The following is a 111,770-nucleotide window of genomic DNA, read 5'->3' on the forward strand; positions in this document are numbered from 1 at the left end:
ATCCTCGGTGCCGTGGCGCATCGTCAGCAGGCGGGTGATCGCTTCCTGAGCGGCATCCATTGGTGTGTTGTCGTCCACGCGCACGGTGATGCTGGAGACATGGCTCTGGCCGAGCATGCGCGACATCACCGTGGTGTAGGGCACCCACACGCTGAGGCTGGTGCTGCCACCGAAGCCGAAACTCTGGCGCTTGGCCACGCCGACCACGCGTGCCGGCACGTTGCCGAGCAGGATTACCTGGCCGACCGGGTCGACATCGGGGAAGAACTGGGTCTGGGTGTTTTCGTCGATCACCGCCACCTGGCCCAGGCCCTTGACCGCATCGGCATCGAAGAAGCTGCCACCGAGCAGAGTCACGCCCTTGACCCGGAAGAACTGCTCGCCGACGCCGCTGACCTGCGCAGTGGAAGACTGGTTGCGGTAGCGCGCGGTGACCGAGGTCGACACGCTGGGGGTGGCGCTGTCCACGTAACTCTGCTTCGCCAGTGCGTCGGCATCGCTGGCCTTGAGCGTCTGCACCCGCGCCGAGCGCATGTCGCCGAAACCGCGGCCGGGGTAGACGTCGATGGTATTGGTGCCGAGCGCGCTGATGTTCTGCAGGATCTGCTGCTGCGAGCCGTTGCCCAGGGCCACCACCGAGACCACCGAGGCGATGCCGATGATGATGCCGAGCATGGTCAGGAAGGTGCGCAGGCGATGGGCGTTCATCGCCAGCAGCGCCATGCGGAACGCTTCGGTGAAGCGGTCGCGGGCCGCCCGCCAGCTGTTGCCGTGGGCGACGCCGGTACTGGCTTCGCGCTGGGCGCGGTAACTCGGCGCATCCGGATTGGCGCGGTCGGCAATGATCTCGCCATCGCGGATCTCGATGATGCGCTGCGCGTGCCGGGCCACGCTCATGTCGTGGGTGACGATGATGATGGTGTGGCCTTCGGCATGCAGTTCGCCGAGGATCGCCATCACTTCCTCACCGGATTTCGTATCCAGCGCGCCTGTCGGTTCGTCGGCCAGGATCACCTCGCCACCGTTCATCAGGGCGCGTGCGATCGACACGCGCTGCTGCTGGCCACCGGAGAGCTGGCCTGGCTTGTGATGCATGCGGTCGCCCAGCCCCAGTCGCCGCAGCAGTTGCTCGGCACGCGCGTTGCGCACCGGGCCGGGACTGCCGGCGTAAACGGCCGGCACTTCCACATTGCCGCGCGCGTCGAGGTCGCCGAGCAGGTGGTAGCGCTGGAAGATGAAACCAAAATGCTCGCGGCGCAGTTCGGCCAGTTCGTCCGGCTCCATCTTTCCGGTTTCGCGGCCGGCCACCTGGTAGCTGCCGCGAGTGGGACGGTCAAGGCAGCCGAGGATGTTCATCAGCGTCGACTTGCCCGAGCCGGACTGGCCGACGATGGCGACCATCTCGCCGGCGTGGATGTCGAGGTTCACGTCGCGCAGTACGGCGATCACATCGTCGCCGGCCGGGAATTCACGTCGCAGGTCGCGCAGGCGCAGCAGCGGCGCCGTCGTGCTCATCGGCGCCCCATGCCCGGGCCGCCGACCCGCATCTGCATGCCGCCGCGGTTGCCGCCGCCGGCGCTGGCACCGGCCGCAGCGGCTTCGCCGACCACCACGCGCTCGCCTTCCTTCAAGCCGGACAGGATCTCGGCCGAGGCGCCGTTGTTGATGCCCACGGTGACCTTGCGCGGCTGCGGCTGGCCCTTGTCGTCCAGCACCCGCACCATCCGCTCATCGCCACGGCGCTTCGGTCCCAGTGCCACCGCCGGCACCATCAGCACGCCCTTGGCCTGCTTGAGCAGCACCGAGACCTGCGCGGTCATGTCGATGCGCAGCGTGCCGTCCGGGTTTTCCACATCAAACAGCGCGTTGTAGTAGACCGCACTGCTGGAACTGGAACTGGACGAACTGCTGGAGCTGGAGGAGCTTTCGTTGGCGATCGAGGCCGGCGCCGGATTGATCTGGCGCAGCGTGGCGTGATACTTGCGGTCCGGGTCGCCCAGGGTGGTGAAGTACACCGGCATGCCGGGCTTGATCTTGACCACGTCGGCCTCGGAGATCTCGGCATTGACGGTGACCACGTCCAGCCGCGCCAGCATGACGATGGTCGGTGCGGTCTGGTTGGCGTTCACGGTACGGCCTTCCTCGGCCACCACCGCGACCACGGTGCCGTCCATCGGCGCGGTGATGCGGGTGTAGGCCAGGTTGGCGCGGGCGGTGCCCAGCTCGGTTTCGCGGCCCTTGATCTGCGCCTCGTAGGACTGCAGCTGGGCGCGGGCAGTTTTCAGCTGTGCTTCGGCGGCATCGTATTCCTGGCGCGAGGTGGCCTCGGCGGCCAGCATCTGCTGCTGGCGCGCGAACTCCAGTTCGGCCTGGCGCAGGGTGGCTTGCTGCACCGCGCGCTGGGCGGTGACCTGGTCCAGCGAGGCCTGCGCGTTGAGCACCTGGTTCTGCTGGGTGGTGGCATCGATCTCGGCGATCAGGTCGCCTTCCTTCACGGTGTCGCCCAGCTGTACCTTCAGCGATTTGATCTGGCCCGAGGCCTGCGCGCCGACGCTGACCAGCTTGTAGGCGTCGATCACGCCAGTGGCATCCACCGTTTGTTCGATGTCACCGCGGCTGACCGGCGAGGTTGCCACCGCCGGGGCGGCGGGCTTGCGCAGCAGCCACCAGGCGGTCGCGGCGACGATCAGGGCGAGCAGGGCGATCAGCATCAGGCGACTCCGGCGGGTCGCTGGCAGCAGGCGGAACGTCACGTCGTGGCTTCACTCTCGAGGCCGCGAAGGCGGCGTTGGTGGGCATTGTGAAGACCGGGCGATGGACGGCTCAATCCTCGGGGTATGTCTGTATGTAACACTGTCGGTGAACAGGCGTAACCACAGGTATCCCGCCCGCGGGTGGATACACTGGTACGCATTGCCCCGGATGCGGTTCAGCTGCCGACACGGGATGATCGCGACATGGAGACTGAAAACCCGATGCATCGACTGCTGATCGTCGACGACGACAACGACATCCGCACGCTGCTGGCCGAGCAGCTCGGCCGCGCCGGCTACCAGGTGAGTACTGCGGCCGATGGCACCGCCATGCGCCAACTGCTGGACCGCGAGCACGTGGACCTGATCGTGCTGGACCTCAACCTGCCGCGCGAGGATGGTCTGACCCTGTGCCGTGACCTGCGTGCGCGTTCCAACACGCCGGTGATCATGCTGACCGCGCGCGCCGAGCCGATCGACCGCGTGCTGGGCCTGGAAATGGGCGCCGACGACTACCTGGCCAAGCCGTTCGAGCCGCGCGAGCTGCTGGCGCGCATCCGCAACGTGCTGCGCCGGACCGAGGCGCTGCCGGCCAACCTGGAACCGCTGGCGGTACGCCGCGCGCGTTTCTCGCGCTGGGTATTCGACCTGGAGCATCGCCACCTGGTCGATCCGGATGGCCGCGTGGTGGTGCTGTCCGGCGCCGAGTTCCGCCTGCTGCGGGTGTTCATCGCCCACGCCAACAAGGTGCTGTCGCGCGAGCAGCTGGTCGCGCTCAGCAGTGGCCGCAACTACGAGGCTCAGGACCGCGCGATCGACCTGCAGGTCAGCCGCCTGCGCAACAAGCTGGGCGACGATGGTGGCCCGGATGGACTGATCAAGACCGTGCGCAACGAAGGCTACGTGCTGGCCTCGTCGGTCAACCTGGAATAAACCGCGATGAAGCGCCTGCGCCATTTCCTGTCCTCGATGGTCGGGCGGTTGTTCGTGATCCTGCTGCTGGGCATGGCGGTGGCTGCGATCGGCGCGACCATGCTGGCCACCTCCAAGCGCCAGCAGGAGTTCGAGCGGCAGAACCTGAACCGCATCGCCGACCGCCTGCAGGGCTACGTCAACCTGCTGGACGGCAATCCGGAGCTGCGCGAGCGCCTGCTGGCGATCGGCGGGCCGAGCGTGCGCGCGCTGCAGCCGGGCGCACGCCTGGGGCGTGCCGACACGGCGCTGATGGAAGTGCTGGAAGACCGCCCCGGGCCGGTGTCGCGCGCGCGCGTGCACTTCGCTTCGTTCCGCTCCTGCATTCCCAAACTGCAGGAGCTGCTGCCGCCGCCGCCGCCGGGCCACCGGCGGCCGCCGCGCGAACGCGACCCCGCGTTCATCCCGCCCAAATGCCGTGCAGTGGACGTGACCCTCAACGACGGCACGCTGCTGAAGCTGGCGCTGGACTCGCCGGCGGTGGCGCACAACGGCATCCTCGCCGTGGACCCATGGTTCCTGACCCTGCTGGTGCTGGCGATTGCCGTGCTGGCCTATATCGTCGCGCGCATGGCCAGCGCGCCGCTGCAGGAACTGGCCGCAGCCGCAGAAGACCTTGGCGATGACCTGCAGCGCGACCCGTTGCCACTGCGCGGGCCGCGCGAAGTGCAGCGTGCCGCCGAAGCCTTCAACGCCATGCAGCACCGCCTGCAGCGGCACCTGGCCGAACGCACGCAGATGCTGGCGGCGATCACCCATGACCTGCAGACGCCGCTGACGCGGCTGCGCCTGCGCCTGGAGAATGTCAGCGACGAGGCCCTGCGTGAGCGCCTGATCGGCGACCTGGCGGCGATGCAGGCGCTGGTGCGCGAGGGCCTGGAACTGGCGCGCAGCGCCGAGAGTGCCGAGCAGCGCGCCGCACTTGACCTGGATTCGCTGCTGGAGAGCATTGTCGAGGACGCCGCCGAAGGCGGCGGTGATGTGGTCTTCGAAGGGGGCAGTGGTTCGGTGCTGATGCTGCGTCCGTTGGCCATGCACCGGCTGTTCTCCAACCTGGTGGACAACGCGGTGATGTACGCGCAGCGGGCACGGGTGCGGGTTGAGCGGAGCGGCGGTGCAATTACCGTGGTGGTGGCCGATGACGGCCCGGGCCTGGCCGAAGAGCAGCTGGAGGCGGTGTTCGATCCGTTCGTGCGGGTGGAGACCTCGCGTTCGCGCGAAACCGGCGGGGCCGGCCTGGGCCTTACCATCGCGCGCGCCCTGGCCGAGAAGGACGGCGCCCGGTTGTGGCTGCGCAACCGGGCCGAAGGTGGCCTGGAGGCGGTGGTGCAGTGGCCTGCCAGTGCCCAGGTGGTGGCACCCGGCCGCGCCGGCTGAGTCGGCGCGCTGCGAACGGTGACGCCGGGGCCGGGGTTTGGCCTATCATCTGCGCATCTCCCCAGTCTCCCCCCGATGAGCCAGCCCGTTCCTGCCGGCATGCCATTGCACGCTGCCCGGCTGTTCCCGCACGCTGCCGCGTCCTGCAGCCGCACCTGGCCGCCGCCGCTGCGGTGATGGGCGGGCAGGGGGACAAGAGGCGCTGGGTGGAGCGCCGCGCATCAGGATTCAGGCGGGCACTGCGGCAGGGCCTGTTGTGGCTGCTGCTGGCCCTTGCGCTGCCGTTGGCTGCGCAGGAAGGCGCGCCCCCGCTGCGCGACTACGCCATCGATGTATGGACCTCGCGCAACGGCCTGCCGCACAACTCGCTGCGCGACATCGCGCAGACGCCGGAAGGCCATCTCTGGTTCGCCACCTGGGAAGGGCTGGTGCGCTACAACGGCCTGGACTTCACCGTGTTCGACCGCAGCACGCGCCCGGGCCTGCGCGACAACGGCATCGGCGCCCTGTTCGTCGACCGCCAGGGCGGACTGTGGATCAGTGATTCGCGCGGCAACGTCAGCCACCGTGGCGGTGATGGCCAATGGCGGGTGTGGGAGCACCAGGCCGATACGCCGCAGGTGCTGATCCAGTCCATGCAGATGGACAGCCAGGGCCGGCTGTGGCTGCTGTACGAAGGCAAGGGCATCGGCTACCTGACGCCGGACAGCGGCATTGTCTACCAGGCGCCGGCGGCGGACCTGCCGATGGCGATGAGCTTCACCAGGCTGGTGGTCGATGCGCAGGACCGGGTCTGGGTCGGTACGCTGGACGGGCTGGTGCTGCGCGACAACGATGGCGTGCTCAAGCGCGCCCCCGCCGCATGGGGGCTGGGTGCCGGCAGTGGCCTGTCGTGGCCCTACCGTGCGCCGGATGGCGCGTTGTGGATCGTCGCCGGTGAGCGCCTGTACCGGGTGGAGGATGACCAGCTGGTGCTGGTGCACCGCCTGCCGGGCCAGCTGCACATGACCTCGATGCTGCAGGACCGGCACGGTGACCTGTGGCTGGGCACCGAGAACCAGGGCCTGCTGCGCATCTCCGCACATGGCCTGGAGCGACTGCCGGCCGGCCTGAACCTGCCGGGCGGACGCGTGGTCAGCCTGCGCGAGGATGCCGAAGGCAGCATATGGGTGGGCGCCAACGGCGGGCTCTATCGCCTGCGCGAAACACTGTTCAGCAGCTACACCGAGCGCGATGGGCTCAGTGGCGACTACGTGCGCACGGTATTCGAGGATCGAGATCGCCAGCTGTGGGTCGGCAGCGCCAGTGGCTTGGACCTGCAGACGCCGGATGGCCGGTTCCGTGCCGTGCCGCTGCACAACCGCGGTGGCAAGGCACCGTCCGTCCTGAGCCTGGCGCAGGGGCCGGACGGTGACCTGTGGGTGGGCACCTTCGGCGACGGGGTCTACCGGCTCGGCCGCGACGGCCACCTGCGCCACAACTACGCGGCAGCCGACGGCATGCCGGGTGGCAACATCCGTGCGATCAGCGTTGATTCGCAGGGCGTGGTCTGGGCCGGCACGCAGAAGGGCGTGGTGCGCATCGACGGCGACCAAGTGCAGGTCTCGAACGTGCCGGGCATGCCCGGCGGCCTGATCACCGCGCTTGAGCATGACCATCAGGGCAACCTGTGGATCGGCACCATCGAAGGCATCCGCGTGCTGCGCGGCGACCACGTGCAGTCGATCGACCTGGCGCCGCTGGGCGGTGGCCGCAGCGTGTTCGGCTTCCACCAGCTGGGCGACGCGATGTGGATCAGCAGTGATCGCGGGCTGTATCGCTGGCGCAACGGCAGGCTGGCGCGGGTGGGGCTCGAGCAGGGCATGCCGGTGGATGCGGTGTTCCAGCTGGTGCCGGATCGCCTTGGTAATGTGTGGATCAGCAGCAATCGCGGCGTGCTGCGCACCGATATGGCCACCCTCAACGCCGTGGCCGATGGCCGCACGCCGCGGGTGGGGGTGGAGCGTTACAACGAGATCGACGGCATGGCCAATGCACAGGCCAACGGCAGCTCCAGCCCATCGGCGATCCTGCGCCAGGACGGCACGTTCTGGGTGGTCACCGCAGGCGGCCTGAGCACGGTCGACCCGCAGCGCCTGCAGCGTTTCCGCGAGCGGCCATCGCCGCCGGCCGCGATCGAGAGCGTGCAGGTGGATGGCGCGCCGGTGCATTGGGAAGGGCCGGATCGCAACCATATTCCAGGGGGGCGCCGGTTGGCGGTGAGTTATGTCGGCCTGAGCTACCTGATGTCCGACCGGATCCGCTACCGCACGCGGCTGGACGGGCTGGATGCCGGCTGGGTCGAGCGCGGCCCGCAGCGCAGCGTTGAGTTCGTCGGCCTGCCGCCGGGCGACTACACCCTGCATGTGGCGGCCGCCCATCCCGGCGGCAGCTGGGGCCAGCAGGAGGCGGTGTGGAGCTTCACCGTGGAGCCGTTCTGGTGGCAGCGCCGCAGCGTGCAGGTGCTGGCGGGGATGCTGCTGCTGGCTGGACTGGTGGCGCTGTACCGGCTGCTGCTGCAGCAGCTGAAGGCCAGCAACCTGCGCCTGGCACGGCGGGTGGACGAAGCGACCTTCGATCTGCAGGCCAAGACGGTGCACCTGCAGGCGCTGAACCAGGAAAAGACCGAACTGGCCGAGCGCCTGGCGCGCCAGGCCGAAGCCTTCGAGCGGCAGGCCCGCGAGGATGCACTGACCGGCCTGGCCAATCGCCGCGCCTTCGACGAAACGCTGGCGCGTGACTTCGCCCGGTCACAGCGCAGTGGTCATCCGCTGTGCCTGGTGGTGCTCGACATCGATCACTTCAAGGAGGTCAACGACCGCCACAGCCACAGCATCGGCGATGCCGTGCTGGTGCAGGTGGCGTCATTGATCGCAGCGGCCTGCCGCGACTCCGACCTGCCGGCGCGCACCGGCGGCGAAGAGTTCGCGCTGCTGCTCAACGACACCCGCCTGGAGGAAGCCGCACAGCTGTGCGCGCGCCTGCGCGGCCTGTTCCATGATCATCCCGATTGGGGCGGCGTGGCGGGCCTGCGTGTCACCTTCAGCGCGGGCCTGGTAGAGCTGGATGCCGACGACCGCACCCCGGCGCTGCTGTACCAGCGCGCCGACCGCGCGCTGTACCGCGCCAAGAGCGACGGCCGCGATCGCACGAGCATCGGTTGATCGCATCCACGCATGGCGTGGATCTACTGGAGTGCCGCACCAACCGGCGGTGCCGACCAATGGTCGGCACCCACCAAAGGAGTACCCACCACAGAGGTCGTCGGCAGCCCCAACGAGCGCAGCGATCCGCTGTTGCTCCTGCTTTTCTGATCTTTCCGTGGCACCCAGCAACGTGTCCGGCCCAACTGATGATTCGCTTCACGCCACGAGGGGCTCCGCCGTTGGCCGCTTCAGCGCGGCCAGGCGTTGGCGATGGTGCAGAACAGCCGCGCGGTCTGCTCGGTGTCATACACCGCGCTGTGTGCCTCGTTGGCATCCCAACCCAGCCCGGCGGCGGTGGCCGCACGCGCCAGCACGGTCTGGCCGTAGGCGATACCGGCCAGGGTGACCGTGTCGAACACGCTGAACGGATGGAACGGGTTGCGCTTGTGGCCGGTGCGGGCCACGGCCGCGTTGACGAAGCCGAGGTCGAAATGCGCGTTGTGGCCCACCAGGATCGCGCGCTGGCAGCCGTACTTCTTCATCGCCGCACGCACCGGAGTGAAGATATGGTCCAACGCCGCTTTTTCTTCCTTGGCCAGCCGGAACGGGTGGTCGAGGATGATGCCGGTCACTTCCAGCGACTTCGGATCGATTTCCAGGCCCTCGGCTGGGACCACGTGGGCACTGGCGGTCTGGCCGGGGTAGAGCAGGCCGTTCTCGTCCATCTCGATCGGCACCGCGGCGATCTCCAGCAGCGCATTGCGCTGGCTGTCGAAGCCACCGGTTTCCACATCCACCACCACCGGCAGGAAGCCGCGGAAGCGTTGTGACATCGCGCGCTGCGCCTGGGGTACTGCGGAATCGAGAGCGGCGGCAGGTGCGGAGGGGGAGTCAGTCATGCGTGAATTCTAGCAGAGCGACCCTGAGCGCCCGGCCAGCCTTCTGCGCATGGGTTCCCTGCGTGGGCGTGTGTCGACCAAGGTCGACACCTACCGGGCACCGCACGCTCAGGATTCCGGTGCCAACCTTGGTTGGCACACGGCGCACCGACCATGGCCGGCATCTAGCGCACCGCAGGCCGTGCCGTCGTGACCGATGGCTGCCACCGGGCCAACCAGGCGTCCACGCTCAGCTTGCCGGCGCCAGTGAAGATCAGCGGCAGCAGCATGGCCATGAACAGCACCGGCAGCTTGAAGTTGCCGTAGCCCTGGTCGCTGATGGCATACCCCATCGCGAGGTCACCCAGCGAATTCCATTGCATCGGCCAATGCACCGCATAGGTCGCCACCACGGTCAGCACCAGCAGGCTGGCGGCGGCGAAGCGGGTACCGAAACCAAACAGCAGGCAGGCCGCGCCAACCAGTTCGAACCAGGTGGCCAGCTGCCAGTTCAGGGCAGCAGGCAGTTGGTTGAACGGGAACGGGAAGGCGTCCTGCAGGTCGGCGAACCAGTTCTGGCCGTGCAGCTTCTCACGGCCGGATTCGAAGTATTCCCAGGCCAGCAGCAGGCGCAGGCCCAGCGGCGCCAACCAGGGGGCGAGACGGTCCAGCCGGCCGCGCGCGGCGGCCAGGAGCGGCAGGTTCATCGTTGGATCTCCAGTGGAAGAGGCGTCAGGGCGGGGGTGCGAGCGGGCCGATCACGCCGGCCTGCAGGAACTGCAGCAGCAGTGCAGCACCGGGCTCGGCCAGTGCGTCTTCGGCCAGGCCGTGCGAGGTGGCCAGCTGCTGCAGGTACGTCTGTCCTTCCAGGCCGGGCCGTTCGCCGATGCTGGCCAGCAGGTGTACCGCCAGCGGGCTGAGCGCGGCGAATCGCACTTCACCGTCGGCTTCGCGGCGGACCAGCAGGCCGGTGGGTTCTGGAAGGGGCTGGGTCGGCGCATCCTCTGCACCGAGACGGTGCACCGGCCATTGGTACAGCAGCGGCCACGCCAGCGGCGAACGCCGCAGCGGCACCCGAAGTGGATCAGTATCGCCAGGCGCAGGAAGCGGTTCGGCCTGCAGCTGGTACAGCGCGGTTTCCACCCACTCGTAGTGCGCCAGTTCGGCCAATGCTGGGTGGGGCAGCTGTGGCTGCGCCTGCAGCCACTGCACAAATTCAGCGGCCAATTCGGTGAACAGCGGTGTCTGGCAGCGATGCGTGGCGAAGTAGTGGTGCACCAGGGCGCTCCAGGCCGGTTCGCCAAGCAGGCGCACGCAGACCGGGAAACCGTTGCTCAACAGGCCGAGCAGGTTGTTGAACAGCAGGTGCCGGTATACCGCGACCCGGCGTGGATCCAGGCCGGCCGGCGCAGGTACCGCCTGCGGGTCGCGCAGGTGTGCGGTGAACGCGTGCTGCTGCGCGCGCAGGGTGTTGGCGGAATCAATCATGTGCCATCCCGGCGTGCGTGGCCTGCAGGCGGCGGATGGTCTGCAGTTCGCCCTGCAGTTCCGCATACGGCGGGAAATTGAAATCGCGTTCGAGCAGGGTGGGGCGCGGGCCGATCCGTGCATAGGTACGCGCCAGCAGCGCCCAGACCGGATCGATCACCGCGCTGCCGTGGGTATCGATTTTCAGGTCCGGGGCTTCATCCAGATGACCGGCCACATGCAGGCAGACGATGCGCCGTGCAGGCAGGCCGGCGATGAAGGCATCGGCATCGTAGCCGTGGTTGCAGGCGTTGACGTAGACGTTGTTGACGTCCAGCAGCAGGTCGCAGTCGGCTTCGGCAAGCACCGCATTGGTGAACGCCAGCTCGTCCATCGCCGGTTCCGGTGCCAGGTAGTAGGACACGTTCTCCACCGCGATACGGCGGCCCAGCAGGTCCTGCACGCGGCTGATGCGCTGCGCGGTATGGCGCACGGCTTCGTCGGTGAAGGGAATCGGCAGCAGGTCGTACAGGTGGCCGTCGTCGCTGCAGTAGCTCAGGTGCTCGCTGTACAGCGGCACGCGGTGCTTCTCCAGGAACCGGCCGACCTGTTCCAGCAGCTGGGTATCCAGCGGTGCACTGCCGCCCAGCGACAGCGACAGGCCGTGGCAGCTCAGCGGATGGCGCTGCGCCAGTTCGGCCAGCGCATCACCGGCAGTCCCGCCGACATGGATCCAGTTCTCCGGCGCGCATTCGAGGAAGTCGAAGTCGCCTGCCGGGGCGTCACGCAGGTCCTGCAGCAGCGCCCGGCGCAGGCCCAACCCGGCGGCCGCCGCACGAAGCGGCGACCGCGGGTGGACGAGGCTGGCGCGGGCGTCAGTGCTTGCCACCGCACTTGCCTTCGCCGCACTTGCCTTCAGCCGACTTCGTGTCGCCGGCCTTGGCCTTGGCGCCTGCTGCGCCGGCAGCCTTGCCCTTGTCGGCACCGCACTTGCCTTCGCCGCTCTTGCCATCGGCACCACACTTGCCTTCGGCGTGCTTGGTCGCGTCAGCGGCCATCTTGGTGTCGGCGGCCTTGGCATCGGTGCTGGCCTTGGCTGCCTGGCCGGCCACCAGGTAGCCTTGGGCGAGGTCGCTCATGCTCAGCGCCGAGGCGCTGGCGGTCATGCCCAGGCCGGCGGCCAGGGCGGTAGCGGTCAGCAGGGACAGGGTCTTGTTGGAACTGCTCATCGGTCTTACTCCTGGGTGGTGGGCAGGTGCCCGGGGTGAAACGATGGTGCAGCGATCCTACTCAACGAATCCTCGCCAAGAACTCAAATTTTCGTGAGATTTGTTACAGAAGCATCCGGAAGGTCTGCGCCGGGCAAGCACGGCGCCCACAACGCGGGCGGAACACCGCAAAAAAGGAAGGCCGCTGTCACAGGACAGCGGCCACCTTGGAGTCGACTCCGGTGTTGCAGTGCAGTGCAGCGTCAGGGCTGGCCGGTGCTGGAGGTCTCGTCACGCTTCTCACGCGGTGGCAGCGGCTGCTCGCCGTGCACCAGGAACCACACGTTCTCGGCGATGTTGGTGGCGTGGTCGCCCACGCGCTCCAGGTTCTTGGCCATGAACAGCAGGTGGGTGCACGGGGTGATGTTGCGCGGGTCTTCCATCATGTAGGTGAGCAGCTCGCGGAACAGCGCCGTGTACTGGGCGTCCAGGCGGGCGTCGTCCTCGCGCAGTGCCAGTGCGGCCTCGGCATCGTTGTCGCGGTAGGCGGCGATGGCACGACGGACCTGCTGCGCGGCCAGGCGGCCGAGCGCCCGCAGGCCCTGGATCTGCGGCAGGGGCGGTACCTTGCCCAGCGCGATCGAGCGCTTGGCCACGTTCGCTGCGTAGTCACCGATGCGCTCGATGTCGGCCGGGATGCGCAGGCCTGCGAGGATCTCGCGCAGGTCGCGCGCCATCGGCCCACGCAGCGCCAGGCGCATCACGTCGTGGCTGATCTGCTGCTCCAGCGCATCGATCGCTTCGTCGTTGGCGATGATGCGATGGGCGGCGTTCTCGTCGCGCTTCTCGATCACGTCCATCGCCGCTTCGAGCTGGGCGACGGCCATCTCGCCCATGCGCACGATTTCGGCCACCAGGCGCTGCTGCTCCTCGTCGTAGCTCTTGACGATGTGGTCGTTGGGAAGGTTCATGGTTGTTCCGCTCTGTAGAGTCGAGCCATGCTCGACAGACGTTGTCTGGAGAGTCGAGCCACGCTCGACTGGGGTTTCAGCCGAAGCGACCGGTGATGTAGTCCTCGGTCTGCCGCTGCGACGGCTGCGAGAAGATCACTTCGGTGCGGTCGTGCTCGATCAGGTCGCCCAGGTACATGAAGGCGGTGTAGTCGGACACGCGCGCAGCCTGCTGCATGTTGTGGGTGACGATCACGATCGTGTACTCGTGCTTGAGTTCTTCCACCAGCTGCTCGATGCGGCTGGTCGAGATCGGGTCCAGCGCCGAGGTCGGCTCGTCCAGCAGCAGCACCGACGGGCGCAGGGCCACGGCACGGGCGATGCACAGGCGCTGCTGCTGGCCACCGGACAGGCCCAGCGCGCTCTGCCCCAGCTTGTCCTTCACTTCGTCCCACAGCGCGCCCTGGCGCAGCGCCTGCTCGACGCGGTCGGCCATGTCGGCCTTGCTCAGCTTCTCGTGGTGGCGGATGCCGTAGGCCACGTTCTCGAAAATGGTCATCGGGAACGGCACCGGCTTCTGGAACACCATGCCGACCTTGCTGCGCAGGCGGTTCATCGGGTACTTCGGCGACAGGATGTTCTCGCCGTCCAGCAGCACCTCACCGCGCGCTTCCAGCTTCGGGTACAGCGCGTAGATGCGGTTGAAGATGCGCAGGAGGGTCGATTTGCCGCAACCGGAAGGACCGATCAGCGCGGTCACGCGCTTCTCCGGGATTTCCAGGTTGATGCCCTTCAGGGCGTGGAACTTGTCGTAGTAGAAGTCCAGTCCGCGCGCGGCAAGCTTGACCGGAGCCGGGGTGTGCAGGCTCTCGTGCGAGGACGGCACGGCGATGCGCTGCATCGGCACGGCGTTGGAAAGGTCGTTCATGGCGTTATCCACGGAAAGGTCAGTCATGGGAGATACGGTTGCGCAGCAGGATGCCGCGGGCGGCAAGGCTGACCAGCAGCACGAAGACAGTCAGCACCAGGGCACCGGCCCAGGCCAGTACCTGCCAGGATTCATACGGGCTGCCGGCGAACTGGTTCATCACCACCGGCACCGAAGCCATCGGCTGGAAGATGTTGTTGTTCCAGTACTGGTTGCCGAAGGCGGTGAACAGCAGCGGAGCGGTCTCGCCGGAGATGCGGGCCAGCGCCAGCAGGATGCCGGTGATGATGCCGGCCGAGGCACTGCGGTACAGCACCTGCACGATCACCTTCCACTGCGGGATGCCCAGCGACAGGGCCGCTTCGCGCATCTGCGAGGGCACCAGGCGCAGCATTTCGTCGGTGGTGCGTACCACCACCGGCAGCACGATGAAGGCCAGCGACAGGGCGCCGGCGAATGCCGAGAAGTTGCCCCCGGTCTGCATCACGTACAGCGTGTAGACGAACAGGCCCAGCACGATGGACGGGGCCGACAGCAGGATGTCGTTGACGAAGCGGACCACGGTGCCGGCCTTGCGGGCGTTGCCATACTCGGCCAGCCAGGTACCGGCCAGCACGCCCAGCGGGGTGCCGATGCCGATGGCCAGTGCACACATCACGGCACTGCCGAAGAAGGCGTTGGCGAGGCCGCCGTCCTGCATCGGCGGCGGGGTCATCTTGGTGAACAGATCCCAGTTGATGCCGGCCAGGCCCTTGGCCGCCAGGGTGAACAGGATCCAGCCCAGGAAGAACAGGCCGAACAGGGCGGTGGCGCAGGACGCAGTGATCGCAACGACGTTGCCGATGCGGCGGCGCAGGTACAGCGAATCAGCGTTGGTGGACATCAGTTGCCCTCCTTGCGGGACAGGCGCATCAGCATCAGGCGGGCGATGGCCAGCACCACGAAAGTGACGATGAAGAGGACGAAGCCGAGCAGCAGCAGGGCCGAACGGTAGGTTTCAGTGGCTTCGCCGAAATCATTGGCGATCAGCGCGGCGATGGTGGTGCCCGGTTCCAGCAGCGACGGCGACAGGCGCACGCTGTTGCCGATCACGAAGGCCACCGCCATCGTTTCGCCCAGCGCGCGGCCCAGGCCGAGGAAGATGCCGCCGATGACCGCCGAGCGGGTGTAGGGCAGGACGATGTCCCAGCTCACTTCCCACTTGGTGGAGCCCAACGCATAGGCCGATTCCTTCAGGCGGGTGGGCACGGTCAGGAACACCTCGCGCATCACCGAGGAAATGAACGGAATGACCATGATGGCCAGCACGAAACCGGCGGTGAGCATGCCGATGCCCAGCGGCGGGCCCTGGAACATCGGGCCGATGACCGGCCATTCGCCCAGGGTCTCGTTGAGGAACGGGGTGACGTACTCGGTCATCACTGGCACCAGCACGAACAGGCCCCACATGCCGTAGATGATCGAGGGGATGCCGGCCAGCAGTTCGATGGCGGTACCGACCGGGCCACGCAGCCAGCGCGGCGCGACTTCGGTGAGGAAGAAGGCGATGCCGAAGCTGACCGGCACGGCGATGACCATCGCGATGACGGCGGTGACCAGGGTGCCGTAGATCGGAGCCAGGGCGCCGAACTTGTTTTCGACCGGATTCCAGTCGGCGGAGAAGAAGAAGCTCAGTCCCTGCATCTGCAGGGCATGGCGACCGCCCCACAGCATCGACAGCGCGGCGCAGGCCAGGGCGATCAGTACGAAGATGACGGTGCCGACCAGCACCCATCGGAACAGTTTGTCGTTGCGGGCATCACGCGTATCACGCGTGGACGGGGCGGCTACAGGCTGGGCGATGGCATTCATGGGGACGGCTGGGCCAGGAAGGGGCGGGGCGGCACGGCGTGGACCAAGCGGTGCCCGCGCGGGGCGGGCACCGTCGAGTCCATCACTTCAGGTCGGTCGCCCAGTAGGCCTCGATCTGCTTGACCAGTTCGGCCGGCAGCGGCACGTAGTGCAGCTCGTTGGCCTGGGCCTGGCCGTTCTCGAAGGCCCACTTGAAGAAGGCCAGGGTGTCCTGGTTGCGCTTGGCGTCCTTCGGCTGCTTCTGCATCAGCATGAAGTTGGTGGCGGTGATCGGCCACGCCTGCTCGCCCGGGGCGTTGGTGATGACCAGGTTGAAGTCCTTGGCGCTGGCCCAGTCGGCGCTGGCGGCCGCAGCGGCGAAGGTTTCCGCGCTCGGCTCGACCCAGTTGCCGGCGGCGTTCTGCATGGCGGTGTACGGCATGCCGTTCTGCAGGGCATAGGCCAGTTCGACGTAGCCGATCGAGCCCTTGATCTGCTTCACGTAGGACGCAACGCCTTCATTGCCCTTGCCACCGACGCCGTCCGGCCACTGCACCGAGGTGCCTTCGCCGACCTTGCTCTTCCACTCCGGGCTGACCTTGGACAGGTAGTTGGAGAAGTTGAAGGTGGTGCCCGAACCGTCCGAACGGTGGACCAGGGTGATCTTGCCGTCCGGCAGCTTCACGCCCGGGTTGGCGGCGACGATCGCCGGGTCGTTCCAGGTCTTGACCTTGCCCAGGAAGATGTCGGCCAGCAGGGCGCCGCTCAGGCGCAGCTTGCCGGCTTCCAGGCCTTCGATGTTGACCACCGGCACCACGCCGCCGATGGCCGACGGGAACTGCGCCAGGCCGGCCTGGGCCAGCTCTTCGCTGCTCAGCGGCTTGTCGGAGGAACCGAAGTCGACGGTGCCGGCCTTGATCTGGGCGATGCCGCCGCCGGAGCCGATCGACTGGTAGTTGATCTTGGCGCCGGTGCTGGCGTTGTAGTCAGCCGACCACTTGGAGACCAGCGGGAAGATGAAGGACGCGCCCGCGCCGGACACTTCGGCGGTCACCTTGGCACCGGCAGCGGCGGGGGCAGCGGCAGCGTCGGCAGCCGGCTGCTGCGCGGCCTGCTTGTCGCCTCCGCAGGCCGACAGGCCCAGGGCGATGGCCAGGGAAAGGGCGGCAAGGCCGGCCGAGTGCAGTTTCATGGTCACTCCATAGCGGGGAAGAGCCGACGTGGTCGGCGGATGCGGCTATGAAATGATGTTTTTGTTACAGCCGTATTACGACCATGACAGAGGTGTACTGGATCACGTTCTGACAAGGGTTTCACAGGGCTGGCGCCGATCCGGCCGGGGCCCGGAAACCCCGGATCTGCGCACCGATATGACTGCGGGTTGGTCCTTGCAGCGTCAATGCGCGACAGCTCCCTGCCCACGGTAGGTGCGGACCGTTGGTCCGCACGCTCCAGAGCGCAGCCGAGCGTCGGCTCGGCTCTACAGAGGCAGGTGCATCCCCGAAAACAAGAAGAGCGCGAGATCTCGAGGATCTCGCGCCCGGGTGGGAGCGGCGGGGGAGAGAGGACCCGCCGCCCCCGTTCCTGCGGGGGAACGCGCTTACTTCAGGTTCTGCGACCAGTAGGTCTCGATCTGGCGGACCAGGCTGTCCGGCAGCGGCACGTAGTCCAGCTGGCGGGCCTGGGCGTCGCCGTTCTTGTAGACCCAGCGGAAGAACTCCTGGGTCGCCTTGCCATTGGCAGCATTCTTCGGCGTCTTCTGCACCAGGATGAAGTTGGTGGCGGTGATCGGCCAGGACTCGGCGCCCGGCGCATTGGTCATCACCAGGTAGAAGTCGCGGGCGTTGGCCCAGTCGGCGCTGGCAGCGGCGGCAGCGAACGAGGTGTCGCTCGGCTGCACGAACTTGCCGGCGGCATTCTTCATCGCCGTGTAGGAGAGCTTGTTCTGCAGCGCGTAGGACAGTTCGACATAGCCGATGCCGCCCTTGATCTGCTTCACGTAGGCGGCAACACCTTCGTTGCCCTTGCCGCCGATGCCGGCCGGCCACTGCACCGAGGTGCCTTCACCGACCGAGCTCTTCCACTCCGGGCTGACCTTGGACAGGTAGTTGACGAAGTTGAAGGTGGTACCCGAGCCGTCCGAACGATGCACGACGGTGACCTTGGCGTTCGGCAGAGTCACGCCCGGGTTCAGTGCGGCGATGGCCGGGTCGTTCCAGGTCTTGATCTTGCCCAGGAAGATGTTGGCCAGCACGGCGCCGTCCAGCTTCAGGGCGCCCGGGGCGATGCCGGCCACGTTGACCACCGGCACCACGCCACCGATCACCGACGGGAACTGCGCCAGGCCTGCAGCAGCCAGGTCTTCCGGCTTCAGCGGCGCGTCGGAAGAGCCGAAATCAACGGTCTTGGCCTTGATCTGGGCAATACCGCCGCCGGAACCGATGGACTGGTAGTTGACCTTGTTGCCGGTTGCGGCGCTGTAGTCGGCCGACCACTTGGACATGACCGGGTAGATGAACGATGCACCCGCGCCGGTGATGTCGGCGGCGTTGGCGGCGAACACGGACGATGCAGCCAGGATGGCGACAGCGGCGCGCGATTTGAAGGCGTGGATCACGGGGAGACTCCTGGGGTGGTGGTTGAAGGGCGGTTGCCCGACGTTTCGGTGCACATTCCATAACGGTTGCGTGACACGTCCGCGTCTGTCATATGACGCGGGCGTGACACGCGTCATGAGGGATGTCATGTCCGCTGTGCCGGCAGGGCGGCACGCGTACCGCTGCAACGACGAAGGCACGGCCGGGGCCGTGCCTTCGCGGTTCAATGCAGGTGGCTGGACTTACCAGAAGAACTGCGCGCGGGCTTCCAGGATGTTGGGATCGTCGTTGACGAAACCGCGCGCCGTGGAGCTGTACTTCTTGCTGTCGACCATCACGTAGTTGAGCATCAGCTTGAAGTTGGAACGCAGGTACCAGTTGGCGCCCACGGTCCAGATGTCCATCTTGCCACCCAGCACGCCATCGACGATCGGCGGGCGACCGGCGACCGGATTGGCGGCGAGGTTGCCGTCATTGAGGTCCATGTGGTCGTAGCGCACGCCCAGCTGCCACTGGCCGCCGGCCGGGTTGTTCGGCAGGCCGGTGCCCGGAGTGCCGCCCTTGTAGCTCCAGGTCTCGCCGGTGACGTTCCACACGCCGCTGATGTAGTAGCCGTCGCTGGTGTAGTTGTCGTGGTCGTAGCGCTTGGCCTTGCTGGTGTAGTACTCGGCCTGGGCCTTGAACGGGCCCTGGAAGTACATCGCTTCGGCACCGATGGTGCTGACGCGGTCGGTGTCGGTCAGGTTGCCGCTGTCGACCAGGCGGGCAGTGGCGAGGTCGGCATTCGGACGCGCGCGCACGCGCAGGGTGTCGGCGTCGGCGTCGTAGTTGACGTAGCTCAGACCGAAGTGCAGGACCTGGCCTTTTTCATTGATCGGGGCCCAGGTGCCACGCGCGCCGTAGCCGCTGCCGTGGGCCAGGTTGCGGGTCAGCTCGCGGCCGAAGGCGCTGGCGGTCACCGACCAGTTGTCCTGGCCGTAGCTGTACGCGCCGCCCAGGCGGCGGGCGATGGCATAGGTATTGGTGACCGCTGCCTTGGAAATGAAATCGTTGTTCTTGGTGCTGGACAGTTCTTCCAGGCTGTTGGGCTGCTTGAACTGGCCCAGCTGCAGGAAGTGGTTGGCGTTGCCCAGCAGCTTGTACTTCACGTTGGTGTCGAGGAACTTGTCGGCCTTGGCGTCATAGCCGACCACCCACTCCACGTTGCCCGGGCCCTTGCCCTTCAGCACCAGCTCGGCGCGACGCAGTTCGAATTCGCTGTTCTTGCCGTTGCCGGCGTCGCCACCGTTGAGGTCGACCACATCGTTGTGGAACCAGTTGCCGTCGGCCTGGACCAGGCCTTCGAAGGTGATTTCCGAACCGCCGATCACGTCGATGGCGACTTCGGCGTGTGCAGCCGGCACATACAGCGCAGCAGCCACGGCCACCGTCAGGAGTTGGTGATGCAGTTTCATGGAGAGGAGCCTTGCAGGCAGGTGGGAAGATGCGCGCAGGCTAGAAGGTAAAGATTGCGTAAATGTGACAGTTCACGCGCGGCAGACATCCGCCGCAGGCCCCGTCACGGCAGGGCCTGCCATTGAAACCGCTTGCGTATGACGCCCGGATTGCGACCCGGTTGCAGTAGATCCACGCCCTGCGTGGATGCTGCCGTCACTCGGCCGTGGTCTTTTCCTTGAACCGGCACAGGTCGGCGATCACGCAGCCCGGGCAATCCGGCTTGCGCGCCTTGCACACATAACGTCCGTGCAGGATCAGCCAGTGATGCGCGTCGAGCAGGAACTCGGCCGGAATCACCTTCACCAGCTTGTCTTCCACTTCGCGCACGTTCCGGCCCGGCGCCAGTCCTGTGCGGTTGGCGACGCGGAAGATATGCGTGTCCACCGCCATCACCGGCTCGCCGAACGCGGTGTTGAGCACCACGTTGGCGGTCTTGCGCCCGACACCCGGCAGCGCTTCCAGCGCTTCGCGATCGCGCGGCACTTCACCGCCATGCTTCTCCAGCAGGATCGCGCAGGTGGCGATCACGTTCTTTGCCTTGGCGTTGAACAGCCCGATGGTGGCGATGTACTGCTTCAAGCCATCCTCGCCGAGCGCAAGGATCTTCGCCGGCGTGTTGGCGACCGGGAACAGGCGGCGCGTGGCCTTGTTGACGCCGACGTCGGTGGCCTGCGCCGACAAGGCCACCGCTACCAGCAGCTCGAACGGCGAGCTGTACTCCAGTTCGGTCTTCGGGTGCGGGTTGAGTTCGCGCAGGCGGGTGAACATCTCCACCACGTCGGCGCGTGGCATCGTGCCGCCACGCCGCGCCGGGGCGCGTGCGGTCTTCTTCGTGGTGGCCATTACTGTTCCTTGCCGCGGGCGCGGGCCTTGGCCCGGGCCAGAATCGCGGCTGCCGCAGCGGGCAGGGCGGGCTTCACGTCCGGGGCGGGTGCCGGGGTGCGGCGTGCATCGCGCTCGGCCTCGCGGCGGGCCAGGCGCACCGCACGGGCGCGGTGGCGTTCGCGTGCAGCCCAGGCCGCGCGCAGTTGCTGCTGGGCCTGGCACAGGCGTTGCGGAAGGTCGGGGTGGTCGGGCAGCAACCGGTCGTCGCCGGCACGGACGACGTAGTCCATCAGCCCGGCCTGCAGGGCGCCATCGAGATCGTCTGCCTGGACCCGGGCGAACAACTGCGCGGGGTTGGGTCGGGATGCCATGGCGTCAGCGGTTCTGGAAGGCCGGCGCGCGGCGTTGCAGGAAGGCGCTGGTGCCTTCGCGCATGTCCTCGGTGGCGAACAGCAGGCCGAACTGCGCACTTTCGTACTCCAGCCCGGCTTCCAGGCTGCATTCGCCGCCCACGTGCACCGCGTCGAGCAGGCCACGCAGGGCCAGCGGCGCCGAGCGCGCCAGCTGGCGGGCGACGTCCTGCACGCGGTCGTCCAGCGCGTCGGCCGGCACGACTTCGTTGACGATGCCCAGTTCCAGCGCACGCGCGGCGTTGATCGGCGCTCCCAGCAGGCACAGCTCCAGGGTAGCGGCGCGGCCGCACAGGCGCAGCAGGCGCTGGCTGCCGCCGAAGCCGGGGATCAGGCCGAGGTTGATTTCCGGTTGGCCGACCTTGGCGGTATCTGCGGCGATGCGCAGGTGGCAGGCCATCGCCAGTTCCAGGCCACCGCCCAGTGCGAAACCATTCACGCGTGCGATGACCGGCTTGGGCATGCGCTCGATCTGGCGCATCAGGGCCTGGCCCAGCAGCGAGAAATCACGTCCCTGAACGGCGCTGAGAGTGTTCATTTCCGCGATGTCGGCACCGGCCACGAACGCCTTGGGGCCCGCCCCGGTCAATACCACGACGCGCACTTCGGGATCGGCGGCGGCGTCCCTGAAGGCATCGGCCAGGGCCTGCAGGGTCGCGGCGTTGAGGGCATTGAGCTTGTCCGGGCGCTGGACGGTCACGGTGCGGATGGCGCCGTCGTCAGCGACAGCGATCAGGGCGTCGGCCACGGGGAAACTCCTGGAACGTTAAAAAAAAGTGATATTGAACTCTGCAAACGCAGACGGGTCATAGCCTGCATCGTGAGTAGCGGTTACACGTTGCGCCCGTTATCCTAACCCGTCGCCTCAGGGCGGCGCAGAACGTCCCTGAGTTACCACCCCTGGAGAACTGTTTGATGAAGTTGCGTTCTATCGCGGTCGCCGTCGCGGCCCTGGCCCTGACGGGCAATGCCTTCGCCCAGGACGTCTCGTCCGAAAAGGGCAAGCTGAGCTACTACTTCGGTTACGACTACGGCAACAACCTGGCGGAGCTGACCGGTCGTGGTGAGCAGCTGGACATCAACTCGGTGGTGAAGGGCCTGCAGGATGCCTACGCCAAGAAGCAGCCGGCGATCACCGCCGAGCAGCTGAAGCCGGCCGTTGAAGCGTTCCAGAAGCGCGAGCAGGGCCGTGCCCAGGCCGCCAAGGCCGAGTACGAAAAGGCGGCTGCCGAAAACAAGACCAAGAGCGACCAGTTCATCGCGGCGAACAAGGCCAAGGCCGGCGTGCAGTCCCTGCCGAGCGGCGTCCAGTACCGCGTGATCGAGGCCGGCAAGGGCGCCAAGCCGACCCAGGCCAGCACCGTGCAGCTGGAAGTGGCCGGTCCGTTCCCGTACGGCCAGCGCCCGACCGAAGCCCGCCCGGCCCAGCAGATCCCGTCGATCAAGGTCAGCGAAGTCGAAATGAAGGCCATGCGCGAGACCCTGCTGCAGATGCCGGCAGGCTCGAAGTGGGAAGTCACCCTGCCGCCGGACCAGGCCTACGGTGCCGATCCGCGCACCCCGTTCCCGCCGAACGTGGCTGTGCAGTTCGAGATCAAGCTGGTCAGCGTCAAGTAAATCGAAGCAGCAAACCAAACGCGCCGGTGACCCCACCGGCGCGTTTTTGTTTGCGCAGTGCGCGACCTGTAGCGCTGCGCCATGGGCGTCGTATCGTCCCGCGCAAATTCAGCCCGATCGCGCTACTGTTGGCGGGTGCAAACAATGGAAGAAACGGCGCGTGTTGTCGCAAGTCCCTGCATCGGAGTGTGCACGCTGGATCCGCACCGGCAATGCACCGGCTGCGGGCGGCATATCGATGAGATCGCGCGGTGGTCGTCGATGAGCAACGAGGAACGCAGCCGCATCCTGCATCGCGTGCAGCCCCTGCGCGAACAACTGCAGCAATCGCTGCGTGGCTCGCTGGCCGACCACGAACGACTTATCCGCGCGCTGCATCCCTTGGCCCAACCACCTGCGGGCGACGGCTGGAACCGCAGTGAGCTGGTCGACCTGCTGCCGCCCGGGCCTCCGGTGGAGGCTGCGGTGCTGGCCGGCATCGTGCCGCGCGCCAACGGCGCACAGGTGATCCTCACCCGTCGCACCGAAACACTGCGCACCCATGGTGGCCAGGTCGGATTCCCCGGTGGCCGCACCGAACCCGATGACCGCGACGCGCTGGCGGCCGCGCTGCGCGAGAGCCAGGAAGAAATCGCATTGGCGCCCGGCCAGGTGCAGGCGCTGGGCTATCTCGATCCCTTCGTGACGATCACCGGCTACCGGGTCACGCCGGTGGTGGCGGTGGTCGATCCGGAGTTCGTGCCGGTGCCGCAGCCCAGTGAAGTGGCCGAGGTATTCGAGGTGCCACTGGATTACCTGATGGCGCCCGACAGCCTGCGCCAGGTCGAAATCAATCATCGCGGCCGGGTTCGCCACGTCCTTGAGTATGGCTGGCCGGGCCAGCGCATCTGGGGGGCGACCGCCGCCATTCTCTACAACCTGCGTCGCCGCCTGGAGCAAGTGCAATGAAGCCGATCGATCCGCCGTGGACCACCCTGGTCGATGTCGCCACCCTTGCCGCTGCGCTGGGCGACGGCGTGCGGGTGGTCGACGCGCGCACCACCGCCAGTACCGCCGTGCGCGTGGTCGATGCGCGTGCTTCGCTGGCCGGCCCGCAGGCTGCGGGCGGCCAGTACCTGGCAGGGCATATCCCGACTGCGGTGCATGCCGATCTCAACCGTGATCTGTCCGATCTCAGCCGCGTCGGCCATGGTCGCCATCCATTGCCGGACAGCGATGCCTTTGCTGCGAAGCTGGGGCAGTGGGGCATCGGCCCCGACACCCAGGTCGTGGTCTACGATGGCAGCGACGGCAGCATGGCCGCCTCGCGCCTGTGGTGGCTGCTGCGCCTGATCGGTCACACCCGGGTGGCCGTACTCGACGGCGGCATCGCCGCGTGGCAGGCCGCCGGCCACGCGTTGGAAAGCGGCCAGGCTGGGGTGAACGCGCTGCCTGATTACCCCGGCCGTTTCGACACCACCCAGATCGCCAACGCCGATGAAATCACCGCGCGGCTGAAGCATGCACCGGGCTGGCTGGTGGACGCGCGCGCGGGTGAACGCTTCCGTGGTGAAGTGGAGCCGCTGGACCCGGTGGCCGGGCATGTGCCGGGCGCGGTCAACCGCCCGTTCGCATTGAACGTACTCGACGGCCGCCTGCGCGACGCACAGGAGCTGCGCGCCGAACTGCAGGGCGTGATCGGCAACCGCGATCCGCAGCAGGTGGTGCTGATGTGCGGTTCCGGCGTGACCGCCTGCCACCTGCTGCTGGCGATGGAAACGGCCGGCCTGAGCGGCGCACGCATCTATGCCGATTCCTGGAGTGGTTGGGTGAGCGACAGCAGCCGCCCGGTGGCGACCGGCGCCTGAGCCGCGCGGGGTCGGATCCGTTTTCCAACGGAAAACGGCTCTGACCCCATCAACCGAAAATCGGGGTCAGAGCCCGTTGCGCAGCAACGGGATCCGACCCCGTGTCGATTCGAAGGATCGCGGAGATCTGTCGAAGGCGGGGTGGGTCCGGTTGCGGGGGTGTCCGCGGCATGGATGCCGCGGCCAAGCCGCCATGGATGGCTTTACGGCGTCCCCCGCAATCGGATCCACCCCGCCATCCCTCGGAATGCCAGCTCTTGACGTTGACGTTGCCTCTGCAGGTGCAGGGCGCAGCCCTGCTGCTTACTCCAACCCCTGCAGCGGCACCTTCGCCAGCACCCGCGCCCACGGGAACAAGGGCCCCGGATCGCGCTTGCGTGCCACCCTCAGCGTCGGATCATCGCTGGCCGGCACCTGCTCCAGATCCAGCTGGTCGTGCCCGGCAATCCGCCGCAGCGACGGATAGCGCGCCACCAGCGCCAGCAGCAGCCGCTCCAGCGCTTCCAGCTGTGGCTCGGTGTAGGCCTCGTCCATCGCCTGGTGGCGGCTGTCGAACCAGTCCGGATAGCGCCCGCGGTTGACCAGCTCGATGCCCAGCGTATGCGCGTTCATGCCGCGCACGTGATGGGCCACGCGTTCCGGCGCCACGTACTGCACCACGCTGCCATCGCGGTCGATGTAGAAGTGCCCGCTGTTGCCGGCGCCGCTGTCGTACAGCACGCGCTCGCCGTACTCGCGGGCCATCGCCAGATCGGGCAGCTCGGTGCAGTGGATCACCACCATTTCCAGCGAGGCGGGATCCCGCAGCGGCAGTCGGTCGTGATAGGGCAGGGGCTGCAGCTGCAGGCCGGGCAGGAGCGGGTTGGGCATCCGGCGATGCTAGCATTGCGGCATGAACCTGCCTTCCCTTTCCTCGCCGGCCCGCGCCCACGGAGCACGCGCATGAGCCGCGGCCACTGCATCCTCTCCCATGGCTTCGAGAGCGGCCCGGAGGCGACCAAGGTCACCGCGCTGGCCGAGGTGGCGCAACGCCTGGGCTGGACCCACGAGCGCCCCGACTACACCGACCTGGACGCGATGAGCGAGGTCAGCCGGGTGGGCGACGTGCCGACCCGCCTGCGCCGTCTGGTTGAACGCGCCGCCATCGCGGCCCGTCAGGGGCCGGTGGTGCTGGCCGGCTCCAGCCTGGGCGCCTACATCTCCGCCATCGCCTCGCTGCAGGTGCCGGTAGCCGGCCTGTTCCTGATGGTGCCACCGACCACCATGGGCCCGATGCCGGCGCTGGACGCCGCTGCGGTGCCGACCACGGTGGTGCAGGCCTGGCATGACGATGTGGTACCGGCTGCCGGCGTGATTGCCTGGGCGCAGGCGCGTTCGGCGCAGTTGCTGCTGGTTGACGACGGTCACCGCCTGGAGCGCCACGTGGAGGCCTCCGCGCAGGCCTTCGAGCGCCTGCTGCGGCAACTGTGAAGCCAGGGCGCACGGCGCGCCCGCCCGCATTGACTACAATGGCAGCCCCGCCGCCCCCGGCGCGGGCCTGCCGGCCGTGCCTACGGCCCTCCTTTCCGACCGGCCCGGCCCCTGTGCCGCGCCCGACCACCTGCGAACCGATCCCGTGAAATTCTTCGTCTCCTGCGCCAAGGGCCTGGAATACCTGCTTGCCGATGAACTGTCGGCCCTGGGCCTTGGCAAGGCCACCGCCACCATTGCCGGCGTCAACGCCGACGGCGAACTGGCGCAGGCGCTGCGGATCGTGATGTGGTCGCGCCTGGCCAGCCGGGTGCTGTGGCCGATCGACGAGTTCGACTGCCCGGACGAGCAGGCCCTGTATGACGGCGTGCGTGCACTGCCGTGGCACGAGCACATCTCGCCGGAGATGACCCTGGCGGTGGATGCGCACGTGTCCGGCGACAAGATCACCCATGCACGCTTTGCCGCGCAGCGGATCAAGGATGCGATCGTCGACCGCATGCGCGACGAAGGCCTGGAGCGGCCCTCGGTCAATACCGATCTGCCCGACGTGCGCGTCAACCTCTCGCTGCGCAAGGGCCGCGCCTCGCTGTCGATCGACCTCGGCGGTGGCCCGCTGCATCGCCGCGGCTGGCGCGGTGCCGCCCACGAGGCGCCGCTGAAGGAAAACCTGGCCGCCGCGCTGCTGCTGCGCGCGCAATGGCCGCGCCTGCATGCCGCCGGCGGTGGGCTGCTGGACCCGATGTGTGGCAGCGGCACGCTGCTGATCGAAGGCGCGCTGATGGCCGCCGACGTTGCTCCAGGCCTGATGCGGCATGGCAGCCTGCCGCCGAGCCGTTGGCTGGGCTTCGACAAGGCGGCCTGGAAGTCCATCCAGAGCGAAGCACGTGAGCGCGAAGCGGCCGGCCTGGCCGCGCTGAAGCCGGTCATCCACGGCAGCGACATCGACCCGGCTGCGATCCAGGCGGCCCGCGAGAATGCCGAGGTCGCCGGCGTCGCCCACGCGATCCGTTTCACCCGCGCCGATGTCGCCGACCTGGCCGCGCCGGAACAGGAGATCGGTGCGGTGGTCTGCAACCCGCCGTACGACGAGCGCCTGGCCGCCGATCCGGCGTTGTATCGTGCACTGGGCAATGCCTTGCAGAAGGCGGTGCCGCAGTGGCGCGCCAGCCTGCTGTGTGGCAATGACGAACTGGCCTTTGCCACCGGCCTGCGCGCCAGCAAGAAGTACCAGATGTTCAACGGTGCGCTGGAATGCGCGCTGATCGTCTGCGATCCGATCGCTGTGCCAGGCCGTGATCCGGCACAGCCCCGCGAGCTGAGCGAAGGCGCGCAGATGGTGGCCAACCGCCTGCGCAAGAACCTGAAGAAGTTCAAGAGCTGGCGTGCCCGCGAGGACATCACCTGCTTCCGCGCCTACGACGCCGACCTGCCGGAGTACGCGGCGGCCATCGACGTCTACGAGGAAGAGGGTGGCAGGCGGCGTACCTTCCTGCATGTGCAGGAATATGCGGCACCGGCGGCGATTCCCGAGAACGACGTGCGCCGCCGCCGCAATGAGCTGCTGGCCGCCGCGCGCGAAGTATTCGGCGTGCCGCCGGAGCAGGTGTCGATGAAATCGCGCGAGCGCGGCAAGGGCGGCAGCAAGTACGGCCGCTTCGAGCAGCGCGACGAGTTCATCGTGGTGCGAGAGAACAACGCGCTGCTGCAGGTGAACCTGTTCGACTACCTCGATACCGGCCTGTTCCTTGACCACCGCCCGCTGCGCCGGATGATGGCCGAGCAGGTGCGTGGCAAGCGTTTCCTGAACCTGTTCTGCTACACCGGCGTGGCCAGCGTGCAGGCCGCCGTGGCGGGTGCCGCCAGCACGACCAGCGTCGACCTGTCGGCTACCTACCTGCAATGGTGCTACGACAACCTGGCGTTGAACGGACAGGGGGGCAACCAGCACCTGCTGGTCCAGGCCGACGCGATGGCCTGGCTGGAAGGCGACCGTGGCCAGTACGACGTGATCTTCTGTGACCCGCCGACTTTCTCCAACTCCGCACGCGCCGATGACTTCGACGTGCAGCGCGAACAACTGAAGCTGCTGCGTGCGGCGGTGGCGCGGCTGGCACCGGGTGGCGTGCTGTACTTCTCCAACAACTTCCGCCGCTTCAAGCTGGAAGAGAACGCCATCGCCGAGTTCGCCCAGTGCCGCGAGATCACCGCACGCACGATTGGTCCGGACTTCGAGCGCAACGCGCGCATCCACCGCGCGTGGGAACTGAAGCGGTTGGGGTAAGCCCGGTAGTGCCGGCCGCTGGCCGGCATTACCGCATCTGGTCCGTAGATCCACGCCATGCGTGGATCGGCCTAAAGCACCAACAATCGCCCCAGCGCATGGGCCAGGGGCCAATGGCCCTGTTCGTACAGCGCAAGCACAGGCTCCCAGTGTGCCGGCAGGCCGAGATGCATCTCCAGCAGGCGTTGCCGGAAGGCGAACATCGCCCCATCGCGCGCCACCAGCTGCAGGTCATGTGCACCCCAGCGCAGTGCCGGCAGATCCAGTGCCGAAAGCGCGCGCATCAACGTGCGGTTGAGTTCGCGTCGGGCGTCGGCGAGTTCGGCGGGATGGGGCAGGGCGCCGTGAAACGGATCCGAATCGCCCAGTGTCGTGGGCATCCATTCGAAACCATCGGTATCGATGGTCCGCAGTGCTTCGGCCAGCGACCGAACGGCGACGACGCCGGCCGTTATGGGCAGTGTTTCACCCAACCGGGAAAAAAAGCCGATTCCAGACATCCGCTGCAGCATGCTATCCATACGGGCATTGTAGATCCACGCCATGCGAGGATGCCGCTGTCCCCGTCCTGCGGCTACAGCAATTCCAGCACCAACCCCAGCACCGGCAGCGCGATCGCCAGCGGCGCAATCCATGTTGGACGATACGGATACAACCCGAACGACAGCGTCACGCCGGCCAGGGTCATTGCCCCCAGCCACAGCACCGGGCCCATCGCCCAGCCTTGGTCGGCCACGCACAGTGCGAACGCCGCCGCCAGCAGCGCCCAGCCCAGCACCCGCCACTGCATCCGCCGTGCGGGTGCGGCCGCGGCCTTGCCATGCAGGTCGTGCTGGTGCTTTTCCATCGACAGCGACAGCGTGGTGAACGCAGAGAACGACAGCGCCAGTGCCAGCAGCATCATGCGCTGGCCTCCGCTTCGGCCGCTTCTGCAGTGTTCACCGATGCCTTCGGCGCAGCCGCAGCGGCCGCACGTTTCTTCTTCTCGGCCGCACTCAGCGGTGGCGTCCAGCGCTGCATGCGCCAGCCGCACAGCGCCAGCATCGCGCCGAACGCGATCATCGAAAGATCGACGCCGGCCAGTACCCAGTCGCCGCTGCGCAGTGTGACCCCGAGGTGGGCATGGGTGGTCACTGCATTGACCACCGGGACCAGCGCGAACGCGGCCGCACCCAGATAGAGCTGCCACGCCCACATCATCCGCTTCGGCCAGATGAAGGCGGCCAGCAGCGCGCCGCCCCAGGCGTAGAAGAACACGTTGGCCTCGGCACTGGAGCGCTCGGCGATCTGCAGCGGCAGCAGGCGGTTGCCCCAGAAGTACGCCGCGAAGGCGATCGGCAGGCCGGCCACGGTGCCGATGTTCAGCGCATCGACCAGGCGCAGGCCGAATCCGGTACGCCCGTTCCTGGCATGCCTGGGACGCTCCTTCACCGCCCACAGCACCACGCCGCTGGCGACCATCAGGCAGCCGACCAGGCCGGACAGGAAGAACAGTGCGCGCAGGCCCCAGTCGGCGAAGCGCGCCAGGTGCAGGCCATACAGCACGCCACGGGTGGCGGTGGCGCCGCCGGACGGCGGCGTCTCTTCCAGCAGCGCACCGTTGACCATGTTGTAGCGCAGCGCCGGGGTGTCGGTGGACAAACGCCTGCCGTCGCGTTGGCGGATGTCGATCACCGCATTGGCAGCGCCCGGGTTGGACACGGTGAAGCCGGCCACTTCCACGCCGTGCCAGTGTGCACGCGCGCTGTCCAGCAGCTGTGCGATCGGCAGCGGCGTGGCGCGGCCTTGTGCCGGCGCGGTCACCTCTGGCATGCCGCCGAAGGCTTCGCTGAAGAACTTGTCCTCGTCCTGCGGGTAGGCAACTTTCACCCCCCACGGCAGGTACATGATCATCAGAGTGACGATGCCGGTGTAGGTGATCATCGCGTGGTACGGCAGGGCCATCACCGCGCTGACGTTGTGGAAATCCAGCCAGGACCGCAGGCCCTTGTCCTTGCGGAAGGTGAAGAAGTCCTTGAAGATTTTCTTGTGGGTGATGACGCCGGTGATGATCGCCACCAGCATGAACATCGCGCAGAACCCGACCAGGTAGCGCGCCCAGTACACCGGGATGTAGTGCAGGTCGAAGTGCAGGCGGTAGAAGAAGTCGCCGCCACGCGTCTCGCGCGCCTTCAATGCCTGGCCGGTGTTCGGGTCGAGCGTGGCGTCGCCGAAGCCACCGCGACGGCCACGACTGGGGTCAGCCAGTTCCGGTGGCAGCCGCCAGAACAGCTGCATGGCCGGGTTGCGCGGCTGCGGCAGGGTGACGAACCAGTTCTCGGCGTGGCTCGCATTGGCCTGCAGGTAGGCCACCGCGCGCTGCGCGGCCACGTCGATGCTGACGTTGCTGGACGGCAGCTCCGGGCGCATCCAGCGACTGATTTCCTCGCGGTAGTAGCTGGCCGTGCCGGCCATGAAGATCAGCAGCAGCAACCAGCCGACCAGCAGGCCCGTCCAGGTATGCAGCCAGGCCATCGACTGGCGGAATCCGTTCTTCATGCCCAGGCTCCCAACAGGCGTGCGACCGCCGCCATCAGCAGGGCGGGGGCGAGGATGCCGACCCAGGCCCGCAGCGCGCTGCGGGTGGCAAAGGCCCACAGCGCCGCGCAGGCAGCCACCAGAATGGCCAGCAGCATGCCGGTCAGCACGGTCTGGCCGCGCGCGCCGGGCAACGCCACCGCGCAGAACACGCTGGTCATCGAGGCCAGCGCATAGCCGCCGAAAATCGCGGCCAAAGCGCGTGACAGCACGCCCCAGCGCGGGTTGGAGAACAAGGTGCGGGGGCTGGCGGGGGGGGGCGAGCGGTCCACGGCGTTCCTGAGGTAGGAGAAGGGATGGAACGCGTCCGCGGCCCCCTTGCGCCCTGCGCATGTCGCCCAGCGTGTCCCATCGACGAAGCACTGCCCGCGCAGACGGGCAGCCCAGAAGTCGGGGCAGTACACGGGCGATGGGCACGTCTTCGTGCCCGTTTGGCTAAGCGTACAACCGATCAGTAAATGATATGTATTCGCATTTTATGAATCAAGCGTGCTGATCGTGGGCGTTGGCCGGGGCTAGAACCTGAACACCACGGTTGCCGCATGCAACAGCAGGCCGATCAACCCGCCCACCAGGGTGCCGTTGAAGCGGATGAACTGCAGGTCGCGACCCACGCTCAGTTCCAGTTGCTCGACCAGGTGCCGCTCGTCCCAGCCCTTCACGGTCTGCGCGATATGCGTGGTCACGCCCTCGCGCAGGCGCCCGGTCAGGCGCTGCGCACCTTCCAGCAGGTGCTGGTTGAGGGCCTCGCGCAGGGCCGGGTCGGCCTGCAGGCTGCTGCCCAGCGACGCCAGGCTGCGCTGCAGGTGGCCGACCAGTGCCGAGTCCTCGCGTTGCAGGTCGGCGCGCAGGCTGGCATGGATGCGCGCCCACAGCCCCTGAACGTAGTCCTGCAGGGCGGGGTGGTCGATCAGGTCCTGCTTGAGCTGTTCGATGCGCTCGGCCAGCGCCGGGTCTTCGCGCAGGCGCTGCACGTAGTTCTGCAGCCAGGTCTCATAGTCCTGGCGCAGCGGATGCTGCGGCTCGGCCAGCACCTGTTGCAGTTCTTCCAGTACCGCCCGCGCCAGGCGCTCGGCCAGGCTGTCGCCGATCTCGTCGATCGGCTTGACCCAGTTCACCGTGCTCGACAGCGTCGGCCATTCGCGCTGGATGTAGCGCACGATCAGCTGCGAGGCGCGTTCCTTCACCTCCGGCTGCTCCAGCCAGCGCCCCAGCCGCTGCAGGCCCTCGTCCAGCACGCGCTGGTGGCGTCCATCGGCGGTCAGCAGGGCCAGCAGTTCACCGGCGGTGGCAGCGGCATTCCACTGCCGCAGCTGCTGCACCACGAAGGCGTGCAGTTGCCGGCGTACCGCGGTTTCGTCGAAGAAATCCAGTGCCTGCAGCGCCCAGCTGCGGGCCATGTCGGCCAGCATCCGCGAGCGTGCCGGGTCGGACAGCCAGCTGCCGAGACGGCTGGCCGGATCGAACACCTGCAGCTTGGCCAGCAGCACACCTGGTTCCAGGAACTGGTCGCGCACGAACAGCGCCAGGCTGTCGCCGATGCGTTCCTTGCTGCGCGGGATGATCGCGGTGTGTGGAATCGGCAGGCCCATTGGCCGCCGGAACAGCGCAACGACCGCGAACCAGTCGGCCAGCGCGCCGACCGCAGCGGCCTCGCAGAAGGCCGAAACCCAGGCCCAGATGCCGCGTTCGCCGTGCCAATGGCTGACCGCGAATCCGGCCAGCATCAACAGCAGCAGGCCCAGTGCGAGGGCTTTCAGGCGCCGCAGCTGGGCGCGGCGCGGATCGTGGGCAGGCGTCATTGCACGAGTCTAACCGCAGCCCGGTGATGCCTGCCTGTAGAGCCGAGCCCATGCTCGGCTGCCTTGCGTGCGGCAAACCGCAGCCGGGCATGGGCCCGGCTCTACATGAGAGGTTCGCGCGTTTTTAAAGCGCTTCCAGTTGCTTGCGCAGCGCGGCCAGCTGGGCGCGCAGGGTGTCGTTCTCGCGGGTCAACGCGACCACGCGGCGGCGCAGGGCCGGGGCATCCTCGCCCAGCTGTTCCAGCGCCAACAGCACTTCGGCGTCGCGGCTGGCGATCTCGTCCTCGCTGGGCTCCTCGAAGTCCATCTCGGCCGCGTCCGGCTTCGGCGCGCGCGGCTTGCGCTTGGATTCGCGCACGCGCTTGGCCGCCTGCTTCAGCTCGTCCTTGCCACCGGCGGCGGCAGCGCGCTGCTCCTCTTCGGGCAGGTCGGCCACGGCCGCAGCGGCGCTGATCGAAATCACGCCGGCCTTCACTGCCTCCACCACTTCGGGTGCAGCCTGGGCGTGGATGCGCTCGATCATGCCGACCTGGCTGGTACTCAGCTTGGCTTCGCGGGCCAGCTCGGCGCGGCTGAGCTTCGGTGCCGGCTCCCACGGCGGGCTGTCCTCGCCGGCCTCATCGGAGATTTCGGCGGTACCGTCGCTCTCGCGCTGCAGCTGCGCCTGCTCGACCTGCTTGCGGGCGGCCAGGATGTCGCGCTTGCGCAGCGCCAGCACACCGCGCTGGAAGTCGGACACGCTGCGGCGGCCCAGATGCTGCTCGATCATCCACAGGTGCACGTCTTCCATGCTCTGGAAGCGCGTGTTCTGCACGGTGTTGAAGGGCAGGCCATGCTTCTGGCAGATGCCGAAACGGTTGTGACCATCGACCAGCACATTACCCCACAGCACCAGCGCATCGCGGCAGCCTTCGGCCAGGATGCTGCGCTCCAGCGCGTCATGTTCGTCCGCGGTCAGCGGGTCGATGTAGGCCTTGAGTTCTTCTTTGACGACGATATCCATGGGCACGGCAACGAGCAGGAGCGGAACCGCCCATTGTACCCGCTCGCCACTGCTGGCCCGGGCTCAGGCGGTGACCCGGATCATCTCGCCCAACGTGCCGGTGATCTGGTCGATCTGTGCCTTGTCCACGATCAGCGGCGGCGACAGCGCGATGATGTCACCGGTACAGCGCACCAGCAGCCGGCCGTCGTGGAAGCAGCGCCGGAACACCTCGTAGCCGCGGCTGCCAGGTGCATCGCGGCGCGGCGCCAGCTCGACCGCACCGACCAGGCCGAAGTTGCGGATGTCGATCACGTGGGGCAGGCCCTGCAGCGCGTGCAGCCGTTCCTGCCAGTACTCGCCCAGTTCGATGGCGCGCTCGAACAGGCGCTCCTCGGCGTAGACGTCCAGTGTTGCCAGCGCTGCGGCGCAGGCCAGCGGGTGCCCCGAGTAGGTATAGCCGTGAAACAGCTCGATGGCCTGCGGCGGGGCCTGCATCAGCGTGGCATGCACGGCGTCGCTGGCCAGCACGCCGCCCAGCGGCACCGCGCCGTTGCTGACCGCCTTGGCAAAGGTCAGCAGGTCTGGGGTGACCCCGAAGCGTTGTGCGGCGAAGGGCATGCCGACCCGGCCGAAACCGGTGATGACCTCATCGAACACCAGCAGGATGCCGTGGTGGTCGCACAATTCGCGCAGGCGCTGCAGGTATCCGGGCGCGGGCAGGATCACCCCGGCGGAGCCGGCGATGGGCTCGACGAAGACGGCGGCAATCGTCGAGGCGTCATGCAGCGCGATCAGCCGTTCCAGGTCGTCGGCCAGCTCCGCGCCCTGGCGCGGCAGGCCCTTGCTGAACGCGTTGCGTTGCAGGTCCAGGGTGTGGCGCAGATAGTCCACGCCCCCCAGCTGCAGGCCGAACGCCCTGCGGTTGTTGGGCAGACCGCCCAGTGCCATGCCACCGAAACCGACGCCGTGATAGGCCTTCTCGCGGCTGATGAAGCGCGTGCGCTGGCCCTCGCCACGCTGGCGGTGGTAAGCCAGCACGATCTTCATCGCGGTATCCACCGCCTCCGAGCCGGAGCTGGTGAAGAACACATGGTTGAGCGGGGCCGGAGCCAGTGCGGCCAGCCGCTGTGCCAGCGCGAAGGCCGGCGGCGAGCCCATCTGGAAAGCGGGCGAGTAGTCGAGCGTGCGTGCCTGCGCGGCGATGGCCTCGACGATGCGCGGTCGCGCGTGGCCGGCGTTGCAGCACCACAGGCCGGCGGTGCCGTCAAGGATCTGTCGGCCATCGATGTCTTCGTAGTGCATGCCTTCGGCGCGGACCAGCATGCGTGGTGCCGCCTTGTACTGGCGGTTGGCGGTGAATGGCATCCAGTAAGCGTCCAGTGACTCGGGGCGCTGTGTGGCCAGGTCGTGCAGATCGCTCGCGGAACGCTTCATGCCAGCTCCATCGGGTCCGATGCGATGAATGTAGCGCAGCCACGTCACGGCGGAGTCGCGGTGACCCCGGTATAACCAAGACTCGTTGAATGCTGGAGCATCCCATGGCCGATTTTCCCGACCGCAGCCATTGGCAGGCGCTGGCCCTCCAGCTGTCGATGCCAGGCCAGGCCTTCATCGATGGCCGCTATGTCGATGCAGCCAGCGGCGCCCGTTTCGACTGCGTCAGCCCGATCGACGGTCGCGTACTGGGGGCGGTCGCCGACTGCGACGCGCAGGACGTGGAGCGCGCGGTACTGGCCGCGCGGCGCAGCTTCGAGGCGGGGCACTGGTCGCAGGCAAGCCCGTCCCATCGCAAGCGCGTGCTGCTGGCCTTGGCGGCGTTGGTGGAAAAGCACGCCGACGAGCTGGCCCTGCTGGAAACCCTGGACATGGGCATGCCGGTGCGTGATGCGCGCCGCATCGACCTGCCAGGCGCGGTGCGCTGCCTGCGCTGGACCGCCGAGGCCGTGGACAAGCTGTACGGCGAGATCGCGCCGACCGGCCCGCACGAACTGGGACTGGTCACGCGCGAGGCCGCCGGGGTCGTGGCCGCGATCGTTCCGTGGAACTTTCCGCTGCTGATGGCCTGCTGGAAGATCGCGCCTGCATTGGCCATGGGCAACTCGGTGGTGCTCAAGCCGTCCGAGCGCTCGCCCTTGAGTGCGTTGCGGCTGGCGGCGCTGGCCGCCGAGGCGGGCCTGCCAGAGGGCGTGCTGAACGTGCTGCCGGGGTACGGTGCGCGCGTCGGTGAGCCGTTGGCCCTGCACATGGATGTGGACGTGCTCGCCTTCACCGGCTCCACCGCCACGGGCGCGAAGCTGCTGCAGTGTTCAGGGCGATCCAACCTCAAGCGGGTCTGGCTGGAGTGTGGCGGCAAGAGCCCGCATGTGGTGTTCGCCGACGCCCCTGATCTGGACGCCGCTGCGAAGGCGGTGGCACAGGGTATCTTCTTCAACCAGGGCGAGGTCTGTACCGCAGGTTCGCGGCTTCTGGTACAGCGTTCGATCCGCGAGGATTTCGTGCATCAGGTGGTTGCCTATGGCCAGCACATGCACCCCCGCCATCCACTGGACCCCGATGCGCCGATGGGCGCGCTGGTGGATGCCGCGCACCTGGACAAGGTGATGGACGATATCGCGCGCGCCGAAGGCGAAGGCGCCCGGTTGCTGCTGGGTGGGCGGCGCGCCGAAGTGGAAGCCGGCGGCAGCTACGTCCAGCCCACCGTGTTCGACCAGGTGCGCCCGGAGCAGGCACTGGCGCGCGAGGAAGTGTTCGGGCCGGTGCTGGCCGTGCTGGGGTTCGAAGACGAGGCCGAAGCGGTGCGCGTGGCCAATGACAGCCGCTACGGCCTGGCCGCCGGCCTGTGGACGCGGGACCTGGGGCGGGCCCACCGCGTCGCGCGCCAGCTGCGCGCCGGCAGCATCTGGGTGAACGGCTGGGATGGCGGGGACATGACCACTCCGTTCGGGGGCTACAAGCAGTCCGGCAACGGGCGCGACAAATCGCTGCATGCGTTCGACAAGTACAGCGAGATCAAGGCCACCTGGGTGCAGTTGTAACGACGCGATTGCTGGACGGCTGTTCGCTCTCTGTAGAGCCGAGCGATGCTCGACTGCCGTTCGTTCTTCTGTAGAGCCGAGCCATGCTCGGCTGCATCTCGCGAAGAGAAGAACCGTCGAGCATGGCTCGACGTTACAGAGGCGCCTGGCCCCTCGTTGGCATCGGTGTCGGCTGAAACCATCGTGCCGTACCGCCGCCAGCCCGTGGCAGAATCGGGCGATCTGCCATTTCCCATGTTGCCGATGTCGACGATCACCGCTGCCGCGCCGCCCGTGAATTCCCCCCGTCGTGTTCTGCTGGCCAGCCTGATCGGTACCACGATCGAGTTCTTCGACTTCTACATCTACGCCACGGCCGCGGTGCTGGTGTTCCCGCACCTGTTCTTCCCGGACAGCAGCGAACAGGCAGCCTTGCTGCAGTCGCTGGCAACCTTCGCGGTGGCCTTCATCGCACGCCCGGTTGGCTCGGCAGTGTTCGGCCATTTCGGCGATCGCATCGGCCGCAAGGCCACCCTGGTGGCTGCGCTGCTGACCATGGGGCTGTCCACGGTGCTGATCGGCCTGCTGCCGACGCACGCACAGATCGGGCTGTGGGCGCCGGCGCTGCTGGCGCTGTGCCGTTTCGGCCAGGGCCTGGGTCTGGGCGGGGAGTGGGGCGGGGCAGTGCTGCTGGCCACCGAGAACGCACCGCCGGGCAAGCGTGCCTGGTACGGCATGTTCCCGCAGCTGGGTGCACCGCTCGGCTTCCTGCTGTCGGCCGGCATCTTCCTGGTGCTTGGCCGTTGCCTGAGCCAGGCCGACTTCCTGCAATGGGGCTGGCGCATTCCGTTCGTGGCCAGCGCGCTGCTGGTCGGCCTCGGCCTGTGGGTGCGGTTGAACATCCACGAGACCCCCGATTTCAAGCAGGCGCTGGAGCGCAAGGCGCCGGTGCGGCTGCCGATGTGGACGGTGCTGCGTGACCACCCGGTGCCGATGCTGCTGGGTACCCTGGGCGCGTTCGCCACCTTCGTGCTGTTCTACCTGATGACCGTGTTCAGCCTCGGCCACGGCACGGCGGTGCTGGGTTACAGCCGCGAGCAGTTCCTGCTGATGCAGATGGCCGGCATGCTGTTCTTCGCGCTGGGCATCCCGCTGTCGGCGCGCTATGGCGACCGCTGGGGGACGCGCCGCACGATGATCGTGGCCAGCGTGCTGATCATCGGTTTCGGCGTGCTGTTCGCGCCGCTGTTCCAGCCGCACAGCCCGTGGATGGTCACCGCCTTCCTGTGCCTGGGCCTGTTCCTGATGGGCCTGACCTATGGCCCCTGCGGTACCTTCCTGGCCGAGATCTACCCGGTGGAGGTGCGCTATACCGGCGCATCGCTGTCATTCAACCTGGCTGGCATTCTGGGTGCGGCACCGGCGCCGTACCTGGCCACCTGGCTGGCCGATCGCTTCGGCCTGGTCGCGGTCGGCTACTACCTGTGCCTGACTGCGGCAGCGACGCTGTGCGCGCTGGTGGCACTGCACCGGCGCGCGCTGCGGTTCAGCCAAAGAAGCGCTTGAGCGTGCGTCCCAGCCAGCCACCGCCCTGGTGCTCGCGGGTGAACTGGTTCAGGTGCGCCTTGACCTGTTCGGCATAGGCCTGATCATCGCCGCGGATGTGGTTGAACAACCAGCGCGAGAGCATGGTGCGCAGTTCGTCGCTGATGTCCTCGCCGGCCTGGAAGCGCAACCGGTACTCGGCCACGCGCTTGATGAAGATCTCATGCACGCGCTTGTGCGCTGCACAGAACGGGTAGCCCGCCTCCTCCATCAGCTCTTCCTCGAACGCGAAGTGCGACATGGTGTAGTCGACGACTTCGTCGATCACTTCACCCACCGCTGCACGCTGCAGGCTGGTCTGCGCCACGTGCAGGTGGTTGAGCATCTCGATGATGCGGCGGTGTTGTTGGTCGATCACATCGATGCCGATGTTCAGATCGTCCTGCCAGACCAGTAGTGCCATCCCCGGCTCCCCTTCATGCGTATGTCGGGGCCGACTGTAGAGCTGCCGTGCGGGAACGGCGTTGATCTGGATCAAAGCGAGCCGGTCAGGTCAGCGCAGGCTCGCGTGGACGCAGCGGGCTGGCCACCGTGGTGCAGCTGACCCGGTTGCGGCCACCGGCCTTGGCCAGGTACAGCTGGCGGTCGGCCTCGGAGATCAGCCGGTGCAGCGCATCGCGCTGCGGGCGCAGGCAGCACAGGCCGATGCTGACCGTCATGCGCAGGGTAGCGGTGCCGATGTCTACCTCCAGTGCGGCGATGCGCTGGCGCAGCTCCTCGAAGTACAGCAGCGCCTCGTCCTGTTCCATGTCTGGCACCAGCAGGCAGAACTCCTCGCCGCCGAAGCGCGCGATCAGGTCGTGGCTGCGTGCATGCGCGGTCACCGCGCCGGCCACCGCGCGCAGCGCGTCGTCGCCTGCTTCGTGGCCATGGGTGTCGTTGATGTGCTTGAAGTGGTCGATGTCGATCATCGCCACCGCCACGCATTGGCCGTGCAGCTGCAGCTGCGGCAGCTGGCGCTGGCTCTGCTCCAGGAAGAAGCGCCGGTTGGGCAGGCCGGTGAGGAAGTCGCGGGTGGCCAGGTCCTGCAGGGTGCCGATCAGTTCCAGCTGGTCCACGTTCTGCGAGACGCGGCAGAAGAACTCCTCGCGCGAGAACGGCTTGCGCAAGAAATCGTTGGCGCCGTTCTTCAGGAAGCGCGGGATCAATGAGGCGTCGGTATTGCCGGAGATGCCGATCACCGCCACCTTGTCGCGCGAGCGCAGGGTGCGGAGGCGACGGGTGAATTCCACGCCTTGCATGCCGGGCATTTCCTGGTCGACCACCGCCAGGCGGATCGCCGGATGCGCCTCGATAGCAGCCAGGCCCTCGTTGCCGTCGGCGGCTTCGTGCACCTCATGCCCATACATCCGCAGCAGGGCGGCGGCATAGCCACGCGCGGACGGCGAATCGTCCACCACCAGCGCGGCGATGCGCCGGTTGCGTTCCAGCCGCTGCACCAGCCACACCAGGTAGTCGATGCTGCCGGGGGTGTTCTTCAGCACGTAGTCGATGATCTGCTGCTGCAGCACGCGCTTGCGCAGGTCCTCGTCGTAAACGCCGCTGACCACCACCGTCGGCAGGTCGCGCTTGAGGAAGAATTCGACCACTGCATCGCGGTCGCCGTCGGCCAGCACCAGTCCGGTCAGCACCAGGAACCAGCCTCCGCCTTCGCTGAGCAGCCGGTCGGCCTCGGCCAGGGTGGAGGCGATCACCACCGGCAGTTCCAGGCGCTGCTCGATGGCTTCGCGCAGCATGCCGGTGAACGCACGGGAGTTTTCGACCAGCAGGATCCGCTGCGGCAGCGGATCGGCCAGGTCGCCATCGACGGCGGCCTGCGGCAGCACGGGCATGATGCGGTGGCTCACGAGGGAGGGGCTCGGCACGGATAGCGGCGGTTTCGGGTGTAACTTTAGCGGGGCAGTATGCCCTGCGTGTCGTTCGGCGATCAGGCGGGCGATGAGAATGACGCCGCTGTGCCCGCAATGGATTCGTGCAGGACGAGCCGGAGCCGGTTGCCACGGCAATGCACCGTACCGCCGTAGGCCATTATCCGGCCGGCCAGACGCTCCGTGGCCTGCTGAACGGTCCCACTCGACAGCGTGCAACTGCGGTCAAGAAGGCCCACGACCACCACAATGCCGCGGCGGTCGCCAGCCTGGCCGCTCCGGGCGCGCACGCTGACCTGTCCCGACTCCAGCTCCAGCAGCAGCGACACCGCCTCGATCAGCGAGCGATAGATGGCGAGCTGCAGGTCAACAGTCAGCAGGCAGGGGTTGCCCTCCAGCCGGGGCGGTATCACGCGATGGGAGTTGTCCCACTTCTCGCATGCGCCGCCAACGCGCAGCGCGATATACAGCCCAACCTGCTCCAGCCCCGTGGGGTAGACCAGACTGGCCTGTTCACGGAACAGCCGCGAGTGCACGGATGAGGCGTGCTGCAGGCTGTTGGCCACCGCGTGATGCCCCTGCGCCTTCAGCCAGCTGACCATCTCGCCGAGCGAGCTGTCCATGCCTTCGCCGAGTTGCTTGAGATGGGAGGCGCGCTCGCGAAGTTCACGCTCACGGATCTGATGCGAACTACGTGCCAAGCGCAATGTGGTTTCCTCAGCCAGTCCACGGGACCGTGCACGCTCGTGGTGATAGCTGATGCTGGATCCCAGGGCGAGCAGTGCGACACTCATCACGGCCATGTTCTGCTGGGTGGCGAAGGTGCCCAGGTCGAACGAGGACGGTAGGCCGGTGCTGGGAGTGGCGAAATGGAGTGGAAGGTTCAACAGCGGAATCGCGATGGCAGCGCCACGCCACCCATGCATGAAGGTCAGGGCGATCGCCGGTAGGGAGGACAGCAGCACCAGGTGGGTGCGTGTGGTGTGGGCGCTGATGGCCGTAAGCTGCATGCACAGGGCCAGGACCAGCATCACCAGGATGGCCGTGACCGTAGGTGCAGCAAAGCGGCGCGTCCAATTGGGGGCCGCGTCTCGTCGCGACCAGAGGAATGCCAGTGGCACGAGGGTAATGATGGCGGCGAAGTGGCCAAAGATCGTGCGATCAACTGCGCCAAGCAGGTTGCTCGGCGGCGGGTTCGACCACAGGGCGAATGAAATGCCCATATTGAGAGCCGGGACGAACAACGCCGTGCAGAAGGTCAGCGACAGCAGCCACAGGCCGGCGGCGGACTCCGATGGCATTCTCATGCGGTGCAGGTGGACCACCAGCATCGCCATCGGCATCAGCAGCGTCGAGGCCAGGATGACCCAGGCCAGGCCGTAGCTGTCGATCATCGGGATGCGCAAGGTTGCGAAGTAGGCGTACTCGCCAAGCAGCAGGTAGGGCCACAGGCGGGTCGGGACGATCAGTAGTGCCGCTGCCCGGATGCCCGCAGGCAGGAAGAACTGATCCAGCGAGAACTGACGCAAGGAAAGGCAGCTCAGGGCGTAGACGGCCGCGAGTGCGATTCCGACGGGTCGTATCCGGAAGCTCAGTTCAATCGATTCATTGAATCGCTCCAAGCCCGCGCCTCTCGTCTCCCGGCCAATGATGACTGGCCACTTCCGTAGACATTATCGACAGTCGGAGAAGGGCGCAATCGAGGTGCGTTGCTTCCCCTTGTGCTGCAATTGCCGGCTTCCTGCGCTTCGTGGCCCTACACGGTCAGCAGTGCGTCGGCATAGCCACCAGCGGACGGTGAATCATCCACAATCAGCGCGTCCTCGGTTCGATCACGTTGCAGCCGTTGCACCTGCTACATTCGGCAGTTGATGCTGTCCACTGTGTTCACTATCGCGCAATCGACAATGTCCTGCTGTTACACGCGCCTGTCCAGGTCATTTGTCGCAGATGCAGCTGACCCGCACCGTGGGCGGGTTTCGCTGCGGGTATTGGCGATTTCGGACGCAGCTTCGGCGTGGCATGGGTTTGTATCGATCCAGTGGATTATGTCCGACAGGCACTGCGGAGTCTGCCCGGTATATGCTGATGTGATTGGCGGTAGCATCCTTCTTGATCCGTATTGCATCCAACCTGGAGGTTAGTGTGAGAAGTTTCCGAATTCATGCATGTGCTGGTGCATTGATGTTGGTGCCGGTATCCGTTTTTGCTTTTGCCCCGAGTGACGACCATGGAATCAAGATGGCCGGCCAAGGACTCGGCCAGTCTATTCCGCAGGCACAGGACCTGAGCGTGGATCCCGGCTGGTTGGTCTATGGGTTCGAGCGCGATGGCCTGGATTATTTCCAGGTAAACGATCTCGCGGGCCACGTGCACATCGTGATCGGCAATGCTGCGGGCACGTTCTGGGTACTGCCGGCAGGTGACCCATCTGCGAAGGTGTCGTTGCCTGAGCAGCGCCTGCCTGTTCCCGCCAAAGCCACCAGGACGGTTGTCTATCGGTCCCCCGCATTCACGCTGGTCAGATATGCAAGCGGAGCTGATGTCTTGTGGGCGGTAGAGGCACCCTGATACCGCCTGTTGCCGGGATATCGGAGAGCTTCAGTGTCAGACCGCATGGGCACCCGGATGTTCGCCGGGTGCCCATGACGCCTTTGGCCAGCGGGATGAGCGGGACGTTTATGCGATACCGCTGCGTTGGTTCGATCCGATCGCTTGACTGTGAAATGCGCTACTGCAGCGCAGAGGGTGCAGGGCAGCTGTACCGTGATGGAGCACTGGGCTGTGTCTCAAGTTTTGTTTCACGGTCGAGAAACAGGATCCTGACCCGGTTGCGATAGCAGTCAACGGTCCCGTCATAGGGCAGGGTTCGCCCGGTCAGCCGCTCGAACGCTGCCATGGTTGTCTGCTGGGAAAGGCGCCGACGCGACTCCAGCAGCGACACGACCATGAGAATTCCGCGCCTGGAGCCCATTCCGCCGCATCTTGCACGAATGCGAATCTGTCCACCTTCATGTTTGAGAAGAATGGAGACCGCATCAATGAGTGTCCGGTAAGCGGCCAACTGCAGTTCCACGCTCAGGTTGCAGGGGTCGCCTTTCAGATCAGGGCGGAGAACGCGCTCCGTCAGCTTCCACGACTCACGGATGCCACCAGCCTGCAAAGCCACGTAAAGCCCAAGATGCTCCAGGCCGGAGGGATAGACCATGCTTGTCTGTTCGCGAAAGAGCCTCGAATGTACATTCGAGGTATGCAGAAGGCTGCTGGCCACTGCGTGATGTCCCTGGGCCTTGAGCCAGTCGGCCAGCTCCACCAGTGACGTATCAATGCCGTCGCCGAGCTTGCGAAGGTGCAGGGCACGCTCACGCAGCTCCATCTCGCTGGCCAATTGCGAGCTCCTCGCAAGATGGATGGCGTCCCTTTCCCCCATCTCGCGCAGCCTGTAACGATGGTAGAAGTGGGTGATGCGTGATCCGAGCAACAGCAATACGATGCCGCTGATCGCCATGATCTGCTGGGTGATGAAGGCCGCGGGATCGAATGCGTTGGGATGGGTGTTGGGCGTGGTCAGACCGATGACCATGTTGAGCACCGGTACTGCAAGGGCGGCACCCTTCCAGCCATACAGGCAGGTAAGTGCGGCCGCGGGGAGTGCCAACAGCAGCAGGAGCGTTGCCTTCAGCGCAACCCCGTCTGCGGGCAGTTGAGTTGCTGCTATCCCGATCAGGAGCATCGATGAAAGTGCCGCCAGCATCGGGGTCTTTCGTCCAGCGTTCCACTCCTGCCCCAGGTCCTGTCGCGCCCACAGCATGGCGATGGGGGCCACCGTCAGAATGCCGATGAAGTCGCCCACGCTGTAACGCGCCGCACTGGTCAGGAAGGGCGTGGAAGGGGGTGTTGGCCAGAGCAGATGGGAAAAGCTGAGGTTCAGCAGCGTAACAACGACGCTGGAAGCGGCGGCAATCAACAAAAGGCCGATCGTCTGCGACTCCGCCATCAGTCGCCGTTGCAGCTTCACAATCAACATCACTGCGGGCATGAGGAACGCGGAGGCAACAATGACCCATGTCAGGCCGTACTTCTCGATCATTGGCACGCGGGACTGTGCAAAGTACGCATATTCGCCCAGCAGCAGATACGGCCACAGGCGCGGCGGGCACAACAGTACGGCCGCCACCCGGATGCCGGCTGGCAAATAGAACTGATCCAGCGACAGCTGTCGGGTTGCCCAATAGGCAACTGCATAAAGCAAGGCAAGCATCAGGCCAGCCGGACGAATGCGCACCTTCAGCAACAATCCTTCTTTCCACCAGTCCAATCGCACGTCCCCCTCTCCTGCGTGTCCCCTGTCAGCTTCCATTCGCCGCGAGGCCCGGTTTCTCAGGACGTTATCGGTCTGCGAACGATTATGCAATTGCACAGAGGCGCATTTAGGTAATTGACCAACCATCCATCACACATGTTGCGTGAAAATCTGTGACGTGTGCAGCACGATCAGCGCTGCGGTGCGCTTGTCAGAACGTTCAATACAGGTGGAGATGCAGAATCTTCACCACAACGCATCCCGCAGCTTGTACCACGACATCGCCGCCACCAGCAGCGGCGTGCGCAGCAGCCGGCCGCCGGGGAAAGGCGCATGCCGCAGGCGCTGGAACACGTCCAGGCGCTCGCTCTGGCCGGCAATCGCGGCGGCGATGACCTCGCCGGCCAGCCCGGCGGCGGCCACCCCATGGCCGGAGAACCCCTGCGCGAAGTACAGGTTGCCGTCCAGCCGGCCCCAATGTGGAGCGCGGTTGCGGGTGATGTCCACGTAACCGCCCCAGACCTGCTCCAGCGGCACGTCGGCCAGTTGTGGAAACACCTGGTGCATGCGCCGCTGCATCACCCCGCGCAGGCCGGGTGGGGGCAGCGCCGAGTAACTGGCGCGGCCGCCGAACAGCAGCCGGTGGTCGTGGCTGAGGCGGAAATAGTCCAGTGCCCACGCGGTGTCGGCCACGGCCATGTTGTTGCCGATCAGGGCGCGGGCGCGCTCGGCCCCCAGCGGCGCGCTGGCGCCGATATAGGTGCCGACCGGCATGATCCGGCGTTCCAGGTCGGGCAGCAGGCCCTGCAGCCAGGCATTGCCGGCCACCACCAGATGCGCAGCGCGCACGCTTCCCTGCGCGGTATGCAGGGTGGGCTGCGGTCCGCGCTGCACGCGGGTCACTGCGGAGTTCTCGTGGATCACCACGCCGGCCGCACGTGCCGCATCGGCCAGGCCACGCGCATAGGCCAGCGGGTGCAGGTGCGCGCTGTGCGGATCGAACATCGCGGCGCGGTAGCGCGGGCTGTCCAGCTGTGCGCGCAGGGCATCACGGTCCCACCACTGCATCGGGTAGTCGTAGTGGCGCTGAAGATGCTCGCAGTTGGCGCGCAGGTCGCGCTCATGGCGCTCGCGGATGGCGACGCTGGCGTGGCCCTCCACCCAATGGCAGTCGATACAATGGCGGTCGATGCGCCTGCGCATCGCCTGTACCGCGTCGCGCGACCAGTCGAACAGGTGGCGCGCATCGTTACGGCCGAGCTGACGCTCCAGTTCGTCCACCTCGCAGCCATAGCCGACCAGCGCCTGGCCACCATTGCGGCCGGACGCGCCCCAGCCGATCCGCTGTGCGTCCAGCACCACCACGCGTTGGCCACGCACGGCCAGTTCCAGTGCGGCGGTCAGGCCGGTATAGCCGGCGCCCAGCACCGCAACGTCGGCCTGCACCTGCCCCTGCAACGCGGGCAGTGCGGGCGGTTCGGGCAGGCTGGAGGCATACCAGCTGGGCGGAAAGGCGGCGCTCACTGCAGGCCTCGCGGGTGCAGTGCGGGAGGGCGGAGCAGGGCAGGTCGATCAGCGTTCACCCCGGTAGTTTCGCCGATGCATGGCAGCTGTGGTGTGACGGCAGCGACTTGCCGCCGTTGCCAGGCGACGGGTAACGTGTCGGCACGCCAAGGAGTCTTCCCATGCGCCGCCTGCCCTGGGTGGGCCTGCCCACCGACAGCACCGTGCTCGGCCACCACCGTTTCGCGGTGGCCGGCGAGAAGTACGTGCGCGCGCTGGCCGAGGCGGCCGAGGTGACCCCGGTGGTGTTGCCGAGCCTGCAGCCACCGTTGCCGGCCAGCGACTGGCTGCTTGGGCTCGATGGCCTGCTGTTGACCGGCGCGGTCAGCAATATCGAACCGCAGCACTACGAAGGCGGCCGCAGCTGGCCAGGCAATCCGCATGACCCTGCCCGCGATGCCAATGCCTTCGCGCTGCTGCACGAGGCGCTGGCGCTGGACCTGCCAGTGCTGGCGATCTGCCGGGGCTTCCAGGAGTTGAACGTCGCACTGGGCGGCAGCCTGCATCCGCAGGTGCATGCGGTGCCCGGCCTGGCCGACCATCGCGAAGACCCGCAGGCGCCGGTGGACGTGCAGTATGGGCCGGCCCATGCGGTGACCCTGGCCGCCGACGGCTGGCTGGCGCAGTGGCACGGCAGTGGCCGCGCGCAGGTCAATTCGGTGCACGGACAGGGCATCGCCCGCCTCGCGCAGGGCCTGGAGGTCGAGGCCATGGCCGATGACGGACTGGTCGAGGCAGCGCGCAGCCTGCACCATGGATTTGTGCTCGGCGTACAGTGGCATCCGGAGTGGCGTGCCACGCAGACGCCGTTCTATCACGCTATTTTCCGTGCGTTCGGCCAAGCTTGCCGGCAGCACCAACAGAACCGACTGGATTCCCGATGAGTTCCCGAACGCGCCCGCGCAAGACGGCCACGCCCCCCGCACCGCAGGAAAGCAGCCTGCTGCGCTGGCTGAAGGAGCGGCGCATCACCGAGGTGGAATGCCTGGTGCCGGACATCACCGGCAACGCGCGCGGCAAGATCATTCCCGCCGACAAGTTCTCGCACGACTACGGTACGCGGCTGCCCGAAGGCATCTTCGCCACCACCGTCACCGGCGAGTTCCCTGATGACTACTACGAGCTGACCTCGCCGTCGGACTCGGACATGATGCTGCGCCCCGATCCGGACACGGTGCGCATGGTGCCGTGGGCGGCCGATGCCACCGCGCAGGTCATCCACGATTGCTACACCAAGAGCGGCGAACCGCACGAGCTTGCGCCGCGCAACGTGCTGCGCCGCGTACTGGCGGCTTATGCGGAACTGGGCCTGCGCCCGGTGGTGGCGCCGGAGCTGGAGTTCTTCCTGGTGCAGAAGAACACCGACCCGGACTTCCCGCTGCTGCCACCGGCCGGTCGCTCGGGGCGCCCGGAGACCGCGCGGCAGTCGTACTCGATCGACGCGGTCAACGAGTTCGACCCGATCCTCGACCTGATGTACGACTACGCCGATGCGATGAAGCTGGACGTGGACACGCTGATCCACGAATCCGGCGCAGCACAGCTGGAGGTGAACTTCACCCATGCCGATGCGATGGACCTGGCCGACCAGGTGTTCCTGTTCAAGCGCACCATGCGCGAGGCGGCGATGCGCCACGGGGTGTACGCCACGTTCCTGGCCAAGCCCATGGAGAACGAGCCCGGTAGTGCCATGCACATCCACCAGAGCCTGGTGCGGGTGAGCGATGGCAGCAATGTGTTCGCTGGCGAGACCGATGCTGAGGGCGAGTTCAGCCCGGTGTTCGGCCACTACCTGGGCGGCCTGCAGAAGTACGCGCCGCAGGCGATGGCGTTCTTCGCGCCGAACGTGAATTCCTACCGCCGGCTGGTGTTCGGCGAAGTCTCGCCGAGCAACGTGCACTGGGGCTTCGACAACCGTACCTGCGGCCTGCGCGTGCCGCTGGATACGCCGGAAAACATGCGCGTGGAGAGTCGTTTCGCCGGTTCCGACGCCAATCCGTACCTGGCAATGGCGGCCACCCTGGCCTGCGGCCTGCTCGGCATCCGCGAGCGGCTGGCGCCGGACGCGCCGGTGACCGGCAGCGCGAAGGAACTGGGCTACAACCTGCCGCGCTCGCTGGGCGAGGCGCTGGACGGGCTGGAGCAGTGCAGCGAGCTCCAGGCCCTGCTGGGCGAGCGTTTCTGCCGCGCTTACATCTCGGTCAAGCGCAAGGAATACGAGACCTTTTTCCGCGTCATCAGCTCGTGGGAGCGCGAGTTCCTGCTGCTGAACGTCTGAGCATCTGGAATAGAAAAATCCGCCGCCGGGGGGTAGGCTGGCACCCGTCGCCGGCTCCGCCGGCCCCCCTTCCCGCATTCTGGAGCACCCGATGAAGCTGCGTATCCTCACGCTCGGCCTGGCCTCCGCCATGCTTGCCGCCTGTGGCGGTGGCAACGGCGGCGCGCAGGACAGCCAGGTCCTGAACGTCTACAACTACAGCGATTACATCGCCGAGGACACCATTCCGACCTTCGAGAAGGAGAGCGGCATCAAGGTGACCTACGATGTGTTCGACAGCGATGAGATGGTCGAGACCAAGCTGCTGGCCGGCAACAGCGGCTACGACGTGGTGGTGCCGACCCTGAACTTCTTCGGCCGCCAGATCCAGGCCGGCGTGTTCCTGCCGCTGGACAAGAGCAAGATCCCGAACCTGGCCAACCTCGATCCGGCGGTGATGAAGCGCATCGCCACCCAGGATCCGGGCAACCAGTACGGCGTGCCGTACATGATCGGCACCACCGGCATCGGCTACAACGTGGACATGCTGAAGCAGCGCTTCGGCGGCAGCACCGATGTCGCCAACAGCTGGGACCTGGTGTTCAAGCCGGAGAACATCAGCAAGATGAAGGACTGCGGCGTGACCATCCTGGACACGCCGGCCGACATGATCCCGATCGCGCTGCATTACCTGGGCCTGGATCCGCACAGCGGCGACCCGGCCGAACTGCAGAAGGCGGCCGACCTGCTGAAGTCGATCCGCCCGTACGTGCAGAATTTCCACTCCTCGCAGTACGTCGGCTCGCTGGCCAATGGCGGCACCTGCATGGTGGTCGGCTGGTCGGGTGACATCATCCAGGCCCGCGACCGCGCCGAGGAAGCCAGCAATGGCGTGCACGTGGCTTATTCGATCCCGAAGGAAGGTGCGCCGCAGTGGTTCGACATGCTGGCGATCCCGAAGGACGCCAAGCACCCGGAAGCGGCGTACAGGTTCATCAACTACCTGCTGGAACCGAAGGTCGCCGCGGCCAACACCAACTTCATCCACTACGCCAACCCGATCCCGACCGCGACGCCGCTGGTGGACGAGGCGATCCGCACCGACCCGACGATCTATCCGCCGGCTGACGTGGCCGAGAAGATGTTCACCTACTCGATCAACACGCCGGAGACCGACAAGCTCTACACCCGGCTGTGGACCGAGGTGAAGACCGGCCGTTAAGCCGGTCTGGCGCCGCCGGGCCTTGCCCGGCGGCCGCCTTGCTTCACCGCTTCACCGTGCTGGAATCGGTACCGTCGGCCTGGTCAAGGTGCCTCAGGATGGCCGGCAGCAGGTCGCGTGCATCGCGGCCGCCGTTGCACAGGAACGACGAACTCATCCGCTGCAGGTTGTGCATGCCGATGAAGAACAAGCCCGGTTGCGGGGAAACGCCAAACTCGCCCAGCGGATAGCCGTGGGCATCCAGCGCGCCCTGCACATCGAGCCAGGGCCATTCGGCGACGAAACCGGTGGCCAGCACCACCGAGCGGATGCCTGCCGCCTGCAGATCCAGTTCATCCGGGGCTATGTCCGGCTCCCAGTGCAGATAGACCTCTTCGGGAATGTAGCGGGCATCGTCGGTGCGCGGCTCGGGCCGCGTGGCGTAGTACGCGCTGGCCAGCGAATCGAGATAGGCGTACTCGGCCCGCGTCGCTTCGATCGCGGTGCGAAGTTGCGGGCGGACATCGGCGAAGCGGGCGGTGTTTCCATTGAATTCCTGCAACCGGCCCAGCAACCTGATCCCTGCGCGGTGCATCGCCAGCAGGCTGATCGAACTGCCCAGGCCGGCGCGTCCCTTGCCGGAAATCAGGGGGAACTCCGCGGTGCGGGCCTTGCGCAGCGCGTCCGGCTCGCCTGCCAGTACGGCCGCCGATTGGCTTACGTGTTGATGGATGCGCCCGGCCATGTCCCACCAGGTCATCGAGTCCTTGCCGCGCAGCCGACGGGTGTGCGAATGACGATCGGCCAATGACCAGTACACGCTGCGACCAGCGTCGCGCAGGTCCTGGGCGATCTGCGCGCCGGACTGGCCGCCGCCGATGACCAGCACCGCGCCCTCGGGTAGCTGGCCGGGACTGCGGTAGTCGCTGGAGTGCAGCACGGTGAGGCCTGTTGCGGGCGCGAAAGGGGCCCGGGGCAACCGCGCCCGGCGGTATTCACCGGTGGCGACCACCACCGCCTGGGCATGGATCAGCCCCCGGCTGCTGTCGATGGCATAGCCACCGGACTCCGGCCCGACCCGATGGACCACGCACCCCTCGCTGATCGGCAACGCGCGCTCGTCGGCATAGTCGCGCAGCCGTCGGATCACTTCCGGGGCCCCCATGAACCCTTCCGGGTCATCCCCGGCATAGGCATGGCCATGCAGGGCCATCGTCGCGTTGGCGGTGTTGGTCTGGAACGAATCCCAGCGCCGCCGCCAGCTGGCGCCCACGGTTTCGGCCTCCAGCACGCGATGCTCGACGCGGGCCTCCTGCAGGAGCGCGCTGAGCGACAACCCGGCCTGGCCGGCGCCGATGATGACCAGCGGCAGCCGTGCAGGCAGGCAGCCCGGCAGGCGGGGCGGGAAAGGGGAGGGGCTGTCCGGGGAAATCACCAGGGGCGGTCCATGCAAGGCCTAGATGCGGGACATTGCGCGGGGAATGTCCGGGGCTTTCAATGGATCCCGTTCTGAAAAATGTTGCAGATCGGGCTGCCGCCCGCAGTGTCTGGCCGGGACGGCTGCAGGGTCGTCCAGGGGAGCCCGGGCCTTGGGGCGGACAGGCCACCATCGCGGGGAAAACCGACACGCCCTCGGGGGCCTTGGGCGGGCCAGCGGCCGCTTCCACCCACTCCCGTCATATCCCCTTCGGCCCCCGGCCGTTAGAATGGCCGCCGCTGTCCACCGCCCGCTCCCGGAGCCCCCATGCCCGTTGAAGCCCAGCCGGTAGCCGCCGTCGTCGACGTCGCTGGCGGTTGAAGCGGTCCGTAGCGACCCGACCATCTACCTGCCGCCTGACGTGGCCGAGAAGATATTCACCTATTCGATCTACACGCCGAATATCGACAAGCTCTACATCCGGCTGTGGGGAGGTGAAGATCGGGCATTGAGCGCTGGTCGGGAGGCGCGGGTGATTGCCGACCGTTGGTCAGCGCGCCTTTAGATGAAGGCGCATGCCGTGCAGTCAAGCAGCGATGGAAGCAGCCCATGACGGAAAGCGCACAGTGGGGGTACAGGAGTGAAGCGGATGCAGACACGTCTCCCTAGCCAAGAATTCCTTGGAGCAGGGCTGCACTGCAAAAATTCTGAAAATGGCGAGTGGATCAGCATTCGTTCGTCGATTTCTTGCATTGTCATTCTCATGTCACGGATGCTTGTTGTCCATCCACCTCAAGGGAGTGAATAATGAAAGCCATATCCTGGATCGGTTCCGTAGTCATATTTCTGGCCGGGGCTGCTTCGGCAAATGCGCAGTTGTCCGTGCAAATGAAGCAGGCAGCAGGAGCCGCCATGGCTGACGTAGTGGTCCACGTCACCTACATCAATTCGGGCGCAGTGGCGCTCAGTATTCCCGAGAGGGGGCTACCCAGAGTCCTGCAGGATGGAAGGCTGTGGAATGATGCGTTTCTTGTCGTTTCGCAGGATGGAGATGCAGCTGCATATCGCGGAATCATTGCCCACCTGAGCGCCGCAGCCCGAGAGAAAACGCTGACGCTGGAACCTGGACAGCGGCTTGTTCGACAGGTCAATCTTTCCCTGAACTATGAGCTTCGTCCGGGTCAGACATACAAGATTTCCGCTCCGATTCTTAGATACCGGGTTCTTGACGGTACGGAGACTGCAGGAGCGGCCGCGATCGACAAGGAGGCTTCCACATCTCCCGTCTCGTTGCTGATCGTGGCTCCGCTGCCTCGTGCAGGCCAGCGCGCCGAAACTGCGCCGCAGGAAGCATCCCGAGTGGCATCTTGCCCGCCAACCCGATTAAAGGAAGTAACGGCGGGAATTGCCGCTGCGGCGGGTATCGCCCGCAGTTCGAGGAACTATCTGGAGTCGCTTTATGGATATGAGTCTGGAGAATCATCCATTATCGTGACGTTCAAAGAGACTGCTCGCTACAGGTCGTGGTTCGGTGAGCATGGCGATCCTAACATCGCAAATCCGGTCAATGACCGGATCAGAAAGACAGTTTCGGGAGTCGCTACCCGGTTCGCATTGCTCAAGCAACCTTCTTGCGATTGCCCGGAAGAGATGGTTGGAGACACCAATGCTTGGATCTCCACTGCAGTTCCCTATGTTGTGAATTATTGCCCACGTTTTTTCGATCTCCCGATAGGTCCCAATGTGCCCTCTGGGTCAAAGGCGGCGACCATCTACCATGAAGTAACTCATTTTTCCGATACCTTCGCACTTGGAACGACCGATTTGGACGAGCAGTTTCCAAGCCCGGAAGACGCGCGCTACGTCGCTAGGACGGCGCGTGATCTGGCATCTGAGCATTCATACGGATACGAGTACTTCGCTGACAATCATGGCAATGAGAACTGATCGGCGGCGCATGAAGGGGGGGGGGTGTTACTTTGTAACGATCATATTGGTGCGTGGGGTAGCGGGCGGGAATGACGGGTCCGCGGCCGATGCATCGGCGTCGTCTTGCCAGCTCCCCGTCATATCCCCTTCGGCCCCCGGCCGTTAGAATGGCCGCCGCTGTCCACCGCCCGCTCCCGGAGCCCCCATGCCCGTTGAAGCCCAGCCGGTAGCCGCCGTCGTCGACACGACCGGTGCGCCCGGCTATCTCTCCATTCGTGATCTGCGCAAGGAATTCGACGGTTTCGTCGCCGTCGACGACGTCAACCTGGACGTGCGCAAGGGCGAGATCTTTGCCCTGCTCGGTGGCTCCGGCAGTGGTAAATCGACCCTGCTGCGCTGCCTGGGCGGCTTCGAGACGCCCACCAAGGGCAGCATCACCGTCGATGGCCAACGCCTGGATGCGCTGCCGCCGTACCAGCGGCCGGTCAACATGATGTTCCAGTCCTATGCCCTGTTCCCGCACATGACGGTCGAGCAGAACATCGCCTTCGGCCTGAAGCAGGATGGCCTGGGCAAGGATGCGATCAGCAAGCGCGTCGGCGAAATGCTCGACCTGGTGCAGATGGGCCACCTGGGCAAACGAAAGCCGCACCAGCTGTCCGGTGGCCAGCAGCAGCGCGTGGCGCTGGCGCGGTCGCTGGCCAAGGGGCCGAAGCTGCTGCTGCTGGACGAACCGATGGGCGCGCTGGACAAGAAGCTGCGCTCGCAGATGCAGCTGGAACTGGTCAGCATCATCGAATCGTCGGGCGTGACCTGCGTGATGGTCACCCACGACCAGGAAGAAGCGATGACCATGGCCACCCGCATCGCGGTGATGGATGCCGGCTGGATCCAGCAGGTCGGCAAGCCGGACGAGGTCTACGAGCAGCCGGCCAACCGCTTCGTCGCCGAGTTCATCGGTTCGGTCAACCTGTTCGACGGGGTGATCGACGAGGACCTGCCCGAGTACGTGACCGTGCGCTCGCCGCTGTTCCCGGCGCCGATCTACATTGCCCATGGCATCACCTGCTATGAAGGGCAGCCGGTCGCGTTCGCGCTGCGCCCGGAGAAGGTGATGATCGGCAAGGACGAGCCGGAAGGGCACACCAACAAGGCGCAGGGCGTGATCGAGGACATCGCCTACTTCGGCAGCCACTCGGTCTATCACGTGCGCCTGCCCAGCGGCGCCAAGGTGCTGGCCAACTTCGCCAACTCGCAGCGCTGGGCCAGTGATGGCTTCACCTGGGGCGACGAGGTGTGGGTGCACTGGCGCGACAACGACGGCGTGGTGCTCACCTCATGAGCGTCGCCGGCCTGAAGCGCTGGCTGCCGGGGCTGCGTGCCACGGTGATCGGCATTCCGTACCTGTGGCTGCTGCTGTTCTTCGCAGTGCCGTTCCTGATCGTGCTGATGATCAGTTTCTCGCTCAGCCGGGTCGGCTCGCCGCCGTATACCTGGCTGCTGCAGTACGGGGACGGCGGGTTCTCGCTGAAGCTGAACCTGGAGAATTACCTGGCGCTGTTCCGCGATTCGATCTATGCGCAGGCCTTCCTGAGCTCGATCAGGATCGCGGCCATCTCCACCTTCCTGACCCTGCTGATCGGCTACCCGATGGCCTACGCCATCGCCCGCCTGTCGCCGGCCGCACGCAACGTGGCGATGATGCTGGTGGTGCTGCCGTCGTGGACCTCGTTCCTGATCCGCGTGTATGCGTGGAAGGCGATCCTGGACCGCAACGGCCTGCTTGACCAGTTCCTGCAGTTCACCGGCCTGCAGGCGCTGATGACGTCGATGGGCGTGCCGAAACTGCAGTTGATCGATACGCCGACCGCCGCCTACATCGGCATCGTCTACTGCTACCTGCCGTTCATGGTGCTGCCGCTGTACGCCAACCTGGTCAAGCATGACCACCGCCTGCTGGAAGCGGCCTACGACCTGGGTGCCAGGCCATGGCAGGCCTTCCTCCGCATCACCCTGCCGCTGTCGAAGGCCGGCATCATCGCCGGCTGCATGCTGGTGATGATCCCGGCAGTGGGTGAATTCGTGATTCCGGAAATGCTGGGTGGCTCGGAGACGCTGATGGTCGGCCGCCAGCTGTGGAACGAGTTCTTCAACAACCGCAACTGGCCGGGTGCCTCGGCGATGGCGGTGGCGATGATCCTGTTGCTGCTGGTGCCGATCCTGCTGTTCAACCGATCCCAGCAGCGCCTGCTGGAAGGGAAGCAGGCATGAGCCCGCGTACCGCCAAGGGCCTGGGGCTGGGCGTTCTGCTGCTCGGCTTCGCCTTCCTGTACCTGCCGATCCTGCTGTTGATGTTCTATTCGTTCAACAGCTCGCGGCTGGCGATGGTCTGGGCCGGGTTCTCCACCCGCGCCTACAGTGACCTGTTCGCCGACCGCGCGCTGATGGATGCGATGTGGACCAGCCTGGTGGTGGCGTTCTGGACTGCCTGTACCGCCACCGTGCTGGGCACGCTGGCGGCGATGGTGATGACCCGCTTCAAGCGCTTCCGTGGCAAGCCGCTGTTCGGTGCGCTGGTCACCGCGCCGCTGGTGATGCCGGATGTGATCCTGGGCTTCTCGCTGATGGCGCTGCTGGCCTCGATGGGCGCGATTCCGGGCTTCCCGGCGCGCGGCCTGGCCACCATCTGGATCGCGCACGTCACCTTCACCCTGTGCTTCGTCACCGTGGTGCTGTCTTCGCGGCTGCAGGAAATGGACCTGTCGCTGGAAGAAGCCGCGATGGACCTCGGGGCCAGCCGGCTGACCGTGTTCACCCGCATCACCCTGCCGATCATCGCGCCGGCGCTGGTGGCGGGCTGGCTGTTGGCGTTCACCCTGTCGCTGGATGACGTGGTGGTGGCCAGCTTCGTCGCCACGCCGGGCTCGACCACGCTGCCGATGAAGGTGTTCGCGTCGGTGCGCATGGGCATCAGCCCGAAGATCAATGCACTGGCCACGCTGCTGGTGTCGGCGGTATCGATCGCCGCGGTGATCGGCTGGTACATCAATGCCCGTGCCGAGAAGCGGCGCCAGCGCGACCTGCAGCTGGCGCGGCAGGACAACGGCTGAGTACACGATCCGTCGACTGTGCCGGCAACACCCGGCTCACGGCCGGCGGCGCACAATGGGGGTCTTCCAGATGGAGATCCCCCATGACCGTCGAGATCGTCGACCCGGCCACCGGCCAGGTGACCTACCGCCATGAACTGATGGGCGCTGCCGACATCGAGCAGCGCCTGCAGGCCGCCGCCGATGCGTTCCCCGGCTGGGCCGAGCGTTCACTGCAGGAACGCGGCGCGATCCTGCGCCAGATCGCGGCGCAGCTGCGCACGCGCCGCGACGACCTGCAGCAGGCGATGACCCACGAGATGGGCAAGCTCAAGGCCGAGGCGCTGGCCGAGGTCGACAAGTGCGCGGCGGCCTGCGAGTACTACGCCGACCACGCCGCCGACTATCTGAAGCCGCAGCTGATCGACACCGAAGCCCAGCGCAGCTACGTGCGCTACGAGCCGATCGGCTGCGTGTTCGCGGTGATGCCGTGGAATTTTCCGATCTGGCAGGTGTTCCGCTTCCTCGCACCGGCGTTCATGGCCGGCAACGTGGCCCTGCTCAAGCACGCCAGCAACGTGCCGCAGTGTGCCGACCTGATCCTGGCGGTGTGCCGTGATGGCGGCCTGCCGGACGGCGTGTTCGACGTGCTGCACATCGACAACGACCAGGCCGCCGACGTGCTGCGCGACGCACGGGTGAAGGCGGTGACGCTGACCGGCAGCGAGCGGGCAGGGCGCTCGATCGCCTCCAACGCCGGCAGCCAGTTGAAGAAGTCGGTGATGGAGCTGGGTGGCAGCGATGCCTTCGTGGTGCTCGACGATGCCGATCTCGACAAGACGGTTGCGGCAGCAGTGAAGTCGCGCTTCGACAACAGCGGGCAGACCTGCATCGCGGCCAAGCGCTTCATCGTGGTCGAGGCGGTGGCCGATGAATTCACCCGTCGCTTCGTTGAAGCTGCGGCCGAGCGCCAGTACGGCGATCCCGATGAGCGGGGCACCACGCTGGCACCGATGGCCCGTGCCGATCTGCGCGATGAACTGCACAAGCAGGTACAGGCCAGCGTGGCCAAGGGGGCGCGGGTGCTGATAGGAGGCGAGCCGATTGCCGGCACCCATGCCGGCTATCCGGCCACGGTGCTCGACCAGGTCGGCCCGGGCATGCCGGCCTACGAGGAGGAACTGTTCGGTCCGGTGGCTGCGGTGATCCGGGTCGCTGATGAGAGCGAGGCACTGCGCGTGGCCAACGACACCCGCTTCGGCCTGGGCGGCAGCGTGTGGACGCGCGATCCGGTGCGCGGCGAAGCCTTCGCGCAACGCATGGAGTGCGGCGCCGCGTTCGTCAACGCGATCGTCAAGAGCGATGCGCGGCTGCCGTTCGGCGGCAGCAAGCAGTCTGGGTTTGGCCGGGAACTGGCCGACCACGGCATCCATGAGTTCATGAACATCAAGACCGTTTACGTGGCCTGATTCCCCTCCTTCTGTAGAGTCGAGCCATGCCCGACTGCTCGTCGCTCTTGTAGAGCCGAGCCCATGCTCGGCTGCTCTCGCCGGCATCAGTCGAAAAAGCTCGACTCTACGGAATGCGCCAAACAGCCAGCCGAGCATGGGCTCGGCTCTACAAGAAGAGGGTTGCGTACGCGCTACAGCCAGCCCGAACGCTTGAACAACCGGTACAGGCCCACGCAGACGCCGCCCACGCCAACGATCATCAGTGGGTAGGCCCACGGTTGGCTCAGCTCCGGCATGTGGCTGAAGTTCATCCCGTACCAGCTGGTGATCAGCGTCGGTGCCGCCAGCAGCGCAGCCCACGCACCGAGGCGCTTGACCGTCTCGCCCTGCGCCAGCGTCACCAGCGACAGGTTCACGCTGAGCGCGGTGCCCAGCATCTCGCGCAGGGTGTCGATCACATCGCTGATGCGTACCGCGTGGTCGTGCACGTCACGGATGTACAGCTTCACTTCGTCCGGAACCAGCTCGCCCTGGTAACGGCGCAGCTGGGCCAGCACATCCTGCAGCGGCGCCACCGCCATCCGCATCTTGTTCAGTTCGCGCTTGAGCTCGTACAGGCGCACCACGGTGCTGCGCTTGTAGTTCTCGGCGAAGATGTCCTTTTCAAGCAGGTCCAGGGTGTCGCGGAAGCGGTGCATGATCGGCAGGTAATTGTCGACCACGAAGTCGGTCACCGCGTACAGGCAGTACGACGGGCCCATCTTCAGCAGTTGCGGCTCACGCTCGACCCGAGCACGTACCGGCGCGTAGGACAGCGAGGCGCCGTGGCGCACCGTTACCAGGAAGCGCGGGCCGAGGAAGGCATGGGTTTCGCCATACTGGATGCGCTCGTCGACCATCTGCGCGGTGGTCACCACCACGAACATCGAATTGCCGTAGGTCTCGACCTTGGGCCGCTGGTGCGCGTTGCGCGCATCCTCGATGGCCAGGTCGTGCAGGCAGAATTCCTCCTGCAGTTTCAGCAGCACATCGTCGTTGGGGTCGTACAGGCCGACCCAGACGAAGCCATTGCCACTGGCAATGACATCGCTGATGGCGTCCAGGGTGATGTCGTGGCGTTTGCCCTCGTCATCGTAGTGGACGCAGTTGATGACGCAGGCGGGGTTGGCTGAAGCCGGGGCGGAAGCGGAGGCGGGCAATGACATGCCCGCCATCGTGCGTCAGCGCCGTGTTTCGGACAAGTGAGGATGGCGCCCCAGTACCCACGCCAGCGCGACGTGGACGGGCAGCAGCAGCACGATCCACTGCACGTTGTACTGCGCCTGCAGGCTCAGCCAGTGCAGCACCAGTGCCGCCACGGCCTGCACTGCCAGCAGCCACAGCACGACCCTGAACATGCGGCCCGGCACGCGCCGGCGCAGCAGGCTGATTGCTCCGGGCAGCAGCAGCACGGCCAGCGGCGAAAGCAGCAGCAGGTTGCGGTTGGCCCAGGCGGCGTAGTGGGTGCTGAAGCCCCAGAGGAACACCAGCAGGCTGCCGGCGATGGCGCACAACAGCCAGAACGGCAGGGCCAGCCCGGCCAGCAGGCGCGGGCGGTTGCGCAGCACCAGCACGCCGCCGGCCACGGCCAGACCAAGCAGCAGCCACGGCCACCAGCGACGCGCGAACTCCTTCGGCTCCGGATCGATGCGGTGTGGCAGCAGTTCCTGTTCGGACTGCACCAGCGGCCGGCCATCACTGTTGCGTGCCTGGCGCAGCGCATCGGCCAGGCGCATCGGCACGAACGCTTCCTGCCAACGCGACAGCGGCTGGTCGGCAAACGGCCCCAGGCCGACATCGAAGCCCAGCCACATCCACGGGGCGGGCGAGGCCAGGCGCACCGACTCGCTGCGGTAGGTGTTGCCGCGCGAACGCCCCGACAGCTGCGACTGCAGGCCGCCGCCCAGCGCCTTGTCCACCGTGTCGCGTACCATCGTGGCGCAGTTGGCGGTGTAGTAGTCGTAGTGGTAGCGCGCGTTTTCCGGCTTGGCCCGCTCGGCCAGGTCAGCGGCCAGGGCACGCGCCTGGTCGGGGCGCAGGTCCAGCCACTGCACGCTGGCACCGCGGCCGGTCTCGTCGTAGTACGACAGGTCCTGCTGCAGCGGTAGCGCCACCAGGTAATACATCATGTCGCCGCGCACGAAGCGGCTGATGAAGTCGTCCTCGGACGGATCGAAGTAGCCGAAGTTGTACGATGTCGCTTCGCCACTGGCCGGATCGACCACGACGATGGCGTCATGCCCGAAGCGTTCGAAGAACACGGTGCCCGGCTGCATGGTCACCACGCCGATACGCGGGACCGGGGCCTCGGCGTTGGCGGTGGCAGGTGCGGGCACGGCTGCCGCCGGCTGCGCGAAGGCGGCCAGTGGCAGGGCCATGGTCATGGCCAGCACACACAGTGCCAGCCACGCCGTGAGGATCAGACCGCGGCGCTTCAAGCGTCGTCCTGCGCGTCCGGCGGCAGCACGGTCACGTGGAAGGCCTGCACCCGGCGCGCATCGGCGCGGGCCACGCGGAACATGAAGCGGTCCAGCGCCAGCTCATCGCCGACTTCCGGCAGATGGCCCACGGCCTCGGTGACCAGGCCACCGATGGTGTCGTAGTCCTCATCGGAGAACGTCGCGCCGAAGCGCTCGTTGAAGTCGCCGATCGGGGTCAGCGCGTCGACCACGTACTGGCCGTCGGACTGGATGGCGATCTGCGCGGACGGATCCTCGGCCTCGTCGTGCTCGTCGTCGATCTCGCCGACGATCTGTTCCAGCACGTCCTCGATGGTGACCAGGCCGGCGACACCGCCGTACTCGTCGACCACGATGGCCATGTGGTTGCGCGACAGGCGGAACTCCTTCAGGAGCACGTTCAGCTTCTTCGCCTCCGGGATCAGCACCGCCGGGCGCAGCAGCTCGCGCACGTTGGCCGGGCCGTTGTCGGCGACCACGCCGCGCAGCAGGTCCTTGGCCAGCAGGATGCCAAGGATGTCGTCCTTGTTCTCGCCGTGCACCGGGAAGCGCGAATGGCCCGATTCGACCACCTGCTTCATCAGTTCCAGGAAGGGCGCTTCGACCGGCAGCGAGACCATCTGCGAGCGCGAGATCATCACGTCGCCCACGGTCAGCTCGGCCACCGAAATGGCGCCTTCCATCATCTTCAGGGTATCGGCGGCGATCAGACCCTCTTCCTGCGCGGTGTGCAGGACAGCGACCAGCTCGTCGCGGGTGTGGGGTTCGCCGGAGAAGGCCGAGGTCAGGCGTTCAAGCCAACCGCGCTTCTTTTCACTGTGCTCCGCAGGGGAGCTACTACTGTCGTCTTCTGACATCTCTGGAAAAAAGGCACCCGGCAGGCCGGGCGTTGGCCCAAGTCTAGCAGGATGTGGCGGCCTGTCAGTGACCGTCGCTGCCCGGTCCGGTGATCGGCGGCGGGGCCAGTTCAGGCCGGGCAGGGGCTTCTTCTTCGGGCAGGTCCAGGCTGTAGGTACAGCCGGCCAGCGTTTTCCCCGGATGGGAGGCCACGGTGGAGACGCTGAGGATGATCGACTCGATCTGGGCCTCGCCGCTCTTCGGGTCGGTCACGTCGCGGCTGACCAGCTCGCGGCCGGCCATGAACTTGCCGTCCTGGTCGTAGCCGGTCTCCAGTTCCAGCCGCTTGGCCAACGGCCGAGGGTCGGCCTGGTCGAGGACGGCCATGATGCTGGCGCCGGCCACCGCCACCCGCTCGGTCTGTTGCCCGAAGACGGTGATCGGGCTGGCCAGGCGGTACTCGCTCATGAACTGGTTGCCCTGCGGCAGCGGCTGCAGGCCCTGGGCCACGGCCTTCAGCGGATCGGCCAGCAGCGGCGCCAGCGCGGCCTGCTCGGCCACCCCCTGGCGACATTCGATCAGCGCCGGCAGATCCAAGGCAGCGGCCGGGGCGGACGCGACGAGCAGCAGGGGCAGGGCAATACGCAGCAGCACAAGGAAATTCCCGTTGTAGAGCCGAGCCCATGCTCGGCTGCATTCGGTCAGGTTTGCGGGGGCGATGCATTGGAGCCGAGCGTAGGCGCGGCTGTATAGGCCTCAGCTCTCGCCGGCGTAGGGATCGGCGATGCCGAGCTCGGCCAGGATCTCCCGTTCCAGCTGTTCCATCGCCTCGGCCTCCTTGTCGTCCTCGTGGTCCCAGCCAAGCAGGTGCAGCACGCCGTGCACGGTCAGGTGCGCGTAGTGGGCATTGAGCGCCTTGCCCTGTTCGTCGGCTTCGCGGGCCACCACCGGTGCGCAGATCACCAGGTCACCCAGCAGCGGGAACTTGACGCCCTTGGGCAGGCCTTCGGGCACTTCGGCCGGGAAGCTGAGCACGTTGGTGGCGTAGTCCTTGCCACGGTAATGGCGGTTCAGCGATTGCCCCTCCTTGGCATCGACCACGCGGATGGCCAGGTCGGCCTCGCGGATGCGGCCCTTCAACGCAGCGGCCACCCACTTGCGGAAGCTCACTGCCGCCGGCAGCCCGGTACGCGGCAGGGCATAACTGACGGCGACGTCCAGTCGCACGGGACCACGGGTCATGGCGTTGCTCCAGGCTGGATCTGATGCAGGTCGCGGCGGTCGTAGGCGCTGACGATGCGCGCCACCAGCGGATGCCGGACCACGTCGCGGGATTCGAAGAAGGTGAAGCTGACGCCCTCGACCTCGCGCAGCACATCGATGGCATCGCGCAGGCCGGATTTCACGTGCTTGGGCAGGTCGGTCTGGGTCAGGTCACCGGTGACCACCGCGGTGGAGCCGTAGCCCAGGCGGGTCAGGAACATCTTCATCTGCTCGATGGTGGTGTTCTGCGCCTCGTCCAGGATCACGAACGCATCGTTGAGCGTGCGGCCGCGCATGTAGGCCAGCGGCGCGATCTCGATGACGTTCTTCTCCAGCAGCTTGACCACCTTCTCCACGCCCATCATCTCGTACAGGGCGTCGTACAGCGGTCGCAGGTAAGGGTCGACCTTCTGGCTCAGGTCGCCGGGCAGGAAGCCCAGCTTCTCGCCGGCTTCCACCGCCGGGCGCACCAGGATCAGGCGCTGCACCCGCGACTCGTTCAGTGCTTCGACCGCGCTGGCCACGGCCAGGAAGGTCTTGCCGGTTCCGGCCGGGCCGATGCCGAAGTTGATGTCGTGCGTGGCGATCTGGTGCAGGTAGCGGCCCTGGTTGGCGCCGCGGCCACGTACCGTGCCGCGCTTGACCTTGATCGCCACGTCCTGCGCTTCGTAGGAGCGTTCGGCGATCTGCTCGACGTTGGCCTGCGCCAGGCGCAGGTGGATGGCGTGGTTGTCGAAGGTGGTTTCGCCGGCTTCGGCGTACAGCGCTTCAACCAGCTTCTGCGCCTCCACGATGGCTTCGTTGGGCCCGCTGATGCGGAACACGAAGCCACGATTGGCGATCTCCACGCCGAGCTTCAGCTCGATCTGGCGCAGGTGCCCATCGAAGGGGCCGCACAGGTTGGCCAGTCGCTCGTTGTCTTCCGGCGACAGGGTGAAGTCTCGATGATCGATGCTTTTCATTGCTTGGGGTGGGGCGGGGTCGCCGTCCACCGCGATGGACTCGGGGTGACAAGGTTACGCGCGTACCGGGCATGCGGCCAGCGGCGGGCCGATACGCGGTTTTCCACACCCGGTGTGGACGGGGGACGCGAAAAGCTGTGGATAGGCCTTCGCAGTGCTTGTGCCACAAGGCGTATGAGGTGGTGGTGAAAAAACCGTCACGGTCGGCCGGCGCCTGTGACGGCAGCGCATCTTCCGTTGCCAGGCAGCCAGTACGGCCGCCCCCGTCCGGTTCTCCACACCGGCTGTGGAATGATGCTGAATCAAGCTGTGGATAGGTGGCGAGGAACCTTGCAGCAAAAGGCTTGCCCGCGCGTGGCGAAAAAACCGTCAGGGCTGATCGGAATCATTGAAGGTGCACGGGGCAGGTGGCACCGTGTCGCCGTCGCAGGAGGGGATGGCATGGGCATCGGCAACGGGATGCGTGGACTCGGAATGGCGGGCATCGGCCTGCTGGCGGGCTGTGGGCAGTCAACGCCAACGGCGCTGGGCACGCTGGAGTGGGACCGGATCACGGTGCCGGCGCCGGCGGCCGAGGTGATCGCCACGGTGGAGGTGCGCGAGGGCCAGCGGGTCAAGGCCGGGGCCGTGCTGATGCAGCTCGACCCCGCCCGCGGCGACGCGCAGTTCGCGGCGGCGCAGGCCGACACGGCGCGCGCGCAGGCCCAGCTGGAAGAGCTGAAGGTCGGCCCGCGCCAGGAACAGATCGCACAGGCCCAGGCACAACTGGCCGCGTTGCGCGCGCAGTCTGCTGAAGCCACGGCCTACTATCGTCGGGTGCAACCATTGGCACGCCAGCGCCTGATCGCCGCCGCCGAGCTGGACCGTGCACGGGCGGCCGCCGGCAATGCCGCGGCCAGCGTGCGTGCCGCCGAGCAGGCCTGGCTGGAACGGGTGCACGGCAGTCGCGCGCAGGACATCGCCCAGGGCCAGGCGGCCGCCGACGCCGCACAGGCGCAGCAGGTGGTGCAGGGCGTCAACCTGCAGAAGCTGCAGCTGCGCGCACCGCGCGATGGCGTGATCGATGCCTTGCCCTACCGGCAGGGTGACCAGGCACCGATCGGGGCGCCGCTGGCGGTGATGCTGGTCGGCGAGCGCCCCTATGCGCGCGTCTACCTGCCGCAGCCGCTGCGCCTGCAGGTCAAGGTCGGTCAGCCGGCGCAGATACAGCTGGAGGGAGGGGGCACCGTACTGAAGGGCCATGTGCGCGCGATCCGCAGCGAGCCTTCATTCACCCCGTACTACGCACTGACCGGCGATGACGTCGAGCGCCTGAGCTACCTCGCCGAGATCGACGTGGATGCAGCCAGCGACATGCAGACGCTTCCGGCCGGACTGCCGGTGCAGGTGCGCTTCTGAACACCGGTGCGGACATCGCGGTGCATGCGCAGGGCCTGACCCGCCGCTTCGGTGAGCTGCTGGCCGTGGACAAGGTCGACCTGACCGTCCCGCGCGGGCAGGTGTACGGCTTCCTGGGCCCGAACGGGTCAGGCAAGTCGACCACCATCCGCATGCTGTGCGGCCTGCTGGAACCCAGTGCGGGGCAGATCGAGGTGCTGGGCCTGGCGGTTCCCGAGCAGGCCGAAGCACTGCGCCGGCGCATCGGCTACATGACCCAGCGCTTCTCGCTGTACGAAGACCTGTCGGTACGCGAGAACCTGGAATTCCTCGCCGCCATCCAGGACCTGCCGCGCAACCAGGCCCGGCAACGGGTCGATGCGCTGCTGCAGCAGTACCGGTTGCAGGACCGGCAGCCGCAGCTGGCCGGTACGCTCAGTGGTGGACAGAAGCAGCGCCTGGCCCTGGCCGGCGCCGTGGTGCATTCGCCCGAACTGCTGTTCCTGGACGAGCCGACCAGCGCGGTCGATCCCGAGTCGCGCCGCGATTTCTGGGAGGCCCTGTTCGAACTGGCCGACGCGGGAACCACGGTGCTGGTGTCGACCCATTACATGGACGAAGCCGAGCGCTGCCATCGCCTGGCGATCCTTGATCGCGGCGCACTGGTGGCCGACGGCACGCCGGCCGAGCTCTGTTCACGGCTGCAAGGACGAACGCTGCAGGTCACGTCATCGCAGCCACGCCAGGCCAGCCGCGTGCTGGCCGAGCTGCCCGGCGTGCTGAGCGTGGCGCAGATCGGCACCCATCTGCGCGTGCTGTGCAACGAAGGCGCAGCGGATGTCGCGGCGCTGCGGCGCGCGCTGGCCAGCGCCGACCCGCAAGCGCATATCGAAAGCGTGGCGCCGAACCTGGAGGACGTGTTCGTGGCCGCCACCCGTGGCCGTGGCAGGGAGCCAGCGGCATGAACCTGCGCAGGCTGTGGGCGATCATGCTCAAGGAGCTGCGGCAGCTGCGCCGCGACCGCATCACGCTGGCGATGATCGTCGGCATTCCGGTGATGCAGCTGCTGCTGTTCGGCTATGCGATCAACCTCAACCTGCGCCACCTCGATGCGGGTATCGCCGACCAGGCCAACAGCGCCGCCTCACGCGCGCTGGTGCAGGACATGGTCGCCACCGGGGTGATCACGCCGCGTACTGAAGCGTACAGCCCGGACCAGCTGATGCAGGCGCTGCGCCGCGGCGAGATCAGCGTCGGCATCGTGGTGCCGGCCGACTTCGAGCGTCGCCGCTTCGATGGACGCGAAGCGGTACAGGTGCTGGTCGATGGCAGCGATACCGTGGTGCAGAGTGCGGCGATCCAGCTGGCGCAGGTGCCACTGGATACGCGCCCGACCAGCAATACGCGGCCGTTGCGCGAAGGCAGCATTGCCAGTGGCCAGGTCAGCGTGACCAGTTTCTACAACCCGCAACGGCGCTCGGCGGTGAACATCGTGCCCGGCCTGATCGGGGTGATCCTGACCATGACCTTGGTGATGTTCACGGCGGTGGCGGTGGTGCGCGAGCGCGAGCGCGGCAACATGGAACTGCTGATCGCCACGCCGGTATCGCGCAGCGAACTGATGGTCGGCAAGGTGCTGCCCTATGCAGCGATCGGTCTGCTGCAGACCACGCTGGTGCTGGTGCTGGGCACCTGGCTGTTCCAGGTGCCGATCCGCGGCAGCCTGCTCGACATCTACCTGGCCGCAGTGCTGCTGGTGCTGGCCAACCTGGCGCTGGGCCTGCTGATCTCCACGCGCGCGCGTTCGCAGTTCCAGGCGATGCAGATGACCCTGTTCCTGTTCCTGCCGTCGATCCTGTTGTCGGGCTTCATGTTCCCGTTCGCCGGCATGCCGCGGCCGGTGCAGTGGCTGGCCGAAGTGCTGCCGTTGACCCACTTCCTGCGCCTGGTGCGCGGCATCATGCTGCGCGGCGCCTCGCTGTGGGAGCTATGGCACGACGCACTGGCGCTGCTGGCCTTCATCGTGGTGATGATGACCCTGGCGATCCTGCGTTTCCGCAAGCGCCTGGATTGAAGAGGGTCGGGGTCGGATCCCCGCAGGGGCTCCGACCCTCTTTGCCGACCCGGAGACTTACTCCGCCACCACCCGCGCGCGCAGCGAATTGGTAAGCGCTTCGGTGATCACCACATCCACGAACTGCCCGATAAGGCGCGCAGGCGCCGGGAAATTCACCGACCGCATGTTCTCGGTCTTGCCGGTCAGTTCGTTCGGATTCTTGCGCGACGGCCCTTCCACCAGCACGGTCTGCACGGTACCAACCATCTTCTGCGAGATGCTGGCGGCGTGCGCATTGATGCGCTCCTGCAGGCGCGACAGGCGGGCGTGCTTCTCGGCATCGCTGATCGTGTCCTCCAGATCGGCCGCCGGTGTACCCGGTCGACGCGAATAGATGAAGGAGAAACTGTGGTCGAAGCCGATGTCCTCGATCAGCTTCATGGTCTTCTCGAAGTCGGCATCGGTCTCGCCGGGGAAGCCGACGATGAAGTCCGAGCTGATTGAAATGTCCGGGCGCACCGCGCGCAGCTTGCGGATCTTCGACTTGAATTCCAGCGCGGTGTAGCCGCGCTTCATCGCCGACAGCACGCGGTCGCTGCCGGCCTGCACCGGCAGGTGCAGGAAGTTGGCCAGCTGCGGAACGTCGCGGAACGCATCGATCAGCGAATCGCTGAACTCGAGCGGGTGCGAGGTGGTGAAGCGGATGCGGCCGACACCATCGATCTCGGCGATGGTGCGGATCAGCAGGCCGAGGTCGGCAAACTCACCGTCTCCATACGGGCCGCGATAGGCGTTGACGTTCTGGCCGAGCAGGTTGATCTCGCGCACGCCCTGCGCGGCGAGCTGCGCCACTTCCACCACCACGTCCTCGAACGGGCGGCTGACTTCGGTGCCGCGGGTGTAGGGCACCACGCAGAACGAGCAGTACTTGGAACAGCCTTCCATGATCGACACGAACGCCGAGGCACCTTCGGCGCGTGGCTCGGGCAGGCGGTCGAACTTCTCGATCTCGGGGAAGCTGATGTCCACCTGCGGGCGCTTCTGCTCACGCCGCGCGCGGATCAGTTCCGGCAGGCGATGCAGGGTCTGCGGACCGAACACAAGGTCCACAAACGGGGCGCGCTTGATGATCGCTTCGCCTTCCTGCGAGGCAACGCAGCCGCCCACGCCGATGATGACCTCGCGGCCCTTGTTCTTCAGGCCCTTCCACACGCCGAGTTGGCTGAACACCTTCTCCTGCGCCTTCTCGCGGATGGAGCAGGTGTTGACCAGGATGACGTCGGCATCGTCCGGGCTGTCGGTCAGTTCCAGGCCATCGCTGGCGGCAAGCACGTCGGCCATCTTGGCCGAGTCGTACTCGTTCATCTGGCAACCGTGGGTTTTGATGTACAGCTTGCCCTTGACCTGGTCGGGCTTGCGCGGACCAGCGGGCAGGGCAACGAGCGGGGTACCGCCCGGGGTGGCGGGCGGAAAGACGTCTGGCGTCCCGGTCATGGCGCTTAATCCATTCGGGTGGCGGGAAAGCGGGCAATTCTACCCGCATCCCGCGCCAGCCGCCGCGCCCTTGTAGAGCCGAGCCCACGCTCGGCTGCTCTTCCCGCTTCCCATGGGGCAGCCTGGCATGGCCTGGCTCTACTGAAGCCAGCCGAGCGTGGGCTCGGCTCTACAAGGAAAGCCGGCCGGCGCTGCTCCGGCGCTGCTTATGCCGCCGCCAGCTCCGCATCGATCTGCCGCGAACGGTCGAAGGCGGTCATCGCGCTCATCCGTGCGATGTAATCAGCCGTGGCCGGCGCAGGCTGCACCAGGCCGAAGGCCGTGGTCCAGGCCAGCGCATTGCCCCACAGCACGTCGGCGGCACTCATCGTCTCGCCGAGCAGGTAGCGACCCTGTGCCAGCTGGGCCTCGACCACCTGCAGCACGGTCTCGGCGTCGTTGTACGGCGACATCAGGCGCGGCGGCGGCTCGCGGTGCATCGCCTTGTCGATCATCGCCGGCTCGAAACAGGCACCGTAGAAGGCCATCCAGCGCAGGTAGGGTCCGCGCAGGGCGTCGCCGATCGGCGGGGCCAGCCCGGCCTCCGGATACAGGTCGGCCAGGTACAGATAAATGGCCACCTGTTCGGTCACCAGCGCGCCGTTGTGGACGATGGCCGGCACCTTGCCCATCGGGTTGATGGCCAGGTAGGCCGGGGCCAGGTTGGCGCCGGCCTTCAGGTCCAGCACCTGCATGCGGTAGTCGGCACCCAGCGCTTCGAGCAGGGCCACGGCGCCGCTCGAGCGGGATCGGGCGGCGTGGTACAGGGTGATCTGGCGTGAGGTCATGGCATTGCTCCTTGCGGTGGGTGGTGAACTGGAAGCCATCCTGGGGCACTATTGCGGACGACTTCTGTCCTCGATTCTTCATGCGCCATACCGCCCATCGACTGCTGCGCCTGATCGCCCTGCTGCAGGCCCGCCGCCAGTGGTCCGGGGCTGAGCTGGCCGAGCGCATGGGCGTGGACCGGCGCAGCATCCGCCGTGATATCGAACGCCTGCGCGAACTGGGCTATCCGGTGCGGGCCTCCTCGGGGGTCGGCGGCGGCTATCAGCTCGGGGCTGGGGCGCCGGTGCTGCCGATGCTGCTGGACGAGGAGGAGGCGACCACCCTGGCCATCGCCCTGCGTGCCGCGTCCGCGTCCGTCGCCGGCATCGACGACACCGCGCGGGGCCTGTTGTCCAAGCTCGACCCGCTGGTGCCGACCCGTCGCCGCCAGCAGGCCGGCGAGGTGCATGCGGCGACGGCCACCCTGTCCGACCTTCCCTCCACCGACGCACGCCTGCTGGGACGGCTGGCCCAGCATTGCCGGCAGGCGTCACGGCTGGCCTTCGAGTACCGCAGTGCGCAGGAGGCGGTGACCCAGCGCGAGGTCGAGGCGCAGCACCTGGTCAACTATGGGCGGCGCTGGTACCTGCTGGCCTGGGATCTGGGCCGGCAGGACTGGCGCACCCTGCGCGTGGACCGGATGGGCGCGGTGCGCGAATGCGCCGGGCCGGGCATGCATCGACGCACGCCCGCGCCCCCGGACGTGATGGTGCGGCAGGCGGTCAGCCAGGCGCCCTTCGCGCTGCAGGCCATCGTCCGCCTGGCCGGCAGCCGCACCGAGCTGGAAGGGCGCATCCCGCCGTGGTGTGGTGTGCTGGAGGCTGATGGCGCCGACCATTGCCTGTTGCGCATGGGCGCCGAGAGCGGCGGCATGATGCTGGCGCAGATCCTCAGCCTGGACCGGGTGCCGGTGGCGTTGTGGACCACACCGCCGGGCCTGCGCGATGAGCTGGCACAGCGTTTGGCCGGATTGGGCCAGGTGCTGGCTGTGCCACCGGTCACAGGCTGAGCCGCGTCGCTTGGCAAGCCCCGGCGAAGCTGGGACACTCGCGGCATGAAGGGGATACTGGGGACAACGGCGATCATCATCGCTGCGCTGACCGCTGCGCCGGCCAGCGCCGGCACCCTGTACAAGTGCCAGGGCGCCGACGGGGTCACCAGCTACGTGAGCAAGCGAGTGGCTGGCGCGCGCTGCAGCAGCATCAGCTACAGCCGCGATACCCGCCCGGCACCGCGCCCCGTGGTGGCCGCACCGAAGCCTGCGCCGACCTCGGTGGCCAGCATCGAACGCAATCCGGTCGCTGTGGCGGCCAGCGCTGCTGCGCCCGCTGCGGTCGCGCCGACGCCTGCTGCACCCGCGCCTGCCGCGGCACCGACGGCCTCGCGGGCCGGGCGGATGGTCAGCGGCCAGGTCTATTCCTTCATGAAGGATGGGGTGCGCCACTACACCAGTGCGCGGCCGACCCAGGTGGCCAACCTCGGTCCGGTGCGCACCATCCGCTACAGTTTCATGGAGCGCTGCTACGCGTGCGGCGTCAACCCGCGCGTGGACTTCGGTTCGGTGCGCCTGAACACCACCGCGTTCCAGACCGAGATCACCTCGGCGGCACGCGAGTTCGGCGTCGAGGAGGCCGTGGTGCGTGCCATCATCCACGCCGAATCGGCCTACAACCCGACCGCGCTCAGCCGCGCCGGCGCGCAGGGCCTGATGCAGCTGATGCCGCCGACCGCGGCCCGCTTCGGGGTCAGCGATTCCTACGATGCCGCGCAGAACATCCGTGGTGGTGTGCAGTATCTTGCGTGGTTGCTGAAGCGCTTCAATGGCGACCTGACCCTGGCCGCGGCCGGCTACAACGCCGGCGAAGGCGCGGTCGACCGCCACGGTGGCGTGCCGCCCTACAGCGAGACCCAGTACTACGTGCGCCGGGTTGGGCAGCTGGCCGAGCGTTACCGCACCGCCCTGAGTCACCAGTAGGTGCCGACCGTTGGTCGGCACTCCCTTGAACAGGTGGGTGCCGACTGTCAGTCGGCACTCCTTGCAAAGAGCGTTGTGTGGCGCGCGACGGTTCCGCTACACTCGACCGCGATTCAATGCGGCTCTGGCCCCCACCGGATCCGCTGGCAGCCTTAAAGCTACCTAATCAATATCGGAGTGCCGGATGGCCAACGATGGGGTACACGATCCAGTCAACACCGGACGTCGGCGTTTTCTTTCTGCCACCACTGCTGTGGTTGGCGCCGTCGGCGTCGGATTCACCGCCGTTCCTTTCATCAAATCCTGGAATCCCAGTGCCCGTGCCAAGCTTGCCGGTGCACCGGTCGTGGCCGACATCAGCGCCCTGCAGGAAGGCCAGCGCCTGATCGTGGAGTGGCGTGGCCAGCCGATCTGGATCGTCAAGCGGTCCAAGGCGATCCTGGATGCACTGCACGGGCTGGATGGCCGCCTCAAGGACCCCGAGTCCGGCGAGAAGGACCAGCAGCCGGACTACGTGCTGAAGCAGAACCCCGAGCTGCGCTCGATCAAGCCGGACATCTCCGTGCTGGTCGGCCTGTGCACGCACCTGGGCTGCTCGCCGGAAATGGTCGCCGAGATCCGGCCCGAGCCCTATGACCCGCAGTGGAAGGGCGGTTACTTCTGCCCCTGCCACAAGTCGCGCTTCGACATGTCCGGCCGCGTCTTCAAGGATGTGCCGGCGCCGATCAACCTGAAGGTGCCCGCGCACCACTACCAGGACGACAACACCATCATCATCGGTGTCGATCCGCAGGGGGCTGCCTGATGGCCAATATCCTCAGCCGTACCGCCAGCGGCGTCGCCGACTGGGTCAATGCCCGCGCGCCGGGCCTGATGCCGGTCTATCGCAAGCACGTCAGCGAGTACTACGCGCCGAAGAACTTCAACATCTGGTACTACTTCGGCTCGCTGGCACTGCTGGTGCTGGTCAACCAGATCGTCACCGGCATCTTCCTGACGATGCACTACAAGACCAGCGCCGCGGAGGCGTTCGGCTCCATCGAATACATCATGCGTGATGTGGAGTGGGGCTGGCTGATCCGCTACATGCACTCCACCGGCGCCTCGCTGTTCTTCATCGTGGTCTACCTGCACATGTTCCGCGGCCTGCTGTACGGCAGCTACCAGAAGCCGCGCGAGCTGGTGTGGATCCTGGGCATGCTGATCTACCTGGTGCTGATGGCCGAAGCCTTCATGGGCTATGTGCTGCCGTGGGGCCAGATGTCGTTCTGGGGCGCCAAGGTGATCATCTCGCTGTTCGGCGCGATACCGGTGATCGGCAACGGCCTGACCGAATGGATCATGGGCGACTACCTGCCCAGTGACGCCACGCTCAACCGCTTCTTCGCATTGCACGTCATCGCACTGCCGCTGGTGCTGCTGTTGCTGGTGGTGCTGCATCTGGGCGCGCTGCACGAAGTGGGGTCGAACAACCCCGATGGCGTGGAGATCAAGAAGGGGCCGAAGGGCAACCGCTGGTCGCCGAATGCGCCGGCCGACGGTATTCCGTTCCACCCGTACTACACGCTCAAGGATGGTGTCGGCGCCGGCTTCCTGCTGATCATCGCCGCCTTCATCATCTTCTTCGCACCTGGCTTCGGTGGCCTGTTCCTGGAACACGACAACTTCACCGAGGCCAACCGCCTGGTGACCCCCGAACACATCAAGCCGGTCTGGTACTACACGCCTTACTACGCGATGTTGCGCGTGGTACCGAACAAGCTCGGTGGCGTGCTGGTGATGTTCTCGGCCATTGCGATCCTGTTCCTGGTGCCGTGGCTGGACAAGGCCAGGGTGAAGTCGGTGCGCTACCGCGGCTGGATCTCGAAGGTGATGCTGGGCGTGCTGGCGGTGTGCTTCGTGTGGCTGGGCGTGATCGGCTCCGGCCCGGGCACCGACGTGCATGAAACCTACATCGGGCGGGTGCTGACCTTCCTGTACTTCGCGTTCTTCATCACCATGCCGCTATGGACAAGGTTGGACAAGACCAAGCCGGTACCGGAGAGGGTGACCACGCATGACTGAGCGCTGGATGGTCCGGCTGGCCCTGACGGCCACCCTGATGCTGGGCAGTTTCCTGGCCTCCGCCGCCGAGGGCGGCACCAAGCTGCTGCAGGCCGGCAACGACCTCAGTGACCGCGCCTCGCTGCAGCGGGGTGCGCAGCTGTACATGAACTACTGCTCCGGCTGCCATGCGCTGAAGTACCTGCGCTATTCGAGGATGGCGCAGGACCTGGGCCTGACCGAAGAAGAGGTGATGAACAACCTCAACTTCACCGGCTCGGCGATCGGCGACCCGATCCCGGTGGCGATGCCCAAGGAAAACGCGGAGAAGTGGTTCGGCAAGATGCCGCCCGATCTCAGCCTGATCTCGCGCGTGCGGGGCAGTGACTGGGTTTACACCTATCTCAAATCGTTCTATCTGGACAGCAGCCGCCCGCTGGGCTGGAACAACGCGCTGTTCGCCAACGCCTCCATGCCCAACCCGCTGTGGGAGATGCAGGGGCTGCAGCATGCGGTGCACGGCAAGGCGGAAGCGCCCGGCATGGACCCGCCGGTGACCGGCCTGAAGATTGAAACGCCGGGATCGGTGGACGCCGGGCAGTACGACCAGGCCGTGCGGGACATCACCAACTTCCTCGAATACGCCGGCGAACCGGCCGCACTCAAGCGCCAGCAGCTGGGCGTGTGGGTGATCCTGTTCCTGGCCCTGCTGACCTTCCTGCTGTATCTGCTGAAGAAGGAATACTGGAAGGACGTTCACTGATTCTTGCGCCGGCCATCGCATGGGCCTATTGGCTTTTGTGATGGTCGGTTGCACACTCGGGGAGGAGTCGACCGCTGGCACGGTGCCGGCGGCGCCGATGCGGCAGGCGGTCTCCTGTCGTGGGAGAGCCTTTGATGGCGGCGAGCGTACGCATGCGCAATACACTGACGCTGTTTTCCTCGAACGACGACGTACTGTGCCACCGTGTACGCCTGGTCCTGGCGGCCAAGGGCGTCACCTACGACTTCGTTCCGGTCGATCCGCAGAACCCGCCTGAAGACCTGATCGACCTCAATCCGTACCACTCGGTGCCGACCCTGGTCGAACGCGAGCTGGTGCTGTACGCCGCATCGGTGGTCAGCGAGTACCTGGATGAGCGCTACCCGCATCCGCCACTGATGCCGGTCGACCCGCTGTCGCGTGCGCGCATCCGCCTGGCCATGCTGCGTATCGAGCACGACTGGGTGCCGCAGGTGCAGGCCATCCAGCTGGGCAACAAGACCCAGGCCGAGGCCGGGCGCAAGCGCCTGAAGGAACTGCTGACCGCCTCGCTGCCGCTGTTCAAGGCCAGCAAGTTCTTCCTCAATCCGGAAATGAGCCTGGCCGACTGCGCGATGGCGCCGATCATCTGGCGCCTGCAGTCGCTGGATGTGCCGCTGCCGAAGGATGGCAAGGCGATCGAGGGCTACGGCAACCGCATCTTCCGCCATCCGGGATTTGTCCGCAGCCTGACCGAGCAGGAAAAGAAACTGCGCGATCTGCCGGTCTGATCCGGCCCCGCGTTACCCGTCTGCAGGCCGACCGGCGTGCAGACGATCCGCCCCGGCGGGGCGCCGGGCGCGTACACTTCACGCATGACCGAAGACTTCTTCCACATGACCAGCCACCGCCCGTACCTGCTGCGGGCGCTGGTGGAATGGATCAACGACAACCAGCTGACCCCGCACATCCTGGTCGACGCCGGCGTCCCCGGCGTGCAGGTCCCGCCTTCGGCGGTCAAGGATGGCCGGGTCGTGCTCAACATCGCCGAACGTGCTGTCGTGCGGTTGATGATCGACAACGAGATGGTCAGCTTCTCGGCGCGCTTCTCCGGTACCAGCTACCCGGTGCAGGTGCCGATCAGCGCCGTGCTGGCCGTCTACGCCCGCGAGACGGGGCAGGGCATGGCATTGCCGGATGACATTCCGGGCAGCGAAACCGCACCGACCAGCGATGAGCTGCTGCACGAGGAAGGCACGCCGCCGGACGATACGCCGCCGGCCAGCCCGCCGCCGAAGGGCCGCCCGAACCTGCGCGTGGTCAAGTAAGGGTGGGTGCCGACCGTTGGTCGGCACACCTTCAGCCCTTACACATCCTCGGCATCCTCCACATCCGGCCGGATCTGGCTGATCCGCGCGGCACCGGGGCCGGTGAACGAAATCAGCTGGTCGCCACGCAGCACCATGCGGCCCACGTGGCGATCGATGCCATCGTAGGAATACTCGAACTTGAAGGTGCGCTCGAAACCGAGTCGGCCATCCTCGCCACGCGACAGTCGCAGGCCGGTGGCGTGCACCGCCTGGTCCAGCCACTGCACGTCGGCGGCGCGGCAGGCATTGCGTCCCAGCTCGACCGCGCGCTCGGCGGCCGAGCGCGCGGCGTTCCAGAAGAAGTAGATGATTCCGCCGGCAATCAGCAACAGCAGCAGGGTAGGCATGGCGTCAGCCGTCAGAGGTCGATCCGGCAAAGATGGCGGCGAACGCGCGCTGGATCAAGCACGGGTATCACCGCCTCGGCGGTGGCTGGCCCGTCATCGGTGCTGCCGGCGCCGTTGCCGGCACGGCCTGCATCGGCGCTGCGGAGGGTGACGGCATCCCCAATGGCGTGGTCGCGGTCAGCTGCAGCAGGGCCGCCCAGTCCTGGCGGTTGAAGCTGCATTCGTCCTCGCGGCCCGGCGTGCAGCTGGGGTCGATGCCGGTGCTGTTGCGTTCGCGTGCCGGGGGCAGCTTGATCAGCCCGGTGCGGTCCAGCGGCAGCAACCGCATCGCCACGGTGTTCATCACGTTGCCACCGACCAGGTACAGGGTCTGGTCGCCGCCGAGGTTGGCGGCCACCACCACTTCGCAATGTGATTTCCAGTGGCCCACCGAACCGTTGCCCAGCGCCTGCACCAGCCCGCTGTAGCTGAGCGTCGTGCTGCGGTCGCGCAGGAAGCACAACAGGTCGCCCGGTGCGGGCTTTGCGGTCGCGGGATCGACCAGCCGGTACGGCACGCCCGAGGGGCCGCCCTGGTACGCGGCACGAATGTAGTCGATGTGGCGCGGCGACGTGTTGAAGCCGGGAACGCCGGCCTGCACCATCACCCAGGAAATGAAAGCGGCCGACCACGGATTGTCGATCAGGAAGGCGCGGCAGTCGCTGTCGGTGTAGCGCGTGCCCAGCGGTGCCACGCAGCTGCTGGCACCGGCGATGCTGCCCATCGCGTTGAGCGTGCCGCTGTTGCGCCAGTAGCCGGCCACGCGCTGCCAGGCAATCAGCCCGTTGTCGGCCAGGTGTTCGTTCTCGGCCTCGGTGACACTCAGACTCGCCGCGCGGCCATCGCGATCGATGAAGGACCGGAACCAGAGCCGGTGCTCGTTGCAGGCGGTATTGCGGATGACCACCGCCAATGGGCTCAGGCCGAAGCGGGGAGGGACATCGCAGGCTTCAGCGGCTGCGGCGGACAAGGGGGCTGCCGCGAGCAGCAGACAGGCAGGCAAAAGCATCCGGCGCATGCGCGGCTCCTGTGGGGGGATGCCCGCAGCGTCGCAGAGGCTGGCGTAGCCGAGCCGTGAAGGCGCCCGGGTCGTGTAGCGCCGAGCCTGCGCTCGGCTCCACAAGGTCGCGTAGGCCTCAAGCCGGCGGCGGGCCCAGCTTCAACGACAGATCGATGGCCTGCACATGCTTGGTCAGCCCGCCGATGGAGATGCAATCGACGCCATCCTCGGCGATCGAACGCAGGCCGCCCAGGCCGACGCTGCCGGAGACTTCCAGCGGAATGCGCCCGGCCGTGATGCGCACCGCCTCGCGGCGCAGGTCGGGACTGAAGTCATCCAGCAGGATGCGTTCGCAACCGGCTTCGAGCGCCTGGCGCAGCTGTGCCAGGTCTTCAACCTCGACCACCAGTGGCAGCGCAGGCCACTGCCGGCGTGCGGCGGCCACCGCCGCGGCCAGCGAACCGGCAGCACGGATGTGGTTCTCCTTCAGCATCACCGTGTCGTACAGGCCGAAGCGGTGGTTCTCGCCGCCGCCGCAGCGCACCGCGTACTTCTGTGCCAGGCGCAGGCCGGGCAGGGTCTTGCGGGTGTCGAGGATGCGGGTACCGGTACCGGCCACCGCGGCCACGTAGCGGGCAGTGGTGGTCGCGGTGCCGGACAGCGTCTGCAGGAAGTTCAGCGACGTGCGCTCGGCACTGACCAGGCTGCGGCTGCGCCCGTGCAGCAGGGCCAGCACGGTGCCGGCGGTGACGGCATCGCCTTCGGCGATGTGCCATTCAATGCGCACGTCAGGGTCGAGCGCGCGGTGGGTGGCGTCGAACCAGGGGCGCCCGGCGATCACCGCATCCTGCTTGCACAGCAGGTAGGCGCTGTCGGCCTGGTCGGGGAGCAGGGCGGCGGTGACGTCACCGCTGCCCAGGTCCTCGGCCAGCGCGCGCGCGACATCGGCGGCGACAACGGCCGCATCCGGCGTCGGCAGCGTGCTCATGCGGCCGGGAAGTCGGCGATCTGGGCGGTCGGAACGGCTTCCTCGGCCAGCAGCACCGGGATGCCGTCGTCGACGCGGAACACCTGCTTGCGGTCACGGGTGACCAGCGCCTCGCGCAGCGGCTGCGCCAGCGGGTTGCCATCGGCCTTGGTCACCGTGCCGGCGGAAATGGCCTTGTTGAGGGCTTCCAGGCCCTTGCCATCCAGCAGGGACAGGGGCTGGCGGGTGTCCGGGGACACCAGCAGGTCGAGCAGCTTGCGATCCATGGTTCTTCGTCTTGCGTGGAAGACGGCTAGAATACGTCTTTAAGGCAGGTGACGGCCAATGACCCCCAACCCGATCGCGCCGCTTGTCGGCATCGTCATGGGTTCCCGTTCCGACTGGGAAACCATGCAGCACGCCGCCCAGAAGCTTGAAGCCCTGGGTGTTCCGTTCGAAGTGAAGGTGGTGTCCGCGCATCGGACGCCGGATGTGTTGTTCAGTTACGCCGAGCAGGCGGGCCCGCGTGGCCTGCGCGCGATCATCGCCGGTGCAGGCGGGGCCGCGCACCTGCCGGGCATGATCGCGGCCAAGACCGCCGTGCCGGTGCTGGGTGTGCCGGTGCAGTCCAAGGCCCTCAACGGAATGGATTCCCTGCTGTCGATCGTGCAGATGCCGGCCGGCATCCCGGTCGCCACCTTCGCCATCGGCAACGCCGGCGCCTCCAACGCCGCGCTGTTCGCGGCGGCGATGCTGGCCAGCGACCAGCCGGCGATCGGCCAGGCGCTCGATGCCTTCCGTGCACGCCAGACCGAAGACGTGATGGCCCACGACGATCCGCGCCAATGAGCCTGACTGTCGGCATCCTGGGCGGCGGCCAGCTCGCCCGCATGATGGTCCTGGCCGGTGCGCCGCTGGGGCTTCGCTTCGAACTGTACGACCCGGCCGCCGACGCCTGCAGCGGCCCGCTGGCGCCGCTCACCGTGGGCGCCTTCGATGACCGCCAGGCCCTGGCGGACTTCGCCGCCAAGGTCGATGTGGTCACCTTCGATTTCGAGAACGTACCTGCCGACAGTGCACAGTTCCTGGCCGACCGCGTGCCGGTCTATCCGCCGCCGGCCGCGCTGGCGGTGGCCCAGGACCGGTTGAGCGAGAAGACCCTGTTCCAGCAGCTGGGTATTCCGCTGCCGGCCTTCGCCGACATCCGTAACCGCGACGAGCTGGCGGCGAAGGCGGCTGAGTTCGGCCTGCCGTGCATCCTCAAGACCCGCCGCCTCGGCTACGACGGCAAGGGTCAGTTCCGCCTGCGCAGCGAAGCCGACATCGACGCCGCATGGGATGCGCTCGGTGCCCAGGTGGAGCGCACCGGACTGATCCTGGAGGGCTTCGTGGCCTTCCAACGCGAGGTCAGCGTGGTGGCCGTGCGTGGCCGCGATGGCAGCTTCGAAGCCTGGCCGGTCACCGGCAACTGGCATGTCGACGGCGTGCTGTCCGCCAGCGTGGCACCGGCGGTGCTGTCCGACGCCGAGCGGCAGGCAGCGATCGGCTATGCCCGCCGCGTCGCCGAGCACCTGCAGTATGTGGGCGTGTTCGCACTGGAGCTGTTCTGTCGCGACGGCGAACTGCTGGCCAACGAGATGGCACCGCGCGTGCACAACTCCGGCCACTGGACCATCGAAGGCAGCGAGACCTCGCAGTTCGAGAATCACTTGCGTGCCGTGCTGGGCCTGCCACTGGGCAGCACCCGCATGCTCGGCCATGCCTGCATGCTGAACTGGCTGGGCAAGATGCCCGATCCGGCGCCGGTGCTGGGTCAGGCCAGTGGCCATTGGCACGATTACGGCAAGGAGCCGCGCGAAGGTCGCAAGGTCGGCCACGCCACGTTGCGCGACGATGATGCCGCTGCATTGGCCGATGCGCTGGACCAGGTCGGCCTGGAGCTGGACCGCCAGGCCCAGGTGGCGCCGGCAGTGCACGCGCTGCGCAACCGCTGAGCCCGGGCGTGCCGGCCAATGGCCGGCACAACCTTGTATGCCTGCAACGGTGTGGCGCGCCGGTGCAGGCATCGGCGCACCATTGCCGGTGGTAGCGTGGAGCTCCTTTCACAGGAGTCACGACCATGCTCGACTGGAATGCCTATCGCAAGGAACTGAAGGGCCGCATCGGAGAGATCGGCAAGCTCTCGCCGGACACGGTCAAGGGCTACGCCACCCTGGCCAATGCCGGTGCCCAGACCAACCACCTGGATGCCAAGACCCGTGAGCTGATCGCATTGGCGGTGGCGGTGACCACCCGCTGCGACGGCTGCATCACCGTGCACGTGGACGCTGCGCTGAAGCATGGCGCCAGCCGCGAGGAAATCGCCGAAGCACTGGGCGTGGCGGTGTCGCTCAACGCCGGCGCGGCGCTGGTGTACTCGGCGCGGGTGATGGACGCGGTGGCTGCGCACGAGAACGCGTGACGCTTCATCTGTAGAGCCGAGCCCATGCTCGGCTGCTGTCCGGCCAGCCGAGCATGGGCTCGGCTCTACAGGCAGTCAGCGCAGCTGGCTCTCGGCGAATTCCCAGTTGACCATCTGCCAGAAGGCATCCAGGTAACGCGCGCGATCATTCTGGTAATCGGTGTAGTAGGCGTGCTCCCAGACATCGCAGCACAGCAGCGGGGTGCTTTCGCCGGTCAGTGGCGTGCCGGCGTTGCGGGTGGCCTGGATGCCGAGCTGGCCACCGGGGTGCTGCACCAGCCACACCCAGCCCGAGCCGAACAGGCCCAGCGCGGTGCGGTTGAATTCCTCGCGCAGGCGCTGCGCATCACCGAACTGGCGCTTGACCAGCTCGCCCAGCCGGCCCTGCGGCTCGCCGCCGCCGCGCGGGCGCAGGCACTGCCAATAGAAGCCGTGGTTCCAGGCCTGGGCGGCCGCATCGAACAGCGTGCCCTGGGCATGGCGCACGATCTCTTCCAGTGACGCCTCCTCCCACTCGGTGCCGAGAGTGCCGGCGTTGACCGCGTCAACGTAGGCGCGGTGGTGGCGGCCGTGATGCGACTCAACGGTCTGCGCGGACAGGTGGGGCTGCAGGGAGCCGGGGAGGTAGGGCAGGGCAGGTAATTCGACGGGCATGGACAGGTTCGTGGCCAGGGGGACGGCGGCAGCCTGTTCCATCCGCTTACAATGGCGGCTACCGTGGGCAGTCTAGCCGACCATCACGGTCGGTTTGTCCGGCGAAGCAAGGAGTGTGGTTGTGGCGGTAATGCAGCAAATCCAGGCCGAGGTCGATCGTTACCCGCTCGTGCTGTTCATGAAGGGCACCCCGCAATACCCGATGTGCGGCTTTTCCAGTCGCGCCGTGCAGGCGTTGATGGCAGCCGGCGCCGTCACCCTGCGCACTGTCAACGTGCTCGAAGAGCCGGAGATCCGCGCCAACCTGCCGCGCTTTTCCAATCTGCCGACCTTCCCGCAGCTGTTCATCAACGGTGAGTTGATCGGCGGCTGCGACATCGTCATGGAACTGTTTGAATCCGGCGAGCTCAAGCGCATCGTCGAAGAGGCGACCCAGGGATGAGTGCCTGGCCGTCGACGTCACCGACTGACGGGGCGATCGATGGCCGCCCGTTGCAGGATCGCGTCGTACTGGTCGCCGGCGCCGGGGGAGGGCTGGGCAGTGCCGCGGCGGTCGCCGCAGCCGCGGCCGGTGCCACCGTGGTCCTGCTGGGACGCAAGCCGCGCCGGCTGGACCGGGTCTATGCCCAGGTCCAGGCGGTCGGCCCGGAACCGCTTCTGTACCCGCTGGACCTGGAAGGCGCCAGCCCCGATGACTATGCCGAACTGGCCCAGGCCCTGCAGCGCGAGCTGGGGCGGCTGGATGGACTGCTGGTCTGCGCCGCGCATTTCCCCGGGCTGACTCCGTTTGAACTGGCTGACCCGGCCAGTTTCGCCCGTGCGGTCCATGTCACCCTGACCGCGCCGGCCTGGCTGGCCCAGGCCTGCCTGCCGCTGCTGCGGCAACGCGAGGATGCCGCTCTGGTGTTCGCGGTCGATGCTCCCGAACGGGTCGGACAGGCCTATTGGGGGGGGTATGGCGTGGCCCAGCATGGCCTGCGTGGCCTGATCGCCAGCCTGCACGATGAACTGGGCCGTAGTCCCATCCGGGTCAGCGGCCTGTACCCCGGCCCCCTGCGCACGGCGCTTCGGGCCCGCGCCTATTCCGTGGACCAGGACCCGGCTGCGCAAGGCCCGGAAGCCGCGGCGGCCGCTGCGGTGACCCTGCTGTCCGCCGCTGGGAGCGCCTGGCGCGGGCAGATTCTCGATGCCAGTGAGACGCCTCGGGAAAGGTGAGCCCCGTGGGAAGACGGAGTGAAGAACCCGTCACGATTGCGTTGCGAACCGGTGCCGTTTGTCGCACAACCGTCACATTGATGGCGTAGCGTGTTAATCTAGTGTTAACCGTTAGGGCTGCCTTCAGCCGAGCGGTAGGGAACCCAGATAACTCTCCGATCAGCCACCCGCAGGGCTGCTTGGATGCGCTTTTTTTCCGCCATCGCCAACTCGCATCGAGGCTACCGAAAAATGACCCACCCACTCCGGATGTCCAAGCTTACCCTTGGTCTCGTGGCTGCACTTGCTGCCGCTCCCGCCTTCGCCCAGAGCAGCACCTCCGCCGGTGTCGGCGGCCAGGTGATGTCCGCTGCAGGCCAGCCTGTCGCCGGCGCTGAAGTCACCATCACGCACACCGAGTCGGGCACTGTTTCGCGTGCCACCACCGATGCGTCGGGCCGATACAACGCGCGCGGCCTGCGCGTGGGTGGTCCGTACACCATCACCATCACCAAGTCCGGTGAAGGCACCAAGACCGAGGAAGGTGTCTACCTGAACCTGAACCAGGTCAACACCGTCAACGCCAACCTGGGCGGCGATCTGGCTGCGACCAACCTGGACGCGGTGAACGTTGTTGCCACCGCCGGCGGCCTGGACCTGTTCAGTGCCAACAAGATGGGCACCGGCACCAACGTGACCCGCGAAACGATGGATGCGCTGCCGTCGGCCAGCCGCAACATCCAGGACTACGTCCGTCTCGACCCGCGCATCTCGCAGGTCAGCAAGGCGGACGGCGCGATCTCGGCTGGCGGCCAGAACACCCGTTACAACGCCATCCGCATCGACGGCATCAGCGCCTCCGATCCGTTCGGCCTGGGTTCCAACAACCTGCCGACCGAGCGTCAGCCGGTGTCGATGGACGCCATCCAGGAAATCAACATCGACCTGGCCAACTACGACACCACCATCGCCGGTGGCACCGGCGCGGTGATCAACGCCGTGACCAAGTCGGGTACCAATGAATTCCACGGCACCGTGTACGGTTCGTACCGCGACAAGGACATGGTCCGCTCGCGCCTGGAAGGTGACAAGCAGGACTTCAACGGCTTCGAGGACGAGAAGACCTACGGCATGACCTTCGGCGGCCCGATCGTCAAGGACAAGCTGTTCTTCTTCACCAACTATGAAAAGTACGAGCGCTCGGCTGCCGGCGTCGCCCTGAGCGACACGCCGATCGGCCGTGGCACCATCACCCAGCAGCAGATCACCGACGTCCAGAACTTCCTGGGCAAGCTGGGCTACGACCCGGGCAGCCTGACGGCGCCGAACAGCAAGACCGAGATCGAAGAGTATGCGGTCAAGCTGGACTGGAACATCAACGAGAACCACCGTGCGGCCCTGCGCTACAACAAGATGGAGCAGAACGTCGTTCGCTTCCCGCAGGTCAGCAGCAGCGCCATCTCGCTGAGCAACTTCTGGTACCAGCAGCCGACCCAGTACGAAACCTGGATGGGCGAACTGTTCAGTGACTGGTCCGAGAACTTCTCGACCGAGTTCAAGGTCTCGCACAAGGATTACTCGGCCAACCGCGTCCCGCTGGTCGACATGCCGCAGATCCGCATCAAGTCGGGCAACGATTCGCTGTACGTCGGTACCGAACAGAACACCCACGTCAACATCGTCGAGTCGAAGGAACTGAGCGCCTTTGGTGCCGGTACCTGGTACATCGGTGACCACACCGTCAAGTTCGGCTTCGATTACTCGAAGAATGACCTGATGAACTTCTACGGCCGCAACCTCAACGGCGTGTACGAATTCAACAGCGTCAACGATTTCCTGGCGGGCAAGGCTTCGCGCTACCAGCTGCGTGCTCCGCGCGCCGATGGCAGCCGCAGCGACATCCCGGCCGACTTCACCCTGAAGAACACCGGCGTGTTCGTGCAGGACACCTGGGCGATCAACTACAACCTGAACCTGATGTTCGGCGTGCGCATCGACATGCCTGACTTCAGCACCCAGCGCCTGTACAACCCGCGCATCGAGCAGCTGTACGGCTTCAACAACACCAAGCTGGTCGACAAGAACCTGGTGCAGCCGCGCGTCGGCTTCAACTACACCTTCGACAGCGATCGCCCGACCCAGCTGCGTGGTGGCGTGGGCCTGTTCGGCGGCGCCGCCCCGAACGTGTGGCTGGCAGGTGCCTACCAGAACACCGGCCTGAACTACATCGAGTACGACGAGCGCAGCATCCCGGCCGGTGCCTTCACCCCGGACGGCAACAACCCGTACATCCCGGCCGGTGGCCCGGCTTCGGCCCGTCAGAACGTTGACATCATCGCGCCGGGCACCCGCCTGCCGTCGGTGTGGAAGGCCAACCTGGCGTTCGACCATGAGCTGCCGTGGTACGGCATCGTGGCGTCGGCCGAAGTGCTGTTCACCAAGGTCAAGGACGGCATCTACTTCGACCGTCTGGACGTGTCGGCGCCGACCGCCTTCGGTCAGGATGGCCGCGCGATCTACTGGAACGCCGCTGGCCGCAATCAGGCCAATACCCGTATCGACAAGGGTGTCGACTACGGCATGTCGACCGGTACCAAGGGTGCGGTTGACCGCGCCAACCGTCCGTCCGACATCGGCGATGTGCTGGTCCTGCGCAACACCGACAAGGGCCGCGGTACCCAGGCCACCTTCTCGCTGGCCAAGCCGCTGACCGAGAACTGGGGCTGGTCGCTGGGTTACACCTACACCAAGTCGACCGAGGTCAGCCCGCTGTCCAGCTCGCAGAACACCTCGAACTGGAACAACACGCTGATCTTCAATGCCAACGAGAACGTGGCCTACAACTCGCGTTATGCGATGAAGGACCGCGTCACCGGCACCCTGGAGTGGAAGCACAACTTCTTCGGTGACAACGCCACCCGCGTCGGCCTGTTCTACGAAGGCCGTTCGGGCCGTCCGTACAGCTACATCTTCTACAACGATGCCAACGGCGACGGTGCTGCCACCAACGACCTGTTCTACGTGCCGAAGGGTCCGGGCGACGTGCTGTTCACCGGCGGTGCCGCAATGGAGAAGCAGTTCTTCGACTGGCTGGCGCAGAACCCGGAACTGGATGCCTACCGTGGCAGCGTGGTCCCGGCCAACCGCCACCGCGCCTCGTGGGTCAACAGCTTCGACGTCCGCGTCAGCCAGGAATTCCCGGGCTTCATGAAGGGTCACAAGGGTGAAGTCGCCCTGGACATCATGAATGTCGGCAACCTGCTGAACAAGAAGTGGGGCCTGATCGACGACTACGGCTTCTACTCGACCCGTCGCGTTGCCAACTACGCAGGTATCGATCCGGCCACCGGCAAGTACGTGTACTCCTTCACTGGTTCGACCGACAACCCGTCGGTGCAGGAAAACAACAACGACAAGGGCAACACCGCCGTGTCGCGTTGGTCGATGCAGCTGACCCTGAAGTACAAGTTCTGATCCATCAGCGCTTGAAGTGGTAAGTGGAAACGGCCGGGGAAACCCGGCCGTTTTCCGTTCAGGCGAAAGTTCTTGCAGGGTGTCGGGCAACGGCGTAGCATCCAGAAATGTACGCGGTGCCAACGCCGCCGATGCGGTCCCAAAATGGCGAACGCGGGCAGCACACATCCAACGGTCGGGCTTCCCGGCCGTTTTGCTTTTTAAGGGGGCGGCAGTACAGTCGGAAACCTTGAAGGAAGCGAAAAGTTGGATATGACCACGAACGAAAAATCGGCCCGTGCGCTGCCGGTACAGGATGCGCGGATCTACCCGCGCGGTGGGCTGGACGTGCTGTCGCGGGCCGAGGTGGCACGCCTGCGCGATGCCTCCGCCGGCGGCATGCATGAGCTGCTGCGCCGCTGCGCGCTGGCCGTGCTGACCAGCGGCAGCGCCTCGGACGATCCGCGCGCGGCGCGCGACCTCTACCCTGATTTCGACATCCAGGTAGCGCAGCAGGATCGCGGCGTGCGCATCGATCTGGTCAACGCACCGGCGATGGCCTTCGTCGACGGCGAGATCATCCGCGGTGTCGCCGAACTGCTGTTCGCCGTCGTGCGCGACCTGGCCTACATGGCCATCGAAATGGGCCCGGCCTACGCGGCCGAGCTGGAGTCATCCGAGGGCATCACCAACGCGGTGTTCGGCCTGCTGCGCAACGCGCGCATCCTCAATCCGGGTGATCCGAACCTGGTGGTGTGCTGGGGCGGACACTCGATCTCGCGCGACGAATACCTGTACACCAAGCAGGTGGGCTATGAACTGGGCCTGCGCGGCCTGGACATCTGCACCGGCTGTGGCCCGGGTGCGATGAAGGGCCCGATGAAGGGTGCCACCATCGCCCACGCCAAGCAGCGCCGTACCGTGACGCGTTACATCGGCCTGACCGAGCCGGGCATCATCGCCGCCGAGTCGCCGAACCCGATCGTCAACCACCTGGTGATCATGCCGGACATCGAGAAGCGCCTTGAGGCCTTCGTCCGCATCGGCCACGGCATCATCGTGTTCGCCGGTGGCGTCGGTACCGCCGAAGAGATCCTGTACCTGCTCGGCATCCTGCTGCGCGAGGAGAACAAGGACCTGCCGTTCCCGCTGATCCTGACCGGCCCGACGGTAGCGGCACCGTACTTCGAGCAGATTGATCGCTTCATCCGCCTGACCCTGGGCGATGCGGCTGCCGAGCGCTACGAGATCATCATCGGCGACCCGGTGGCGGTTGCGAAGAAGATGGCCACCGGCATCAAGCGCGTGCGCGAGCACCGCCTGGCGCAGAAGGACTCGTTCTTCTTCAACTGGTCGATCGAGATTCCGTGGGAGTACCAGCAGCCGTTCGTACCCACCCACGAAGCGATGGCGGCGCTGGACCTGCACCACGGGCGTGCCCCGCACGCGCTGGCGGCCGACCTGCGCCGCGCGTTCTCGGGCATCGTCGCCGGCAACGTGAAGGAAGACGGCATGCGCCGCATCGAGCAGTTCGGGCCGTTCCAGATCCACGGTGACCCGGACATGATGCAGGCGCTGGATGCGCTGCTGCGCGCCTTCGTCGAGCAGCGCCGGATGAAGATCTCCGGCGAGTACCAGCCCTGCTACCAGGTGCTGGCCTGAACCCGGGCCGGCGTGATGGGGATCGCGCCGGCACTGGCAGGGGAGGACGGGTCGTCAAGCCTTTGACGCCCGTCGCCCCGGATTGACCGTTCATCCTGCCGCCGCTTGCCGGTGGCGGGGCGATGGCCCATCGTGGCCACCAACACGCTGGGGAGCGTCCAATGTCTTTGCGCCGGCAAAACGGCTTCACGCTGGTTGAACTGATGGTCACGCTGGCCGTCTTCGTGGTCCTGGCGTCGATCGCCTACCCGAGCTTCCGCGGCATGATCCGCTCGAACCGGCTGGCGACCGCCAACAACGAGCTGATCGCGCTGGCCAACCTGGCCCGCAGCGAAGGCATCCGCAACAGCAACGGTGGCGGCGTCTGTGGCAGCGCCGATGGCAAAGCCTGTGACGGCGACTGGTCCAAAGGGGTACTGGCCTGGTCGGACCTGGATGGCGACGGCCAGATGGGCAGCAATGACGTCGCGCTGCGCTTTTCACAGGGCAATCCGCAGCTGAGCGTAGTTGGCCCGCCGGGCGCGGTCATCGCCTTCGACGGGCGCGGCCGGCGCAGGGCGGTCGCCGATCAGACGCTGGTGCTGTCGCCGGATGCGTGCAAGGCCGGCGAATCGAAAAGCACGTTGACGATCAACCAATCCGGCCAGGTCCGGGTGACCAAGGGAACCTGCTCATGAGCCGCCGCAACCTGGCCCGCCCGCGTTCGTCGCAGGGGGGCTTCAGCCTGGTCGAAGTGATGGTGGCGGTGCTGATCCTGGCATTCGGGCTGCTGGGCTTCGCCCTGCTGCAGACCACCAACGTCCGCTTCGTGCAGAGCGCGAACTACCGTACCCAGGCGACCAACCTGGCCAACGACCTGATCGAACTGATGCGCGCGCAGCGCACCGACACCCTGGCCGGTGGCGCCTATTCCTCGGCCTCGTTCTCGGCCGGCTCGGTGAAGCCCAGCGGGGCCTGTGCCTGGCCCACTGGCGCTGCCGTGACGCCGCAGGCGAACGTGGCACGCTGGCAGTGCGAGGTCGCGCGTACGCTGGGCGAGAAGGCCAGCGCGCAGGTGACCTTCGTGCAGAGCACCGGCGAGGTCACCGTGGCCATCAGCTGGGGTGACCAGCGCTGGGATCCGAAGGACCCCGACAGCCTTACCACCTTCGGCCTGACGACCTTCCTGTGAACATGCCCATGAGTCCAATTTCGCGCGTCCGAGGCCTGTCGCTGATCGAACTGATGATCGCCATGGTCATCGGCCTGGTCCTGATGCTGGGCGTCACCCAGATCTTCATCGCCTCGCGTGCGGCATCGCGCCTGTCCGAAGGTGCGGCCCGTACCCAGGAGAACGCGCGCTTCGCGCTGGATTTCCTGCAGCGTGACCTGCGCATGGCCGGCCACTTCGGCTGCGTCAACGACCAGGCCCATGTGGTCAAGAACACCGGCGATGTCGGTTATCACCTGGGCATCAGCTCGGGCAGTGGCGACCCGCAGGATTTCTCGGTTCCGGTGCAGGGGTATGAGGCAGCAGGTACGGCGCCGGGCGCCACCCTGACCCTGGGCCGCGCGTGGAGCGCGGCGCAGTCGGTGCCGAAGAGCATCGCCAACCTCAAGCCGGCGCCATTGCCGGGCAGCGACATCCTGGTGCTGCGCCTGATGAGTCCGGAAGGGGCCGTGGTGACCGGCATCTCCGTGGCCGCGGGCGCGACCACGCTGACCGTCTCCAGTGATGGCATGGCCCGGCTGAAGGCCAACGCCGCAGGTGCGCCGACGGTCTTCGGCATAGCCGACTGCACCCGTGCCGACGTGTTCCCGGCCACCATCAGCGGTTCGACGGTGAAGGTGGACAAGGTCGACCTGAGCAACTATTCGATCAACAACGCGATGACCATGCTGTATCGCGCCGATGGCATGGCGTACTACATCGCGACCAATCCCAATGGCGAGCCGGCGCTTTACCGGGCACGCGCGAATGGCGCCGGCGGCTACGCCGATGGCGAGGAGCTGGTGGAAGGCATCGAGAACATGCAGTTCCTGTACGGACTGGATGCCACCCCGGATATCGCCCTGCCCACGCCGCCGACCGGTCGCATCGTCGACCAGCGCGTGGCCAGTGCGGTCAGCACCGGTACCGATGCCACCGCCGCAGGGCAGTGGCGCCGCGTCGGCATGGTGCAGGTCGGCCTGCTGGCGCGCAGCCCGCAGCGTGCGTCGGCCGAGGCGCCGGGCAGCGCGGCCACCTATCCGGCCATCCTCGGGGTGGGCTTTGCCCCGGCCGATCCTTACGACCAGCGCCATCGGGGCGCCTATGAAGCGTCCGTTGCGCTGCGCAACCGCTTGTTCGGGAACTGACGACCATGCGCACTCATCCTTCCTCCCGACGCCGTCCCTTCGTTGCCCAGGCACGACAGCAGGGTGCCGTTCTCTACGTCGCGCTGATCATGCTGGTGCTGCTGGCCCTGCTGGGCGTCATCGGCATGCAGGTGGCCGGCATGCAGGAGCGCATGGCGGCCGGCTACCGGGCGACCAACATGGCGTTCCAGAACGCCGAAGGCGCGGCACGCAGCGCCGAGAACGCGGTGGAGAACATCGCCAATCGCAAGGATGCCGGTGCCAATCCGGCCGTAGCGTCCGCCGACATCAGCCAGCAGTGCGATGACGGCTTCGATCCGTCGGCCTGGGTCGCGAAAACCAAGCTGGGCAGCAAGCCGGCCATCTATGTCCGTGAGATCCAGGGTTGCATCCAGGGGGAGGGTGCGCTGGACATGGGCAAGTCGGTGGAGAAGCCAACGCCGGTCTACCAGATCACGACCTATGCCGGTGATACCACCAGTGATGCGACGTCGCGTGCGGCGATCGATACCGTATTCAAGCTGTGAGGGTGGGGAGCCCATGAACACTCGCAACCGCAGGATCCTGGCAGGCGTTGGCCTTGCCGTGTTGGCCGCTGGCGGCTATCTGGCGCATACCTTGTTTGCCGCACAGGCGCAGGGCGTGCTGGCACAGGAGCCGATGAACGTGCAGACCCGCGCGACACCGGCGTTCATCATGGCGGTGGACGATTCGGGTTCGATGAACTTCGAACGCATGTTCCCCGGTGGTGACGGCCGCATGCGCTGGAACACCAGCACCGGAAGCTTCTTCAACAATGACGGAAGCTTCTTCAGTGTCGGTTCGGCGTGTTCGACCAGTTCGGTGGACTGCTACCTCTACCTGTACCCGCACGCGGAATTCAACAAGGAATATTCACCGGGCCGGGCCATTCCGCCGCTGGACATCTACGGCTTTGCCCGTTCCCATGTCTACAACGCCAGCTACTTCAACCCGGACGTGACCTACCGGCCGTGGACCAATGCCGATGGCACGTTGTGGGCCGATGCCTCGATCACCCAGACCCGTGCCGACCCGCGTTCGGCCCAGCGCGGTTACAACGCGGTCTACAACATGACGACCGACCGTTCCACGACGGCGGAACAGTTCCAGTTTGTCAGCGGTATGCGGATTCCCGACCTGTCCGGCACCGGCAACTCCTACTACACCGGTCGTGGCTGGAGCACTGCGGCGACCAGCATCACCAGCAGCACCACCTATGCGGTGACCTATTTCCCGGCCACGTTCTACCTGCCTGCGGCGGCACCGGCTCCGGCGGGCTACAAGACGGACAATACCAGCCGGCCGTTGATCGCAGGCGCCTGTGGTCCCAGCTGCGACATGCGCCGCTACCAGATCAAGCCGGGCAACTACTCGAGCCCGGCCGCCTACAACGCCGCGATCCAGAATTTTGCCAACTGGTTCCAGTACCACCGCAACCGCGTGCTGGCGATCGTCGGTTCGTCGACTGCGGCGCTGGTGAGCGTCGATACGATGCGCGTGGGCTACTTCACCATCAACAAGCTCAGCAACGCGACCATGTACGACATGGTCACCAATCGTGCCGATCTCTACAAGCAGATCTACACGCTCACCGGCAATGGCGGCACGCCCAACCGCCGCGCGGTTGAATATCTGGTCGACCAGTTCCGTCGTACCGATGCCGACGCCCCCGTGCAGCTGGCCTGCCAGCGCAATGGCGGCATGCTGTTCACCGACGGCTACACCAACTCCGGCAATGCACCCAACGGATCGTTCGGTGATGCGGACTCGGTGAATTCCACGCACCTGCCGTCCATTCCGTTCGCCGATGGCTACAGCAATACCATCGCCGACATCGCGGCGGCGGCCTATGCCGGCGCCCGCACACCCCTGCGCACCGGCACCAGCTTCCCGGCCGGCCAGGTGCCGGTCAGTGACAAGTGCAGTTCGCTGGACAAGAGCAGCCCGGACTGGAAGCGCCTGGACTGCCAGACCGACCTGCACATGAACTTCTACGGCGTGACCCTGGGCGCGCAGGGCAAGATCTATGGCGTCAACCAGGCAGCGACCGACGATCCCTACAAGAACCCGCCGAACTGGGCTGGCAACGGCAACCCGCTGAATGTCGACGACGGTACGGTCATCGATGAACTGTGGCACGCGGCCGTCAACAGCCGTGGTGAGTTCATCAATGCGCAGACGCCGGCCGACGTCACCGAGGCCATGCGCCGGGTACTGTCCTCGATCACCGGTGGTGCGTCGCCTTCAGGCACGATCGGTATCAGTGGTGCACGCATCGGTACCGGCTCGTTGGCGGTCACCCCGCGTTATGACATCACCAACAGCGGCACTGATTGGTCGAGCAAGCTGACCGCGTCCAGCGTCAAGGTCAACGCCGACCAGGTGGCCGAGCTCACCGAGGTGTGGGAAGCCTCCAGCCGCCTGACATCGTCCGGCCGCCGGATCGTCGCCAACAAGCTGGGTTCGCCCGTGGATTTCAACAGCGCCCGCATCAGCCTGCAGGACCTGTGCAGCAAGCCTGACGGCAAGTACGCGACGATGCTGGTGTGCTCCACCGACAAGCTGACGGCGATCAAGGCTGATCTGGCCAGTGCCATCAACTATCTCAGTGCCGACAGCTCGACCGAAGTCCGCAACGGTGGCAAGTATCGCGACCGCACCACGCCGCTGGGTGACATCGTCAATTCGGCGCCGGTGGTGAGCTCGCCGCTGGACGACTACGGTTACCGCCAGTTGGGTGGCACCTACGCAAAGAGCTATACGGACTACCTGGCCACCAAGGCCAAGTCGCAGCGGTACATGGTCTATGTCGGCGCCAATGACGGCATGCTGCACGCCTTCGACGGCGGCATGAAGGCCGATGCCAAGCAGGACGGCACCGGTGGCACGGAGAGCTTTGCCTACATCCCGGCCACCGCGCTGGGCCACATGGCCAACCTGCTGTTCCCCTACAAGTCCGACACGGCCGACCAGACCTTCCGTCATCGTTACTACGTCGATGGTCCGGTGACGGTGTCCGATACGTTCAACGGCACCGCCTGGCAGACCAGCCTGGTAGGCACCACGGGTGCGGGTGGCCGTTCGGTGTTCGCACTGGACGTCACCACGCCGGGCAGCTTCGGCACCGGCAACGTGCTGTGGGAAATCAGTGACATCAATTCGTCGCTGCGGGATGAGGTGCGCAACAACATCGGTTTCGTGCTGGGCAAGCCGGTGATCGTGCCGGTGAAGAGTGGCACCGGCGTGGCCTGGAAGGCGATCTTCGGTAATGGCTACGGCAGCGCCAACGGCAAGGCGGTGTTGTTCGTGGTCGATATGGCCAGTGGCGACATCCGGATGATCGAAGCCGTCGAGGGTACCTCGGGCGCTGGCATCTCCGGTGACAACGGATTGGGCAATGTGGTCGTTGTCGATCGTTGGACCGGTACCAACCAGGATGCGCGCGGTCGTGATGGCCTGGCCGACACCGTCTATGCCGCCGATCAGCGTGGCGCCGTGTGGAAGTTCGACCTGACCAGCAGTGCGAATACCACGTTGACCGTGCCGATGTTCACCAGCCAGGTTGCCCAGGACTCCTCCAACAGGACCTACCGTCAGCCGATCACCGGTGGCATGACCGCCGCGACCGGTCCTTCGGGCGGCGTGATGCTTTACTTCGGCACCGGCAGCTTCTCCTTCACCAGCGACAAGGATGACAAGTCGCAGCAGGCGCTGTACGCCGTGAACGATCTGTCGGGCAAGACGGTGACCTCGACGGTGACCGCTGCCAACCTGGTTCCGTACACGGTCGCGGCCGCCGCTGCAGGCGTTGATGAGCGCAAGATCACCGCGGGTGCGGCGCCGGCCAACGCCCGCGGCTGGATGATCCAGCTGCCTGCCGGCAACGGTGAGCGTGCGGTAGGTAACCCGATCCTGGTCAGTGGCATTGTCTTCATGCCGACCTATGTACCCAACATGGAAACGGTCGGCTGTTCGACCAGTGGTTCGAACTGGCTGTTCGGGTTGTCGTCGATCAGTGGCCTGCCGATGCTGGAGAACGTCCGTTATGGCTCGCCGACCGGCAGCCGACCCGGCTCCGGCACCGCGGCCATTGCACTGAAGACAGGAGGAACCGCGCCAGTGCGTGACGTCTCGCTGTCGGTGTTGCCACGTCCGACGGACAACAAGGCACCGCCCGGTGGCAGCTCCTGCTGGATGGCGGTGGGTGCTGCGGGCAGCCAGTCGCTGTATCTGCCTTACCCGTGCGGTCGCCAGTCCTGGCGCCAGCTCCAGTAACCCAAGTGCGAGGATCCACGCCCATGTTGCACACTCCCATGCCTCGCCGCGCGGCCGGCTTCACGCTGATTGAATTGATGATCGTGGTGATCGTCATCGGCATCCTGGCGGCGATCGCCATTCCGTCTTACCAGGAGTACGTGCGCCGATCGCATCGCGCCGTGGTGAAGGCGGACCTGGCCGAGTATGCGCAGCGTGCGGAGCGCTACCACACCAGCAACAACTCCTACACCGGCTACGCACTGCCGACCAAGGTGTCGCCGCGTGATGGAGGGACTGCGCGCTACAACCTGGATTACAAGGGCGACGGCACCAGCTTCACCATCACTGCCACCCCGCAGGGCACGCAGGCCAAGGACAGCTGTGGCAAGTTGAGCGTGGACCAGGCCAACCGCAAGACGGCCGACGGCGGCGTTGCCAGCTGCTGGTGAAACAGGTGTTGATCTTCCTGTAATCGATCAGTACAATGCGCCTCCCCGCCCGAATAGCTCAGCCGGTTAGAGCACTTGACTGTTAATCAGGGGGTCGTTGGTTCGAGTCCAACTTCGGGCGCCAGATATTGCAAAAGCCGCGAGAAGTCGCGGCTTTTGTTTTTCTGCGCAAGCGTTCAGCAGGGGGTGCCGCGATCTACGCGCTCGCTTCGGACGCGGCCGCCGTTGTTGACGATCAATGCGCCATGCAGCTTGTTGCCCGCGCAGATGCGCAGGGTCAGATTGGCCCCCGGGCTGCGTCCATCTGCCTGGAAGAACAGCTGCGGGCGCCCGCTGCTGGCCTGGGCAAGGATCGATATGTCCGAACGCCCGGTTTGGTGGCTCAGGATCGCCTCCGGCGAGGCAGGCTCCCCGCGCTGGTCGCCGCTGCGGTAGATGATCCAGCCGGCGCTCCAGTCGTCACTGCAGTGCTGGCCGTCGACACTGGCGCAGAGGCCGATCAGCTCCCGTCTGCGCACTGCCTCGCTGCGTGCGCCGGACAGGCTGGCATGCAGGGTCAGTTGCAGTGCATCGGCGCGTTGCCGCCGCAACAGGGGCTGCAGCGCCGGCCAGGACGCGGCCAGCAGCACCGCCAGCACAGTGATGACCACCAGCAGTTCGGTCAGGTGCACGCCCCGCGCAGAGCGGGGGCCGAGCGGGCAGGGGGCTTGGGCAGTGCGCATGCATCCAGCCTCCGCGCCCGGCTGTGCGGCCGCCATCGGGAATCCCCGTAGCGGTCTGCCCGGCAACCCCTCAGCCGGCCGTCACTCCTCGCCCCGTATACTCACCCTTCCCGGGAACTGGCAACACCATGAGCGACAGTTTTGAACTTGTCTCGCCGTATTCGCCGGCGGGCGACCAACCCGATGCCATCGCGAAGCTGACCAGCAACTTCGAGGCCGGCATCGCCAAGCAGACCCTGCTGGGCGTGACCGGCTCGGGCAAGACCTACACCATCGCCAACGTCATCCAGAACATTCAGAAGCCGACGCTGATCATGGCGCCGAACAAGACGCTGGCGGCGCAGCTGTATGGCGAATTCAAGGCGTTCTTCCCGCACAACGCGGTGGAGTATTTCGTCAGCTATTACGACTACTACCAGCCCGAAGCCTACGTGCCGTCGTCGGACACCTTCATCGAGAAGGACAGTTCGATCAACGAACACATCGAGCAGATGCGGCTGGCCGCGACCAAGACCCTGCTGTCGCGCCCGGACGCGATCGTGGTGGCCACGGTGTCCGCGATCTATGGCCTGGGTGCGCCGGAAGACTACCTTTCACTGCGCCTGATCCTGTCCAAGGGCGAGCGCATTGACCAGCGCGATCTGATCAACCACCTGACCCAGCTGCAGTACACGCGCAATGAGTACGAGCTGCAGCGCGGTACCTTCCGCGTGCGCGGCGAAGTGATCGACGTGTTCCCGGCCGAGTCGGACAGCGAAGCACTGCGCCTTGAACTGTTCGATGGCGAGGTCGAGAAGATCACCCTGTTCGATCCGCTCACCGGCGAGACGCTGCGAAACATGCAGCGCTTCACGGTCTACCCGAAGACGCACTATGCGACCACGCGCGAGCGCGTGCTGGCGGCGATCGAGACGATCAAGGTGGAGCTGAAGGAGCGGCTGGAGCAGCTCTACGCGCAGAACAAGCTGGTGGAAGCGCAGCGCCTGGCACAGCGCACGCAGTTCGACCTGGAAATGATGGCCGAGGTCGGTTACTGCAACGGCATCGAGAACTACTCCCGGCACCTGACCGGCAAGAATGCCGGCGAACCGCCACCGACCCTGTTCGACTACCTGCCGCCGGATGCGCTGCTGGTGATCGACGAATCGCATGTGACCATTCCGCAGATCGGCGCCATGTTCAAGGGTGACCGCTCGCGCAAGGAAACCCTGGTTGAGTTCGGTTTCCGCCTGCCGTCGGCGCTGGACAACCGCCCGCTGCGCTTCGAGGAATGGGAGGAGCGCTGCCCGCGCAGCATCTACGTATCGGCCACGCCCGGGCCCTATGAATTGCGTGAAGCCGGTGACGAGATCACCGAACTGGTGGTGCGCCCGACTGGCCTGATCGACCCGGTGGTGGAGATCCGGCCGGTCGGTACCCAGGTCGACGACCTGATGAGCGAGGCCAACGCGCGCATCAAGGCGGGCGACCGCGTGCTGGTCACCACGCTGACCAAGCGCATGGCTGAAAACCTCACCGAGTACCTCACCGAACACGGTATCCGCGTGCGCTACCTGCACTCGGACGTGGATACGGTCGAGCGCGTGGAGATCATCCGCGACCTGCGCCTGGGCAAGTTCGACGTGCTGGTCGGCATCAACCTGCTGCGCGAAGGCCTGGACATGCCCGAGGTATCGCTGGTGGCGATCCTCGATGCCGACAAGGAAGGCTTCCTGCGCTCCACCGGCTCGCTGATCCAGACCATCGGCCGCGCCGCACGTAACGTGCGCGGCAAGGCGATCCTGTACGCCGACAAGATCACCCGCTCGATGCAGGCGGCGATCGATGAGACCGACCGGCGCCGTGCCAAGCAGGTCGAGTACAACGAAGAACATGGCATCGTGCCGCGCTCGGTGGCGCGCCCGATCGTCGATGTCCTTGAAGGCGCGCGTTCGGATGCCGCCGAGAAGGAAGCCAAGAAGGGTAAGGGCAAGGGCCGGGCGGGTGTGGCCGAAGAAGCGGCCGACTATCGTTCGCTGTCTCCGGCGCAGCTGGCGACCCGTCTCAAGGCGCTGGAACAGCAGATGTACCAGCACGCCAAGGACCTGGAATTCGAGGATGCCGCACGGGTGCGTGACCAGATCCGGCAGCTGAAGGAAGCCAGCCTGGGCTGAACGTGGCAGTGCAGCATCATCTTCACAAAAGTATTGCGCTTCACGGCCCGCATCCGTAATATACGCGGCCTGCACCGACGCAATCGCGGAAATGCAGAAGCAAAACGGGCGGTTAGCTCAGCGGTAGAGCACTACCTTGACATGGTAGGGGTCACAGGTTCGAACCCTGTACCGCCCACCACGAAACCCTCGGAAGAGGGTTGTCGTGAACTGCAAAGCCCGGCCCTGGCGCCGGGTTTTTACGTAGCAAGGCCAGCCTTCGGGCGGCAAGAACAAGATGGGCGGTTAGCTCAGCGGTAGAGCACTACCTTGACATGGTAGGGGTCACAGGTTCGAACCCTGTACCGCCCACCACCTGCTCCCGGCGTTGCCGGTGAAGCGGTGGAAACGATGAAAGCCGGCCCCGGGGCCGGCTTTTTCCGTTCCGGCGAGCCTGGCGTTCCCGCGAAGCTGCATCCGTGCCGGTTCATTGGCATGAAATCAGTGGGTAATGCTGATCGAACGCTGGATGCGCCACTGGCCGTCGACGCGTTCCCACAGCTGCGCCACACGTACCGGGGCCAGTGCCGGATGAGGGCTGGCGCCAGTGTCGTCTGGCGATTGCTGGCTGCCCAGCCGCAGCACGCGGTCCTGGCGCAGGTGATAGAGCTGAAGGGGCTGCGCTTCATGCATGGCCTGCCGATCCTCGGTGCGCAGGATCTGGCTGCGCAGGGCATCCTCGGTGGGCCCGCAGCCGTCGCCGAACAGGCTGGAGAACAGCAGGATCAGGGCAAGCATCGGCATGGCACGGTGCTCCAGCGGGAAAGTGCGTGCAGGCTGGCAGGGTCGGCCGGGCATCGCAGCCGGCCTGCGACGAAGGCGGGAATTGGGCCGCCAAAGGCAGGCAGATGGCGATGAATCCGGGCCGCGCAGGCGTAGACTCGGCGCTGCTGCGCAAACGCGCCATTACTGCAAGGAGCTGCCGCATGAGTGATCACGTCCCGGTGTCCAGGCCCAATCCGCTCCTGGAACGCCTGTTCGGCGGCAACATGCTGGAAGGCACGTTCAAGGCAGTGATCTGGGTCGCAATCCTGAGCGCGCTGCTGGCGTGGACCACGCGGCGCTGAATGACGCTGCCGCGCCAGGCCTGCCGGGTGGCGGGTCCTGCTGACCCGATCACTCCCGCTGCCGCCGGTGCGGCGGCAGTGCCTGTGCGGGTGCTGTCAGGCGCTGAAGGCCTGGCGCAGGCTGCGCAGGGTGGCCTGGCGATGTTCCCTGGCCGTTGGCTCGCCCATTTCCAGCTCCTGCAGGCGCAGTCCGACCAGAGTCATCGACAACGCATAGCCGCGTGCCGCGTCGGCAACGCGTGACAGGCTCACTGCACGGCGGGCCAGTGCATTCACATGTTCAAGGTCGGGCATCAGTCCCAGATAGGCGCGTTCTGCGCTGTCCAGGTCCGGTGCACGCAGGATCGCGTGGGCTTCTGCGGTGGGGGAGACGGAGGCCATGGGGGTCCTTGTCAGGGGCAGCGACAGCATCGTTCGGCCACGTTGCGGGTGATGGCTGCGCATGCTGAAGGGGCAACATTGTCAGAACATTGCGCCTGCAACCGCTGGCATGCATGGGCGCAAAACCATGGCCCCAGGCACTATGATCGGCAGCGTTTCCGGTTGACGAGTCCCTGATGCGCATCCTCCTGGTCGAAGACGATCCTGATCTGTCCCGCGCCCTGCAATCGGGCCTGGAGCGGCAGGGCGTGGTCGCCGATGTGGTCGGCAGCCTGGCCGAGGCCGCGCTCGCGTTGCGCGAACCGGTGCACCAGCTGCTGCTGCTCGATCGACAGTTGCCCGATGGCGATGGTGCTGGATTCGTCGCGTCGGCGCGTGCGCTGCGGCCGAATCTGGCGGTGATCATGCTGACCGCCAAGGGCACGCTGTCGGACAAGGTCGAAGGCCTGGACGTCGGTGCCGATGACTATCTGGTCAAGCCGGTGGCGATCGAGGAGCTGATGGCACGCATCCGCGCCGTATCGCGCAGGCCTTCGGCGATGGTGACGCCGAGCCTGCGGCTGGGGCGGCTCGAGTTCGATTTCGAATCGCTGCAGGCACAGGTGGAGGGCCAGCCCTTGGCATTGCCACGTCGGCAGGTGCTGGTGCTGCAGGCGTTGGCGATGCGGCAGGGCCGCACGGTGACCCGCAGTGCCCTGGAGGCTGCAGTGTACGGGTTCGATGATGAGATCCAGTCCAATGCGCTCGATGCGCATATCTCCAAGCTGCGCAAAGCGCTGCAGCAGGCCGGGGCGGGGGTGGAGATCCACGTGATCCGGGGCGTCGGCTACCTGCTGGCGGAGGCCTGAGATGGCCCGTCCGATCCGTTCGATCACCCTCGGCCTGGCTTGGCGCCTGTTCCTGGCACAGGCCTTCACCGTACTGTTCGCGGTGGTCGCGTTGATCCTGACCTGGGGTGACAAGGACTCCTGGGGCATGGACATGTTCGTTGCTGAGGCGGTGGCCAAGGCGGTGCACAGCGAAGGTGGCCGCCTGGTGCTGGACCAGGCGCGCTGGGACAAGCTCGATGCCAACGCCGGGGGAAATCTCTGGTTCGCTGCGGTGGATGACAAGGGCATGTGGCTCGAGCGCGGCACCATCCCAGCGATCCACGCGCCGATGCTGGCGCGGCTGCCGACCGTGGGCGCCACGGAACTGGGCTCGCTGGTGCCCCCCTACCTGGACGTGGCGCGGGTGATGATCCGCAACGAGGACGGGCGCCGCATCACCGTGATGGTCGGTGGCGCGCCCAAGGGCGGGCTGCTGGATGGCGCGTTGATGGTGCTGCGCCTGATCGGCCTGTGGTTCTTCCTGCCACTGATCGTGGTCACCCTGCTGGTGATGCCGACCGTGATCCACCGTGCCATGCGCGGTGTGCGCCGTTCTGCGCAGCAGGCCAAGGAACTGGACATCGGCCAGCCCGGTGCACGGCTGGATGCGCGGCTGGTCTCCACGGAAGTGGCGCCGCTGGTGGAAGCGTTCAACGATGCCATCGACAAGGTGCAGCAGGGCTACGCCGCGCGCGACAAGTTCCTCGCCGACGCGGCGCACGAGCTGCGCGTGCCGATCGCCGTGGTGCAGGCGCGCCTGGCGCAGCTGCCACAGGGTGAGCTGAAATCGCAGTTGCTGACCGACGTGGCGCGGCTGGGCAATGTTGCCGAGCACCTGCTCGATCTGCAGCGCCTTGACCGCAATGTCGGCGCATTGCAGCGGCTGGACCTGGCGCTGCTGGTGCGTGAGGCCGCCGCGGACCTGGCGCCGTTGGTGGTCGGCGCCGGCTATGGATTCGAAGTGGACGCGCCGGAATCGCCGGTGTGGATCCACGGCGACAGTCTGGCGCTGGGGCGGGTGATTGCCAACCTGGTGCACAACGCGATCGTGCATGGTGGTGGCCGTGGCACCATCTGCGTGCGGTTGGATACGCGTGGCTTGCTGGAAGTCAGCGATCAGGGCGCGGGCATTCCAGTGGGCGACCGTGAGGCGATCTTCGAGCCGTTCCATCGCCTGCGCGCGGCGGGCAGCGGCAGTGGCCTGGGCCTGCATCTGGTGAAGGAGATCGTGCAGCACCACGGTGGCTCGGTCAGTGTCGGTGAGGCTGCGGGAGGCGGCGCAAGCTTCCGGGTCAATTTCCATCGCGGCAGCGTCCGGCGCTGACGCGTTTGCGGGGCAAGTCCCGATAGGCAACCTGCCGCCGGTAGCGGCAGGCTGGACCCATGGCCGTCGAGCGTTCCCCTTCTCCCTTGCTGGGCAGTGGCGCCGCTGCGGCGCTGACACTGGGGGCGCTGGCCTGCGTGCAGCTGCCACAGCTGCCGCCGCTGTGGGGCTGCATGGTGATGATCGTGCTTGGCATGGCAGGGTGGGGCCTGCGTTGGCGGGGGCGCCTGCCCGCGGTCGTGCTGCTGGGCGCCGGATGGACGGCGATGCACGGGCACTGGGCAATGCAGGAACAGCTGCCGCCAGGCCAGCCAGCACGGGATGTGGTGGTCAGTGGACGGGTCATCGATCTGCCGGACCATGGAGCCGCGCACACCCGCTTCCTGCTGCAGGTCAGCGAGAGCAGCGAACTGCCATCGCTGCGCGGCAAGCGCCTGCAGGTCACCTGGAACGATGCCTGGCGTGCCGCTGACGCCACCGACGCCGGGCGTGGGCGCCATCAGGTCCTGGCCGGCGCGCAGTGGCATCTGGCCCTGCGCGTGCGGGCGCCGCGTTCGCGGATCAATCCCGGTGGTTTCGACGGTGAACGCCATGCGCTGCTGCGCGGCGTGTCCGGCAACGGCACGGTGCGGGCGCCGGCCAGCGCGCGTGAGCTTCAGGCCGCGCATGGCCTGCCGGCATGGCGTGAACGCACCAGCGCCGCCATCGCCGCGCAGGTGGCCCATCCAGCTGCGCGCTTCGTGCAGGCGCTTGCCCTGGGCGATACACGTGGCCTGTCCGACGCCGATTGGGATCAGTTGCGGGCGCTGGGCCTGACCCATCTGGTGGCCATTTCCGGGTTCCATGTCGGGGTGGTGGCGGGACTGGGGGCGTTGCTGTGCCGAGGGCTGTGGTGGCTGTGCCCGCTGCTGGGCCGGCATTGGCCACGCCCCCAGGCGGCGGCCTGCGCCGCGGCCCTGTCCGCAGCGGGCTATGCGGTGCTGGCCGGCGGTGAATTGCCGACCGTGCGCACCGCACTGATGATCGGGCTGGTGGCGCTGGCGCGTAGCGGGCGGCGCCCACTGGGTCTCGTGCAGGGGCTTGCACTGGCGGCGCTGGCGCTGCTGCTGCCGGCGCCCCTGTCAGTGCTGTCCGCGGGCTTCTGGCTCAGCTTCGGCGGCGTCCTGTGGCTGGTCTGGTGCCTGCCGCAGGGACGTCCGCGAGGCGTGGTCGCCAACCTGCGCGGGTTCCTGGCCGCACAAGGGGTGGCCAGCGTCGGCCTGTTGCCGCTGGGCATCGCCTTTTTCGGCGGCACCGCCTGGCTGGGGCCGCTGGTGAACCTGCCGGTCATCCCGTGGTGGACATTGCTGGTGGTGCCCTTGTCGCTGCTGGGCACCGCCCTGCAGGTGCTGCATGACGGCGCCGGGTGCTGGGCGTGGCGTGCAGCGGCGTGGTTGTTCGAAATCAGCTGGCAGGCCCTGCAGCCACTGGCGGCGCATCCACAGGCGATGTGGTGGTTGGCCGAGGCACCGGCCTGGGCAGTGCCGGCGGCGCTGCTGGGCGTGTTCTGGTGGCTGCTGCCACGCGGTGCCGGGGGCGGGCTGGCTGGCCTCCTGCTGTGCCTGCCGCTGCTATGGCCATTGCGCGAGCGGCCGGCCGAGGGGGAGCTGGAGCTGCTGGTGCACGACGTCGGGCAGGGCACGGCGGTGTTGCTGCGTACCGCGCGGCATGCGCTCTGGTACGACGTGGGACCGCCGATCGGGGGTGAGGGCAGTGAGCGGGTCCTGGTTCCGTCATTGCGGGCGCTGGGGCAGGCACGGCCCGACCGCGTGCTGATCAGTCACGACGATCTCGATCATGCCGGCAACCTGCCGAGCCTGCGCCTTCAGTTGCCGGAGCTGCCCCTGTTGGCGCCGCCGGGCAGCGCGATCGCCGGGGCCGGGCGCTGCCAGCGCGGCCTGCGCTGGCGCTGGGACGGCGTCGACTTCCAGGTGCTGCACCCGGATGCCGACAGCCAGCGGGCTGAAAACGAGGACAGCTGCGTGCTGCGCGTGGCCAGCGTGCATGGTGGGGTCCTGTTGCCCGGGGACATCGGCCGCCCGGCCGAACAGGCGCTGCTGCGGGCGTCTCCGGCGGCGCTGAAGGCGGATGTGGTGCTGGTGCCGCACCATGGCAGCGGCGGCAGCTCCAGCGCGCCCTGGGTGGCGGCGGTGTCAGCCCGGCTGGCGCTGGTTTCGGCCGGGCACCAGAACCGCTTCGGCCACCCGCGCCGGGACGTGGTCCGGCGCTGGCAGGCGCAGGGAGCCGAGGTGGTGTCCACTGCGGAGTCCGGGGCGATCCGCGTATGGCTTGGCGCACAAGGGCTGCAGCTGCGTGAACAGCGTATCCATGCATCCCGGTGGTGGGATGCCGCTGGGCGGGCGCGGTCGGCTGTTATCCTATCGCCGATCAAACAAGCGGCCGTTGGGCCGGAGGGTTGAAACGTGTGGGAACTGGTCAAGGCCGGTGGCTGGCCGATGGTGCCGCTGCTGCTGTTGGGCGTACTGGCTTTGGCGATCATCCTGGAGCGTTTCTGGTCCCTGCGGCGGACTGAAGTGCTGCCGCCCGGCCTCGGCCAGGAAGTGCGCAACTGGGCCGCACGCGGCAAGCTTGACCCGGCGCACCTGCAGACCCTGCGTGCCAACTCGCCGCTGGGGGCATTGCTGGCGGCCGCGCTGGAAGCCCGCAACCGTCCGCGCGACCAGATCCGCGAGCGCATCGAGGACACCGGCCGCCACCTGGTGCACCGCATGGAACGTTTCCTCAACGCGCTGGGCACGATTGCCTCGGCCGGCCCGCTGCTGGGCCTGCTGGGCACGGTGATCGGCATGATCCAGATGTTCCTGGGCATCCTCGACCATGGGGTGGGCGACGTGAACCAGCTGGCCGGCGGTATCGGCAAGGCGCTGGTGTGCACCGCCACGGGCATGATCGTGGCCATTCCGGCACTGATGTTCCATCGCTACTTCAAGGGCCGCATCCACGGCTACGTGGTGGAAATGGAGCAGGAAGCCAGTGCCCTGCTGGACACGCTCGACGGTCGCCCCGGGGTGATGAACCCCGCTGCGCCGGCGCGACCGGCCAACGCCGCGACGGCGAAGGCCTGATCGATGCGTATCGGCAATGACCGCTCCCAGGATGAACCGCATATCGATCTGGTCCCGCTGATCGACGTAATCCTGGTGCTGATCATCTTCTTCGTGGTCACCACCACTTTCGATGCGCGCTCGACGCTGCAGGTGCAGCTGCCTACCGCCAGCCAGCAGCCCAACAACGAGCCGCCGCGTTCGCTCAGCGTGCTGATCAACGCCGAAGGCCGCTATTTCATCAATGACCAGGAAGTGCTGCGCAGCGACGTCGAGTCGGTCAAGCAGACCATCGCGTCCGTGGCCGGCAGTGACCGCAGCCAGCCCGTGCTGCTGCGCGCCGACGCACGCACTCCCTACCAGGCCGTGGTGACCGCGCAGGACGCGCTCGGTCAACTCGGTTTCCGTCGTATCGCCATTGCAACTGCGCCAGAGGTGCGTCCATGAGTTCCCATCACGCGCCGGTGTGGCCGATCTACAAACGTCTGCTGGGCTACACCCGCACCTACTGGGTGTTCATGGTGGGCGCGGTCATCGCCATGGTGGTCGAGGCCCTGGCCGGCTACCACTTCACCAAGCTGATGGAGCCGCTGGTCAACGAAGGTTTCGTCGACCCGCAGCCGCGCGCGGCCGTGGTGCTGCCGCTGACCATCCTCGGCCTGTTCCTGATGCGCAGCGTGGCCACCTGGGTCAGTGATTACACGCTGGCCAAGACCGGTCGCAGCGTGGTCCGCGACCTGCGTGAGCAGGTGCTGCAGAAGTACCTGCACCTGCCGTCGTCGCACTTCGATACCGAAGCGACGCCGGTGATGGTCAGCCGCCTGAACTTCGATACCGAGCAGGTCACCCAGGCCAGCGCCGACGCGCTGAAGACCGTGGTGGCCGATACCCTCACCATCGTCGCGATGCTGGCGGTGATGCTGCAGATGAGTGTCAAGGTCACCCTGGCGATGCTGCTGGTGGTGCCGCTGATCGGTGGCATCGTGTCCTACGTGGGCAAGCGCTACCGCCGCATCAGCCGTGGCATCCAGGACGGCATGGGCACCATGGCGCAGACTGCCGAGCAGTCGCTGGCCGCGCAGCAGGAAGTGAAGGTGCACGGCACCCAGCAGCATGAGATCTCGCGCTACTCGCGCCTGGCCAACCGCATGCTGGCGCTGAACATGAAGGTCGAGGTCACCCGCGCCGCCGCCTCCAGCGTGGTGCAGTTCCTGGCCGCACTGGCGCTGGCGGTGATCGTCTGGGTGTCGACCCGCGAAGCCCTGGCGGGCCGGCTCAATGCCGGCCAGTTCATGGGCCTGATGACATCGATGATGGCCATCATTCCATCGCTGCGCCGCCTGACCAGCGTACAGACGTCGATTTCGCGCGGCGTGTCCGCTGCCGAGCGCCTGTTCGGCATCCTCGACATGCCAGTGGAGCGCGACCAGGGGCAGCGACGCGTGCAGCGCGTGCGGGGCGAACTGGCGTTCGACCACGTCATGCTGCGTTACCGCGAGGACAGCGGCATCGCCCTGGACGACATCAGCTTCGTTGCCAGGCCAGGCACGGTGACGGCCATTGTTGGCCGTTCCGGCAGTGGCAAGACCAGCCTGATCCGGCTGGTGCCACGCTTCTACGAGCCCAGCGGCGGTGTCATCACCCTCGACGGCGTGGCACTGGACGACTACCCGCTGGCCGACCTGCGCCGGCAGGTGGCAATGGTCGGGCAGAAGGTCATGCTGTTCGATGACACCATCGCCGCCAACATCGCCTATGGCATGGAAGCGACCGACGAGCAGATCCGCGCGGCGGCCGAGGCCGCCAACGCGTGGGAGTTCATCGCACGCATGCCGCAGCAGCTGCAGACCCCGGTGGGCGAGAACGGCGCGCTGCTGTCCGGTGGCCAGCGCCAGCGCCTGGCCATTGCCCGCGCGATCCTGCGCGACGCCCCGATCCTGATCCTCGACGAAGCCACTGCGGCGCTGGACAACGAATCCGAGCGCCTGGTGCAGGACGCGCTGCAGCGCCTGATGCCCGAACGCACCACGCTGGTCATCGCGCACCGGCTGTCGACCATCGAGCATGCCGACCAGGTACTGGTCATGGATCATGGCCGCATCGTTGAACGCGGCACGCACAAGGAGCTGCTCGAACTGGGTGGCCTGTACCAGCATCTGCACAGCATGCAGTTCCGCGAAAGGCAGGACTGATGGCCGGCAAGGGCACCCAGACCCCGCCGTACTGGTATGACGGCACCCCGGTTCCGTGGGCGATGCGCCTGCTGGCGCCGCTGTACGCAGGTGTCACCGCACTGCGCCGGCGCGCCTATCGGCGTGGCTGGCGCAAGCGCCACTCGCTGCCGGTGCCGGTCATCGTGGTCGGCAACATCACCGCCGGTGGTACCGGCAAGACGCCGCTGACGATTGCCCTGGTCGAACGCCTGCGTGCGGCCGGCTGGAAGCCGGGCGTGGCCAGCCGCGGCTATGGTCGCGAAGACGCCGGCAAGCCGCTGTGGGTGCAGGCCGATACGCCAACCGCGAAGGGCGGTGACGAACCGGTGCTGATCGCCTGGAAGACCGGCGTGCCGGTGCGCGTGGACAGTGATCGGGTTGCTGCCGGCAAGGCGCTGATCGAGGCCGGCTGCGATGTGATCGTCTGCGACGACGGTTTGCAGCACTACCGGCTGGCGCGCGACATCGAGATCGAAGTGGTCGATGCCCAGCGTCGCTATGGCAATGGCCGGATGATTCCGGCCGGGCCGTTGCGCGAGCCGGTCAGCCGCGCCAGCGAGTGCGATTTCCGCGTGGTCAACCTCGGCCAGGCCGATGAGGAGACCGCGGCACAGGCCTGTGGCTTCGGTCAGTGGCCAATGGCCCTGCACATCGACAGTGCGCAGCCGCTGGCCGGTGGCCGCGCGCGCCCGCTGGCGTACTTCAAGGGCCAGCGCGTGCACGCGGTAGCCGGCATCGCCCATCCACAGCGCTTCTTCGACATGCTGCGCGCGCGCGGGATCGGCGTGGTGCCGCATGCATTCGCCGACCACCAGGCCTACCAGCCGCAGGATCTGTCCTTCGGCAGCCAGCTGCCGGTACTGATGACCGAAAAGGATGCGGTGAAATGCCGGGCGTTCGGCAACGACTGGCACTACGCGGTTCCGCTGCGCGCCGAGTTGCCCGCCGCGTTCTGGGTGGCGCTGACCGATCGCCTGGACAAGCTGCGACCGAACTGAGCGGCGCCGCGGCGCTTGCATTCACGCGCCGCTGGCCGCATTCCCGTTGTAACGAGCCTGCCGAGAACCGCCCGCATGACCGAATTCGTCGTCGCCATTCCGGCCCGCTTTGCCGCCTCGCGGCTGCCGGGCAAGCCGTTGCGCCCGCTGGGCGGTGAGCCGCTGGTGCTGCATGTGGCGCGCCGCGCGCTGCAGGCCGGTGCCCGCGAGGTCTGGGTGGCGACCGACGACCAACGCATTTCCGATGCACTGTCCGGGTTGGCCGAGGTGAAGGTGGCGATGACCGCGACCACGCATGCCTCGGGCACCGATCGCCTGGCCGAGTGCGCACGCATTGCCGGCTGGGCCGATGACACGGTGGTGGTCAACCTGCAGGGCGACGAACCGTTCGCGCCGGCGACCGGCATCCGCGCGGTGGCAGATGCGTTGGTCGCTGGCACTGCGCCGATGTCGACTCTTGCCACGACCGTCGAGGACGCACACACCCTGTTCGACCCGAACGTCGTGAAGCTGGTGCGCAACGTGCGCAACGAGGCGATGTACTTCAGCCGCGCGCCGATCGCCTGGCACCGCGACGGCTTCGCACGCAGCCGCGACACGCTGCCTGACGGCCACGACTGGCTGCGCCACATCGGCATCTATGGCTATCGCGCCGGCTTCCTGCAGCAGTTCGCGGCGATGCCGCCGGGCCAGCTGGAGCAGGTCGAATCGCTGGAGCAGCTGCGCGTGCTGGAAGCGGGCTACCCGATCAGCGTGGCGATCTCGCCCGAGCCGTTCCCGCCGGGCATCGATACGCCCGAGGACCTGGAGCGCGCCGAGGGGCTGCTGCAGGCGATGGCCGCGCGATGAGGCTGCTGGTCGTCTGCCTCGGCAACATCTGCCGTTCGCCGATGGCCGAAGGGGCGCTGCGCGCACGCCTGGATGCCTCGCCGCTGGCCGGGCGGGTGCAGGTCGATTCGGCCGGTACGGGCGACTGGCACGTGGGCGAGCCGCCGGACCGGCGCGCGATCGCCTGCGCGGCCGGGCACGGCGTGGACATCGGCGGCCTGCGCGCACGCCAGCTGCAGGCCGTGGATTTCGACCGTTTCGACTGGATCCTGTGTGCCGACGAGGCCAACCTGCGTGATGCCGGGCGCCTGGCGTCGGCGACCCAGCGTGAACGGCTGGCGTTGTACCTGCCCTGGTCCGGCGGGCAGGGGCGGGTAGCCATCCCTGACCCCTACACCGGCGGCAGCGATCATTTCGAACAGGTCTGGTCGCTGGTCGACGATGCTGCAAAACGTGCGGTGGCACGACTGTTGCATGATGCCGACTCCGGCATAATCAGGTCATGAACGTCCAGCCCGTCCCGGACCTGCCCGAATTCGCCACCTGGCTCAATGCCACCCCCTGCACCCTGACCGAACTGCGCGGCCGGCCGGTCGCGCTGCTGTTCGTCAATGCGGCCTCCGCCTGGAGTGCGCAACGCCTGGCCGAGTTCGGTCAATGGATGTCGCGCCACCCGGGCAAGCTGCAGCCGCTGGTGCTGCAGGTGCCGCGTTTTGATTTCGAACGCGATGCCACGGCCGCACTGAAGCTGCTGCGCCGTCAGGGCCTGACCATGCCCGTGCTGCTCGATGCCGACTGGGATGGCTGGCGCCGCTTCGGCGTTACCGCCTGGCCGACGATGGTGCTGCTGGACGCGCAGGGCCGCGAACAGCAACGGCTGGTCGGGCAGGGCGCGCCCGGTGAACTGGAGCGCGCCTTGAACGCGCTGTGCCAGGGTGCACCTTCGGCGCCGCCGCGTGGCGGCAGCGAACTGCATCCGGAACCGCGCCAGGCCCTGCGCTTCCCGCAGGGGCTGGCGGTCAGCACCGAACGCCTGTACATCGCCGACAGCGGCCATCACCGCATTCTCGAATGCAGCCATGGCGGCCGCATCCTGCGTCAGTTCGGCCTCGGCACCGCCGATTTCATGGACGGCAACCTCGCCGAAGCGGCATTCCACCGCCCGCAGGCGCTGGTGCTGGAGCGCGATTCGCTGTACGTCGCCGACACCGGCAACCACGCGGTGCGCCGTATCAACCTGCTGACCGGCATCGTCGACACGTTGTGCGGCAACGGGCGACCCGGTGCGCCGGTGGAAGGCCCGGTCGCGCAGGCGCGGCAGGTCTCGCTGGACCATCCGGTTGGCCTGGCCATCGCCGACAACCAGCTGCACATCGCGATGGCCGGCGACAACCGCATCTGGAGCTACCACCTGGGCCAGCGCAGCCTGCAATGGCGCGCCGGCAGTGGTTCCATCGACGAGCGTGATGGCAGTGGCCATCTGGCTGCCTTCGCGCAACCGACCGCGCTGGCCGTGGTGCAGCAGGTGCTGTACGTCGCCGATGCGTTGGGATCCTCGATCCGTGCATTGCAACTGCGTGGTGACCTGGTGCAGACCCTGGTCGGGCAGGGGCCGTGGCGCTTCGGCAGTGAAGATGGCCCGCGCGCGCAGGCCAGCCTGCAGTTCCCGCAGGCGATCGCACTGGGCGCGGACGCCCCGCTGCTGTGGATCGCCGACACCGGCAACGGTCGCCTGCGCACGCTGCGCCTGGGCGGTGGCGAACTGACCACCCAGCCGCTGCCGCGTCGCCTGCATGGCCCGGCTGGACTGGCGGTGGGCGCAGGCGCGGTGTGGATCGCCGAGACCGACGCCCATGCCGTGCTGCGCTTCGATCCCGACAGCGGCGTGCTCAGCGAAGTGCCGATCAGCGAATGACCGACGTTCCCGCTCCGGTCTTCGACGGCAAGGCCTTCGCGGCCCAGCTCAGCACCGCTCCCGGCGTGTACCGCATGTACGCGGCCGACGACACCCTGCTGTACGTGGGCAAGGCGCGTGCGCTGCGCAACCGCGTCGGCAGCTATTTCAATGGCAGCCCGAAGAACGCGCGGATCATGTCGATGATCTCGCAGATCACGCGCATGGACGTGACCGTGACGCGCTCGGAAGCCGAGGCGTTGCTGCTGGAAAACCAGCTGATCAAGTCGCTGTCGCCGCGTTACAACGTCTCGCTGCGCGACGACAAGACCTACCCGCATGTGCTGCTGACCCGCGAGGACTGGCCGCGCATTGCCCTGCATCGTGGCCCGCGCGCCATTCCCGGCCGCTATTTCGGGCCGTATCCGGGCGTGACCGCAGTGCGCGAAACGCTGAACCTGATGCACAAGCTGTTCAAGCTGCGCAGTTGCGAGGACAGCGTGTTCCGCAACCGCTCGCGGCCGTGCCTGCAGTACCAGATCGGCCGCTGCAGCGCGCCCTGCGTGGAGCTGGTACCGGCGCCGGACTACGCCGAGTCGGTGCGCCGCGCTGCGCTGTTCCTGGAAGGCAAGAGCGACGAACTGACCCGCGAGCTGGGCGAGCAGATGCAGGCCGCCAGCGAGGCGCTGGAGTTCGAGCAGGCCGCGCGCCTGCGCGACCTGATCTCCTCGCTGCGCAGCATGCAGACCCGCCAGTACGTGGACGGCCGCGCCGCCGACCTGGACGTGCTGGCGGTGGCCATGCAGGGTTCGCAGGCCTGCGTGCTGCTGCTGGCCTTCCGCGATGGCCGCAACCTCGGCACCCGCCCATTCTTCCCGCGCACCAACGGCGAGGAGAGTCCGGAGGAAGTGCTGGCCGCGTTCGTCTCGCAGTACTACATCGAATTCGAGGCGCCGCGCGAGATCCTGCTGGATCGCGAGATTCCCGATGCCGACCTGCTGGTTGCGGCGCTGTCGGCCTCGGCCGAGCGCAAGGTGCAGCTGAAGTGGAACGTGCGCGGCGAGCGCGCCGGCTATGTGGAGCTGGCCAGCCGCAACGCGCAGCTGACTCTGGCCACCGAGCTCAACAGCCGCAACGCACAGCACGCACGCAGTGATGCGCTGCGCGAGATGCTCGGCCTGGCCGAGCCGGTCAAGCGGGTCGAGTGCTTCGATATCAGCCATACGCTGGGCGAGGCCACCGTGGCCTCGTGCGTGGTGTTCGATGCGGCCGGTCCGGTACGCGCGCAGTACCGCCGCTTCAACATCAGCGGCATCGAGCCGGGCGACGACTACGCCGCGATGCGCCAGGCCATCGACCGCCGCTTCCGCCGCGCGGTGGAAGAGCAGGGCGTGCTGCCGGACGTGCTGCTGATCGACGGTGGCGCCGGCCAGCTGGCGCAGGCGGAGGCCGCGCTGGCCGACCTGGGCGTGGAAGGCGTGCTGCTGGTGGGCGTGGCCAAGGGCGTGGAGCGCCGCGCCGGCCACGAAGCGCTGGTGATGCCCGATGGCCGCGAGCTGCGCCCGGGCGCGGCCAATCCGGCGCTGCAGTTCATCCAGCAGGTGCGCGACGAGGCGCATCGCTTCGCCATCACCGGCCACAGGGGGCGCCGCCAGAAGGCGCGGATGACCAGCAAGCTGGAGGATATCCCCGGCATCGGGCCGCGCCGCCGCGCCAGCCTGCTCAAGCATTTTGGCGGTCTTGTGGGCCTGAAAGCCGCTGGCGAAGCGGAAATCGCCAAGGTGGAAGGCATCAATGACGCCCTCGCGGCACGTATCTACGCTAACCTGCACGGGTTGGCCACGCCTGATGCGGCCGAGTAGAGAGAGAAGCACGCAAGCATGAAGTTGACCCTGCCCACCTGGCTGACGTTGTTGCGGATCGTGATGATCCCGGTGCTGGTGCTGGTGTTCTACCTGCCCTACACCTGGACCAACTTCGCTTCGGCGGCGATCTTCGGCCTGGCCGCGATCACCGACTGGCTCGATGGCTGGATCGCACGCCGTTACCAGCTGGAGTCGGCCTTTGGCGCCTTCCTCGATCCGGTCGCGGACAAGCTGATGGTGGCAGTGGCACTGTTCCTGATCGTGCAGGGCCATCCGACGCCGTGGATGGCGTTCTGGGCGGCAGTGATCGTCGGCCGCGAGATCGCGGTATCGGCGCTGCGAGAGTGGATGGCCGAGCTGGGCCAGCGCGCCAAGGTGCGCGTGGCGATGATCGGCAAGATCAAGACCACCGCGCAGATGGTCGCGCTGCTGTGCCTGCTTTATTCGGTGGCGCCGAACGTGCCGGTGGAAGACATCTGGATGGGCTGGCCGGTGTTCCACATCGGCGACTGGACCCTGGCGATTGCCGCGGTGCTGACCCTGTGGTCGGGCCTGCAGTACCTGCACGCCGCTTGGCCGAGCCTGCGCGATGACGAGCGCGCCGCGCGCGAGCGTGCACGGCAGAAGAAGCTGGGCAACTGAGCCCCGGGGTCGGATCCCTTTCCGAAGGAAAGGGCTCCTGGCAGACCCGAAAAAGCGCTTGACGCCATCCTTGGAACAGGTAGAATTTCGCCTCCCAAGCGGGAATAGCTCAGTTGGTAGAGCGCAACCTTGCCAAGGTTGAGGTCGCGAGTTCGAGTCTCGTTTCCCGCTCCAGATTCAAGAAGAACGC

The 111,770-nt window shown here is 66.8% G+C and carries 103 protein-coding genes and 4 tRNA genes (1 of these 107 running past the window's edge); 60 read left to right on the top strand and 47 right to left on the bottom strand.

All coding sequences use genetic code 11. From position 1 onward, the window contains the following. Together ACZ75I_RS06545 and ACZ75I_RS06550 are read right to left on the bottom strand one after the other, a co-directional pair. On the bottom strand, positions 1-1,515 hold the 5' portion of the coding sequence (locus ACZ75I_RS06545) for a MacB family efflux pump subunit (RefSeq protein WP_061478544.1). 444 nt of this gene lie to the left of the window's left edge; only the first 1,515 of its 1,959 coding nucleotides appear in the window; it begins with the start codon at positions 1,513-1,515; the stop codon falls past the left edge of the window. Further along, positions 1,512-2,753 (bottom strand): efflux RND transporter periplasmic adaptor subunit, encoded by a 1,242-nt coding sequence (locus ACZ75I_RS06550; RefSeq protein ID WP_134969396.1) that lies wholly within the window; start codon positions 2,751-2,753, stop codon positions 1,512-1,514. Before ACZ75I_RS06550 ends, ACZ75I_RS06545 begins: the two co-directional genes overlap by 4 nt. 204 nt (positions 2,754-2,957) lie before the next feature. Between ACZ75I_RS06550 and ACZ75I_RS06555 the strand changes: the two genes are divergently transcribed. The 3 genes from ACZ75I_RS06555 (at position 2,958) to ACZ75I_RS06565 (ending at position 8,305) form a co-directional block, all read left to right on the top strand. Continuing rightward, complete coding sequence (locus ACZ75I_RS06555) at positions 2,958-3,686, top strand: response regulator (protein ID WP_005415886.1); 729 nt, start codon at positions 2,958-2,960, stop codon at positions 3,684-3,686. Positions 3,687-3,692: 6 nt separating this feature from the next. Further along, entirely contained in the window at positions 3,693-5,102 is a 1,410-nt protein-coding gene (locus tag ACZ75I_RS06560; protein WP_180869938.1) for an ATP-binding protein, read from the top strand. Positions 5,103-5,278: 176 nt separating this feature from the next. Continuing rightward, complete coding sequence (locus ACZ75I_RS06565) at positions 5,279-8,305, top strand: ligand-binding sensor domain-containing diguanylate cyclase (RefSeq protein WP_154350476.1); 3,027 nt, start codon at positions 5,279-5,281, stop codon at positions 8,303-8,305. Between the two features lie 230 nt (positions 8,306-8,535). On the opposite strand, the gene rnt is transcribed toward ACZ75I_RS06565, so the two are convergent. The 15 genes from rnt to ACZ75I_RS06640 form a co-directional block, all read right to left on the bottom strand. Beyond that, positions 8,536-9,120 carry a ribonuclease T gene (gene rnt / locus ACZ75I_RS06570; RefSeq protein ID WP_005408782.1) on the bottom strand — a complete coding sequence of 195 codons (585 nt, stop codon included), beginning with the start codon at positions 9,118-9,120 and terminating at the stop codon, positions 8,536-8,538. Between the two features lie 230 nt (positions 9,121-9,350). Then, positions 9,351-9,872, bottom strand: a complete 522-nt coding sequence (locus ACZ75I_RS06575) for an HvfX family Cu-binding RiPP maturation protein (RefSeq protein ID WP_134969211.1) — start codon at positions 9,870-9,872, stop codon at positions 9,351-9,353. A gap of 25 nt (positions 9,873-9,897) precedes the next feature. Further along, positions 9,898-10,653: an HvfC family RiPP maturation protein gene (locus ACZ75I_RS06580; RefSeq protein ID WP_061478540.1), complete on the bottom strand. Its 756-nt coding sequence runs from the start codon at positions 10,651-10,653 to the stop codon at positions 9,898-9,900. Next, on the bottom strand, positions 10,646-11,521 hold the full coding sequence (locus ACZ75I_RS06585) for an HvfB family MNIO-type RiPP peptide maturase (protein ID WP_472958848.1): 876 nt from the start codon (positions 11,519-11,521) through the stop codon (positions 10,646-10,648). Before ACZ75I_RS06585 ends, ACZ75I_RS06580 begins: the two co-directional genes overlap by 8 nt. Further along, complete coding sequence (locus tag ACZ75I_RS06590; RefSeq protein ID WP_069137970.1) at positions 11,508-11,861, bottom strand: hypothetical protein; 354 nt, start codon at positions 11,859-11,861, stop codon at positions 11,508-11,510. Before ACZ75I_RS06590 ends, ACZ75I_RS06585 begins: the two co-directional genes overlap by 14 nt. A 242-nt stretch (positions 11,862-12,103) precedes the next feature. After that, entirely contained in the window at positions 12,104-12,811 is a 708-nt protein-coding gene (phoU, locus tag ACZ75I_RS06595) for a phosphate signaling complex protein PhoU (RefSeq protein WP_005415893.1), read from the bottom strand. A 76-nt stretch (positions 12,812-12,887) separates the two neighbouring features. Next, positions 12,888-13,718 (bottom strand): phosphate ABC transporter ATP-binding protein PstB, encoded by an 831-nt coding sequence (gene pstB / locus ACZ75I_RS06600; protein ID WP_049411272.1) that lies wholly within the window; start codon positions 13,716-13,718, stop codon positions 12,888-12,890. A 19-nt stretch (positions 13,719-13,737) separates the two neighbouring features. Then, positions 13,738-14,601, bottom strand: a complete 864-nt coding sequence (gene pstA, locus ACZ75I_RS06605) for a phosphate ABC transporter permease PstA (RefSeq protein ID WP_472958849.1) — start codon at positions 14,599-14,601, stop codon at positions 13,738-13,740. Next, the gene (gene pstC / locus ACZ75I_RS06610) at positions 14,601-15,569 is read right to left on the bottom strand and encodes a phosphate ABC transporter permease subunit PstC (RefSeq protein ID WP_061478538.1); all 969 of its coding nucleotides are present in this window, start codon (positions 15,567-15,569) and stop codon (positions 14,601-14,603) included. Before pstC ends, pstA begins: the two co-directional genes overlap by 1 nt. Positions 15,570-15,651: 82 nt before the next feature. Then, positions 15,652-16,740 carry a phosphate ABC transporter substrate-binding protein PstS gene (pstS, locus tag ACZ75I_RS06615; protein WP_049411267.1) on the bottom strand — a complete coding sequence of 363 codons (1,089 nt, stop codon included), beginning with the start codon at positions 16,738-16,740 and terminating at the stop codon, positions 15,652-15,654. A gap of 408 nt (positions 16,741-17,148) precedes the next feature. Beyond that, positions 17,149-18,165, bottom strand: coding sequence for a phosphate ABC transporter substrate-binding protein PstS (gene pstS, locus ACZ75I_RS06620; protein ID WP_005415897.1), 1,017 nt, complete (start codon positions 18,163-18,165; stop codon positions 17,149-17,151). Between the two features lie 222 nt (positions 18,166-18,387). After that, positions 18,388-19,599: an OprO/OprP family phosphate-selective porin gene (locus ACZ75I_RS06625; RefSeq protein ID WP_049411264.1), complete on the bottom strand. Its 1,212-nt coding sequence runs from the start codon at positions 19,597-19,599 to the stop codon at positions 18,388-18,390. 196 nt (positions 19,600-19,795) lie between these two features. Then, positions 19,796-20,485, bottom strand: a complete 690-nt coding sequence (gene nth / locus ACZ75I_RS06630) for an endonuclease III (RefSeq protein WP_053501078.1) — start codon at positions 20,483-20,485, stop codon at positions 19,796-19,798. Further along, positions 20,485-20,838 (bottom strand): hypothetical protein, encoded by a 354-nt coding sequence (locus tag ACZ75I_RS06635; RefSeq protein WP_061478535.1) that lies wholly within the window; start codon positions 20,836-20,838, stop codon positions 20,485-20,487. The genes nth and ACZ75I_RS06635 overlap by 1 nt, the downstream gene beginning before the upstream one ends. A 4-nt stretch (positions 20,839-20,842) precedes the next feature. Next, entirely contained in the window at positions 20,843-21,625 is a 783-nt protein-coding gene (locus tag ACZ75I_RS06640; RefSeq protein WP_061478534.1) for an enoyl-CoA hydratase-related protein, read from the bottom strand. A gap of 167 nt (positions 21,626-21,792) precedes the next feature. Here ACZ75I_RS06640 and ACZ75I_RS06645 point away from each other — a divergent pair, with 167 nt between their 5' ends. The 3 genes from ACZ75I_RS06645 to ACZ75I_RS06655 all read left to right on the top strand — a co-directional run bounded on the left by ACZ75I_RS06645 (position 21,793) and on the right by ACZ75I_RS06655 (position 24,341). Beyond that, complete coding sequence (locus tag ACZ75I_RS06645; protein ID WP_005408797.1) at positions 21,793-22,494, top strand: FKBP-type peptidyl-prolyl cis-trans isomerase N-terminal domain-containing protein; 702 nt, start codon at positions 21,793-21,795, stop codon at positions 22,492-22,494. Positions 22,495-22,638: 144 nt separating this feature from the next. After that, the gene (locus ACZ75I_RS06650; protein ID WP_346476579.1) at positions 22,639-23,442 is read left to right on the top strand and encodes a CoA pyrophosphatase; all 804 of its coding nucleotides are present in this window, start codon (positions 22,639-22,641) and stop codon (positions 23,440-23,442) included. Continuing rightward, positions 23,439-24,341, top strand: coding sequence for a sulfurtransferase (locus tag ACZ75I_RS06655; RefSeq protein WP_346476580.1), 903 nt, complete (start codon positions 23,439-23,441; stop codon positions 24,339-24,341). Before ACZ75I_RS06650 ends, ACZ75I_RS06655 begins: the two co-directional genes overlap by 4 nt. A 303-nt stretch (positions 24,342-24,644) precedes the next feature. Here the strand turns inward: ACZ75I_RS06655 and ACZ75I_RS06660 are convergent, their stop codons facing one another. After that, positions 24,645-25,211: an N-acetylmuramoyl-L-alanine amidase gene (locus tag ACZ75I_RS06660; RefSeq protein WP_111007601.1), complete on the bottom strand. Its 567-nt coding sequence runs from the start codon at positions 25,209-25,211 to the stop codon at positions 24,645-24,647. Positions 25,212-25,283: 72 nt separating this feature from the next. Here ACZ75I_RS06660 and ACZ75I_RS06665 point away from each other — a divergent pair, with 72 nt between their 5' ends. Together ACZ75I_RS06665 and rlmKL are read left to right on the top strand one after the other, a co-directional pair. Next, positions 25,284-25,811, top strand: coding sequence for an alpha/beta hydrolase (locus ACZ75I_RS06665; protein ID WP_024958728.1), 528 nt, complete (start codon positions 25,284-25,286; stop codon positions 25,809-25,811). Positions 25,812-25,956: 145 nt separating this feature from the next. Continuing rightward, positions 25,957-28,095: a bifunctional 23S rRNA (guanine(2069)-N(7))-methyltransferase RlmK/23S rRNA (guanine(2445)-N(2))-methyltransferase RlmL gene (rlmKL, locus tag ACZ75I_RS06670; protein WP_061478530.1), complete on the top strand. Its 2,139-nt coding sequence runs from the start codon at positions 25,957-25,959 to the stop codon at positions 28,093-28,095. Between the two features lie 71 nt (positions 28,096-28,166). On the opposite strand, the gene ACZ75I_RS06675 is transcribed toward rlmKL, so the two are convergent. From ACZ75I_RS06675 to aptA, 7 genes are all read right to left on the bottom strand, one after another. Continuing rightward, positions 28,167-28,640, bottom strand: a complete 474-nt coding sequence (locus ACZ75I_RS06675) for a hypothetical protein (RefSeq protein WP_472958851.1) — start codon at positions 28,638-28,640, stop codon at positions 28,167-28,169. 29 nt (positions 28,641-28,669) lie between these two features. Next, entirely contained in the window at positions 28,670-28,999 is a 330-nt protein-coding gene (locus ACZ75I_RS06680) for a DUF3325 domain-containing protein (RefSeq protein ID WP_069137965.1), read from the bottom strand. Beyond that, positions 28,996-30,633: a PepSY-associated TM helix domain-containing protein gene (locus ACZ75I_RS06685; RefSeq protein WP_472958852.1), complete on the bottom strand. Its 1,638-nt coding sequence runs from the start codon at positions 30,631-30,633 to the stop codon at positions 28,996-28,998. Before ACZ75I_RS06685 ends, ACZ75I_RS06680 begins: the two co-directional genes overlap by 4 nt. Further along, positions 30,630-30,944, bottom strand: coding sequence for a DUF3649 domain-containing protein (locus ACZ75I_RS06690; protein ID WP_154350483.1), 315 nt, complete (start codon positions 30,942-30,944; stop codon positions 30,630-30,632). The genes ACZ75I_RS06685 and ACZ75I_RS06690 overlap by 4 nt, the downstream gene beginning before the upstream one ends. A 243-nt stretch (positions 30,945-31,187) precedes the next feature. Further along, the gene (locus tag ACZ75I_RS06695; protein ID WP_472958853.1) at positions 31,188-32,474 is read right to left on the bottom strand and encodes a DUF445 domain-containing protein; all 1,287 of its coding nucleotides are present in this window, start codon (positions 32,472-32,474) and stop codon (positions 31,188-31,190) included. A 124-nt stretch (positions 32,475-32,598) separates the two neighbouring features. Beyond that, positions 32,599-33,477 (bottom strand): ParB N-terminal domain-containing protein, encoded by an 879-nt coding sequence (locus tag ACZ75I_RS06700; protein WP_472958854.1) that lies wholly within the window; start codon positions 33,475-33,477, stop codon positions 32,599-32,601. A 63-nt stretch (positions 33,478-33,540) separates the two neighbouring features. Continuing rightward, on the bottom strand, positions 33,541-34,893 hold the full coding sequence (gene aptA / locus ACZ75I_RS06705; protein WP_472958855.1) for an omega-aminotransferase AptA: 1,353 nt from the start codon (positions 34,891-34,893) through the stop codon (positions 33,541-33,543). A 104-nt stretch (positions 34,894-34,997) separates the two neighbouring features. On the opposite strand from aptA, the gene ACZ75I_RS06710 reads away from it, so the two are divergent. Continuing rightward, a complete protein-coding gene (locus ACZ75I_RS06710; protein ID WP_472958856.1) occupies positions 34,998-36,494 on the top strand; it encodes an aldehyde dehydrogenase in 1,497 nt (498 codons plus the stop codon). Positions 36,495-36,737: 243 nt separating this feature from the next. Continuing rightward, positions 36,738-38,039 (top strand): MFS transporter, encoded by a 1,302-nt coding sequence (locus ACZ75I_RS06715; RefSeq protein WP_472958857.1) that lies wholly within the window; start codon positions 36,738-36,740, stop codon positions 38,037-38,039. Here the strand turns inward: ACZ75I_RS06715 and ACZ75I_RS06720 are convergent. The 3 genes from ACZ75I_RS06720 to ACZ75I_RS06730 form a co-directional block, all read right to left on the bottom strand. Then, a complete protein-coding gene (locus tag ACZ75I_RS06720) occupies positions 38,020-38,481 on the bottom strand; it encodes a bacteriohemerythrin (protein WP_049416324.1) in 462 nt (153 codons plus the stop codon). The genes ACZ75I_RS06715 and ACZ75I_RS06720 overlap by 20 nt on opposite strands. Positions 38,482-38,566: 85 nt before the next feature. Continuing rightward, a complete protein-coding gene (locus tag ACZ75I_RS06725) occupies positions 38,567-39,910 on the bottom strand; it encodes a diguanylate cyclase (protein ID WP_049416322.1) in 1,344 nt (447 codons plus the stop codon). 95 nt (positions 39,911-40,005) lie between these two features. Further along, positions 40,006-41,568: an MASE1 domain-containing protein gene (locus ACZ75I_RS06730; protein WP_472958858.1), complete on the bottom strand. Its 1,563-nt coding sequence runs from the start codon at positions 41,566-41,568 to the stop codon at positions 40,006-40,008. 562 nt (positions 41,569-42,130) lie between these two features. On the opposite strand from ACZ75I_RS06730, the gene ACZ75I_RS06735 reads away from it, so the two are divergent. Next, complete coding sequence (locus ACZ75I_RS06735) at positions 42,131-42,517, top strand: hypothetical protein (protein WP_472958859.1); 387 nt, start codon at positions 42,131-42,133, stop codon at positions 42,515-42,517. Positions 42,518-42,677: 160 nt separating this feature from the next. On the opposite strand, the gene ACZ75I_RS06740 is transcribed toward ACZ75I_RS06735, so the two are convergent. Then, positions 42,678-44,270: an MASE1 domain-containing protein gene (locus ACZ75I_RS06740; protein WP_180869960.1), complete on the bottom strand. Its 1,593-nt coding sequence runs from the start codon at positions 44,268-44,270 to the stop codon at positions 42,678-42,680. Positions 44,271-44,495: 225 nt separating this feature from the next. After that, positions 44,496-45,773 carry an NAD(P)/FAD-dependent oxidoreductase gene (locus tag ACZ75I_RS06745; RefSeq protein WP_428986730.1) on the bottom strand — a complete coding sequence of 426 codons (1,278 nt, stop codon included), beginning with the start codon at positions 45,771-45,773 and terminating at the stop codon, positions 44,496-44,498. Between the two features lie 161 nt (positions 45,774-45,934). On the opposite strand from ACZ75I_RS06745, the gene ACZ75I_RS06750 reads away from it, so the two are divergent. The 3 genes from ACZ75I_RS06750 to ACZ75I_RS06760 all read left to right on the top strand — a co-directional run bounded on the left by ACZ75I_RS06750 (position 45,935) and on the right by ACZ75I_RS06760 (position 49,291). Then, the gene (locus ACZ75I_RS06750; RefSeq protein ID WP_346476584.1) at positions 45,935-46,696 is read left to right on the top strand and encodes a gamma-glutamyl-gamma-aminobutyrate hydrolase family protein; all 762 of its coding nucleotides are present in this window, start codon (positions 45,935-45,937) and stop codon (positions 46,694-46,696) included. Beyond that, positions 46,693-48,090 (top strand): glutamine synthetase family protein, encoded by a 1,398-nt coding sequence (locus ACZ75I_RS06755; protein WP_049416306.1) that lies wholly within the window; start codon positions 46,693-46,695, stop codon positions 48,088-48,090. Before ACZ75I_RS06750 ends, ACZ75I_RS06755 begins: the two co-directional genes overlap by 4 nt. Positions 48,091-48,181: 91 nt before the next feature. Beyond that, positions 48,182-49,291: a polyamine ABC transporter substrate-binding protein gene (locus ACZ75I_RS06760; RefSeq protein WP_346476585.1), complete on the top strand. Its 1,110-nt coding sequence runs from the start codon at positions 48,182-48,184 to the stop codon at positions 49,289-49,291. 43 nt (positions 49,292-49,334) lie between these two features. On the opposite strand, the gene ACZ75I_RS06765 is transcribed toward ACZ75I_RS06760, so the two are convergent. Next, on the bottom strand, positions 49,335-50,723 hold the full coding sequence (locus tag ACZ75I_RS06765; protein ID WP_472958860.1) for a flavin-containing monooxygenase: 1,389 nt from the start codon (positions 50,721-50,723) through the stop codon (positions 49,335-49,337). Positions 50,724-51,494: 771 nt separating this feature from the next. On the opposite strand from ACZ75I_RS06765, the gene ACZ75I_RS06770 reads away from it, so the two are divergent. From ACZ75I_RS06770 to ACZ75I_RS06790, 5 genes are all read left to right on the top strand, one after another. Then, positions 51,495-52,634 carry a M35 family metallo-endopeptidase gene (locus ACZ75I_RS06770; protein WP_346476586.1) on the top strand — a complete coding sequence of 380 codons (1,140 nt, stop codon included), beginning with the start codon at positions 51,495-51,497 and terminating at the stop codon, positions 52,632-52,634. 187 nt (positions 52,635-52,821) lie between these two features. Next, positions 52,822-53,958 (top strand): ABC transporter ATP-binding protein, encoded by a 1,137-nt coding sequence (locus ACZ75I_RS06775; RefSeq protein WP_005415926.1) that lies wholly within the window; start codon positions 52,822-52,824, stop codon positions 53,956-53,958. After that, positions 53,955-54,887, top strand: a complete 933-nt coding sequence (locus tag ACZ75I_RS06780; protein WP_180869968.1) for an ABC transporter permease subunit — start codon at positions 53,955-53,957, stop codon at positions 54,885-54,887. The genes ACZ75I_RS06775 and ACZ75I_RS06780 overlap by 4 nt, the downstream gene beginning before the upstream one ends. Then, positions 54,884-55,726 carry an ABC transporter permease subunit gene (locus tag ACZ75I_RS06785; protein WP_180869970.1) on the top strand — a complete coding sequence of 281 codons (843 nt, stop codon included), beginning with the start codon at positions 54,884-54,886 and terminating at the stop codon, positions 55,724-55,726. The genes ACZ75I_RS06780 and ACZ75I_RS06785 overlap by 4 nt, the downstream gene beginning before the upstream one ends. Positions 55,727-55,809: 83 nt before the next feature. Next, positions 55,810-57,174 (top strand): NAD-dependent succinate-semialdehyde dehydrogenase, encoded by a 1,365-nt coding sequence (locus ACZ75I_RS06790; RefSeq protein WP_346476587.1) that lies wholly within the window; start codon positions 55,810-55,812, stop codon positions 57,172-57,174. 173 nt (positions 57,175-57,347) lie between these two features. Here the strand turns inward: ACZ75I_RS06790 and ACZ75I_RS06795 are convergent, their stop codons facing one another. The 6 genes from ACZ75I_RS06795 to ACZ75I_RS06820 all read right to left on the bottom strand — a co-directional run bounded on the left by ACZ75I_RS06795 (position 57,348) and on the right by ACZ75I_RS06820 (position 62,716). Next, on the bottom strand, positions 57,348-58,370 hold the full coding sequence (locus ACZ75I_RS06795) for a magnesium and cobalt transport protein CorA (protein ID WP_180869975.1): 1,023 nt from the start codon (positions 58,368-58,370) through the stop codon (positions 57,348-57,350). 6 nt (positions 58,371-58,376) lie between these two features. Beyond that, positions 58,377-59,633, bottom strand: a complete 1,257-nt coding sequence (locus ACZ75I_RS06800; protein WP_346476588.1) for a lipoprotein N-acyltransferase Lnb domain-containing protein — start codon at positions 59,631-59,633, stop codon at positions 58,377-58,379. Next, positions 59,630-60,511, bottom strand: a complete 882-nt coding sequence (locus ACZ75I_RS06805) for an HlyC/CorC family transporter (protein WP_005408827.1) — start codon at positions 60,509-60,511, stop codon at positions 59,630-59,632. Before ACZ75I_RS06805 ends, ACZ75I_RS06800 begins: the two co-directional genes overlap by 4 nt. Positions 60,512-60,575: 64 nt before the next feature. Then, positions 60,576-61,142, bottom strand: a complete 567-nt coding sequence (locus tag ACZ75I_RS06810; protein ID WP_472959048.1) for a hypothetical protein — start codon at positions 61,140-61,142, stop codon at positions 60,576-60,578. A gap of 105 nt (positions 61,143-61,247) precedes the next feature. Further along, positions 61,248-61,733 carry an rRNA maturation RNase YbeY gene (ybeY, locus tag ACZ75I_RS06815; protein ID WP_472958861.1) on the bottom strand — a complete coding sequence of 162 codons (486 nt, stop codon included), beginning with the start codon at positions 61,731-61,733 and terminating at the stop codon, positions 61,248-61,250. Continuing rightward, positions 61,730-62,716 carry a PhoH family protein gene (locus tag ACZ75I_RS06820; protein WP_005415936.1) on the bottom strand — a complete coding sequence of 329 codons (987 nt, stop codon included), beginning with the start codon at positions 62,714-62,716 and terminating at the stop codon, positions 61,730-61,732. The genes ybeY and ACZ75I_RS06820 overlap by 4 nt, the downstream gene beginning before the upstream one ends. 441 nt (positions 62,717-63,157) lie before the next feature. On the opposite strand from ACZ75I_RS06820, the gene ACZ75I_RS06825 reads away from it, so the two are divergent. The 3 genes from ACZ75I_RS06825 to ACZ75I_RS06835 are packed head-to-tail and all read left to right on the top strand — an operon-like array spanning position 63,158 to position 66,167. Further along, positions 63,158-64,114: an HlyD family secretion protein gene (locus tag ACZ75I_RS06825; protein WP_472958862.1), complete on the top strand. Its 957-nt coding sequence runs from the start codon at positions 63,158-63,160 to the stop codon at positions 64,112-64,114. A 20-nt stretch (positions 64,115-64,134) separates the two neighbouring features. Next, on the top strand, positions 64,135-65,058 hold the full coding sequence (locus ACZ75I_RS06830) for an ABC transporter ATP-binding protein (protein WP_069138027.1): 924 nt from the start codon (positions 64,135-64,137) through the stop codon (positions 65,056-65,058). Then, positions 65,055-66,167 (top strand): ABC transporter permease, encoded by a 1,113-nt coding sequence (locus tag ACZ75I_RS06835; RefSeq protein ID WP_154350498.1) that lies wholly within the window; start codon positions 65,055-65,057, stop codon positions 66,165-66,167. The genes ACZ75I_RS06830 and ACZ75I_RS06835 overlap by 4 nt, the downstream gene beginning before the upstream one ends. Positions 66,168-66,224: 57 nt before the next feature. Here the strand turns inward: ACZ75I_RS06835 and miaB are convergent, their stop codons facing one another. Beyond that, positions 66,225-67,643 carry a tRNA (N6-isopentenyl adenosine(37)-C2)-methylthiotransferase MiaB gene (miaB, locus tag ACZ75I_RS06840; protein WP_134972724.1) on the bottom strand — a complete coding sequence of 473 codons (1,419 nt, stop codon included), beginning with the start codon at positions 67,641-67,643 and terminating at the stop codon, positions 66,225-66,227. A 206-nt stretch (positions 67,644-67,849) separates the two neighbouring features. Continuing rightward, positions 67,850-68,470, bottom strand: coding sequence for a glutathione S-transferase family protein (locus ACZ75I_RS06845; RefSeq protein WP_061478505.1), 621 nt, complete (start codon positions 68,468-68,470; stop codon positions 67,850-67,852). Between the two features lie 80 nt (positions 68,471-68,550). Here ACZ75I_RS06845 and ACZ75I_RS06850 point away from each other — a divergent pair, with 80 nt between their 5' ends. From ACZ75I_RS06850 to ACZ75I_RS06880, 7 genes are all read left to right on the top strand, one after another. Continuing rightward, the gene (locus ACZ75I_RS06850) at positions 68,551-69,519 is read left to right on the top strand and encodes a helix-turn-helix transcriptional regulator (protein ID WP_472958863.1); all 969 of its coding nucleotides are present in this window, start codon (positions 68,551-68,553) and stop codon (positions 69,517-69,519) included. A 45-nt stretch (positions 69,520-69,564) separates the two neighbouring features. Beyond that, positions 69,565-70,485 carry a lytic transglycosylase domain-containing protein gene (locus ACZ75I_RS06855; protein ID WP_061478503.1) on the top strand — a complete coding sequence of 307 codons (921 nt, stop codon included), beginning with the start codon at positions 69,565-69,567 and terminating at the stop codon, positions 70,483-70,485. A gap of 184 nt (positions 70,486-70,669) precedes the next feature. Then, positions 70,670-71,290, top strand: a complete 621-nt coding sequence (gene petA, locus ACZ75I_RS06860) for a ubiquinol-cytochrome c reductase iron-sulfur subunit (protein ID WP_004151998.1) — start codon at positions 70,670-70,672, stop codon at positions 71,288-71,290. Beyond that, the gene (locus ACZ75I_RS06865) at positions 71,290-72,549 is read left to right on the top strand and encodes a cytochrome b (protein WP_005408840.1); all 1,260 of its coding nucleotides are present in this window, start codon (positions 71,290-71,292) and stop codon (positions 72,547-72,549) included. The genes petA and ACZ75I_RS06865 overlap by 1 nt, the downstream gene beginning before the upstream one ends. Continuing rightward, a complete protein-coding gene (locus tag ACZ75I_RS06870; protein WP_346476591.1) occupies positions 72,542-73,291 on the top strand; it encodes a cytochrome c1 in 750 nt (249 codons plus the stop codon). Before ACZ75I_RS06865 ends, ACZ75I_RS06870 begins: the two co-directional genes overlap by 8 nt. Positions 73,292-73,425: 134 nt before the next feature. Next, entirely contained in the window at positions 73,426-74,061 is a 636-nt protein-coding gene (locus ACZ75I_RS06875; RefSeq protein WP_472958864.1) for a glutathione S-transferase N-terminal domain-containing protein, read from the top strand. Positions 74,062-74,145: 84 nt separating this feature from the next. Continuing rightward, a complete protein-coding gene (locus ACZ75I_RS06880; protein ID WP_019659028.1) occupies positions 74,146-74,598 on the top strand; it encodes a ClpXP protease specificity-enhancing factor in 453 nt (150 codons plus the stop codon). 38 nt (positions 74,599-74,636) lie between these two features. On the opposite strand, the gene ACZ75I_RS06885 is transcribed toward ACZ75I_RS06880, so the two are convergent. The 4 genes from ACZ75I_RS06885 to ACZ75I_RS06900 all read right to left on the bottom strand — a co-directional run bounded on the left by ACZ75I_RS06885 (position 74,637) and on the right by ACZ75I_RS06900 (position 77,280). Beyond that, on the bottom strand, positions 74,637-74,987 hold the full coding sequence (locus ACZ75I_RS06885) for a DUF3301 domain-containing protein (protein WP_005415950.1): 351 nt from the start codon (positions 74,985-74,987) through the stop codon (positions 74,637-74,639). Between the two features lie 67 nt (positions 74,988-75,054). Next, positions 75,055-76,044, bottom strand: coding sequence for a DUF2272 domain-containing protein (locus tag ACZ75I_RS06890; protein ID WP_472958865.1), 990 nt, complete (start codon positions 76,042-76,044; stop codon positions 75,055-75,057). Between the two features lie 118 nt (positions 76,045-76,162). Beyond that, positions 76,163-77,014, bottom strand: coding sequence for a carboxylating nicotinate-nucleotide diphosphorylase (gene nadC, locus ACZ75I_RS06895; RefSeq protein ID WP_005415952.1), 852 nt, complete (start codon positions 77,012-77,014; stop codon positions 76,163-76,165). Continuing rightward, entirely contained in the window at positions 77,011-77,280 is a 270-nt protein-coding gene (locus tag ACZ75I_RS06900; protein WP_061478499.1) for a Trm112 family protein, read from the bottom strand. The genes nadC and ACZ75I_RS06900 overlap by 4 nt, the downstream gene beginning before the upstream one ends. 58 nt (positions 77,281-77,338) lie before the next feature. Here ACZ75I_RS06900 and purE point away from each other — a divergent pair, with 58 nt between their 5' ends. From purE to ACZ75I_RS06915, 3 genes are all read left to right on the top strand, one after another. Then, complete coding sequence (gene purE / locus ACZ75I_RS06905; protein ID WP_005412808.1) at positions 77,339-77,842, top strand: 5-(carboxyamino)imidazole ribonucleotide mutase; 504 nt, start codon at positions 77,339-77,341, stop codon at positions 77,840-77,842. Beyond that, complete coding sequence (locus ACZ75I_RS06910) at positions 77,839-78,987, top strand: 5-(carboxyamino)imidazole ribonucleotide synthase (RefSeq protein ID WP_154350504.1); 1,149 nt, start codon at positions 77,839-77,841, stop codon at positions 78,985-78,987. The genes purE and ACZ75I_RS06910 overlap by 4 nt, the downstream gene beginning before the upstream one ends. A 125-nt stretch (positions 78,988-79,112) precedes the next feature. Continuing rightward, entirely contained in the window at positions 79,113-79,454 is a 342-nt protein-coding gene (locus ACZ75I_RS06915) for a carboxymuconolactone decarboxylase family protein (protein WP_019659022.1), read from the top strand. 75 nt (positions 79,455-79,529) lie between these two features. Here ACZ75I_RS06915 and ACZ75I_RS06920 read toward each other — a convergent pair whose 3' ends face one another. After that, entirely contained in the window at positions 79,530-80,108 is a 579-nt protein-coding gene (locus ACZ75I_RS06920) for a superoxide dismutase (protein ID WP_346476743.1), read from the bottom strand. Positions 80,109-80,229: 121 nt separating this feature from the next. On the opposite strand from ACZ75I_RS06920, the gene grxD reads away from it, so the two are divergent. From grxD to ACZ75I_RS06975, 11 genes are all read left to right on the top strand, one after another. Further along, entirely contained in the window at positions 80,230-80,550 is a 321-nt protein-coding gene (grxD, locus tag ACZ75I_RS06925; RefSeq protein ID WP_005415957.1) for a Grx4 family monothiol glutaredoxin, read from the top strand. Beyond that, positions 80,547-81,323, top strand: a complete 777-nt coding sequence (locus ACZ75I_RS06930) for an SDR family NAD(P)-dependent oxidoreductase (protein ID WP_231352648.1) — start codon at positions 80,547-80,549, stop codon at positions 81,321-81,323. The genes grxD and ACZ75I_RS06930 overlap by 4 nt, the downstream gene beginning before the upstream one ends. 231 nt (positions 81,324-81,554) lie before the next feature. Then, on the top strand, positions 81,555-84,776 hold the full coding sequence (locus tag ACZ75I_RS06935; protein WP_082783292.1) for a TonB-dependent receptor: 3,222 nt from the start codon (positions 81,555-81,557) through the stop codon (positions 84,774-84,776). 252 nt (positions 84,777-85,028) lie between these two features. Then, the gene (ppnN, locus tag ACZ75I_RS06940) at positions 85,029-86,417 is read left to right on the top strand and encodes a nucleotide 5'-monophosphate nucleosidase PpnN (protein WP_019659018.1); all 1,389 of its coding nucleotides are present in this window, start codon (positions 85,029-85,031) and stop codon (positions 86,415-86,417) included. 161 nt (positions 86,418-86,578) lie between these two features. Next, entirely contained in the window at positions 86,579-87,094 is a 516-nt protein-coding gene (locus ACZ75I_RS06945; RefSeq protein WP_005415961.1) for a pilus assembly FimT family protein, read from the top strand. Then, the gene (gene pilV, locus ACZ75I_RS06950) at positions 87,091-87,588 is read left to right on the top strand and encodes a type IV pilus modification protein PilV (RefSeq protein ID WP_180869995.1); all 498 of its coding nucleotides are present in this window, start codon (positions 87,091-87,093) and stop codon (positions 87,586-87,588) included. Before ACZ75I_RS06945 ends, pilV begins: the two co-directional genes overlap by 4 nt. Positions 87,589-87,596: 8 nt before the next feature. Next, a complete protein-coding gene (locus ACZ75I_RS06955) occupies positions 87,597-88,754 on the top strand; it encodes a PilW family protein (protein ID WP_065177472.1) in 1,158 nt (385 codons plus the stop codon). Between the two features lie 5 nt (positions 88,755-88,759). Next, positions 88,760-89,281 (top strand): pilus assembly PilX family protein, encoded by a 522-nt coding sequence (locus ACZ75I_RS06960; RefSeq protein WP_032954069.1) that lies wholly within the window; start codon positions 88,760-88,762, stop codon positions 89,279-89,281. 13 nt (positions 89,282-89,294) lie between these two features. Continuing rightward, positions 89,295-93,050, top strand: a complete 3,756-nt coding sequence (locus ACZ75I_RS06965; protein ID WP_180869997.1) for a pilus assembly protein — start codon at positions 89,295-89,297, stop codon at positions 93,048-93,050. A gap of 23 nt (positions 93,051-93,073) precedes the next feature. Beyond that, complete coding sequence (locus ACZ75I_RS06970) at positions 93,074-93,481, top strand: type IV pilin protein (protein ID WP_005415966.1); 408 nt, start codon at positions 93,074-93,076, stop codon at positions 93,479-93,481. Between the two features lie 47 nt (positions 93,482-93,528). Next, positions 93,529-93,605, top strand: a tRNA-Asn gene (locus ACZ75I_RS06975). Positions 93,606-93,657: 52 nt separating this feature from the next. Here ACZ75I_RS06975 and ACZ75I_RS06980 read toward each other — a convergent pair. Further along, entirely contained in the window at positions 93,658-94,203 is a 546-nt protein-coding gene (locus tag ACZ75I_RS06980) for a GspH/FimT family pseudopilin (RefSeq protein ID WP_472958866.1), read from the bottom strand. Positions 94,204-94,331: 128 nt separating this feature from the next. Here ACZ75I_RS06980 and uvrB point away from each other — a divergent pair, with 128 nt between their 5' ends. The 3 genes from uvrB to ACZ75I_RS06995 all read left to right on the top strand — a co-directional run bounded on the left by uvrB (position 94,332) and on the right by ACZ75I_RS06995 (position 96,710). After that, positions 94,332-96,356 carry an excinuclease ABC subunit UvrB gene (gene uvrB / locus ACZ75I_RS06985; protein WP_049412758.1) on the top strand — a complete coding sequence of 675 codons (2,025 nt, stop codon included), beginning with the start codon at positions 94,332-94,334 and terminating at the stop codon, positions 96,354-96,356. 106 nt (positions 96,357-96,462) lie between these two features. Beyond that, positions 96,463-96,537: transfer RNA gene (locus ACZ75I_RS06990), tRNA-Val, on the top strand. Positions 96,538-96,635: 98 nt separating this feature from the next. Further along, positions 96,636-96,710, top strand: a tRNA-Val gene (locus ACZ75I_RS06995). Positions 96,711-96,836: 126 nt separating this feature from the next. On the opposite strand, the gene ACZ75I_RS07000 is transcribed toward ACZ75I_RS06995, so the two are convergent. Beyond that, a complete protein-coding gene (locus ACZ75I_RS07000; RefSeq protein WP_061478486.1) occupies positions 96,837-97,139 on the bottom strand; it encodes a hypothetical protein in 303 nt (100 codons plus the stop codon). Positions 97,140-97,321: 182 nt separating this feature from the next. Here ACZ75I_RS07000 and ACZ75I_RS07005 point away from each other — a divergent pair, with 182 nt between their 5' ends. Further along, on the top strand, positions 97,322-97,462 hold the full coding sequence (locus tag ACZ75I_RS07005; RefSeq protein ID WP_180870547.1) for a hypothetical protein: 141 nt from the start codon (positions 97,322-97,324) through the stop codon (positions 97,460-97,462). Between the two features lie 96 nt (positions 97,463-97,558). Here ACZ75I_RS07005 and ACZ75I_RS07010 read toward each other — a convergent pair whose 3' ends face one another. Continuing rightward, positions 97,559-97,843 (bottom strand): hypothetical protein, encoded by a 285-nt coding sequence (locus ACZ75I_RS07010; protein ID WP_111007592.1) that lies wholly within the window; start codon positions 97,841-97,843, stop codon positions 97,559-97,561. A gap of 176 nt (positions 97,844-98,019) precedes the next feature. Here ACZ75I_RS07010 and ACZ75I_RS07015 point away from each other — a divergent pair, with 176 nt between their 5' ends. The 13 genes from ACZ75I_RS07015 (at position 98,020) to ACZ75I_RS07075 (ending at position 111,754) form a co-directional block, all read left to right on the top strand. After that, entirely contained in the window at positions 98,020-98,691 is a 672-nt protein-coding gene (locus tag ACZ75I_RS07015; RefSeq protein ID WP_049415866.1) for a response regulator transcription factor, read from the top strand. 1 nt (position 98,692) lies between these two features. Beyond that, positions 98,693-100,036: a sensor histidine kinase gene (locus ACZ75I_RS07020; RefSeq protein ID WP_049415864.1), complete on the top strand. Its 1,344-nt coding sequence runs from the start codon at positions 98,693-98,695 to the stop codon at positions 100,034-100,036. Positions 100,037-100,095: 59 nt separating this feature from the next. After that, positions 100,096-102,495 carry a DNA internalization-related competence protein ComEC/Rec2 gene (locus ACZ75I_RS07025; RefSeq protein WP_472958867.1) on the top strand — a complete coding sequence of 800 codons (2,400 nt, stop codon included), beginning with the start codon at positions 100,096-100,098 and terminating at the stop codon, positions 102,493-102,495. A 3-nt stretch (positions 102,496-102,498) separates the two neighbouring features. Continuing rightward, on the top strand, positions 102,499-103,161 hold the full coding sequence (locus tag ACZ75I_RS07030; protein ID WP_005415976.1) for a MotA/TolQ/ExbB proton channel family protein: 663 nt from the start codon (positions 102,499-102,501) through the stop codon (positions 103,159-103,161). A gap of 3 nt (positions 103,162-103,164) precedes the next feature. After that, complete coding sequence (locus ACZ75I_RS07035) at positions 103,165-103,587, top strand: ExbD/TolR family protein (RefSeq protein WP_005415977.1); 423 nt, start codon at positions 103,165-103,167, stop codon at positions 103,585-103,587. Further along, positions 103,584-105,332: a lipid A export permease/ATP-binding protein MsbA gene (gene msbA / locus ACZ75I_RS07040; protein ID WP_049438204.1), complete on the top strand. Its 1,749-nt coding sequence runs from the start codon at positions 103,584-103,586 to the stop codon at positions 105,330-105,332. Before ACZ75I_RS07035 ends, msbA begins: the two co-directional genes overlap by 4 nt. Next, positions 105,332-106,351 carry a tetraacyldisaccharide 4'-kinase gene (lpxK, locus tag ACZ75I_RS07045; RefSeq protein WP_472958868.1) on the top strand — a complete coding sequence of 340 codons (1,020 nt, stop codon included), beginning with the start codon at positions 105,332-105,334 and terminating at the stop codon, positions 106,349-106,351. The genes msbA and lpxK overlap by 1 nt, the downstream gene beginning before the upstream one ends. A 75-nt stretch (positions 106,352-106,426) precedes the next feature. Next, positions 106,427-107,200: a 3-deoxy-manno-octulosonate cytidylyltransferase gene (gene kdsB / locus ACZ75I_RS07050; RefSeq protein ID WP_151355083.1), complete on the top strand. Its 774-nt coding sequence runs from the start codon at positions 106,427-106,429 to the stop codon at positions 107,198-107,200. Continuing rightward, positions 107,197-107,685: a low molecular weight protein-tyrosine-phosphatase gene (locus ACZ75I_RS07055; RefSeq protein ID WP_069137938.1), complete on the top strand. Its 489-nt coding sequence runs from the start codon at positions 107,197-107,199 to the stop codon at positions 107,683-107,685. The genes kdsB and ACZ75I_RS07055 overlap by 4 nt, the downstream gene beginning before the upstream one ends. Next, positions 107,682-109,094, top strand: coding sequence for a hypothetical protein (locus tag ACZ75I_RS07060; RefSeq protein WP_180870561.1), 1,413 nt, complete (start codon positions 107,682-107,684; stop codon positions 109,092-109,094). Before ACZ75I_RS07055 ends, ACZ75I_RS07060 begins: the two co-directional genes overlap by 4 nt. Then, positions 109,091-110,935, top strand: coding sequence for an excinuclease ABC subunit UvrC (gene uvrC / locus ACZ75I_RS07065; RefSeq protein WP_472958869.1), 1,845 nt, complete (start codon positions 109,091-109,093; stop codon positions 110,933-110,935). Before ACZ75I_RS07060 ends, uvrC begins: the two co-directional genes overlap by 4 nt. Before the next feature lie 18 nt (positions 110,936-110,953). Next, positions 110,954-111,580 (top strand): CDP-diacylglycerol--glycerol-3-phosphate 3-phosphatidyltransferase, encoded by a 627-nt coding sequence (gene pgsA / locus ACZ75I_RS07070; protein ID WP_005412825.1) that lies wholly within the window; start codon positions 110,954-110,956, stop codon positions 111,578-111,580. Between the two features lie 98 nt (positions 111,581-111,678). Then, positions 111,679-111,754, top strand: a tRNA-Gly gene (locus ACZ75I_RS07075). Positions 111,755-111,770 lie beyond the last annotated feature (16 nt).

Source organism: Stenotrophomonas sp. X (genome assembly GCF_055721025.1).

What these genes read in the sequence shown, in the direction of transcription:
- ACZ75I_RS06555 (WP_005415886.1), top strand. Translation starts at nt 2,958, where the DNA reads ATGGAGACTGAAAACCCGATGCATCGACTGCTGATCGTCGACGACGAC.
- ACZ75I_RS06560 (WP_180869938.1), top strand. Translation starts at nt 3,693, where the DNA reads ATGAAGCGCCTGCGCCATTTCCTGTCCTCGATGGTCGGGCGGTTGTTC.
- ACZ75I_RS06565 (WP_154350476.1), top strand. Translation starts at nt 5,279, where the DNA reads ATGGGCGGGCAGGGGGACAAGAGGCGCTGGGTGGAGCGCCGCGCATCA.
- rnt (WP_005408782.1), bottom strand. Translation starts at nt 9,120, where the DNA reads ATGTCACAACGCTTCCGCGGCTTCCTGCCGGTGGTGGTGGATGTGGAA.
- ACZ75I_RS06575 (WP_134969211.1), bottom strand. Translation starts at nt 9,872, where the DNA reads ATGAACCTGCCGCTCCTGGCCGCCGCGCGCGGCCGGCTGGACCGTCTC.
- ACZ75I_RS06580 (WP_061478540.1), bottom strand. Translation starts at nt 10,653, where the DNA reads ATGATTGATTCCGCCAACACCCTGCGCGCGCAGCAGCACGCGTTCACC.
- ACZ75I_RS06590 (WP_069137970.1), bottom strand. Translation starts at nt 11,861, where the DNA reads ATGAGCAGTTCCAACAAGACCCTGTCCCTGCTGACCGCTACCGCCCTG.
- phoU (WP_005415893.1), bottom strand. Translation starts at nt 12,811, where the DNA reads ATGAACCTTCCCAACGACCACATCGTCAAGAGCTACGACGAGGAGCAG.
- pstB (WP_049411272.1), bottom strand. Translation starts at nt 13,718, where the DNA reads ATGAACGACCTTTCCAACGCCGTGCCGATGCAGCGCATCGCCGTGCCG.
- pstA (WP_472958849.1), bottom strand. Translation starts at nt 14,601, where the DNA reads ATGTCCACCAACGCTGATTCGCTGTACCTGCGCCGCCGCATCGGCAAC.
- pstC (WP_061478538.1), bottom strand. Translation starts at nt 15,569, where the DNA reads ATGAATGCCATCGCCCAGCCTGTAGCCGCCCCGTCCACGCGTGATACG.
- pstS (WP_049411267.1), bottom strand. Translation starts at nt 16,740, where the DNA reads ATGAAACTGCACTCGGCCGGCCTTGCCGCCCTTTCCCTGGCCATCGCC.
- ACZ75I_RS06625 (WP_049411264.1), bottom strand. Translation starts at nt 19,599, where the DNA reads ATGAAACTGCATCACCAACTCCTGACGGTGGCCGTGGCTGCTGCGCTG.
- nth (WP_053501078.1), bottom strand. Translation starts at nt 20,485, where the DNA reads ATGGCCACCACGAAGAAGACCGCACGCGCCCCGGCGCGGCGTGGCGGC.
- ACZ75I_RS06635 (WP_061478535.1), bottom strand. Translation starts at nt 20,838, where the DNA reads ATGGCATCCCGACCCAACCCCGCGCAGTTGTTCGCCCGGGTCCAGGCA.
- ACZ75I_RS06645 (WP_005408797.1), top strand. Translation starts at nt 21,793, where the DNA reads ATGAAGTTGCGTTCTATCGCGGTCGCCGTCGCGGCCCTGGCCCTGACG.
- ACZ75I_RS06650 (WP_346476579.1), top strand. Translation starts at nt 22,639, where the DNA reads ATGGAAGAAACGGCGCGTGTTGTCGCAAGTCCCTGCATCGGAGTGTGC.
- ACZ75I_RS06655 (WP_346476580.1), top strand. Translation starts at nt 23,439, where the DNA reads ATGAAGCCGATCGATCCGCCGTGGACCACCCTGGTCGATGTCGCCACC.
- ACZ75I_RS06660 (WP_111007601.1), bottom strand. Translation starts at nt 25,211, where the DNA reads ATGCCCAACCCGCTCCTGCCCGGCCTGCAGCTGCAGCCCCTGCCCTAT.
- ACZ75I_RS06665 (WP_024958728.1), top strand. Translation starts at nt 25,284, where the DNA reads ATGAGCCGCGGCCACTGCATCCTCTCCCATGGCTTCGAGAGCGGCCCG.
- ACZ75I_RS06675 (WP_472958851.1), bottom strand. Translation starts at nt 28,640, where the DNA reads ATGGCGTGGATCTACAATGCCCGTATGGATAGCATGCTGCAGCGGATG.
- ACZ75I_RS06680 (WP_069137965.1), bottom strand. Translation starts at nt 28,999, where the DNA reads ATGATGCTGCTGGCACTGGCGCTGTCGTTCTCTGCGTTCACCACGCTG.
- ACZ75I_RS06685 (WP_472958852.1), bottom strand. Translation starts at nt 30,633, where the DNA reads ATGAAGAACGGATTCCGCCAGTCGATGGCCTGGCTGCATACCTGGACG.
- ACZ75I_RS06695 (WP_472958853.1), bottom strand. Translation starts at nt 32,474, where the DNA reads ATGACGCCTGCCCACGATCCGCGCCGCGCCCAGCTGCGGCGCCTGAAA.
- ACZ75I_RS06700 (WP_472958854.1), bottom strand. Translation starts at nt 33,477, where the DNA reads ATGGATATCGTCGTCAAAGAAGAACTCAAGGCCTACATCGACCCGCTG.
- aptA (WP_472958855.1), bottom strand. Translation starts at nt 34,893, where the DNA reads ATGAAGCGTTCCGCGAGCGATCTGCACGACCTGGCCACACAGCGCCCC.
- ACZ75I_RS06710 (WP_472958856.1), top strand. Translation starts at nt 34,998, where the DNA reads ATGGCCGATTTTCCCGACCGCAGCCATTGGCAGGCGCTGGCCCTCCAG.
- ACZ75I_RS06715 (WP_472958857.1), top strand. Translation starts at nt 36,738, where the DNA reads ATGTCGACGATCACCGCTGCCGCGCCGCCCGTGAATTCCCCCCGTCGT.
- ACZ75I_RS06720 (WP_049416324.1), bottom strand. Translation starts at nt 38,481, where the DNA reads ATGGCACTACTGGTCTGGCAGGACGATCTGAACATCGGCATCGATGTG.
- ACZ75I_RS06725 (WP_049416322.1), bottom strand. Translation starts at nt 39,910, where the DNA reads ATGCCCGTGCTGCCGCAGGCCGCCGTCGATGGCGACCTGGCCGATCCG.
- ACZ75I_RS06735 (WP_472958859.1), top strand. Translation starts at nt 42,131, where the DNA reads ATGTTGGTGCCGGTATCCGTTTTTGCTTTTGCCCCGAGTGACGACCAT.
- ACZ75I_RS06750 (WP_346476584.1), top strand. Translation starts at nt 45,935, where the DNA reads ATGCGCCGCCTGCCCTGGGTGGGCCTGCCCACCGACAGCACCGTGCTC.
- ACZ75I_RS06755 (WP_049416306.1), top strand. Translation starts at nt 46,693, where the DNA reads ATGAGTTCCCGAACGCGCCCGCGCAAGACGGCCACGCCCCCCGCACCG.
- ACZ75I_RS06760 (WP_346476585.1), top strand. Translation starts at nt 48,182, where the DNA reads ATGAAGCTGCGTATCCTCACGCTCGGCCTGGCCTCCGCCATGCTTGCC.
- ACZ75I_RS06770 (WP_346476586.1), top strand. Translation starts at nt 51,495, where the DNA reads ATGAAAGCCATATCCTGGATCGGTTCCGTAGTCATATTTCTGGCCGGG.
- ACZ75I_RS06775 (WP_005415926.1), top strand. Translation starts at nt 52,822, where the DNA reads ATGCCCGTTGAAGCCCAGCCGGTAGCCGCCGTCGTCGACACGACCGGT.
- ACZ75I_RS06780 (WP_180869968.1), top strand. Translation starts at nt 53,955, where the DNA reads ATGAGCGTCGCCGGCCTGAAGCGCTGGCTGCCGGGGCTGCGTGCCACG.
- ACZ75I_RS06785 (WP_180869970.1), top strand. Translation starts at nt 54,884, where the DNA reads ATGAGCCCGCGTACCGCCAAGGGCCTGGGGCTGGGCGTTCTGCTGCTC.
- ACZ75I_RS06790 (WP_346476587.1), top strand. Translation starts at nt 55,810, where the DNA reads ATGACCGTCGAGATCGTCGACCCGGCCACCGGCCAGGTGACCTACCGC.
- ACZ75I_RS06795 (WP_180869975.1), bottom strand. Translation starts at nt 58,370, where the DNA reads ATGGCGGGCATGTCATTGCCCGCCTCCGCTTCCGCCCCGGCTTCAGCC.
- ACZ75I_RS06805 (WP_005408827.1), bottom strand. Translation starts at nt 60,511, where the DNA reads ATGTCAGAAGACGACAGTAGTAGCTCCCCTGCGGAGCACAGTGAAAAG.
- ybeY (WP_472958861.1), bottom strand. Translation starts at nt 61,733, where the DNA reads ATGACCCGTGGTCCCGTGCGACTGGACGTCGCCGTCAGTTATGCCCTG.
- ACZ75I_RS06820 (WP_005415936.1), bottom strand. Translation starts at nt 62,716, where the DNA reads ATGAAAAGCATCGATCATCGAGACTTCACCCTGTCGCCGGAAGACAAC.
- ACZ75I_RS06825 (WP_472958862.1), top strand. Translation starts at nt 63,158, where the DNA reads ATGGGCATCGGCAACGGGATGCGTGGACTCGGAATGGCGGGCATCGGC.
- ACZ75I_RS06835 (WP_154350498.1), top strand. Translation starts at nt 65,055, where the DNA reads ATGAACCTGCGCAGGCTGTGGGCGATCATGCTCAAGGAGCTGCGGCAG.
- miaB (WP_134972724.1), bottom strand. Translation starts at nt 67,643, where the DNA reads ATGACCGGGACGCCAGACGTCTTTCCGCCCGCCACCCCGGGCGGTACC.
- ACZ75I_RS06845 (WP_061478505.1), bottom strand. Translation starts at nt 68,470, where the DNA reads ATGACCTCACGCCAGATCACCCTGTACCACGCCGCCCGATCCCGCTCG.
- ACZ75I_RS06850 (WP_472958863.1), top strand. Translation starts at nt 68,551, where the DNA reads ATGCGCCATACCGCCCATCGACTGCTGCGCCTGATCGCCCTGCTGCAG.
- ACZ75I_RS06855 (WP_061478503.1), top strand. Translation starts at nt 69,565, where the DNA reads ATGAAGGGGATACTGGGGACAACGGCGATCATCATCGCTGCGCTGACC.
- petA (WP_004151998.1), top strand. Translation starts at nt 70,670, where the DNA reads ATGGCCAACGATGGGGTACACGATCCAGTCAACACCGGACGTCGGCGT.
- ACZ75I_RS06865 (WP_005408840.1), top strand. Translation starts at nt 71,290, where the DNA reads ATGGCCAATATCCTCAGCCGTACCGCCAGCGGCGTCGCCGACTGGGTC.
- ACZ75I_RS06870 (WP_346476591.1), top strand. Translation starts at nt 72,542, where the DNA reads ATGACTGAGCGCTGGATGGTCCGGCTGGCCCTGACGGCCACCCTGATG.
- ACZ75I_RS06875 (WP_472958864.1), top strand. Translation starts at nt 73,426, where the DNA reads ATGGCGGCGAGCGTACGCATGCGCAATACACTGACGCTGTTTTCCTCG.
- ACZ75I_RS06880 (WP_019659028.1), top strand. Translation starts at nt 74,146, where the DNA reads ATGACCGAAGACTTCTTCCACATGACCAGCCACCGCCCGTACCTGCTG.
- ACZ75I_RS06885 (WP_005415950.1), bottom strand. Translation starts at nt 74,987, where the DNA reads ATGCCTACCCTGCTGCTGTTGCTGATTGCCGGCGGAATCATCTACTTC.
- ACZ75I_RS06890 (WP_472958865.1), bottom strand. Translation starts at nt 76,044, where the DNA reads ATGCGCCGGATGCTTTTGCCTGCCTGTCTGCTGCTCGCGGCAGCCCCC.
- nadC (WP_005415952.1), bottom strand. Translation starts at nt 77,014, where the DNA reads ATGAGCACGCTGCCGACGCCGGATGCGGCCGTTGTCGCCGCCGATGTC.
- ACZ75I_RS06900 (WP_061478499.1), bottom strand. Translation starts at nt 77,280, where the DNA reads ATGGATCGCAAGCTGCTCGACCTGCTGGTGTCCCCGGACACCCGCCAG.
- purE (WP_005412808.1), top strand. Translation starts at nt 77,339, where the DNA reads ATGACCCCCAACCCGATCGCGCCGCTTGTCGGCATCGTCATGGGTTCC.
- ACZ75I_RS06910 (WP_154350504.1), top strand. Translation starts at nt 77,839, where the DNA reads ATGAGCCTGACTGTCGGCATCCTGGGCGGCGGCCAGCTCGCCCGCATG.
- ACZ75I_RS06915 (WP_019659022.1), top strand. Translation starts at nt 79,113, where the DNA reads ATGCTCGACTGGAATGCCTATCGCAAGGAACTGAAGGGCCGCATCGGA.
- ACZ75I_RS06920 (WP_346476743.1), bottom strand. Translation starts at nt 80,108, where the DNA reads ATGCCCGTCGAATTACCTGCCCTGCCCTACCTCCCCGGCTCCCTGCAG.
- ACZ75I_RS06930 (WP_231352648.1), top strand. Translation starts at nt 80,547, where the DNA reads ATGAGTGCCTGGCCGTCGACGTCACCGACTGACGGGGCGATCGATGGC.
- ACZ75I_RS06935 (WP_082783292.1), top strand. Translation starts at nt 81,555, where the DNA reads ATGACCCACCCACTCCGGATGTCCAAGCTTACCCTTGGTCTCGTGGCT.
- ppnN (WP_019659018.1), top strand. Translation starts at nt 85,029, where the DNA reads ATGACCACGAACGAAAAATCGGCCCGTGCGCTGCCGGTACAGGATGCG.
- ACZ75I_RS06945 (WP_005415961.1), top strand. Translation starts at nt 86,579, where the DNA reads ATGTCTTTGCGCCGGCAAAACGGCTTCACGCTGGTTGAACTGATGGTC.
- pilV (WP_180869995.1), top strand. Translation starts at nt 87,091, where the DNA reads ATGAGCCGCCGCAACCTGGCCCGCCCGCGTTCGTCGCAGGGGGGCTTC.
- ACZ75I_RS06955 (WP_065177472.1), top strand. Translation starts at nt 87,597, where the DNA reads ATGAGTCCAATTTCGCGCGTCCGAGGCCTGTCGCTGATCGAACTGATG.
- ACZ75I_RS06960 (WP_032954069.1), top strand. Translation starts at nt 88,760, where the DNA reads ATGCGCACTCATCCTTCCTCCCGACGCCGTCCCTTCGTTGCCCAGGCA.
- ACZ75I_RS06965 (WP_180869997.1), top strand. Translation starts at nt 89,295, where the DNA reads ATGAACACTCGCAACCGCAGGATCCTGGCAGGCGTTGGCCTTGCCGTG.
- ACZ75I_RS06970 (WP_005415966.1), top strand. Translation starts at nt 93,074, where the DNA reads ATGTTGCACACTCCCATGCCTCGCCGCGCGGCCGGCTTCACGCTGATT.
- ACZ75I_RS06980 (WP_472958866.1), bottom strand. Translation starts at nt 94,203, where the DNA reads ATGCGCACTGCCCAAGCCCCCTGCCCGCTCGGCCCCCGCTCTGCGCGG.
- uvrB (WP_049412758.1), top strand. Translation starts at nt 94,332, where the DNA reads ATGAGCGACAGTTTTGAACTTGTCTCGCCGTATTCGCCGGCGGGCGAC.
- ACZ75I_RS07000 (WP_061478486.1), bottom strand. Translation starts at nt 97,139, where the DNA reads ATGCCGATGCTTGCCCTGATCCTGCTGTTCTCCAGCCTGTTCGGCGAC.
- ACZ75I_RS07005 (WP_180870547.1), top strand. Translation starts at nt 97,322, where the DNA reads ATGAGTGATCACGTCCCGGTGTCCAGGCCCAATCCGCTCCTGGAACGC.
- ACZ75I_RS07010 (WP_111007592.1), bottom strand. Translation starts at nt 97,843, where the DNA reads ATGGCCTCCGTCTCCCCCACCGCAGAAGCCCACGCGATCCTGCGTGCA.
- ACZ75I_RS07015 (WP_049415866.1), top strand. Translation starts at nt 98,020, where the DNA reads ATGCGCATCCTCCTGGTCGAAGACGATCCTGATCTGTCCCGCGCCCTG.
- ACZ75I_RS07020 (WP_049415864.1), top strand. Translation starts at nt 98,693, where the DNA reads ATGGCCCGTCCGATCCGTTCGATCACCCTCGGCCTGGCTTGGCGCCTG.
- ACZ75I_RS07025 (WP_472958867.1), top strand. Translation starts at nt 100,096, where the DNA reads ATGGCCGTCGAGCGTTCCCCTTCTCCCTTGCTGGGCAGTGGCGCCGCT.
- ACZ75I_RS07035 (WP_005415977.1), top strand. Translation starts at nt 103,165, where the DNA reads ATGCGTATCGGCAATGACCGCTCCCAGGATGAACCGCATATCGATCTG.
- msbA (WP_049438204.1), top strand. Translation starts at nt 103,584, where the DNA reads ATGAGTTCCCATCACGCGCCGGTGTGGCCGATCTACAAACGTCTGCTG.
- lpxK (WP_472958868.1), top strand. Translation starts at nt 105,332, where the DNA reads ATGGCCGGCAAGGGCACCCAGACCCCGCCGTACTGGTATGACGGCACC.
- kdsB (WP_151355083.1), top strand. Translation starts at nt 106,427, where the DNA reads ATGACCGAATTCGTCGTCGCCATTCCGGCCCGCTTTGCCGCCTCGCGG.
- ACZ75I_RS07055 (WP_069137938.1), top strand. Translation starts at nt 107,197, where the DNA reads ATGAGGCTGCTGGTCGTCTGCCTCGGCAACATCTGCCGTTCGCCGATG.
- ACZ75I_RS07060 (WP_180870561.1), top strand. Translation starts at nt 107,682, where the DNA reads ATGAACGTCCAGCCCGTCCCGGACCTGCCCGAATTCGCCACCTGGCTC.
- uvrC (WP_472958869.1), top strand. Translation starts at nt 109,091, where the DNA reads ATGACCGACGTTCCCGCTCCGGTCTTCGACGGCAAGGCCTTCGCGGCC.
- pgsA (WP_005412825.1), top strand. Translation starts at nt 110,954, where the DNA reads ATGAAGTTGACCCTGCCCACCTGGCTGACGTTGTTGCGGATCGTGATG.